The 112178-nt window shown below is 61.1% G+C and carries 116 protein-coding genes and 1 riboswitch (1 of these 117 only partly in view); of the genes, 87 read left to right on the top strand and 29 right to left on the bottom strand.

Annotated features, from left to right (window positions below; translation table 11 throughout):
* The 16 genes from flhB to F8N66_RS25300 form a co-directional block, all read left to right on the top strand.
* Positions 1–528, top strand: partial view of a flagellar biosynthesis protein FlhB gene (flhB, locus tag F8N66_RS25375; protein WP_150772759.1) — the 3' portion only. 612 nt of this gene lie to the left of the window's left edge; 528 of the gene's 1140 nt are visible here — the last part of the coding sequence; its start codon lies off the left edge, out of view; the stop codon is at positions 526–528.
* Between the two features lie 684 nt (positions 529–1212).
* Positions 1213–3342 (top strand): flagellar biosynthesis protein FlhA, encoded by a 2130-nt coding sequence (gene flhA / locus F8N66_RS25370; RefSeq protein WP_150772758.1) that lies wholly within the window; start codon positions 1213–1215, stop codon positions 3340–3342.
* Positions 3343–3353: 11 nt separating this feature from the next.
* Positions 3354–4679, top strand: a complete 1326-nt coding sequence (gene flhF, locus F8N66_RS25365) for a flagellar biosynthesis protein FlhF (RefSeq protein WP_150772757.1) — start codon at positions 3354–3356, stop codon at positions 4677–4679.
* Between the two features lie 116 nt (positions 4680–4795).
* Complete coding sequence (gene fleN / locus F8N66_RS25360) at positions 4796–5626, top strand: flagellar synthesis regulator FleN (protein ID WP_008001746.1); 831 nt, start codon at positions 4796–4798, stop codon at positions 5624–5626.
* Entirely contained in the window at positions 5623–6363 is a 741-nt protein-coding gene (gene fliA / locus F8N66_RS25355; protein WP_007894214.1) for an RNA polymerase sigma factor FliA, read from the top strand. The genes fleN and fliA overlap by 4 nt, the downstream gene beginning before the upstream one ends.
* Positions 6364–6529: 166 nt before the next feature.
* Entirely contained in the window at positions 6530–6901 is a 372-nt protein-coding gene (locus F8N66_RS25350) for a chemotaxis response regulator CheY (protein ID WP_003183998.1), read from the top strand.
* Between the two features lie 19 nt (positions 6902–6920).
* The gene (locus F8N66_RS25345) at positions 6921–7709 is read left to right on the top strand and encodes a protein phosphatase CheZ (RefSeq protein ID WP_150772756.1); all 789 of its coding nucleotides are present in this window, start codon (positions 6921–6923) and stop codon (positions 7707–7709) included.
* Between the two features lie 64 nt (positions 7710–7773).
* On the top strand, positions 7774–10041 hold the full coding sequence (locus F8N66_RS25340; protein ID WP_150772755.1) for a chemotaxis protein CheA: 2268 nt from the start codon (positions 7774–7776) through the stop codon (positions 10039–10041).
* 50 nt (positions 10042–10091) lie between these two features.
* The gene (locus F8N66_RS25335) at positions 10092–11225 is read left to right on the top strand and encodes a protein-glutamate methylesterase/protein-glutamine glutaminase (protein ID WP_150772754.1); all 1134 of its coding nucleotides are present in this window, start codon (positions 10092–10094) and stop codon (positions 11223–11225) included.
* A complete protein-coding gene (locus tag F8N66_RS25330; protein WP_150772753.1) occupies positions 11225–11965 on the top strand; it encodes a flagellar motor protein in 741 nt (246 codons plus the stop codon). The genes F8N66_RS25335 and F8N66_RS25330 overlap by 1 nt, the downstream gene beginning before the upstream one ends.
* A gap of 12 nt (positions 11966–11977) precedes the next feature.
* Positions 11978–12868, top strand: a complete 891-nt coding sequence (motD, locus tag F8N66_RS25325) for a flagellar motor protein MotD (protein ID WP_150772752.1) — start codon at positions 11978–11980, stop codon at positions 12866–12868.
* Positions 12869–12916: 48 nt separating this feature from the next.
* Positions 12917–13705 carry a ParA family protein gene (locus tag F8N66_RS25320; RefSeq protein ID WP_150772751.1) on the top strand — a complete coding sequence of 263 codons (789 nt, stop codon included), beginning with the start codon at positions 12917–12919 and terminating at the stop codon, positions 13703–13705.
* A gap of 133 nt (positions 13706–13838) precedes the next feature.
* On the top strand, positions 13839–14771 hold the full coding sequence (locus F8N66_RS25315) for a CheW domain-containing protein (RefSeq protein ID WP_150772750.1): 933 nt from the start codon (positions 13839–13841) through the stop codon (positions 14769–14771).
* A gap of 88 nt (positions 14772–14859) precedes the next feature.
* Positions 14860–15345 carry a chemotaxis protein CheW gene (locus F8N66_RS25310; RefSeq protein ID WP_007980742.1) on the top strand — a complete coding sequence of 162 codons (486 nt, stop codon included), beginning with the start codon at positions 14860–14862 and terminating at the stop codon, positions 15343–15345.
* Positions 15346–15738 (top strand): DUF2802 domain-containing protein, encoded by a 393-nt coding sequence (locus F8N66_RS25305; RefSeq protein WP_150772749.1) that lies wholly within the window; start codon positions 15346–15348, stop codon positions 15736–15738.
* A 250-nt stretch (positions 15739–15988) separates the two neighbouring features.
* Positions 15989–16483: a hypothetical protein gene (locus tag F8N66_RS25300; protein WP_150772748.1), complete on the top strand. Its 495-nt coding sequence runs from the start codon at positions 15989–15991 to the stop codon at positions 16481–16483.
* Positions 16484–16641: 158 nt separating this feature from the next.
* Here the strand turns inward: F8N66_RS25300 and F8N66_RS25295 are convergent, their stop codons facing one another.
* Both F8N66_RS25295 and F8N66_RS25290 read right to left on the bottom strand, forming a co-directional pair.
* A complete protein-coding gene (locus F8N66_RS25295; protein ID WP_150772747.1) occupies positions 16642–16971 on the bottom strand; it encodes an EscU/YscU/HrcU family type III secretion system export apparatus switch protein in 330 nt (109 codons plus the stop codon).
* A complete protein-coding gene (locus F8N66_RS25290) occupies positions 16968–18542 on the bottom strand; it encodes a flagellar hook-length control protein FliK (RefSeq protein WP_150772746.1) in 1575 nt (524 codons plus the stop codon). Before F8N66_RS25290 ends, F8N66_RS25295 begins: the two co-directional genes overlap by 4 nt.
* A 198-nt stretch (positions 18543–18740) precedes the next feature.
* On the opposite strand from F8N66_RS25290, the gene ccmA reads away from it, so the two are divergent.
* The 10 genes from ccmA to F8N66_RS25240 all read left to right on the top strand — a co-directional run bounded on the left by ccmA (position 18741) and on the right by F8N66_RS25240 (position 26129).
* Positions 18741–19376 (top strand): cytochrome c biogenesis heme-transporting ATPase CcmA, encoded by a 636-nt coding sequence (gene ccmA / locus F8N66_RS25285; protein WP_150772745.1) that lies wholly within the window; start codon positions 18741–18743, stop codon positions 19374–19376.
* Entirely contained in the window at positions 19373–20041 is a 669-nt protein-coding gene (ccmB, locus tag F8N66_RS25280; protein WP_007980754.1) for a heme exporter protein CcmB, read from the top strand. The genes ccmA and ccmB overlap by 4 nt, the downstream gene beginning before the upstream one ends.
* Positions 20042–20135: 94 nt before the next feature.
* Positions 20136–20894, top strand: a complete 759-nt coding sequence (locus tag F8N66_RS25275) for a heme ABC transporter permease (RefSeq protein WP_191623055.1) — start codon at positions 20136–20138, stop codon at positions 20892–20894.
* The gene (ccmD, locus tag F8N66_RS25270; protein ID WP_008055370.1) at positions 20891–21067 is read left to right on the top strand and encodes a heme exporter protein CcmD; all 177 of its coding nucleotides are present in this window, start codon (positions 20891–20893) and stop codon (positions 21065–21067) included. The genes F8N66_RS25275 and ccmD overlap by 4 nt, the downstream gene beginning before the upstream one ends.
* On the top strand, positions 21064–21519 hold the full coding sequence (ccmE, locus tag F8N66_RS25265) for a cytochrome c maturation protein CcmE (protein WP_150772743.1): 456 nt from the start codon (positions 21064–21066) through the stop codon (positions 21517–21519). The genes ccmD and ccmE overlap by 4 nt, the downstream gene beginning before the upstream one ends.
* A gap of 3 nt (positions 21520–21522) precedes the next feature.
* The gene (locus tag F8N66_RS25260; protein ID WP_150772742.1) at positions 21523–23511 is read left to right on the top strand and encodes a heme lyase CcmF/NrfE family subunit; all 1989 of its coding nucleotides are present in this window, start codon (positions 21523–21525) and stop codon (positions 23509–23511) included.
* Entirely contained in the window at positions 23508–24044 is a 537-nt protein-coding gene (locus tag F8N66_RS25255) for a DsbE family thiol:disulfide interchange protein (RefSeq protein ID WP_150772741.1), read from the top strand. Before F8N66_RS25260 ends, F8N66_RS25255 begins: the two co-directional genes overlap by 4 nt.
* Entirely contained in the window at positions 24041–24511 is a 471-nt protein-coding gene (locus tag F8N66_RS25250) for a cytochrome c-type biogenesis protein (RefSeq protein ID WP_150772740.1), read from the top strand. The genes F8N66_RS25255 and F8N66_RS25250 overlap by 4 nt, the downstream gene beginning before the upstream one ends.
* Positions 24508–25710, top strand: coding sequence for a c-type cytochrome biogenesis protein CcmI (gene ccmI, locus F8N66_RS25245; RefSeq protein WP_150772739.1), 1203 nt, complete (start codon positions 24508–24510; stop codon positions 25708–25710). The genes F8N66_RS25250 and ccmI overlap by 4 nt, the downstream gene beginning before the upstream one ends.
* A 14-nt stretch (positions 25711–25724) precedes the next feature.
* Complete coding sequence (locus F8N66_RS25240) at positions 25725–26129, top strand: hypothetical protein (protein WP_150772738.1); 405 nt, start codon at positions 25725–25727, stop codon at positions 26127–26129.
* A 173-nt stretch (positions 26130–26302) separates the two neighbouring features.
* Here F8N66_RS25240 and F8N66_RS25235 read toward each other — a convergent pair whose 3' ends face one another.
* The gene (locus tag F8N66_RS25235) at positions 26303–27520 is read right to left on the bottom strand and encodes an MFS transporter (RefSeq protein ID WP_224790519.1); all 1218 of its coding nucleotides are present in this window, start codon (positions 27518–27520) and stop codon (positions 26303–26305) included.
* Positions 27521–27662: 142 nt separating this feature from the next.
* Between F8N66_RS25235 and F8N66_RS25230 the strand changes: the two genes are divergently transcribed.
* From F8N66_RS25230 to phnP, 14 genes are all read left to right on the top strand, one after another.
* Positions 27663–28559, top strand: a complete 897-nt coding sequence (locus tag F8N66_RS25230) for a LysR family transcriptional regulator (protein WP_150772737.1) — start codon at positions 27663–27665, stop codon at positions 28557–28559.
* Positions 28560–28804: 245 nt separating this feature from the next.
* Positions 28805–29638: a phosphonate ABC transporter ATP-binding protein gene (gene phnC / locus F8N66_RS25225; protein WP_150772736.1), complete on the top strand. Its 834-nt coding sequence runs from the start codon at positions 28805–28807 to the stop codon at positions 29636–29638.
* Positions 29639–29681: 43 nt separating this feature from the next.
* Positions 29682–30692, top strand: a complete 1011-nt coding sequence (gene phnD / locus F8N66_RS25220) for a phosphonate ABC transporter substrate-binding protein (protein WP_150772735.1) — start codon at positions 29682–29684, stop codon at positions 30690–30692.
* Positions 30693–30813: 121 nt separating this feature from the next.
* Entirely contained in the window at positions 30814–31596 is a 783-nt protein-coding gene (gene phnE, locus F8N66_RS25215; RefSeq protein WP_034146313.1) for a phosphonate ABC transporter, permease protein PhnE, read from the top strand.
* A 37-nt stretch (positions 31597–31633) separates the two neighbouring features.
* A complete protein-coding gene (gene phnF / locus F8N66_RS25210; RefSeq protein ID WP_150772734.1) occupies positions 31634–32338 on the top strand; it encodes a phosphonate metabolism transcriptional regulator PhnF in 705 nt (234 codons plus the stop codon).
* A gap of 11 nt (positions 32339–32349) precedes the next feature.
* A complete protein-coding gene (gene phnG, locus F8N66_RS25205; protein WP_150772733.1) occupies positions 32350–32814 on the top strand; it encodes a phosphonate C-P lyase system protein PhnG in 465 nt (154 codons plus the stop codon).
* Positions 32814–33404 (top strand): phosphonate C-P lyase system protein PhnH, encoded by a 591-nt coding sequence (gene phnH / locus F8N66_RS25200; RefSeq protein WP_150772732.1) that lies wholly within the window; start codon positions 32814–32816, stop codon positions 33402–33404. The genes phnG and phnH overlap by 1 nt, the downstream gene beginning before the upstream one ends.
* Positions 33404–34480, top strand: a complete 1077-nt coding sequence (locus F8N66_RS25195) for a carbon-phosphorus lyase complex subunit PhnI (RefSeq protein WP_150772731.1) — start codon at positions 33404–33406, stop codon at positions 34478–34480. Before phnH ends, F8N66_RS25195 begins: the two co-directional genes overlap by 1 nt.
* The gene (locus F8N66_RS25190) at positions 34473–35345 is read left to right on the top strand and encodes an alpha-D-ribose 1-methylphosphonate 5-phosphate C-P-lyase PhnJ (RefSeq protein WP_150772730.1); all 873 of its coding nucleotides are present in this window, start codon (positions 34473–34475) and stop codon (positions 35343–35345) included. Before F8N66_RS25195 ends, F8N66_RS25190 begins: the two co-directional genes overlap by 8 nt.
* On the top strand, positions 35342–36148 hold the full coding sequence (gene phnK, locus F8N66_RS25185; protein WP_150772729.1) for a phosphonate C-P lyase system protein PhnK: 807 nt from the start codon (positions 35342–35344) through the stop codon (positions 36146–36148). The genes F8N66_RS25190 and phnK overlap by 4 nt, the downstream gene beginning before the upstream one ends.
* Positions 36148–36867 carry a phosphonate C-P lyase system protein PhnL gene (gene phnL / locus F8N66_RS25180; protein ID WP_150772871.1) on the top strand — a complete coding sequence of 240 codons (720 nt, stop codon included), beginning with the start codon at positions 36148–36150 and terminating at the stop codon, positions 36865–36867. The genes phnK and phnL overlap by 1 nt, the downstream gene beginning before the upstream one ends.
* On the top strand, positions 36857–38002 hold the full coding sequence (locus F8N66_RS25175) for an alpha-D-ribose 1-methylphosphonate 5-triphosphate diphosphatase (protein WP_150772728.1): 1146 nt from the start codon (positions 36857–36859) through the stop codon (positions 38000–38002). The genes phnL and F8N66_RS25175 overlap by 11 nt, the downstream gene beginning before the upstream one ends.
* Positions 38002–38568 carry a phosphonate metabolism protein/1,5-bisphosphokinase (PRPP-forming) PhnN gene (gene phnN, locus F8N66_RS25170; RefSeq protein WP_150772727.1) on the top strand — a complete coding sequence of 189 codons (567 nt, stop codon included), beginning with the start codon at positions 38002–38004 and terminating at the stop codon, positions 38566–38568. Before F8N66_RS25175 ends, phnN begins: the two co-directional genes overlap by 1 nt.
* Positions 38559–39308 carry a phosphonate metabolism protein PhnP gene (phnP, locus tag F8N66_RS25165; RefSeq protein WP_150772726.1) on the top strand — a complete coding sequence of 250 codons (750 nt, stop codon included), beginning with the start codon at positions 38559–38561 and terminating at the stop codon, positions 39306–39308. The genes phnN and phnP overlap by 10 nt, the downstream gene beginning before the upstream one ends.
* Positions 39309–39326: 18 nt before the next feature.
* Here phnP and F8N66_RS25160 read toward each other — a convergent pair whose 3' ends face one another.
* The 3 genes from F8N66_RS25160 to F8N66_RS25150 all read right to left on the bottom strand — a co-directional run bounded on the left by F8N66_RS25160 (position 39327) and on the right by F8N66_RS25150 (position 41335).
* On the bottom strand, positions 39327–39902 hold the full coding sequence (locus F8N66_RS25160; protein WP_150772725.1) for a PIN domain-containing protein: 576 nt from the start codon (positions 39900–39902) through the stop codon (positions 39327–39329).
* On the bottom strand, positions 39899–40363 hold the full coding sequence (locus tag F8N66_RS25155; RefSeq protein ID WP_150772724.1) for a helix-turn-helix domain-containing protein: 465 nt from the start codon (positions 40361–40363) through the stop codon (positions 39899–39901). The genes F8N66_RS25160 and F8N66_RS25155 overlap by 4 nt, the downstream gene beginning before the upstream one ends.
* An 84-nt stretch (positions 40364–40447) precedes the next feature.
* Positions 40448–41335 carry a LysR family transcriptional regulator gene (locus tag F8N66_RS25150; protein WP_150772723.1) on the bottom strand — a complete coding sequence of 296 codons (888 nt, stop codon included), beginning with the start codon at positions 41333–41335 and terminating at the stop codon, positions 40448–40450.
* A gap of 307 nt (positions 41336–41642) precedes the next feature.
* On the opposite strand from F8N66_RS25150, the gene F8N66_RS25145 reads away from it, so the two are divergent.
* Together F8N66_RS25145 and F8N66_RS25140 are read left to right on the top strand one after the other, a co-directional pair.
* Complete coding sequence (locus F8N66_RS25145; protein ID WP_150772722.1) at positions 41643–41855, top strand: type II toxin-antitoxin system HicA family toxin; 213 nt, start codon at positions 41643–41645, stop codon at positions 41853–41855.
* A complete protein-coding gene (locus tag F8N66_RS25140; RefSeq protein ID WP_150772721.1) occupies positions 41855–42259 on the top strand; it encodes a type II toxin-antitoxin system HicB family antitoxin in 405 nt (134 codons plus the stop codon). The genes F8N66_RS25145 and F8N66_RS25140 overlap by 1 nt, the downstream gene beginning before the upstream one ends.
* 96 nt (positions 42260–42355) lie before the next feature.
* Here F8N66_RS25140 and F8N66_RS25135 read toward each other — a convergent pair whose 3' ends face one another.
* Positions 42356–43561, bottom strand: coding sequence for an MFS transporter (locus tag F8N66_RS25135; protein WP_150772720.1), 1206 nt, complete (start codon positions 43559–43561; stop codon positions 42356–42358).
* A 422-nt stretch (positions 43562–43983) separates the two neighbouring features.
* Between F8N66_RS25135 and F8N66_RS25130 the strand changes: the two genes are divergently transcribed.
* Complete coding sequence (locus F8N66_RS25130; protein WP_150772719.1) at positions 43984–44427, top strand: hypothetical protein; 444 nt, start codon at positions 43984–43986, stop codon at positions 44425–44427.
* Between the two features lie 77 nt (positions 44428–44504).
* Here the strand turns inward: F8N66_RS25130 and F8N66_RS25125 are convergent, their stop codons facing one another.
* The 8 genes from F8N66_RS25125 to gcl all read right to left on the bottom strand — a co-directional run bounded on the left by F8N66_RS25125 (position 44505) and on the right by gcl (position 54153).
* Positions 44505–45500 carry a sulfate ABC transporter substrate-binding protein gene (locus F8N66_RS25125; RefSeq protein ID WP_150772718.1) on the bottom strand — a complete coding sequence of 332 codons (996 nt, stop codon included), beginning with the start codon at positions 45498–45500 and terminating at the stop codon, positions 44505–44507.
* Positions 45501–45687: 187 nt separating this feature from the next.
* On the bottom strand, positions 45688–46515 hold the full coding sequence (locus F8N66_RS25120) for an ion transporter (protein ID WP_150772717.1): 828 nt from the start codon (positions 46513–46515) through the stop codon (positions 45688–45690).
* 21 nt (positions 46516–46536) lie between these two features.
* Positions 46537–47451 (bottom strand): urea transporter, encoded by a 915-nt coding sequence (locus F8N66_RS25115; RefSeq protein WP_150772716.1) that lies wholly within the window; start codon positions 47449–47451, stop codon positions 46537–46539.
* Between the two features lie 128 nt (positions 47452–47579).
* Positions 47580–48995, bottom strand: coding sequence for a pyruvate kinase (pyk, locus tag F8N66_RS25110; RefSeq protein WP_150772715.1), 1416 nt, complete (start codon positions 48993–48995; stop codon positions 47580–47582).
* Positions 48985–50265 carry a glycerate kinase gene (locus F8N66_RS25105; RefSeq protein ID WP_150772714.1) on the bottom strand — a complete coding sequence of 427 codons (1281 nt, stop codon included), beginning with the start codon at positions 50263–50265 and terminating at the stop codon, positions 48985–48987. The genes pyk and F8N66_RS25105 overlap by 11 nt, the downstream gene beginning before the upstream one ends.
* Positions 50266–50412: 147 nt before the next feature.
* Positions 50413–51306 (bottom strand): 2-hydroxy-3-oxopropionate reductase, encoded by an 894-nt coding sequence (locus tag F8N66_RS25100; protein ID WP_150772713.1) that lies wholly within the window; start codon positions 51304–51306, stop codon positions 50413–50415.
* A 146-nt stretch (positions 51307–51452) separates the two neighbouring features.
* The gene (hyi, locus tag F8N66_RS25095) at positions 51453–52235 is read right to left on the bottom strand and encodes a hydroxypyruvate isomerase (RefSeq protein ID WP_150772712.1); all 783 of its coding nucleotides are present in this window, start codon (positions 52233–52235) and stop codon (positions 51453–51455) included.
* A gap of 142 nt (positions 52236–52377) precedes the next feature.
* The gene (gene gcl / locus F8N66_RS25090) at positions 52378–54153 is read right to left on the bottom strand and encodes a glyoxylate carboligase (RefSeq protein WP_150772711.1); all 1776 of its coding nucleotides are present in this window, start codon (positions 54151–54153) and stop codon (positions 52378–52380) included.
* Positions 54154–54421: 268 nt separating this feature from the next.
* On the opposite strand from gcl, the gene F8N66_RS25085 reads away from it, so the two are divergent.
* The gene (locus F8N66_RS25085; protein WP_137805427.1) at positions 54422–54862 is read left to right on the top strand and encodes a GlcG/HbpS family heme-binding protein; all 441 of its coding nucleotides are present in this window, start codon (positions 54422–54424) and stop codon (positions 54860–54862) included.
* Between the two features lie 214 nt (positions 54863–55076).
* Entirely contained in the window at positions 55077–55535 is a 459-nt protein-coding gene (locus tag F8N66_RS25080) for an REP-associated tyrosine transposase (protein ID WP_150772710.1), read from the top strand.
* A 101-nt stretch (positions 55536–55636) separates the two neighbouring features.
* Here F8N66_RS25080 and F8N66_RS25075 read toward each other — a convergent pair whose 3' ends face one another.
* On the bottom strand, positions 55637–56245 hold the full coding sequence (locus tag F8N66_RS25075) for a TetR/AcrR family transcriptional regulator (RefSeq protein ID WP_150772709.1): 609 nt from the start codon (positions 56243–56245) through the stop codon (positions 55637–55639).
* Positions 56246–56379: 134 nt separating this feature from the next.
* Here F8N66_RS25075 and F8N66_RS25070 point away from each other — a divergent pair, with 134 nt between their 5' ends.
* Positions 56380–57294, top strand: coding sequence for a DUF808 domain-containing protein (locus F8N66_RS25070; RefSeq protein WP_150772708.1), 915 nt, complete (start codon positions 56380–56382; stop codon positions 57292–57294).
* Between the two features lie 128 nt (positions 57295–57422).
* On the opposite strand, the gene F8N66_RS25065 is transcribed toward F8N66_RS25070, so the two are convergent.
* Together F8N66_RS25065 and F8N66_RS25060 are read right to left on the bottom strand one after the other, a co-directional pair.
* On the bottom strand, positions 57423–58211 hold the full coding sequence (locus tag F8N66_RS25065; RefSeq protein ID WP_150772707.1) for a VacJ family lipoprotein: 789 nt from the start codon (positions 58209–58211) through the stop codon (positions 57423–57425).
* Positions 58204–59502 (bottom strand): serine/threonine protein kinase, encoded by a 1299-nt coding sequence (locus F8N66_RS25060; RefSeq protein WP_150772706.1) that lies wholly within the window; start codon positions 59500–59502, stop codon positions 58204–58206. The genes F8N66_RS25065 and F8N66_RS25060 overlap by 8 nt, the downstream gene beginning before the upstream one ends.
* 222 nt (positions 59503–59724) lie before the next feature.
* Between F8N66_RS25060 and F8N66_RS25055 the strand changes: the two genes are divergently transcribed.
* Both F8N66_RS25055 and F8N66_RS25050 read left to right on the top strand, forming a co-directional pair.
* Complete coding sequence (locus tag F8N66_RS25055; RefSeq protein WP_150772705.1) at positions 59725–60093, top strand: hypothetical protein; 369 nt, start codon at positions 59725–59727, stop codon at positions 60091–60093.
* A 227-nt stretch (positions 60094–60320) separates the two neighbouring features.
* Positions 60321–61388 carry an RHS repeat-associated core domain-containing protein gene (locus tag F8N66_RS25050; RefSeq protein ID WP_150772704.1) on the top strand — a complete coding sequence of 356 codons (1068 nt, stop codon included), beginning with the start codon at positions 60321–60323 and terminating at the stop codon, positions 61386–61388.
* A gap of 3 nt (positions 61389–61391) precedes the next feature.
* Here F8N66_RS25050 and F8N66_RS25045 read toward each other — a convergent pair whose 3' ends face one another.
* A complete protein-coding gene (locus F8N66_RS25045) occupies positions 61392–63002 on the bottom strand; it encodes a beta (1-6) glucans synthase (RefSeq protein WP_150772703.1) in 1611 nt (536 codons plus the stop codon).
* A 300-nt stretch (positions 63003–63302) separates the two neighbouring features.
* On the opposite strand from F8N66_RS25045, the gene F8N66_RS25035 reads away from it, so the two are divergent.
* The 3 genes from F8N66_RS25035 (at position 63303) to F8N66_RS25025 (ending at position 66375) form a co-directional block, all read left to right on the top strand.
* Positions 63303–64154 carry a glycine betaine ABC transporter substrate-binding protein gene (locus F8N66_RS25035; RefSeq protein WP_150772701.1) on the top strand — a complete coding sequence of 284 codons (852 nt, stop codon included), beginning with the start codon at positions 63303–63305 and terminating at the stop codon, positions 64152–64154.
* A 254-nt stretch (positions 64155–64408) separates the two neighbouring features.
* Positions 64409–64720, top strand: a complete 312-nt coding sequence (locus tag F8N66_RS25030; RefSeq protein ID WP_150772700.1) for a DUF485 domain-containing protein — start codon at positions 64409–64411, stop codon at positions 64718–64720.
* Positions 64717–66375 (top strand): cation acetate symporter, encoded by a 1659-nt coding sequence (locus F8N66_RS25025; RefSeq protein ID WP_150772699.1) that lies wholly within the window; start codon positions 64717–64719, stop codon positions 66373–66375. Before F8N66_RS25030 ends, F8N66_RS25025 begins: the two co-directional genes overlap by 4 nt.
* Before the next feature lie 326 nt (positions 66376–66701).
* On the opposite strand, the gene gltA is transcribed toward F8N66_RS25025, so the two are convergent.
* Complete coding sequence (gene gltA / locus F8N66_RS25020) at positions 66702–67991, bottom strand: citrate synthase (protein WP_075948473.1); 1290 nt, start codon at positions 67989–67991, stop codon at positions 66702–66704.
* A 363-nt stretch (positions 67992–68354) separates the two neighbouring features.
* On the opposite strand from gltA, the gene sdhC reads away from it, so the two are divergent.
* The 12 genes from sdhC (at position 68355) to F8N66_RS24955 (ending at position 82760) form a co-directional block, all read left to right on the top strand.
* On the top strand, positions 68355–68729 hold the full coding sequence (gene sdhC / locus F8N66_RS25015; RefSeq protein ID WP_033052382.1) for a succinate dehydrogenase, cytochrome b556 subunit: 375 nt from the start codon (positions 68355–68357) through the stop codon (positions 68727–68729).
* Positions 68723–69091, top strand: a complete 369-nt coding sequence (gene sdhD, locus F8N66_RS25010) for a succinate dehydrogenase, hydrophobic membrane anchor protein (protein WP_083348458.1) — start codon at positions 68723–68725, stop codon at positions 69089–69091. The genes sdhC and sdhD overlap by 7 nt, the downstream gene beginning before the upstream one ends.
* Positions 69092–69094: 3 nt before the next feature.
* The gene (gene sdhA / locus F8N66_RS25005; protein WP_150772698.1) at positions 69095–70867 is read left to right on the top strand and encodes a succinate dehydrogenase flavoprotein subunit; all 1773 of its coding nucleotides are present in this window, start codon (positions 69095–69097) and stop codon (positions 70865–70867) included.
* 11 nt (positions 70868–70878) lie between these two features.
* The gene (locus F8N66_RS25000; protein WP_150772697.1) at positions 70879–71583 is read left to right on the top strand and encodes a succinate dehydrogenase iron-sulfur subunit; all 705 of its coding nucleotides are present in this window, start codon (positions 70879–70881) and stop codon (positions 71581–71583) included.
* Positions 71584–71845: 262 nt separating this feature from the next.
* Positions 71846–74677: a 2-oxoglutarate dehydrogenase E1 component gene (locus F8N66_RS24995; RefSeq protein WP_150772696.1), complete on the top strand. Its 2832-nt coding sequence runs from the start codon at positions 71846–71848 to the stop codon at positions 74675–74677.
* Between the two features lie 41 nt (positions 74678–74718).
* Positions 74719–75939: a 2-oxoglutarate dehydrogenase complex dihydrolipoyllysine-residue succinyltransferase gene (gene odhB / locus F8N66_RS24990; RefSeq protein WP_150772695.1), complete on the top strand. Its 1221-nt coding sequence runs from the start codon at positions 74719–74721 to the stop codon at positions 75937–75939.
* Between the two features lie 97 nt (positions 75940–76036).
* Complete coding sequence (gene lpdA / locus F8N66_RS24985; RefSeq protein WP_150772694.1) at positions 76037–77473, top strand: dihydrolipoyl dehydrogenase; 1437 nt, start codon at positions 76037–76039, stop codon at positions 77471–77473.
* Between the two features lie 196 nt (positions 77474–77669).
* Positions 77670–78836, top strand: a complete 1167-nt coding sequence (gene sucC / locus F8N66_RS24980) for an ADP-forming succinate--CoA ligase subunit beta (protein WP_007919879.1) — start codon at positions 77670–77672, stop codon at positions 78834–78836.
* The gene (gene sucD, locus F8N66_RS24975) at positions 78836–79717 is read left to right on the top strand and encodes a succinate--CoA ligase subunit alpha (RefSeq protein ID WP_003223019.1); all 882 of its coding nucleotides are present in this window, start codon (positions 78836–78838) and stop codon (positions 79715–79717) included. The genes sucC and sucD overlap by 1 nt, the downstream gene beginning before the upstream one ends.
* Positions 79718–80050: 333 nt before the next feature.
* Positions 80051–81364, top strand: a complete 1314-nt coding sequence (gene brnQ, locus F8N66_RS24970) for a branched-chain amino acid transport system II carrier protein (protein ID WP_150772693.1) — start codon at positions 80051–80053, stop codon at positions 81362–81364.
* Between the two features lie 257 nt (positions 81365–81621).
* Positions 81622–82359, top strand: coding sequence for a DUF599 domain-containing protein (locus tag F8N66_RS24960; protein ID WP_150772692.1), 738 nt, complete (start codon positions 81622–81624; stop codon positions 82357–82359).
* Positions 82359–82760, top strand: a complete 402-nt coding sequence (locus tag F8N66_RS24955) for an MAPEG family protein (protein ID WP_150772691.1) — start codon at positions 82359–82361, stop codon at positions 82758–82760. The genes F8N66_RS24960 and F8N66_RS24955 overlap by 1 nt, the downstream gene beginning before the upstream one ends.
* A 78-nt stretch (positions 82761–82838) precedes the next feature.
* Here the strand turns inward: F8N66_RS24955 and F8N66_RS24950 are convergent, their stop codons facing one another.
* Positions 82839–83072: a hypothetical protein gene (locus tag F8N66_RS24950; RefSeq protein WP_150772690.1), complete on the bottom strand. Its 234-nt coding sequence runs from the start codon at positions 83070–83072 to the stop codon at positions 82839–82841.
* Positions 83073–83231: 159 nt separating this feature from the next.
* Here F8N66_RS24950 and F8N66_RS24945 point away from each other — a divergent pair, with 159 nt between their 5' ends.
* The 4 genes from F8N66_RS24945 to F8N66_RS24930 all read left to right on the top strand — a co-directional run bounded on the left by F8N66_RS24945 (position 83232) and on the right by F8N66_RS24930 (position 86938).
* Complete coding sequence (locus F8N66_RS24945; protein ID WP_150772689.1) at positions 83232–83708, top strand: PaaI family thioesterase; 477 nt, start codon at positions 83232–83234, stop codon at positions 83706–83708.
* Complete coding sequence (locus F8N66_RS24940; RefSeq protein WP_150772688.1) at positions 83705–84157, top strand: PaaI family thioesterase; 453 nt, start codon at positions 83705–83707, stop codon at positions 84155–84157. The genes F8N66_RS24945 and F8N66_RS24940 overlap by 4 nt, the downstream gene beginning before the upstream one ends.
* A gap of 81 nt (positions 84158–84238) precedes the next feature.
* A complete protein-coding gene (htpG, locus tag F8N66_RS24935; RefSeq protein ID WP_150772687.1) occupies positions 84239–86143 on the top strand; it encodes a molecular chaperone HtpG in 1905 nt (634 codons plus the stop codon).
* A 66-nt stretch (positions 86144–86209) separates the two neighbouring features.
* Entirely contained in the window at positions 86210–86938 is a 729-nt protein-coding gene (locus F8N66_RS24930; RefSeq protein WP_150772686.1) for a dienelactone hydrolase family protein, read from the top strand.
* Positions 86939–87071: 133 nt separating this feature from the next.
* Here the strand turns inward: F8N66_RS24930 and F8N66_RS24925 are convergent, their stop codons facing one another.
* The 5 genes from F8N66_RS24925 to purM all read right to left on the bottom strand — a co-directional run bounded on the left by F8N66_RS24925 (position 87072) and on the right by purM (position 90990).
* Positions 87072–87932, bottom strand: a complete 861-nt coding sequence (locus tag F8N66_RS24925; protein WP_150772685.1) for a pirin family protein — start codon at positions 87930–87932, stop codon at positions 87072–87074.
* 61 nt (positions 87933–87993) lie between these two features.
* Positions 87994–88410: an OsmC family protein gene (locus F8N66_RS24920; RefSeq protein ID WP_150772684.1), complete on the bottom strand. Its 417-nt coding sequence runs from the start codon at positions 88408–88410 to the stop codon at positions 87994–87996.
* 149 nt (positions 88411–88559) lie between these two features.
* Complete coding sequence (locus tag F8N66_RS24915; RefSeq protein ID WP_150772683.1) at positions 88560–89273, bottom strand: DUF3108 domain-containing protein; 714 nt, start codon at positions 89271–89273, stop codon at positions 88560–88562.
* A gap of 8 nt (positions 89274–89281) precedes the next feature.
* Positions 89282–89932: a phosphoribosylglycinamide formyltransferase gene (purN, locus tag F8N66_RS24910; RefSeq protein WP_150772682.1), complete on the bottom strand. Its 651-nt coding sequence runs from the start codon at positions 89930–89932 to the stop codon at positions 89282–89284.
* Positions 89932–90990, bottom strand: a complete 1059-nt coding sequence (gene purM / locus F8N66_RS24905) for a phosphoribosylformylglycinamidine cyclo-ligase (protein ID WP_150772681.1) — start codon at positions 90988–90990, stop codon at positions 89932–89934. Before purM ends, purN begins: the two co-directional genes overlap by 1 nt.
* A 384-nt stretch (positions 90991–91374) precedes the next feature.
* Here purM and F8N66_RS24900 point away from each other — a divergent pair, with 384 nt between their 5' ends.
* From F8N66_RS24900 to F8N66_RS24875, 6 genes are all read left to right on the top strand, one after another.
* Positions 91375–92430, top strand: coding sequence for a DUF2066 domain-containing protein (locus F8N66_RS24900; protein WP_150772680.1), 1056 nt, complete (start codon positions 91375–91377; stop codon positions 92428–92430).
* A 36-nt stretch (positions 92431–92466) separates the two neighbouring features.
* A complete protein-coding gene (locus F8N66_RS24895; RefSeq protein WP_150772679.1) occupies positions 92467–93540 on the top strand; it encodes an AI-2E family transporter in 1074 nt (357 codons plus the stop codon).
* A 198-nt stretch (positions 93541–93738) separates the two neighbouring features.
* Positions 93739–94443 (top strand): DnaA regulatory inactivator Hda, encoded by a 705-nt coding sequence (gene hda, locus F8N66_RS24890; protein ID WP_150772678.1) that lies wholly within the window; start codon positions 93739–93741, stop codon positions 94441–94443.
* A 225-nt stretch (positions 94444–94668) separates the two neighbouring features.
* Complete coding sequence (locus tag F8N66_RS24885) at positions 94669–95316, top strand: C40 family peptidase (protein ID WP_150772677.1); 648 nt, start codon at positions 94669–94671, stop codon at positions 95314–95316.
* 165 nt (positions 95317–95481) lie between these two features.
* On the top strand, positions 95482–96018 hold the full coding sequence (locus F8N66_RS24880) for a C40 family peptidase (protein ID WP_150772676.1): 537 nt from the start codon (positions 95482–95484) through the stop codon (positions 96016–96018).
* A gap of 18 nt (positions 96019–96036) precedes the next feature.
* Positions 96037–96690 carry an O-methyltransferase gene (locus F8N66_RS24875; RefSeq protein WP_150772675.1) on the top strand — a complete coding sequence of 218 codons (654 nt, stop codon included), beginning with the start codon at positions 96037–96039 and terminating at the stop codon, positions 96688–96690.
* 111 nt (positions 96691–96801) lie between these two features.
* Here F8N66_RS24875 and F8N66_RS24870 read toward each other — a convergent pair whose 3' ends face one another.
* Entirely contained in the window at positions 96802–98115 is a 1314-nt protein-coding gene (locus tag F8N66_RS24870; protein ID WP_150772674.1) for a PQQ-dependent sugar dehydrogenase, read from the bottom strand.
* 68 nt (positions 98116–98183) lie between these two features.
* Positions 98184–98768: a hypothetical protein gene (locus F8N66_RS24865; protein ID WP_150772673.1), complete on the bottom strand. Its 585-nt coding sequence runs from the start codon at positions 98766–98768 to the stop codon at positions 98184–98186.
* 151 nt (positions 98769–98919) lie between these two features.
* Positions 98920–99149: riboswitch (cobalamin riboswitch) on the top strand.
* An 81-nt stretch (positions 99150–99230) separates the two neighbouring features.
* On the opposite strand from F8N66_RS24865, the gene cobO reads away from it, so the two are divergent.
* From cobO to F8N66_RS24800, 14 genes are all read left to right on the top strand, one after another.
* Entirely contained in the window at positions 99231–99842 is a 612-nt protein-coding gene (gene cobO / locus F8N66_RS24860; protein ID WP_150772672.1) for a cob(I)yrinic acid a,c-diamide adenosyltransferase, read from the top strand.
* Positions 99839–101221, top strand: coding sequence for a cobyrinate a,c-diamide synthase (locus tag F8N66_RS24855; protein ID WP_150772671.1), 1383 nt, complete (start codon positions 99839–99841; stop codon positions 101219–101221). The genes cobO and F8N66_RS24855 overlap by 4 nt, the downstream gene beginning before the upstream one ends.
* Positions 101218–101868 (top strand): 5,6-dimethylbenzimidazole synthase, encoded by a 651-nt coding sequence (bluB, locus tag F8N66_RS24850; RefSeq protein ID WP_150772670.1) that lies wholly within the window; start codon positions 101218–101220, stop codon positions 101866–101868. Before F8N66_RS24855 ends, bluB begins: the two co-directional genes overlap by 4 nt.
* Positions 101865–102773 (top strand): adenosylcobinamide-phosphate synthase CbiB, encoded by a 909-nt coding sequence (gene cbiB / locus F8N66_RS24845; protein WP_150772669.1) that lies wholly within the window; start codon positions 101865–101867, stop codon positions 102771–102773. Before bluB ends, cbiB begins: the two co-directional genes overlap by 4 nt.
* Positions 102766–103758: a threonine-phosphate decarboxylase CobD gene (gene cobD / locus F8N66_RS24840; protein WP_150772668.1), complete on the top strand. Its 993-nt coding sequence runs from the start codon at positions 102766–102768 to the stop codon at positions 103756–103758. Before cbiB ends, cobD begins: the two co-directional genes overlap by 8 nt.
* Positions 103755–105206: a cobyric acid synthase gene (locus F8N66_RS24835; RefSeq protein WP_150772667.1), complete on the top strand. Its 1452-nt coding sequence runs from the start codon at positions 103755–103757 to the stop codon at positions 105204–105206. Before cobD ends, F8N66_RS24835 begins: the two co-directional genes overlap by 4 nt.
* 122 nt (positions 105207–105328) lie before the next feature.
* Positions 105329–105850 carry a bifunctional adenosylcobinamide kinase/adenosylcobinamide-phosphate guanylyltransferase gene (gene cobU / locus F8N66_RS24830; RefSeq protein WP_150772666.1) on the top strand — a complete coding sequence of 174 codons (522 nt, stop codon included), beginning with the start codon at positions 105329–105331 and terminating at the stop codon, positions 105848–105850.
* Complete coding sequence (gene cobT / locus F8N66_RS24825; RefSeq protein ID WP_150772665.1) at positions 105847–106902, top strand: nicotinate-nucleotide--dimethylbenzimidazole phosphoribosyltransferase; 1056 nt, start codon at positions 105847–105849, stop codon at positions 106900–106902. Before cobU ends, cobT begins: the two co-directional genes overlap by 4 nt.
* The gene (gene cobC / locus F8N66_RS24820; protein ID WP_150772664.1) at positions 106899–107474 is read left to right on the top strand and encodes an alpha-ribazole phosphatase family protein; all 576 of its coding nucleotides are present in this window, start codon (positions 106899–106901) and stop codon (positions 107472–107474) included. The genes cobT and cobC overlap by 4 nt, the downstream gene beginning before the upstream one ends.
* A 2-nt stretch (positions 107475–107476) precedes the next feature.
* Complete coding sequence (locus F8N66_RS24815; RefSeq protein WP_150772663.1) at positions 107477–108208, top strand: adenosylcobinamide-GDP ribazoletransferase; 732 nt, start codon at positions 107477–107479, stop codon at positions 108206–108208.
* Positions 108209–108357: 149 nt separating this feature from the next.
* Positions 108358–108762: a MarR family winged helix-turn-helix transcriptional regulator gene (locus F8N66_RS24810; RefSeq protein ID WP_150772662.1), complete on the top strand. Its 405-nt coding sequence runs from the start codon at positions 108358–108360 to the stop codon at positions 108760–108762.
* Positions 108763–108814: 52 nt separating this feature from the next.
* Positions 108815–110023 carry an MFS transporter gene (locus tag F8N66_RS24805; RefSeq protein WP_150772661.1) on the top strand — a complete coding sequence of 403 codons (1209 nt, stop codon included), beginning with the start codon at positions 108815–108817 and terminating at the stop codon, positions 110021–110023.
* The gene (locus F8N66_RS31975) at positions 110020–110142 is read left to right on the top strand and encodes a hypothetical protein (protein WP_263597743.1); all 123 of its coding nucleotides are present in this window, start codon (positions 110020–110022) and stop codon (positions 110140–110142) included. Before F8N66_RS24805 ends, F8N66_RS31975 begins: the two co-directional genes overlap by 4 nt.
* A 72-nt stretch (positions 110143–110214) precedes the next feature.
* Entirely contained in the window at positions 110215–110781 is a 567-nt protein-coding gene (locus F8N66_RS24800; RefSeq protein WP_150772660.1) for a glutathione peroxidase, read from the top strand.
* Between the two features lie 89 nt (positions 110782–110870).
* On the opposite strand, the gene F8N66_RS24795 is transcribed toward F8N66_RS24800, so the two are convergent.
* The gene (locus F8N66_RS24795; protein WP_150772659.1) at positions 110871–112148 is read right to left on the bottom strand and encodes an OmpP1/FadL family transporter; all 1278 of its coding nucleotides are present in this window, start codon (positions 112146–112148) and stop codon (positions 110871–110873) included.
* Positions 112149–112178 lie beyond the last annotated feature (30 nt).

The following is a 112178-nucleotide window of genomic DNA, read 5'->3' as shown; positions in this document are numbered from 1 at the left end:
ATCGCCGCCGTCGATGTGCCGATCCAGCTCTGGGAAAGCATCAAGAAACTGAAGATGACCAAGCAGGAAGTGCGCGACGAACACAAGGACCAGGAAGGCCGGCCGGAGGTCAAGCAGCGCATTCGCCAGCTACAGCGCGAAATGTCCCAGCGGCGGATGATGGCCGCCATCCCCGACGCCGACGTGGTCATCACCAACCCGACCCACTACGCCGTGGCCCTCAAGTACGACGCGGACAAGGGCGGCGCGCCAATGCTGATCGCCAAGGGCAGTGACTTCCTGGCGCTGAAAATTCGTGAAATTGCGACGGCTAACGAGATCCTGTTGCTGGAGTCGCCGGCGCTGGCGCGCTCGATTTACTACTCCACGGAGTTGGAGCAGGAGATTCCGGGTGGGTTGTACCTGGCGGTGGCGCAGGTGTTGGCGTATGTCTATCAGATTCGCCAGTACAAGGCAGGCAAGGGCAAGCGTCCGGATCCGTTGAAGGATGATTTGCCGATTCCGCCGGATTTGCGGCGTGATTCTTAAGTTTTAAGTTGGCAGTTCCGGCCCCATCGCGAGCAGGCTCGCTCCTACAGAGGATCTGCGTCGTACACTGAATCTGCGGCTTACCGCGACCATTGTAGGAGCGAGCCTGCTCGCGATGAGGCCATTCCGGTCAACAGAGATGTCGACTGACACACCGCCTTCGTGAACAGACTCGCATCCACATGGCTTGTGCCTGACTCGAATCCTTAACTAGCCTTGCGGATCGATGTTATCCAGTGCCTGATTCGCCGCCAACTCACCCAGCATGATGATCTGCGAAATCGCCAGCATTGTCGCTCAATATTGGTGGTTTCGGATGGAATCGGGTACTGGCAGATCTGATAGGTTTGCTCGAGTCGGGCTGTTGGGTTTGGGGTTTGCTACTCAGCCCAGCATGAACCCTGGACATGCGGTTCGATTCTTCAGGCTTGCGCTGGCAGTACCGGCCCCATCGCGGGCAAGCCCGGCTCCCACAATGATCGAGGCTGCCTGTTGGTTTTGTGATCGACACAAAACCTGTGGGGGCCGGGCTTGCCCGCGATGAGGCTGGTCCAAACAATACAAATCCCTCTTCTTAAACCCCTCTATTTCACCCCTCCACAAAAGTTGGAAAGCTTCTTGCAGTAGCCCCGTTGCGCCCGCTTCAGGCGTCAAAAGTTTGCTTCAAAGGAACGGGGAATACCGGTGGATCGCTCTCAGTTAATCAACAGTGCCCGCACGAACATGGCAGACCTCAGTCGAGGCAATCTGGGCGTGCCGCTGTTGCTGCTGGTCATGTTGGCGATGATGATGTTGCCGATTCCGCCGTTCCTGCTGGACGTGTTTTTCACCTTCAACATCGCGCTGTCGATTGTCGTATTGCTGGTCTGCGTGTACGCCTTGCGGCCGCTGGATTTCGCGGTGTTCCCGACCATCCTGCTGGTGGCGACGCTGCTGCGGCTGGCGCTGAACGTGGCGTCGACGCGGGTGGTGATGCTTCACGGCCAGGACGGTCACGCCGCCGCCGGCAAGGTGATCCAGGCCTTCGGCGAGGTGGTGATCGGCGGTAACTACGTGGTCGGTATCGTGGTGTTCGCGATTCTGATGATCATCAACTTCGTGGTGGTGACCAAGGGTGCCGGGCGGATTTCCGAGGTGAGCGCGCGTTTCACCCTCGATGCGATGCCCGGCAAGCAAATGGCGATCGACGCCGACCTCAACGCCGGCCTGATCGATCAGAACCAGGCCAAGGCCCGTCGCCAGGAAGTGGCCCAGGAAGCCGAGTTCTACGGGTCCATGGACGGTGCCAGCAAATTCGTGCGCGGTGACGCCATCGCCGGTTTGCTGATTCTGTTCATCAACCTGATCGGCGGCATGGCCGTCGGTATCTTCCAGCACAACATGACCTTCGCCGATGCCGGCAAGGTCTACGCGCTGTTGACCATCGGTGACGGTTTGGTGGCGCAATTGCCATCACTGCTGTTGTCCACCGCCGCGGCGATCATGGTGACCCGTGCGTCCGGTTCGGAAGACATGGGCAAGCAGATCAATCGCCAGATGTTCGCCTCGCCCAAGGCCCTGGCCGTGTCCGCTGGCCTGATGGCCGTGATGGGCCTGGTGCCCGGCATGCCGCACTTCTCCTTCCTGAGCATGGCCGCCCTGGCCGCCGGTGGCGCTTACCTGTTCTGGCGCAAGCAGAACATCGTCAAGGTGCAGGCCCTGCAAGAGGTCAAGCGTCAACAGGAGCTGCTGCCATCGCCGGCCCGCGCCCAGGAAACCAAGGAATTGGGCTGGGATGACGTGACGCCGATCGACATGATCGGCCTGGAAGTGGGCTACCGCCTGATTCCGCTGGTGGACCGCAACCAGGGTGGTCAATTGCTGGCGCGGATCAAGGGCGTGCGCAAGAAGCTGTCCCAGGACCTGGGTTTCCTGATGCCGACCGTGCACATCCGCGACAACCTCGACCTGGCGCCGAGCGCCTATCGCCTGACCCTGATGGGCGTGATCCTGGCCGAAGCGGAGATTTACCCGGACCGCGAGCTGGCGATCAACCCCGGTCAGGTCTACGGCACGCTCAACGGCATTACCGCCAAAGATCCGGCTTTCGGCCTGGAGGCGGTGTGGATCGAAATCAGCCAGCGCGCCCAAGCGCAATCGCTGGGTTACACCGTGGTCGATGCCAGTACAGTAGTGGCAACCCACTTGAACCAGATTCTGTACAAGCACTCCAGCGAGCTGATCGGCCACGAGGAAGTGCAGCAACTCATGCAATTGCTGGCGAAAAACTCGCCGAAACTGGCCGAAGAGCTGGTGCCGGGCGTGCTGTCGCTGTCGCAATTGCTCAAGGTGTTGCAGGCGTTGTTGGCCGAACAGGTGCCGGTGCGCGACATTCGCAGCATCGCCGAAGCCATCGCCAACAATGCGTCCAAGAGTCAAGATACTGCCGCGCTGGTGGCCGCGGTGCGCGTCGGCGTATCCCGCGCAATCGTCCAAAGCATTGTAGGCACTGACTCCGAGCTGCCAGTTATCACGCTGGAGCCAAGGTTGGAACAAATATTGCTCAATAGTCTGCAGAAGGCAGGACAAGGCTCGGAAGAGGGCGTTCTGCTGGAGCCAAGCATGGCCGAGAAGCTGCAACGTTCGTTGATCGAAGCGGCTCAGCGTCAGGAAATGCAAGGTCAACCGGTGATCCTGCTGGTGGCCGGTCCGGTCCGCGCGATGCTTTCGCGGTTTGGCCGACTGGCCGTACCGGGTTTGCACGTGTTGGCTTACCAGGAAATACCTGACAACAAGCAAGTGACCATCGTTGCGACAGTAGGGCCCAACGGCTGAGGTAGTGGTTTATGCAAGTTAAGCGTTTTTTCGCCGCCGATATGCGTCAGGCCATGAAACTGGTTCGTGATGAGCTGGGCGCTGAAGCCGCCATCATTGGCAACCGCCGGATCGCCGGGGGTGTCGAGCTGACGGCTGCCCTGGATTACAAGCTGTCGGCGCTGGCGCCGCGTGTACCGAACATGGAGCTCGAAGACGAGCTGCGCAAGACGCAGTCGCGGATCGTCACCGCCCAGGCCGAGTTGAGCCTGCGCAGCGAGGGCGAGAGCGACAACGCCACCAATCGCCAGTTGTTCGCCGGCCTGCCGTTGACCGCCGCCGAACCGCTGATCGAACCGACCTATGCCGAACCCCGTCGCCCGGCGCCAGCCCCGGCTGCCGCGCCGAGTGTCGACCAGCGTGCGTTCGATTCGATGCGTTTCGAACTCAACGGCCTGCGCGAGCTGCTTGAAGTGCAGTTGGGCTCCCTGGCCTGGAACCAGCTGCAAGGCAGCCGCCCGGACCAGGCCAATCTCTGGCGCCGTTTGCAGCGCATCGGCCTGTCCGGCCCGTTGTCGCGGGATCTGCTGGCGCTGATCACCGAGATTGAAGAACCCCGCCAGGCCTGGCGCATGTTGCTCGCGCACCTGGCGCGGATGATCGTCACGCCGGAAATGGAACCGCTGGAAGAGGGCGGTGTGATTGCCATGGTCGGCCCTGCCGGCATGGGCAAGACCACCACCCTGGCCAAGCTGGCCGCCCGTTACGTGCTCAAGTACGGCGCGCAAAACATCGCGCTGGTGAGCATGGACAGCTACCGTATTGGTGCGCAGGAACAACTCAAGACCCTCGGTCGGATTCTCAATGTGTCGGTGACCCACGTCGACCCGGGTCAATCGCTGGTGCAGGCGCTGGATCCACTGCTGCGCAAGCGCGTCGTGCTGATCGACACCGCCGGCCTGCAGGCCAGCGATCCGGCGCTGCGCATGCAGCTCGAAAGCCTGGCCGGGCGTGGCATCCGCTCAAAGAATTACCTGGTCCTGGCAACCACCAGCCAGAAACAGGTTCTAACTGCCGCTTATCACAGTTACAAGCGTTGCGGCCTCGCTGGCTGCATCCTGACTAAACTGGATGAGACGGCGAGCCTGGGCGAGGTGTTGAGCCTGGCCATCAGTCATGAATTGCCGGTGGCTTACCTGACCGATGGCCCGCGGATTCCGGATGATCTGCATCTGCCGCGCCGTCATCAGCTGGTCAGTCGCGCCGTCAGCGTGCAAATGCAGGAAGAGCCCAGCGAAGAAGCCATGGCTGACATGTTCGCTGATATCTACCACAGCCCCACCAAGCAGGTAGGCTGAGGTAACAATGAATCGTTTTTGTACCTACATCGATGGTCTGCCATGCATTGTTCAGTTGGTGAACGCGCAGCCAGTAATGTGGCCTCCGTCTATGCAAGACAAGGTAAAGAAATAACATGGGCAGCATGCATCCCGTACAGGTGATCGCGGTGACCGGCGGCAAAGGTGGCGTCGGGAAAACTAACGTGTCAGTGAACTTGTCCCTGGCTTTGGCGGAGCTTGGCCGGCGCGTCATGCTGCTGGACGCCGACCTTGGGCTGGCGAACGTCGACGTTCTGCTGGGCCTGACCCCCAAACGTACCCTGGCCGACGTGATCGAAGGCCGCTGCGAGCTGCGCGACGTCCTGTTGCAGGGGCCCGGCGGCATCCGCATCGTGCCGGCCGCGTCCGGCACCCAGAGCATGGTTCACCTGAGCCCGGCGCAGCACGCCGGCCTGATCCAGGCGTTCAGCGACATCGGCGACAACCTCGATGTACTGGTGATCGACACCGCTGCGGGTATCGGTGACTCGGTAGTCAGTTTCGTGCGCGCCGCGCAGGAAGTGTTGCTGGTGGTCTGCGATGAACCGACCTCGATCACCGACGCCTACGCCCTGATCAAGCTGCTCAACCGCGATTACGGCATGAACCGCTTCCGCGTCCTGGCCAACATGGCGCAGAGCCCGCAGGAAGGTCGCAACCTGTTCGCCAAGTTGACCAAGGTCACCGACCGCTTCCTCGACGTGGCCCTGCAATACGTCGGCGCGGTGCCCTACGACGAAAGCGTGCGCAAGGCGGTGCAGAAGCAGCGCGCCGTGTACGAAGCGTTCCCGCGTTCCAAGTGCTCGCTGGCGTTCAAGGCCATCGCACAAAAGGTCGATACCTGGCCGCTGCCCGCCAACCCGCGCGGGCACCTGGAGTTTTTCGTTGAGCGCCTCGTGCAACAGACGGCAGGACCCGTGCTATGACAGCCAGCGGCTACAACCTGTACAAGAAGTCGGCGCGTGACGCGCAGTACGAGCTGATCGAGCGTTACGCGCCACTGGTCAAACGCATTGCCTACCACTTGCTGGCGCGTCTGCCGGCCAGTGTCCAGGTCGAAGACCTGATCCAGGCCGGGATGATCGGCCTGCTGGAAGTGTCCACCAAATATGACGCCAGCAAAGGCGCGAGTTTCGAGACCTACGCCGGCATCCGCATCCGCGGCGCCATGCTCGATGAAGTACGAAAAGGGGACTGGGCGCCACGTTCGGTTCACCGCAACACCCGAATGGTCAGCGACGCCATTCGCTCGATTGAAGCTAAAACCGGCCGTGACGCTAAAGATCACGAGGTTGCGGCCGAACTCCAATTGAGTCTCGACGATTACTACGGGATTTTGAACGACACCCTGGGCAGCCGCTTGTTCAGTTTCGACGATCTGTTGCAGGACGGCGAACACGAAGGGCTGCACGAGGATGGCGCGAGTGCTCATCTCGAACCGTCACGCGATCTGGAAGACGAACGCTTCCAGGCGGCGCTGGCGGATGCGATTGCCAATTTGCCGGAGCGCGAGCGACTGGTGTTGGCGCTGTACTACGACGAAGAGCTGAACCTCAAGGAAATCGGTGAGGTCCTGGGGGTCAGCGAATCTCGGGTCAGCCAGTTACACAGCCAGTGCGCGGCCCGTTTGCGGGGGCGTTTGGGAGAGTGGCGAGCGCGCTGAAGGCAGTGTGGGGGCACTGCGACGTGGCTGGTGGGGTGATGAACCGCACCGGTCTCGATCCGTTGTACTCCACACCGTCATCGAGTGCTTTGCCAGATTGATTGAAATGGCGCGTCCAGGTGCTGGGCGCGTTTTAGTCTGCTTGGAGGTCGAATTGGACAAGAACATGAAAATCCTCATCGTTGATGACTTCTCAACGATGCGGCGGATCATTAAAAACCTGTTGCGTGACCTTGGGTTCACCAACACGGTCGAGGCTGACGATGGCACTACCGCCATTCCGGTCCTCAACAGCGGGAGCATCGACTTTCTGGTAACGGACTGGAACATGCCTGGCATGACCGGTATCGATCTGCTGCGCCACGTGCGTGCCGATGAAAAACTCAAGCACCTGCCGGTGCTGATGGTGACTGCTGAAGCCAAGCGCGAGCAGATCATCGAAGCCGCCCAGGCCGGTGTAAACGGCTATGTGGTCAAACCCTTCACGGCCCAGGCGTTGAAAGAAAAAATCGAGAAGATTTTCGAACGCATCGGTTGAACTGCGCCACGGGGGAGCTATGGGGCATAACGAATCTTCGCAGGGCGATTTTGAATCGACCCTGAAAAAACACGCCGTCGAATTGGTCGCGAGCCTTGAAAAAGGCAGGTTCGGCGATGCTGTGCAATTGATCCATGAGCTCAACCAGACCCGTGACCGCGGCCTGTATCAGGAAGTGGGCAAGCTCACCCGCGAGCTGCACAGCGCGATCGTCAATTTCCAGATTGACCCGCACATGCCGCAAGCCGAGGAAGTGTCACAGATCACCGACGCCACCGAGCGCCTGGGGTATGTGGTCAAGCTGACCGAGGCCGCGGCCAACCGCACCATGGACCTGGTGGAAAATGCCACGCCGGTGGTCAATCGCCTGAGTGAGGAAGCCCAGGCCTTGAGCACGGACTGGGGGCGCTTCATGCGTCGCGAAGTCGGGGCTGAAGAGTTTCGCGAACTGGCCCGGCGCGTCGACGGGTTCCTGGCGCGTAGCGCCGAGGATGGTCGCGCCGTGTCGAGCAACCTCAACGACATCCTGTTGGCCCAGGATTACCAGGACCTCACCGGCCAGGTGATCAAGCGCGTGACCCAACTGGTCACCGAAGTTGAAAGCAACCTGCTCAAGCTCGTGCTCATGGCCAGCCAGGTAGACCGCTTCGCGGGCATCGAACATGACCGTGCGGCGATGCTTGCAGAAAAAGATCCACAAAAACATCTCTCTCAGGGTGAAGGTCCGCAGATTCATGCCGATAAAAGAGAAGACGTTGTGTCCGGTCAGGACGATGTGGACGATTTGTTATCCAGCCTGGGTTTCTAGAATCTTCAGCACTTTGAAACTTTAGGTTTTTTGGGTTTTTAAACCTGTTAGGAGCACACCCTTAATGAGCTTCGGCGCCGATGAAGAGATCCTTCAGGATTTCCTGGTTGAGGCCGGCGAGATTCTAGAGCAACTGTCCGAGCAACTGGTCGAGCTGGAAAGCCGACCGGATGATGCGGACTTGCTCAATGCAATTTTTCGCGGTTTTCACACTGTAAAAGGGGGCGCCGGCTTCCTCCAGCTCAACGAGCTGGTGGAGTGCTGTCACATCGCCGAGAACGTGTTCGACATCCTGCGCAAGGGTGAACGTCGCGTCGACTCGGAACTGATGGACGTGGTTCTCGAAGCGCTGGACGCGGTGAACAGCATGTTCAGCGAAGTCCGCGAGCGCAGCCCGATCACGGCTGCCACACCTGAATTGCTGGCGGCCCTGGCCCGTCTGGCCGAACCGCAAACGGCCGACGAGGCCGCACCTGCGCCGGTGGCCGAGGTGGTGCAAGCGCCTGTCGCCGAAAGCGAATCGGGCGACATCACCGACAATGAATTCGAACAACTGCTGGACTCGCTGAACGCCGTCAAGGCCGAGGCCGAGGCCACCACGACGGCTCCGGCACCTGCCGGCGATGCCGTTGCCAGCGACGAAATCACCGATGCCGAATTCGAGTCGTTACTCGACCAGCTGCACGGCAAAGGCCAGTTCGCCGTCGATGCGGTGGCTGCGGCTGCACCGGCCGCGCCAGAAGCGCCGAAAGCCGCGGGCGACAGCTCCGACATCACCGACGACGAATTCGAAGCACTGCTCGACCAGCTGCACGGCAAGGGCAACTTTGCGGTGGAGGCGCTGGAATCGGCCATTGCGTCGGTGCCGACACCCGCCGCGCCAGCCGCCGTTGCGGCCGGCAGCGACCTGATCTCCGATCACGAATTCGAATCACTGCTCGACGAATTGCACGGCAAGGGCAAGTTCACGGAAGTCGGCAAGGCCTCCGGCGCCAGCGCCCCGGTTGCAACGCCGGTGGCCAAGGCTGCGGCGCCTGCACCGGCGGCCAAGGCGCCCGAGCCGAAAGCCGAAACACCCGCTCCAGCCGCTGCTCCAGCCGCCGCTGCCCCGGCACCCGCCCGTGCCCCGGCCTCGCCGCCCGCGGAAAAACCGGCCAGCGAAGCCGAGACCACCGTGCGGGTCGACACCGCGCGCCTGGACGAAATCATGAACATGGTCGGCGAACTGGTACTGGTGCGTAACCGCCTGGTTCGCCTGGGGGCCAACAGCGCCGATGAGGCGATGTCCAAGGCCGTGTCGAACCTCGACGTGGTCACGGCCGACCTGCAGACCGCGGTCATGAAGACCCGGATGCAACCGATCAAGAAAGTCTTCGGGCGTTTCCCGCGCCTGGTTCGCGACCTGGCTCGCCAGCTGAAGAAAGAGATCAACCTGGAGCTGGTCGGCGAAGAAACCGACCTCGACAAGAACCTCGTCGAGGCCCTGGCCGACCCGCTGGTCCACTTGGTGCGCAACGCGGTCGACCACGGCATCGAGTCGCCGGAAGAGCGCGAAGCGTCGGGCAAGGCCCGTGGCGGCAAGGTGATCCTGGCAGCCGAACAGGAAGGCGACCACATCCTGTTGTCGATCTCCGATGACGGCAAGGGCATGGACCCGAACGTCCTGCGTGCCATCGCGGTGAAACGCGGCGTGATGGACAAGGACGCGGCCGACCGGCTGAGCGACACCGAGTGCTACAACCTGATTTTCGCCCCGGGCTTCTCGACCAAGACCGAGATTTCCGACGTGTCGGGTCGTGGCGTGGGCATGGACGTGGTGAAGACCAAGATTTCCCAGCTCAACGGCTCGATCAACATCTTCTCGGCCAAGGGCCAGGGATCGAAGATCATCATCAAGGTGCCGTTGACCCTGGCGATCATGCCGACCCTGATGGTCATGCTCGGCAACCAGGCCTTCGCGTTCCCGCTGGTGAACGTCAACGAGATCTTCCACCTCGACCTGTCGACCACCAATGTGGTGGATGGCCAGGAAGTGGTGATCGTGCGGGACAAGGCGCTGCCGTTGTTCTACCTCAAGCGCTGGTTGGTCAGCTCCGCCGCTCACGAAGAGCAGCGCGAAGGCCATGTGGTGATCCTTTCGGTGGGCACCCAGCGGATCGGCTTCGTCGTCGATCAACTGGTGGGCCAGGAAGAAGTGGTCATCAAGCCATTGGGCAAAATGCTCCAGGGAACCCCGGGCATGTCGGGCGCCACCATTACCGGTGACGGGCGCATTGCGCTGATTCTCGATGTTCCGAGCATGCTCAAGCGTTACGCCACACGGCGTATTTGATTCTGGTGGAGCGGGGCGACTGAGGCCCCGCTGCATCTAACGGAGTGTTTATGGCAGTCAAGGTCCTGGTGGTGGATGATTCGGGGTTTTTCCGCCGCCGCGTCTCGGAAATTCTTTCAGCGGATTCGAATATCCAGGTCGTCGGTACGGCGACCAACGGAAAAGAGGCGATCGATCAGGCGCTGGCCCTCAAGCCGGACGTGATCACCATGGACTACGAGATGCCGATGATGGACGGCATCACGGCGGTGCGGCACATCATGCAGCGCTGCCCGACACCGGTCTTGATGTTTTCCTCGCTGACCCACGAAGGCGCCCGGGTGACCCTCGATGCGCTGGACGCCGGCGCGGTGGACTTCCTGCCGAAGAATTTCGAAGACATCTCGCGCAACCCCGAGAAGGTCAAGCAACTGCTGTGCGAAAAAATTCTCAGCATCTCGCGCAGTAACCGACGCGTCAGCAGCTACAGTGCGCCGGCTCCGGTCGCCGCCCCTGCGCCAGCCCCGGCGCCTTCAAGCCTGGGCAGTTATGGCGGCAGCGCACCGGTGCGTCCGGCGCCTGCACCGATTCCGGCGCGTACCCACGCGGCGGCCAGCCCGTCGTCGCCGGCACCCAAGCGCAAAGCCTACAAGCTGGTGGCCATCGGCACGTCCACCGGCGGCCCGGTTGCCCTGCAGCGGGTACTGACCCAGTTGCCAGCCAGCTTTCCGGCACCGATCGTGCTGATCCAGCACATGCCGGCAGCCTTCACCAAGGCCTTCGCCGAGCGCCTGGACAAGCTGTGCCGCATCAGCGTCAAGGAAGCCGAGGATGGCGACATCCTGCGTCCGGGCCTGGCGCTGCTGGCACCGGGTGGCAAGCAAATGATGATCGACGGCCGTGGCGCGGTGAAAATCCTGCCGGGCGACGAGCGTTTGAACTACAAGCCGTGCGTGGACATCACCTTCGGTTCGGCGGCCAAGACCTACGGCGACAAAGTTCTGGCGGTGGTGTTGACCGGCATGGGCGCCGACGGTCGCGAAGGTGCGCGCCTGTTGAAACAGGGTGGCAGTTCGATCTGGGCCCAGGATGAAGCCAGCTGCGTGATCTACGGCATGCCGATGGCCATCGTCAAAGCCGAACTCGCCGACGCGGTGTACAGCCTCGATGACATCGGCAAGCACCTGGTCGAGGCCTGTATCTGATGGACGTTCTAAGCCTGATCGGCATCATCATGGCGTTCGTCGCCATCATCGGCGGCAACTACCTGGAAGGCGGCCACCTGGGCGCCCTGGCCAACGGCCCGGCGGCACTGATCGTGCTCGGCGGGACCGTCGGCGCGGCATTGCTGCAATCGCCGATGAGCGCGTTCAAGCGCGCCATGCAGATCCTGGGGTGGATTCTGTTTCCTCCGCGTGTCGACCTGGCCGGGGGCATCGATCGTGTCGTCAACTGGAGCCTGACCGCGCGCAAGGAAGGCTTGCTCGGCCTGGAAGGGGTGGCCGACGCCGAACCGGACAGCTACTCGCGCAAGGGCCTGCAACTGCTGGTGGACGGCGCCGAACCCGAAGCGATCCGCAGCATCCTGGAAGTGGATTTCTACACCCAGGAAAGCCGCGACATCGAGGCCGCCAAGGTATTCGAAAGCATGGGTGGTTATGCGCCGACCATCGGCATCATCGGTGCGGTGATGGGCCTGATTCACGTCATGGGCAACCTCGGGGATCCGTCGCAGCTGGGCAACGGCATCGCCGTGGCCTTCGTCGCCACCATCTACGGCGTGGCCAGTGCCAACCTGGTGTTGCTGCCGATTGCCGCCAAACTCAAATCCGTTGCGTTGCGCCAGTCGCGTTATCGCGAAATGTTGCTGGAAGGCATCCTGTCGATCGCCGAAGGTGAAAACCCTCGCTCCATTGAGTTGAAGCTCCAGGGCTTCATGGATTAAGGGAATACGCTCATGGCCCGTCGTCGCCAGCATGATGAACACGTCAACCACGAACGCTGGCTGGTGTCGTACGCAGACTTCATCACCTTGCTGTTCGCCTTTTTCGTGGTGATGTACTCCATCTCTTCGGTCAACGAAGGCAAGTACAAGATCATTTCCGAAGCGCTGATCGGAGTCTTCACCGACACCGATCGCGCGCTCAAGCCAATCCCCATCGGCGACGAACGTCCCAAGACGGTGACCCCGGCCAAACCACTGGTCAAGGACAGCGAGCAGGTCGATGCCGGGGTGGCGGGTGCGAGCGATCCGCTTAAAAGCATTGCCGATGACATCAGCGCGGCGTTCGGCGACCTGATCAGCTCCAACCAGATGACCGTGCGCGGCAACGAGCTGTGGGTCGAGATCGAACTCAATTCCAGCCTGTTGTTTGGCAGTGGCGACGCCATGCCCAGCGACATCGCGTTCAACATCATCGACAAGGTCGCGGGGATCCTGAAGCCGTTCGACAACCCGATTCACGTCGAAGGCTTTACCGACGATCAACCGATACGGACTTCGCAGTACCCGACCAACTGGGAACTGTCATCGGCCCGTTCGGCGAGCATCGTGCGCATGCTGGCGATGCAGGGCGTCAACCCCGGGCGCCTGGCGTCGGTGGGTTACGGTGAATTCCAGCCGGTGGCCAATAACGCCACGGCCGAGGGCCGGGCCCGCAACCGTCGCGTGGTGCTCGTGGTGTCGCGCAATCTCGATGTGCGCCGCAGTCTCACCGGGACCGGAACCGCTCATACCACGCCGGACGCCGCGTTGAAGCGTGCTGGCACACAAACTGCACCGACCAGGGTTATGTCGCCGGTACGAGAGAACGCCGTCAATTCTCCGTCACCGGCATTAACACGTTGAGCTATTTCTCGGCCGATTCCTCAGGGTTGGCCGGGTGGAACAATCCGAATGAGAGTCTGGGCAGTCGCCAATCAAAAGGGTGGTGTCGGTAAAACCACTTCCTCCATCGCTTTAGCCGGATTGCTGGCCGAGGCGGGCAAGCGCGTGGTCGTGGTCGACCTCGACCCCCATGGCTCCATGACCAGCTATTTTGGCTACGACCCCGACACCCTGGAACACAGCAACTACGACCTGTTCCTGCACAAGGGCAGCGTGCCGCAAGGCCTTCCTGGCCAATTGCTGCTGTCCACCAGTGACGAACGCATTTCCCTGTTGCCGTCGAGTACCGCGCTGGCCACCCTCGAACGCCAGTCGCCGGGCCAAAGCGGCCTGGGCCTGGTGATCGCCAAGAGCCTGGCGCAGCTGTGGCAGGACTTCGATTACGCGGTGATCGACAGCCCGCCGCTGCTTGGCGTGCTGATGGTCAATGCCTTGGCGGCCAGCCAGCAACTGGTGATCCCGGTGCAGACCGAACACCTGGCGGTCAAGGGCCTGGAACGCATGGTCAACACCCTGGCGATGATCAATCGCTCGCGCAAGCAGGCCTTGCCGTTCACCATCGTCCCGACCCTGTTCGATCGCCGCACGCAAGCGTCCCTCGGGACGCTGCGGGTATTGCGCGACAAGTTTCCCGAAGACATCTGGCAAGGCTACATCCCGGTGGACACGCGCCTGCGCGATGCCAGCCGTGCCGGGCTGACACCTTCGCAATTCGACGGCAAGAGCCGTGGCGTGCTGGCTTATCGTGCGCTGCTCAAGCATCTGCTGGCGGCGCAACTCGTGGCGCAGGTGGCATGAAGATGACCCCGATCCCTGTAGGAGCGAGCACGCTCGCGATGATCGTCAACGATGACGCGGCAAACCTGGCACGCCGTGGCGCTCTCAGGTTCATCGCGAGCATGCTCGCTCCTACAGAAGCAGGGGCCAGCTCATGAACCGGCCATTGAAGACCACTTCACGCCCGCAACTGGCGCTGCAGTCTTATCTGGACAGCCTGCTGCAGGACATCACCGAGGAACTCGCACCGCACATCGATGTGCCGCCCGAGGTGGTCGAGGTTGAAGCGGCTCTGGACGAATTCCAGGCGGCAGTGCTCGAAGAGCAAGCCCGCGATGCGCATAAAATCGTCGCCGCGCCTGCGCCTGTGGTCGCGCCGGTAGCGAAGGCGCCCGTTGTCGTGGTCGAAGCGCCGGCCCCCGTGCTGGCGCCGGTTTCGACCATCGCACCGTTGCTCCAGGCTTTGGTGCCGCCGACCGTCGAGGTGCCGCCCGCGCCGGAGCCAGCCGTTGTCGAAGAACAACAGGCGCTGGTCACTCCCATCGTCGAAGTTCACCTGCCACCCGCCAACACGCCGCCACCGGTGGACACCGACGGGCGTCCGGCCTGGGCGGCCGAGCCGTTCGAATGCCTGTTGTTCGATGTGGCCGGCCTGACCCTGGCGGTGCCGCTGGTGTGCCTGGGGTCGATTTACCCCCTGGCCGGCCACGAACTGACGCCGCTGTTCGGTCAGCCGGAGTGGTTCCTGGGGATCCTGCCGAGTCAGGCCGGCAACCTGAAGGTGCTGGACACCGCGCGTTGGGTCATGCCCGACCGTTATCGCGACGATTTCCGCCAGGGCCTGCAATACGTTATTTCGGTCCAGGGTTATGAGTGGGGGCTGGCCGTGCATCAGGTCAGCCGCTCGTTGCGCCTGGACCCGAACGAAATCAAATGGCGCAGCCACCGTGGTCAACGGCCATGGCTGGCGGGCACCGTGATTGAACACATGTGTGCGTTGCTCGACGTTTCCGCGCTGGCCGAGTTGATCGCCAGTGGTGGGGCCAAGCACATGGGCGGCAGCAAGCCGCTACACAAATCGACATAACAGCCGACATAACAAACATGCGACGGCATTGTTGAATGCCGCCAAACAGAGCACACACCGCCAGGGCGGTTTTTCGAGGGGTCAGGGTATGAATGATAAGGCGACGGCGGCAAAGGGTTCCGAAGATCCGATCCTGCAATGGGTGACCTTCAAGCTGGACAATGAAACCTACGGCATCAACGTGATGCGCGTTCAGGAAGTCCTGCGCTACACCGAGATCGCCCCGGTGCCGGGTGCCCCGAGCTACGTGCTGGGCATCATCAACCTGCGCGGCAACGTGGTCACCGTGATCGATACCCGTCAGCGCTTCGGCCTGATGAACGCCGAGATCAGCGACAACACCCGCATCGTCATCATCGAAGCCGATAAGCAAGTGGTCGGGATCATGGTCGACAGCGTGGCCGAAGTGGTTTACCTGCGTCAGTCGGAAATCGAAACCGCACCGAACGTCGGTAACGAAGAGTCCGCCAAGTTTATCCAGGGCGTGTGCAACAAGAACAACGAACTGCTGATCCTGGTCGAGCTCGACAAGATGATGAGCGAAGAAGAATGGTCGGAACTGGAGAGTATCTGATTGATTCTCGAGGTTGCGGTCATTGTCCTGTTCCTTTTCTGGGCAGGCACGCTGGCAATGTTTCTGGCGTACATAAGGGGTCAACGGCAGATCGCCGCGCAACAGGCCCAGGGCGATGCGCTGCGTGACCAGCGCATCAAGGACCTGGGCAAGCGGGTCGATGACTATCAGAACGGCAACGTGCGCATGGGCGAAGACCTGCACGAACTGCGCGCCATCGTCGCGCCGTTGCCGGACCAGCTCGCCCGGGTTGAACAACGCGACCCCACCAGCCTGTCGTTCGCCCAGGCGGCGCGACTGGTAGGAATGGGCGCCAGCGTCGACGAACTGACCCAGTCCTGCGGCTTGACCCAGGCTGAGGCGGAGTTGATGAGCAAGCTTCACAAAAACTGATTGTTGCGATTGCATTGAGATCGCAATTCGCGAGCAAGCCCGCTCCCACACTGGATCTGTGCAGCACACAAAATAGGTGCTCAATGAAGATCCCGTGTGGGAGCGGGCTTGCTCGCGAAGGCGGTGTGTCCAGCGCCGTTGATGTTGAATGTACCGGCCTCATCGCGAGCAAGCTTTGCTTCTGCGGGTTGGTCGTGCTCACCAATCTGCAAACAGCTCAATCCGGGAAATACAGTGCCAGGGAGGCCCTATGCTCGACATTTTGCGCGGTACACCGCTGTGGGTTTATGCGGTCTTCACTTACCTGACGTACTACGGCGTTGTCGCCTGCTTCAGGAATCATGAATCGAAAAGGTCTTTGCAGGTCACACCGGCGATATTCGTCAGTCTGTCCCTGATCTCGCTGAACCTCGCCCAAGGTATTGCCATACCGGTATCGAGCTATGCGCTTGGGTTGCTGGCAGGCTGGTTTCTGGCGTTGCGCTTTTACTCGTACGACAGGGTGGAGCGCGAAGGGGATCGTCTGGTACTGGGCGGGACGGTCAAGGTGCTGATTGTGTATTGGAGCTTCTTTGCCTGGCGCTATTACGGTGGTTATCAGGCGGCCATGCATCCGGAGCTGGTGAATGAAGTCACAGCGGTAGTGACCTCGGCACTGGGGGCTGGGTTGATCAATGGCTTGATTGTCGGGCGCAGTCGCAGGCTCTTGCGATTTTTCACACCGGGTAGCGCGACGTCGGCGTAGTCGGCTGTCAAATGGCGTCAGGATTGAATGCTCGTGGTTAGGTCGAAATCGCTATCGCGAGCAGGCTCGCTCCCACAATGGAGCGGGGTGGACACAACCTATGTGAACGCCGCCAATCCCTGTGGAGCGAGCCTGCCCGCGATGGCGTCTTCGAAGCCTCAATAATCATCCCCGCGATCAGTAATATCCTTCTCGACCATGGGCGCTTCAGGATCGTGCCCCGCCGGAAACTTGCCCTTCAAATTCCAGGCAAACGCAATAATCTCGGCAATCGTCCGGTACAACTCCTCCGGAATACTGTCCCCCAGCTCCATGCGCGCCAGCAGTCTCACCAGTTCGGCGTTTTCATAGATCGGCACTTCATAGTCGCGGGCGATCCTGAGGATTTCTTCGGCCAGTTCTTCGTCGCCCTTGGCGGTGAGGGTGGGGGCGTGGGTGCCGTCGTATTTGAGGGCGATGGCCTGGCGTGGGGCGTTGGGGTTTTTCATGCGGTTTCGTCGACCCAGCGTTGATCAAGTCGGGTTTGCGGACCCTGGGGCGGTTTGCCGTGATGGCAATTGAGATCGCCGACGTTGAGGCCTGATGCCAGCAAGCGTTGGCGCAATGCGGCCAGGTTGTTTTCGATCAGGCTGGCGGTGTACGGCCGTTCGGCCCACAGCTGGCTGGACAGGCTGCCCTTGATCAGCTGTGCCTGAATCTGCATCGGCCCCAATGGCTCCATGTCGAAGGCCAGTTCGACGCGCCACAGCGGTTGTTTCGGCTCGCGCTCGTCGCGGCGTTCCTGGGGCTGGTCTTTTTCGGGCGTCTCTTCGCGCTGGAACTTGATCTGCATCGGCACGATGTCTTGCAGGGTGCGCATCGGTATTTCCAGCTGCCAGGTGCTGACCAGGCGACCGTCACTGGTGACGCCGGTCTGTTCCAGGCTCGACAGTTGATGGCTTTGCAGGCGTGAAACCGCGGCGGCGGCCAGGCGCAGCAGGTGTTCGAGATCGTCTTCGCCCTCGGCGCTTTGCAGCAGGCGCTCGGGCAGCGGGAAATTGATTGGCGATGGTTTGGCGCTGACCTGCCCGAGCATGCCGAGGGCGTTGCGCACGAAACTCGGCATGGCCTGGGCCAGGGTGTTGGCGGCGATGATCGCGTTGAGATTGGTGCTGGCCGGCAGGCTGGGTGTGAGCTGTGCGATGAGCTTGAGCAGGTCGGCTTTCATGTCGGGGGCCTGCGTCGGGTTTTGTCCGGTCAGCAGCTTGGTTTCGAGGAAGGCACCGCTGCCGGCGAGCGCAAAGGCCAGGCCTTTCGGCGTGCTCAATTGGCGCACATCGGGCAGGCCGGCGAGCAATTTGTCCACGGCCATGCGCAGGTCGCTGGAGGTCTGGTTCGAGGGCGGCAGGTTTTGCAGCAGCTTGAGCAGGCCATCGAGCGAACCCTGGCGACTGGTCTGGCTGACCAGTTGTTGGGTCACCGCCAATTGCTCTTGGCGATTGCTCAGGGGCACGAACTTCAAGGTCTGGGTGTCCTGCACCTGGGCGCTGAGCAAGGTGCCGATCCGCAATGGCTGCGGACTGTCGATGCTCAGGGTGCGACCGCTCAGGGCGGTATTGAGCAGGCTCACCATCGAGCGAAACACCGTCGGTTGCCCTGGCACCTGCGGCAACACCTGGGAGGTCAGCACTTTGCCCTGCAACAGGGTGCCGACCGGCAGTTGAGCGGTGTCGATGCGGGTGAGGGTGGCGACGCTGGAAGCAATGGCCTGTTGCACGGTAATCGCCAGATTGCCCGCCGATGGCTGGGTCACTGCGATGCTGGTGCCTTGCGCCAGCGGCAGGTTGCTGGTGGCCTGGACGGTAGTCTGGCGCCCGCTGTCCAGGGTGACCTTCAGCAGCAGTTGAAACGTCTGGTCGGCCTGCTTGAGCGACAGGACTTCCGCCTTGGCCGTCTGACCGGCCGTGATCAGGCCTTCGACAGGCGTCAGCAGCTTGAGCAACTCGCCACTGACCACCAGCGGACGCACGGTAGCGGGGGTGGTCTGCGGTAGCGGGAGGATGTTCATTTCGCCTGTCATACGCGGTCACAACCTTGGGAAAATGCGCTCTTTAGAGTAGGAAATGGCATGTATAATGCCGCCCCGTTGTATACAGAGTGGCGAAAACATTGCAAATATTTGACCTGGCTCGCGAGTTGGAGCCGTCAATAGATCTATTCTGCATCTCTTTAACGGCCGCGCCAGAGCCGACTTGAACCGTATAAGGCCCGTGAACCCTTGACCAGTCCAGTCCTGCAAACCGTTGCCCTTGCCTGTGAGCGAGACCTTCGGCTGCTTTTTGAAAATCTCGATTTGAGACTGGCCAGTGGCGAAATGGTGCAGATCAGCGGCCCCAACGGCAGTGGCAAGACCAGCCTGTTGCGTCTGCTGGCGGGACTGATGCACCCGACCGCCGGTCAAGTGCTGCTCAATGGGCAACCCCTCGACGAACAACGCACGGAGCTGGCGCGCAACCTGCTGTGGATCGGCCATGCGGCGGGGATCAAGGATCTGTTGACGCCGCAAGAGAACCTCAGCTGGCTCTGCGCCCTGCATCAGCCTGCCTCCCATGAAGCGATCTGGCAGGCGCTGGCAGCGGTCGGACTGCGCGGTTTCGAAGACGTGCCCTGCCACACCCTGTCCGCTGGCCAACAGCGGCGTGTCGCCCTGGCGCGCTTGTACCTGGACAGTCCGCCGCTGTGGATTCTCGATGAACCCTTCACCGCGCTCGACAAACAAGGCGTGGCGCAGTTGGAAGAACACCTGGCCGGCCATTGCGAACGCGGCGGCATGGTGGTGTTGACCACCCACCACACGCTGAGCCGCCTGCCGGCCAGCTATCGCGACATTGATCTGGGGAAGTGGGCCGTATGAGTGTGTTCGGCCTGTTGGTCGCCCGTGAGGCCCGTCTGTTATTCCGTCGCCCGGCGGAGCTGGCCAATCCGCTGGTGTTTTTCGCCATCGTCGTTTCGCTGTTCCCGTTGGCGGTCGGTCCCGAGTCTCAATTGTTGCAAACCTTGTCTCCGGGACTGGTCTGGGTAGCGGCCCTTTTATCGGTTTTGCTCTCGCTGGACGGGCTTTTCCGCAGTGATTTCGAAGACGGATCGCTGGAACAGTGGGTCCTTTCGCCGCACCCCCTGGCTCTTCTGGTTTTGGCCAAGGTGCTGGCACACTGGGCGTTTTCCGGCCTGGCACTGGTTTTGCTCGCACCCTTGCTGGCGTTGATGCTCGGTTTGCCTGCCGCCTGTCTGCCGGTGTTGCTGCTTTCTCTATTGCTGGGTACACCGGTGCTGAGCCTGCTCGGTGCGGTGGGCGCGGCGTTGACCGTCGGATTGAAGCGTGGTGGCCTGTTGCTGGCGTTGCTGATTCTGCCGTTGTACATCCCGGTGTTGATCCTTGGCAGTGGCGCCTTGCAGGCCGCCTTGCAGGGCATGCCGGCGACCGGTTATCTGTTGTGGCTGGGTAGCCTGACCGCCCTGGCGATAACCCTGACACCCTTTGCAATAGCCGCTGGCCTGAAGATCAGCGTCGGCGAATAATAATGAGGTCTGGTTAAAAATTAACCACTTCTTTTAATTAAAAGCAGACCCTTTGGCCGCGTCGTGAAAACGAGCGGCAACCGTGATGGAAACAATAATGAACTGGACCTGGTTTCATAAGCTCGGCTCACCCAAGTGGTTCTACGGCATCAGCGGCAAGATGTTGCCCTGGCTGAGCCTGGCGGCGTTGCTGCTGATCGGCGTTGGCGTGGTCTGGGGCCTGGCCTTCGCGCCGCCCGACTATCAGCAGGGCAACAGCTTTCGCATCATCTATATCCACGTTCCGGCCGCGATGCTGGCGCAGTCCATCTACGTGATGCTGGCCGTCTGCGGCATCGTCGGGCTGGTGTGGAAAATGAAACTGGCCGACGTCGCCCTGCAATGCGCGGCGCCCATCGGCGCGTGGATGACGGCGGTGGCGCTGGTCACGGGCGCGATCTGGGGCAAACCGACCTGGGGGTCGTGGTGGGTCTGGGATGCGCGCCTTACGTCGATGTTGATCCTGCTGTTCCTGTACTTCGGTCTCATTGCGCTGGGCAACGCCATCAGCAATCGTGACAGCGCGGCCAAGGCCTGCGCGGTGCTGGCGATTGTCGGCGTGATCAACATCCCGATCATCAAATACTCGGTGGAGTGGTGGAACACCCTGCACCAGGGCGCGACCTTCACCCTCACCGAAAAACCGGCGATGCCCGCCGAAATGTGGCTGCCACTGCTGCTGACCGCGCTGGGCTTCTACTGCTTCTTCGGTGCGGTCTTGCTGCTGCGCATGCGCCTTGAAGTGCTCAAGCGCGAGGCGCGGGCCAGCTGGGTGAAAGCCGAAGTGGAAAACAGCCTGGAGGCCGTTCGATGAGTTTTGCGTCATTCGGCGACTTCCTCGCCATGGGCCATCACGGCCTGTATGTCTGGTCGGCCTATGGCATCTGCCTGGCAGTGCTGGCCCTCAACGTGGCGGCGCCGATCCTGGCCCGCAAGCGGTATCTGCAACAAGAGGCGCGTCGTCTGCGCCGGGAGAACGGCAAGTGAATCCGCTGCGTAAAAAGCGTCTTATCATCATTCTGGCGATTCTGGTCGGGGTCGGCGCTGCCGTCGGCCTGGCCTTGAGCGCCCTGCAGCAAAACATCAATCTGTTCTACACCCCGACCCAGATCGCCAACGGCGAAGCCCCGCAAGGCACCCGTATTCGCGCCGGCGGCATGGTCGAGAAGGGCTCGCTGCAGCGTTCCCCGGACTCGCTGGATGTGAAATTCGTCGTCACCGACTTCAGCAAATCCGTGACCATCACCTATCGCGGCATCCTGCCGGACCTGTTCCGCGAAGGGCAGGGCATCGTCGCCCTGGGCAAGCTCAATGCCGATGGCGTGGTGGTGGCCGATGAAGTGCTGGCCAAGCACGACGAGAAATACATGCCACCCGAAGTGACCAAGGCGTTGAAAGACAGTGGTCAATCCGCTCCAACACCCGCGAAGGAGGGTTGATCCATGACTTCCGGCATCTTTATTCCCGAGTTGGGCCATCTGGCCATGATTCTGGCGCTGTGCTTTGCCCTGGTTCAGGCCGTGGTGCCCTTGCTCGGCGCCTGGCGGGGCGACCGTTTGTGGATGAGCCTGGCCCAGCCGGCCGCGTGGGGCCAGTTCGCCTTCCTCGCGTTTGCCTTTGGTTGCCTGACCTATGCGTTCATGGTGGACGACTTCTCCGTGGCCTACGTGGCCAACAACTCCAACAGCGCCTTGCCGTGGTACTACAAATTCAGCGCCGTGTGGGGCGCGCACGAAGGCTCGTTGCTGCTGTGGGCGCTGATCCTCGGTGGCTGGACCTTCGCGGTATCGGTGTTCTCCCGGCAGTTGCCGCAGGTGATGCTGGCGCGGGTACTGGCGGTGATGGGCATGATCAGCACCGGCTTCCTGCTGTTCCTGATCCTCACGTCCAACCCGTTCAAACGCATCCTGCCGCAAATGCCCAGCGATGGCGCCGACCTTAATCCGCTGCTGCAAGACATCGGCCTGATCGTGCACCCGCCGATGCTGTACATGGGGTATGTCGGTTTCTCCGTGGCCTTCGCCTTCGCCATCGCGGCGTTGATGGGCGGTCGCCTGGATGCGGCATGGGCGCGCTGGTCGCGTCCGTGGACCATCGTGGCCTGGGCCTTCCTCGGCATCGGCATCACCCTCGGCTCGTGGTGGGCCTATTACGAACTCGGCTGGGGCGGCTGGTGGTTCTGGGACCCGGTGGAAAACGCGTCCTTCATGCCATGGCTGGTGGGCACCGCGCTGATTCACTCGCTGGCGGTCACGGAAAAACGTGGCGTGTTCAAGAGCTGGACGGTGTTGCTGGCCATTGCCGCGTTTTCGTTGAGCCTGCTGGGCACTTTCCTCGTGCGTTCCGGCGTGCTGACCTCGGTTCATGCTTTTGCTTCCGACCCGGAGCGCGGCGTGTTCATCCTGATTTTCCTGTTGTTCGTGGTCGGCGGTTCGCTGACGCTGTTCGCCCTGCGCGCCCCTGTGGTCAAGAGCCAGGTCGGCTTCAACCTCTGGTCCCGGGAAACCCTACTGCTGGGCAACAACCTGGTGCTGGTGGTGGCGGCGTCGATGATCCTGCTGGGCACCTTGTACCCGCTGATTCTCGATGCCATGACCGGCGCCAAGCTGTCGGTCGGGCCGCCGTACTTCAACGCGCTGTTCATTCCCTTGATGGCCTTGTTGATGCTGGTGATGGCGGTGGGCGTGATCGTGCGCTGGAAAGACACCCCGGTGAAATGGCTGGTCAGCATGCTCACGCCGGTGCTGCTCGGCAGCGCCGCGCTGGCCGTGGTGGCTGGCGTCGCCTACGGCGATTTCAACTGGGCGGTGCTGGCCACCTTCATGCTGGCGGCCTGGGTGTTGCTGGCCGGGGTGCGTGACATCTTCGACAAGACTCGCCACAAAGGCCTGATCAAAGGCCTGCCGACCCTGACCCGCAGCTATTGGGGCATGCAGGTTGCGCACCTGGGCATCGCGGTCTGCGCCCTCGGCGTGGTGCTGTCGAGCCAGAACAGCGCCGAGCGCGACCTGCGCCTGGCACCCGGCGAATCCATGGCCCTGGGCGGTTACCAGTTCGTGTTCGAAGGCGCCAAGCACTTTGAAGGCCCGAACTTCACCTCCGACAAGGCCACCGTGCGGGTGATCAAGGGCGGCAAGGAAGTCAGCGTGCTGCACCCGGAAAAACGCCTCTATACCGTGCAGAACTCGGTGATGACCGAAGCCGGGATCGATGCCGGCTTTACCCGTGACCTCTATGTGGCGCTGGGTGAACCGCTGGGCGATGGCGCCTGGGCGGTGCGCGTCCACGTCAAGCCGTTCGTGCGCTGGATCTGGTTCGGCGGCTTGCTGACCGGGCTTGGCGGTTTGCTGGCGGCGCTGGATGGCCGTTACCGGGTCAAGGTGAAAAGCCGCGTGCGTGAAGCACTGGGCCTGTCGGGAGCCACTGCATGAGACGTTGGTTGATGCTGTTGCCACTGGCGATATTTCTGGTGGTCGCCGTTTTCCTGTATCGCGGTCTGTACCTGGACCCGGCCGAGTTGCCCTCGGCGATGATCAACAAACCGTTCCCGGCGTTTTCCCTGCCGTCGGTGCAGGGCGACAAGACCCTGACCCGCGCCGATATCCTCGGCAAACCGGCGCTGGTCAACGTCTGGGGGACCTGGTGCATTTCCTGCCGGGTCGAGCACCCGGTGCTGAACAAACTGGCCGAAAAGGGCGTGGTGATTTATGGCATCAACTACAAGGACGTCAACGCCGACGCCTTGAAGTGGCTGAGTGAATTCCACAACCCGTACCAGCTGGACATCCGCGATGACGAAGGCACCCTGGGCCTGAACCTCGGTGTTTACGGCGCGCCGGAAACCTTCTTCATCGACGCCAAGGGCATCATCCGCGACAAGTTCGTCGGGGTGATCGACGAGCAGGTCTGGCGGGAAAAGCTGGCGGCCAAGTATCAGGCGCTGGTTGACGAGGCCAAGCCATGAAGCGCTGGATCGCCGCGGTTATTCTGGGCTTGAGCCTGGCCGGGGTGGCCCATGCCGCCATCGACACCTATGAGTTCGCCAAGGAAGGGGATCGCGAGCGTTTTCGCGAGTTGACCAAGGAGCTGCGCTGCCCCAAGTGCCAGAACCAGGACATCGCCGACTCCAATGCACCGATCGCCGCCGACCTGCGCAAAGAGATTTTCCGCATGTTGGGCGAGGGCAAGGACAACCAGCAGATCATCGACTTCATGGTTGACCGCTACGGGGATTTCGTCCGCTACAAACCGGCCCTTAACGCCAAGACCGCGTTGCTCTGGTTCGGCCCTGCCGGCCTGTTGCTGGGCGGTTTCGTGATCATCGCGGTGATCGTCCGCCGTCGTCGCGTACAACGCGCCAGCACCCCGGACTCGCTTTCTGCCGAGGAGCGCGAGCGCCTCGACCACCTGTTGGATAAAAACCAAGAATGATTGATTTCTGGCTCGCTGCAGGTCTGCTGCTCCTGGTGGCCCTGAGTTTTCTGTTGATCCCCATCCTGCGCAGTCGTCGCGCCCAGCTCGAAGAGGATCGTACTGCCCTGAACGTGGCGCTGTATCAGGAACGCGTGGCTGAGTTGCAGACTCAGCGCGAAGAGGGCGTTCTCGATGCGGCGCAAATGGACGCCGGTCGCGCCGAAGCTGCCCGTGAGCTGCTGGCCGACACCGAAGGCGTTGCCGCGCCACGGGTGTCGCGCCTGGGCAAACCGGCGCCGTTGCTGGCGGCGATCCTGGTGCCGGTGCTGGGCCTGGGCTTGTACCTGCATTTCGGGGCCAGCGACAAAGTCGAACTGACCCGGGAATTTTCCCAGGCACCGCAGTCGATGGAAGAAATGACCCGGCGCCTGGAGCGTGCGGTCGCGGCGCAGCCGGACTCCGCTGAAGCCCTGTATTTCCTGGGTCGCACCTACATGACCCAGGAGCGTCCTGCCGACGCGGCAAAGATCTTCGAACGCACGGTCAACCTGGCCGGCCGCCAACCCGAATTGTTGGGGCAGTGGGCACAGGCCCAGTACTTTGCCGATGGCAAGAAATGGTCCGACAAGATTCAGGCGCTGACCGATGAAGCCTTGAAGGCCGATCCGAAAGAGGTCACCAGCCTGGGCCTGCTGGGCATCGCGGCATTCGAAGCGCAGCGTTATCAGGAGGCCATCGATTACTGGAATCGCCTGCTGGAGCAACTGCCGCCGGAGGACAAATCCCGCATTGCGCTGCAAGGCGGCATTGCCCGCGCCACCGAAAAACTGGAAGCGGGCGGTGGCAAAGTGGCCCCGGCACCGGTGGCCAAGGCGGGCGCGTTGCTCAAGGTCCAGGTGGACCTGGCGGCTGACCTGAAAGGCAAGGTTCAACCGGGTGACACGGTGTTCATCTTCGCCCGCGCCACCTCCGGGCCACCCGCGCCGCTGGCGGCCAAGCGCCTGACCGTGGCCGACCTGCCGGCGACCGTCGAGCTGGGCGATGCCGACGCGATGATGCCGCAGTTGAAACTGTCTAACTTCCCTGAAGTCCAACTGGTTGCGCGCATCTCCCGCGCCGGCCAACCGACGGCTGGCGAGTGGATCGGTCGCAGCCAGCCTCTGGCCAGCAGCACCACCGCGCCGCAAAAACTGACCATCGACAGCCCGGATAAATGACAGGAACCACCACCATGACCGCTATCGCTCGTATCACTTTGCTCAGCGTCGTTTTAGGGCTGAGCGCTTGTGCGGTCCAACAACCCGAGCCGACACGGTTGCCGCCGATCCCGCCCTCGCAGCCCAAGCCAACGCCGTCGACCTCGCCGAGCCCGAGCAAACCGAGCATCCCGGCCAAACCCGCCAAGCCGCTGCCGCGCACCTCCGCCAGCTTCGCACCGCCACCGGGGGGGAACAGCCACTGGGATCCGAAAATGGGGGTGTATGTGCTCGATGACCAGCCCAACACCTTCTACCGTCAGCGGACTTACTACCGCTGGAATAACGGCTGGAGCCGTTCGATCAGCCCGAAAGGGCCGTGGGAGGAGACGGATATCCACGGTGTGCCGGGAGGCCTGGGACGGCAATTCGGCCAGTAATGCAAAAGGCGACCTTCGAGGGTCGCCTTTTTTGTGAATGAAGAATCACCGCTCGACCCTGTGGGAGCGGGCTTGCTCGCGAAAGCGGTGTGACATTCAGCTAAAAAGTCGACTGACACCGCCTCTTCGCGAGCAAGCCCGCTCCCACAGTCGATCTGGGTTCCTCTGCAGAATCAGGAGGCCTTCAAGGCTGACTGGCGCGGCGCACCGACCCAGTGGATCGCCAACGCGATCAGCCCCAGCACAACCCCAAACACCACAATCCCGGACCAGCCATAACGCGTCATCAACCACCCGCTGACCGCCGCCCCCACGGCCCCGCCGAAGAAGGTCGCCGTCATGTACAGGCTGTTGATGCGCCCCTGTGCCTTCGGATCCACGGCAAAGGCGCGCGTCTGGTTGGACACCAGCCCCGATTGAACGCCGATATCCAGCACGATCACGCCCAGCACCAGCAAGATCAGCGAGGTCTGCGCCCCGGCCAGCAGCAGGTAAGCCAAGGTGACGATCGCGATGCTGGCACCGATCACACGGCGCGAGCCCAAACGGTCGGTCGCCCGCCCGCCCAGCGATGCCGCCAACGCACCGGCGGCACCGATGATGCCGAAGCCGCCGGCCCAGGCGCTGCCCAACTGGTAGGGGCCGTGGGCCAGCAACGCCGCCAGGTTCACCCAAAAGGCATTGAAGCAAGCCCACAACAGCGCCTGGACCATCATCGATTGACGGATCGCCGAGTTGTCGCGCATCAGCGGCCACAACGAAGCGAGCAGGCGTGGATAGGACAGGTGGGTGCTGGGCACGCCACGCGGGAGCAGGGAGGCCGCTGCGATCCAGACCGGGATCATGAATGCCGCTTCCAGGCCATACACCGCCCGCCAGCCCCAGGCTTCACCCACCACACCGGCAATCGTGCGACCGAGCAGGATACCGACCATGATGCCGCTGACCACCGTGCCGACGTTTCGCCCGCGCTCACTGGGCTTGGACATGACGGCGGCGAAGGGCACCAGTTGCTGGGGCACGCAGCTGACGATGCCGAGGCCGAAGGACGCCGCGATCAGGGTGCCGACGCCGGGCGAGATGGCAGCCGCGATGGCCAACAGGCACGCCAGGGCGATCTGGCCGAGCACCAGTTTGCGCCGGTCGAAACGGTCACCCATGGGCAGCAACAGGGCCAGGCCGGTGGCGAAACCAAGCAGCGCCGCCCCAGCCACCAGATCGACGGTGGTCAGGTCCAGGCCCAGATCCGCCGCGATCAGCGGCAGGATCGGCTGGGTGCAATAAATGTTGGTGATCACCGCGCCGGCGATGATCGCCATCATGATGATCTTGCCGCGAGAGGCGACCGCAGGCGCTGTCGTACTTTCTGATGCTAAGGGCAGGGCGCTCACGGCACTCTCCTTTCAGGTTGGCTTCCGGCATTCGCGACGGGATATCGCGCGCGGGGGATGAGGGTCCAACCTTACGCACTCGCCTAAACATGGATAATCCCCTAGGATCGGGAATCATCCTTCCAGATTTTGATAGAGCGCCATGAACCGTCTTGAATCCATGTCTGTCCTGATTGCAGTGGTTGATTCGGGCAGTCTGTCGGGGGCGGCGCGACGCCTGGGCATGCCGCTCGCCACCGTCAGCCGCAAGGTGGCGGAGCTGGAAACCCACCTGAAGACGCGCCTGCTTCATCGCACTACCCGGCAACTGTCGCTGACCGAAGCCGGCGCCTCCTACGTGGCGGCCTGCCGGCGCATTCTTGAGGACATCGGCGAGGCCGAGCGCGCGGCGACCGGCGAGTACGCCTCGCCCAAAGGTCAACTGGTGGTCACCGCGCCGGTGGTGTTCGGGCGCTTGCACCTGGTGCCGGTGATTGCCGAATTCCTCGCGCATTACCCGCAAATCGAAATCAACCTGATGCTCACCGATCGCGTGGTGCACCTGATGGAGGAACACATTGACGTCGCGCTGCGGATTGGAGAATTACCCGACAGCTCGCTCATGGCGACAACAGTGGGCACCGTGCGCCGGGTGGTGTGTGCAAGTCCGGATTACCTGGCAGTCCATGGCGAACCTTCCACACCCCAGGCACTCACCGGGCATGCCTGCATCACCTTTGAAGTGCTGGCGTCCGTAGGCGCCTGGGTGTTCGGCGCGGGTAAATCACAGTTGTCCGTGCCGGTTCATTCGAGGTTTGCCGTCAACACGGCGGAAGCGGCCATCGACGCCGCCGTGCTGGGGGTCGGCGTGATTCGGGTGCTGTCCTATCAAGTTGCGGACGCTTTGCGCAAAGAGGCACTGCGCGTGGTACTCCAGCCGTTCGAGTCGTCGCCATTGCCGGTCAGCCTCGTGCACAAGGGGCAAGCACCGTTGCCTTTGAAACTGCGTGCATTCCTTGACTTCGTGGCGCCGCGTTTGCGGGCACGCATTCCCCTGTAGGAGCGAGCATGCTCGCGATGGAGGACAACGATGACGCGTGCTGCCTGAATACCGGCGTTGTCCGGACGTTCATCGCGAGCAAGCTCGCTCCTACAGAGGGGCGCACGTCTCAACCTTTCACAAAACCTTCATCAAATAGCCTACCCAGCGACATGTGCGAGTCATAGGGCTGACACAGCCCGTGCATAAAGTCGGTTGAACTCAAATGCGGCCACGGACGGCCGTTCAACCAGACAGAGAAGCCCATGAACGCAGCTATCCATGTCGATCATCTGAACAAGACCTTTGCGCGTAAAACCGCACTGGTCGACCTCGAACTGTCCATCGCGGCCGGTGAGATGGTCGCGCTGATTGGCGCGTCCGGTTCCGGCAAATCCACCTTGCTGCGCCACCTCGCGGGCCTGGCCTGTTGCGATCGCAACAACGGCGGCAGCGTCACGGTGCTGGGGCGGGAAGTGCAGGCCAGTGGACGGCTCAATGGCAAGGTGCGGCGCTTGCGGGCTGACATCGGTTACATCTTCCAGCAGTTCAACCTGGTCAATCGCCTGAGCGTGCTCGACAACGTGCTGCTCGGTTGCCTGGGGCGCATGCCGCGCTGGCGTGGCAATTTGTGCCTGTTCAATGCCGAGGAAAAACAGTTCGCCCTCGAATCCCTGGACCGCGTCGGCCTGGCCGATCTGGCGGCGCAGCGCGCCTCGACCCTGTCCGGCGGCCAGCAGCAGCGCGTGGCGATTGCCCGGGCCCTGACCCAGCGGGCCGAGGTGATTCTGGCGGATGAGCCGATTGCTTCGCTCGATCCCGAATCGGCGCGCAAGGTCATGGAAATCCTCGCCGACATCAATCGTCGCGACGGCAAGACCGTAGTCGTGACCCTGCATCAAGTCGACTACGCCACCCGTTATTGCCCGCGTGCCGTGGCGCTCAAGGGCGGACGCATTCATTTCGATGGTCGCGCCGCCGAGCTGAGCAGCCAGTTCCTCAATGATTTGTACGGTGCCGACATCGACACCAGCCTCATGTGCTCCGACCACATTCGCCCCGCCGAAGCCGTGCCCCGGCTGGTCATGGCGCGCGCGTAACCCACCTTCGATTCCCCACCGTTCACCCTCAGGAAACCTTTCCATGTTGAACCGTATCGGTCGCGTTTTTGCTGGTGCAGCCCTGCTCGCCAGCTGTGTAGTGGGCACCGCCCAGGCTGAAGAAAAAGCCATCAACTTCGGCATCATGTCCACCGAGTCGTCGCAGAACCTCAAGAGCATCTGGCAGCCGTTTCTCGATGACATGCAGAAGCAGACCGGCCTGAAGATCAACGCCACCTTCGCTTCCGACTATGCCGGCCTGATCCAGGGCATGCGCTTCAACAAGGTCGACGTCGCCTGGCTGGGCAACAAGGCCGCCATCGAAGCGGTGGACCGTTCCAACGGCGAAATCTTCGCCCAGACCGCGGCCGCCAGCGGCGCCGCCGGCTACTGGAGCGTGTTGATCGCGCGCAAGGACAGCCCGATCAACTCTGTCGAGGACATGCTGAAAAACGCCAAGACCCTGACCTTCGGCAACGGTGACCCGAACTCCACCTCGGGCTATCTGGTGCCGGGCTACTACGTGTTCGCCAAGAACAACGTCGATGCCGCCACCGCCTTCAAGCGCACCCTCAACTCCAGCCATGAAGTCAACGCGCTGAGCGTGGCCAAGGGGCAACTGGACGTGGCGACCTTCAACACCGAAAGCTGGGATCGCCTGGAAGTCACCCAGCCGGACAAGGCCGCACTGCTCAAAGTGATCTGGAAATCGCCGCTGATTCCCGCCGACCCATTGGTGTGGAGCAAGGCGCTGAGCGACAGCGAGAAGGCCAAGATCCGCGATTTCATCTTCAGCTACGGCGACACCGATGCCGAGAAAGCCGTGCTCGCGGGCATGCAACTGGGCAAGTTCCTGAAATCCAGCGACGACCAGCTGTTGCCGATCCGTCAGCTGGAGCTGTTCAAGCAGCGCACCACGATCAGCGCCGACACCAAGCTCGACGCGGCAGACAAGGCGAAGAAACTGGCCGAAATCGATGCCGACCTGGCCAAGCTGCAAGAGCGCATCACCTTGCTCGAAAAGACCGAGAAAAAGACTGCCAACGCCGGCTGATCCCTGTGGGAGCGGGCTTGCTCGCGAATGCAGACTGACATTCAGCATTGGTGTCGGCTGATACACCGCTTTCGCGAGCAAGCCCGCTCCCACTGGTTCAAGAGACCTCTAGAGAACCCTTATGACCACTCTTCACGCTGAAGCTGTCGGCAAGCGCACCTGGCCGCAATATGCCGGTTGGGGCTTGTTCCTGGTCCTGCTGGCCTGGGCCTGGCACGGTGCCGAAATGAACCCGATGGCGCTGTACCGCGACTCGGGAAACATGGCGACCTTCGCGGCGGATTTCTTCCCGCCGGACTTCCATGAATGGCGCGCCTACCTCAAGGAAATGATCGTTACCGTGCAAATCGCCCTCTGGGGCACGGTGCTGGCGATCGTCTGCTCGGTGCCGCTGGGCATTCTCTGCTCGGAAAACATCACGCCCTGGTGGATTCACCAGCCGCTGCGCCGGGTGATGGATGCCTTCCGTTCGATCAATGAAATGGTCTTCGCGATGTTGTTCGTCGTGGCGGTCGGGCTCGGGCCCTTCGCCGGGGTATTGGCCCTGTGGATCAGCACCACTGGCGTACTGGCCAAGCTGTTCGCCGAAGCGGTGGAAGCGATTGATCCCGGTCCGGTCGAAGGCGTTCGCGCCACTGGCGCCAGCGCCTTGCAAGAGGTGATCTACGGCGTGATTCCGCAAGTGATGCCGCTGTGGGTGTCCTACGCGCTGTACCGCTTCGAGGCCAACGTGCGCTCGGCGACGGTGGTGGGGATGGTCGGTGCCGGCGGGATCGGCGTGATCCTGTGGGAAAACATCCGCGCCTTCCAGTTCGTTCAGACCTGCGCCGTGCTGCTGGTGATCATCGTCGTCGTCAGCCTGATCGACATCCTCTCGCAACGCCTGCGCAAGCAGTTCATCTGATCTTCGGAGGGGTGCCCCTGGGCGCTTTTTTTTAAGCATGCAGTTGTCTAGACAAGATGAGCCGGTGTACCGCGAATTGGCCGACATCCTGCGCCGGGAACTGACGGGCTATCGGGCCGGAGATTTCCTGCCGGCCGAGGTGCAACTGGCCGAACGCTTCGGCGTCAACCGCCACACCCTGCGCCGGGCCATCGATGAACTGGTGTTCGAAGGCAGCCTGCTGCGTCGCCAGGGCAAGGGCACCCAGGTGCTGGAGCGGCCGCTGATTTACCCGATGGCCGCCGACAGTGCCTACAGCCAGTCGCTGTCGGCCCAGGGCCTGGGCGTCGAGGCGGTGCTGCTCAAGCGCCGGTACTGCTTCGCCAGCCGTGAAGAGGCGCAGCACCTGGGGCTGGCCGAGATGGCGCCGATGATCGAGTTGCAGACCCTGCGCAAGCTCGACGGGCAACCGGTCAGCCTGATCCGCCACCGCTACTGCGCCAGTCATGCACCGCTGTTGGCGGATTACACCGGCGGCTCTCTGCGCCAGTACCTCAGCGAACGCGATCTGCCGCTGACCCGCACCCAGAGTCTGATCGGCGCCCGTTTGCCCAATCGCGAAGAAGCCGCGTTGCTGATGATGCCCCGGCATTTGCCGGCGCTGAGTGTGTTCACCCTTTCCCGCGATCGCGACGGCCGTGCGGTGGAGCTTGCGCAGTCCACCAGCCGTTCGGATCGCTTCCAGTACCAGGTGGTTACCTGATGGAGAACTCAATGCACGATTTAATTCAAAGCAGGCCTGCTCCTCATACCGAACGGCAGCACTGGATCGGCGTGCTGGCCCGCGCCCGTCGCAGCGAATTGCAGCCCCATGAAGACGCCCTGCGCGACGTCGAGTACCAACTGATCCGCGCCCCGGAAATCGGCATGACCCTGGTCCGTGGTCGCATGGGCGGCAACGGCGCGCCGTTCAACGTCGGCGAAATGAGCGTGACCCGTTGCGTGGTGCGCCTGGCCGACGGCCGCACCGGCTACAGCTATCTGGCGGGTCGCGACAAGGTTCACGCCGAACTGGCGGCGCTGGCCGACGCGCATTTGCAAGGCACGCAGCAGCGCCATTGGCTCGATCAGGTGATCACGCCGCTGGCCCAGGCCCAGGCCGAACGCAGGGCGCTGAAGGAGGCGGACACCGCCGCCACCAAAGTCGAATTCTTCACCCTCGTGCGAGGAGAAAACTGATGAGCGCACAGCTGTTGCAACCGGCGTTCACCGACCCGGTGCTGGATAGCCAGCGCGGTTTTCGCGCGGCCATGAAGGCACTGGCCGGTCCCGGTCTGATCCAGACCCTGCAAGCCACGCCGAGCCTCGAAGGGCTGGCGCCAGCCACCTATGCGCTGTGCCTGGCGTTGCTGGATGTCGACACGCCCCTGTGGCTGGCGCCGTCGTTCGACACGCCGCTGATCCGCGCCAACCTGGCGTTTCACTGCGGCTGCCCGCTGACCGCCAACCGTGAAGACGCGCGTTTTGCCTTGCTTGCCACCGACGATCTGCAAGACCTCAGCGGCTTCGATCACGGCAACGACCGCTACCCCGATCAGTCCTGCACCTTGCTGGTTCAACTGCCGAGCCTCGATGGCGGGGCAGGGCTGGGCTGGCGCGGACCGGGGATCGAAACCGAACACGCCGTCGCACTGCCGGTGGCCGACGGTTTCTGGCGCGAGCGTGAACGTCGCAACGAATTTCCCCGTGGCCTGGATCTGTTTTTCACCGCCGACCATGACCTGATCGGCCTGCCACGCAGCACCCGCATCGCACAGGAGCGTGTCTGATGTACGTAGCCGTCAAGGGTGGCGAACAGGCCATCGACAATGCCCACCGCCTGCTGGCGAAAAAACGCCGGGGCGATACCTCGGTCACTGAGTTGAGCGTCGAGCAGATCCGCCAGCAACTGCCACTGGCGGTGGCGCGGGTGATGAGCGAAGGCTCGCTGTACGACGAAGAACTCGCCGCGCTGGCCATCAAGCAAGCGGCGGGGGACCTGGTAGAAGCGATCTTCCTGCTGCGCGCCTACCGCACCACGTTGCCGCGCTTCAGCCCGAGCCTGCCGATCGACACCTCGAACATGCTGCTCAGCCGTCGTCTGTCTGCCACCTTCAAGGACGTGCCGGGCGGGCAACTGCTGGGCCCGACCTTCGATTACACCCATCGCCTGCTCGACTTTGCGCTGCTGGCCGAAGGCGAGTATCCGGGACCGCAAACCACCCCGAATGCCAGCCTTGAAGCCTGCCCACGGGTCCTTGGCTTGCTGGCCAAGGAAGGCTTGATCAAGAACGAATCGGACAACAACGAGACGGTGGCGGACATCACCCGCGACCCGCTGGAGTTGCCCGCCAGCCGTGCCGAGCGCTTGCAAGCGCTGGCCCGTGGCGATGAAGGTTTCCTGCTGGCGCTGGGGTATTCGACCCAGCGTGGTTATGGCCGTAACCACCCGTTCGCCGGGGAAATCCGTATCGGCGACGTTGAAGTGTGGATCGACCCGGAGGAGCTGGGCTTCCCGATCAACCTGGGCAGCATCGAAGTCACCGAGTGCGAGATGGTCAACCAGTTCGTCGGCTCGGCCACGGAACTGGCGCAGTTCACCCGCGGCTACGGCCTGGCCTTCGGACATGCCGAGCGCAAGGCCATGGGCATGGCGCTGGTCGACCGCGCCCTGCGCGCCAAGGAGTTCAACGAAGAGATCGAGTCCCCGGCGCAGCAGGAAGAATTTGTGCTGATGCACTGCGACAACGTCGAGGCCGCCGGCTTCGTCTCGCACCTCAAGTTACCTCACTACGTGGACTTCCAGGCCGAACTGGAACTGATCCGCAAACTGCGCAAGCCTGCCGAGGGCAGCAACCATGAATGACCAGACTCAAGCGCCGGTACGCGACGCGGCGTACAACTTTGCCTACCTCGATGAACAGACCAAACGCATGATCCGCCGCGCCTTGCTCAAGGCCGTGGCGATTCCCGGGTATCAGGTGCCGTTCGGTGGCCGCGAGATGCCGTTGCCCTACGGCTGGGGTACTGGCGGCATGCAATTGACCGCTGCGATTCTTGGCGATGATGACGTGCTCAAGGTCATCGACCAGGGCGCCGACGACACCACCAACGCGGTGTCGATCCGCCGCTTCTTCGCCCGTACCGCTGGCGTTGCCACCACCGAAATCACCCCGGACGCGACGGTGATCCAGACCCGCCACCGCATCCCGGAAACGCCGCTGCATGCCGATCAGATCATGGTCTATCAGGTGCCGATTCCGGAGCCGCTGCGCTTTATCGAACCGTCGGAAACCGAGACCCGGACCATGCACGCCCTCAACGATTACGGGGTGATGCACGTCAAGCTCTACGAGGACATCGCCACCTTCGGCCACATCGCCACCGCCTACGCCTACCCGGTGATGGTTGACGAACGCTACGTGATGGACCCCTCGCCGATTCCGAAATTCGACAACCCGAAACTCGACATGAGCCCGGCGTTGATGCTGTTTGGTGCCGGTCGCGAGAAGCGCCTGTACGCGGTGCCGCCCTTTACCAAAGTCGTCAGCCTGGACTTCGAGGATCACCCGTTCGAAGCGCAAAAGTGGGACGAGTGCTGCGCCATTTGCGGTAGCCACGATTCGTTCCTCGACGAGCTGATCCTCGACGACGCCGGCACCCAGAGCTTTGTCTGTTCCGACACTTATTACTGCGCCGAGCGCGTCAGCCAGCAGGAGCAGGGCCAATGAACCAGGCGCTGAAAAACGAACTGTCCGTGTCCACCGAACCCTTGCTGCAAGTGCGTGACCTGTCGCTGTTGTACGGTCCGGAAAAAGGCTGCCAGGACGTCAGCTTCGACCTCTATCCCGGTGAAGTGCTGGGGATTGTCGGCGAGTCCGGTTCCGGTAAATCGACCTTGCTCTCGCTGCTGAGCGGGCGCCTGCCACCGCAAAAAGGTCGCATCGGTTATCGCGACAAGCAGGACCAATGGCTCGACCTGTACAGCGCCAGCGAAGCTGAACGCCGCACCTTGTTGCGCACCGAATGGGGTTTCGTCGAGCAGAATCCGCGGGACGGTTTGCGCATGGGCGTGTCGGCCGGCGCCAACATCGGCGAGCGCTTGATGGCCCAGGGTGTGCGCAATTACCAGCAGCTGCGTGGGGCGGGCCTCGACTGGCTGAGCCAGGTGGAAATCGACCCGCAGCGCATCGACGACTTGCCTCGCACCTTCTCTGGCGGCATGCAGCAACGCCTGCAAATCGCCCGCAACCTGGTGTCGAGCCCGCGCCTGGTGTTCATGGACGAACCTACGGGCGGTCTCGACGTCTCGGTTCAAGCGCGTTTGCTCGACCTGCTGCGCGGACTGGTGCGTGAGCTGGACCTGGCGGTGGTGATCGTCACCCACGACCTGGCGGTGGCACGACTGCTGGCCGATCGCTTGATGGTGATGCGCCGATCGCGGGTGGTGGAAACCGGTTTGACTGACCAGATCCTCGACGATCCGCAGCATCTTTACTCTCAACTGTTGGTGTCTTCGGTGCTGCAGCCATGATGAATCCCTTGATCGAGGTCCGTGACCTCTCGAAAACCTTCACCCTGCACCAGCAGAACGGCGTGGTCCTCAATGTGCTGCGCGGCGTGGATTTCAGTGTGGCGGGCGGCGAATGCCTGGTGCTCCACGGCCAGTCCGGCGCCGGTAAAAGCACCTTGCTGCGCACCCTGTACGGCAACTATTTGCCAGCGGGCGGCAGCATCCGCGTGCAGCATGACGCGCAGTGGCTGGAGCTGGTGGGCGCCGAGCCCCGGGACATTCTGCAAGTGCGCCAGCGCACCCTGGGTTATGTCAGCCAGTTCCTGCGGGTGATTCCGCGAGTGGCCTGCCTGGACGTGGTCATGGAGCCGGCCCTGGCCCGAGGCTGGTCGAAACACCTGGCGCAATCCCGTGCAGAGCTGTTGCTCAGCCGCCTGAACATTCCGCAACGCCTGTGGCAGCTGGCGCCCGGCACCTTCTCCGGTGGCGAGCAGCAGCGGGTCAACATCGCCCGTGGCTTCATGGTGGCGTGGCCGGTGATGTTGCTCGACGAACCGACGGCCTCCCTCGACGACAACAATCGCCAGGTGGTGCTGGAACTGATGAACGAAGCCAAGCAAGCCGGTGCCGCGCTGATCGGCATCTTCCACGACCGCGTCGCCCGCGAAGCGGTTGCCGATCGCCATCTCGACATGACCCCCGTTGCCGTGAACCCAGAGGAATACGCCGATGCCCGTTGAACAGATCCTCAGCAATGCCCAACTGGTCACCGCTGACCGCGTGTTCTACGGCACCGTGGTGCTGCGCGACGGCGTGATCGTCGATGTGGCCGAAGGCCCGAGCCGCTTGCCCCAGGCCCAGGACCTCAACGGTGATTACCTGTTGCCGGGCCTGGTGGAGTTGCACACCGACAACCTGGAAAAACACATGACCCCGCGCCCCGGCGTGGACTGGCCGTCGCGCTCGGCGGTGCTCAGCCACGATGCGCAGATCGTCGCGGCCGGCATCACCACCGTGTTCGACGCGGTGTCCATCGGCGACGTGAACCCCAAGGGCAACCGCATGCAGAAACTGCCGGCGATGCTGGAGGCGATCTCCAGCGCTTGCGACGCCGGGCTGACCCGCGCCGAGCACCGCCTGCACCTGCGCTGCGAGCTGTGCCACCCGGACACCCTGAGCGTGTTCCGCGATCTGGTGGAGCATCCGCTGGTGCAACTGGTGTCGGTGATGGACCATTCGCCGGGTCAGCGCCAATTCGTGCTGGAGTCCAAGTACCGTGAGTACTACATGGGCAAATATCACCTGACCACCACGCAGATGGACGAATTCATCACCTTGCAGATGGCCAACTCCCGGGAATACAGCGACCGTTATCGCGCGGCGATTGTCGAGCATTGCCTGGCCCGTGGCCTGTCGGTGGCCAGCCATGACGACGCAACCCTGGCCCACGTCGAGGAATCGGCGCGCTACGGCATGACCATCGCCGAGTTCCCGACCACCGTCGAAGCGGCGCGCGGCTGCCGCCAGCAGGGCATGCAAGTGTTGATGGGCGCACCGAACATCGTGCGCGGCGGTTCGCACTCGGGTAACGTGGCGGCCGCTGAGCTGGCGGAAGCAGGGCTGCTGGACATCCTGTCCAGCGATTACTACCCGGCGAGCCTGTTGCAGGCGGCCTTTGCACTGGCGGCCCAGAGCGAACGGATCGACCTGGCCGCCGCGATGCGCATGGTCAGCCTGGCCCCGGCCCGCGCCGCCGGGTTGAGCGATCGTGGCGAAATCGCCCAGGGCCTGCGTGCCGATCTGGTGCAGGCGCGCAGTCAGGACGGGTTGCCGGTGGTCCAGCAAGTATGGCGACAAGCGAAGAGGGTGTTTTGATGTCAGGCAGGTTGATCTATCTCATCGGGCCTTCCGGTTCGGGCAAGGACAGCCTGCTGGATGCCGCGCGAACACGGTTGGCCGAACGCGGCTGCCGTATCGTGCGGCGGGTCATCACCCGCTCGGCGGAAGCCGTGGGCGAGGCGGCGCTGGGCGTCAGCCAGCAGCAGTTCGCCGAGATGCAGGCCCAGGGCGCATTCGCCCTGAGCTGGCAGGCCAATGGCCTGACCTATGGTATCCCCAGGGAAATCGACGAGTGGCTGGCGGCGGGGAACGACGTGCTGGTCAACGGCTCACGCGGGCATCTGCCGCAAACCCGCCAGCGCTATCCGAACGTGCTGGCGGTGTTGTTGACCGTGGATCAGGCGGTGTTGCGCCAGCGCCTGCTGGCGCGCGGGCGCGAGTCCGAGGCCGAGATCGAACAGCGGCTGGCACGCAATGCCCGGTTCAATGAGCGCCTGCTGGCCGAAGACCCGGCCGTGCACCTGCTCGACAACTCCGGGTCGCTGGAGCGCACCGTCGAACACCTGCTGGCCTGCATCGACGAGCCTGCCGCATGCGCCTGACGCTGTTGGGCACTGGCGACGCACGGCAAGTGCCGGTCTACGGATGCGAATGCCAAGCTTGCGTTCGTGCGCGCATCGATGAGCGCTGGCGACGACGACCCTGCTGCGCGCTGGTCGAATGCGGCGACCAGCGCTGGCTGATCGACAGCGGCCTGCCGGACCTCACCGAGCGCTTCGCGCCGCGCAGTTTCAACGGCATCTTGCAGACTCACTACCACGCCGATCATGCCCAGGGCCTGTTGCATCTGCGTTGGGGGCAGGGCCTGGTGATTCCAGTGCACGGGCCCGTCGACCCGGAAGGCCTGGCGGATCTGTACAAGCATCCGGGCATTCTCGACTTCAGCCAGCCGTTCGAGGCGTTTGAAACCCGCGCTTTCGGCCCGTTGAACGTAACCGCGCTGCCGTTGCTGCACTCCAGGCCGACCCTCGGCTACCTGCTGGAAGGCGAGGGTCGGCGGATCGCCTACCTGACCGACACCGTGGGCCTGCCACCGGCCACCACGACGTTTCTGCAACGCCAGCCGCTGGACGTCCTGGTACTCGACTGTTCGATACCACCACAACCCCAGGCACCGCGTAATCACAATGACCTGAACCTGGCCTTGCAATGCATCGAGGAACTGCAACCGGAGGCAGCGGTGCTGACCCATGTGGGGCATACATTGGATGCGTGGCTGATCGAGCATTGCGCAGAGTTGCCGGGGAATGTCAGCGTGGGGTTTGACGGGTGTGTGCTGTAGCGGCGGGAACAGCTGCTGTCAAAGCATCTGTCGGTAATCGTTCAGCGCCTTGACGGTCTGAACCAACCCTTGGCGCAACAAGAGGTCCAGGTAAGTGCCGACATCCAGCGCGGGTGATTTCAACTGTTTGCGTTGTCTTTGGGCCGCACAGACCACCGCCGATGCATCCAGGGCAAAAAGATTATCGACGAACTCGTCAGGATGCTGAGCCTCGACACCGAAAGGGGCCAATGCTGTAGAGGGGAAATCTTTTTGATTGAAGGTGACAATGACGCTGGCATTGCAGCGGATGGCAGCGGCCAGCACATGTCGATCATTGAGGTCTGGCAGGATCAGCCCTTCTATCAGGTTTTCGTAACCGCTGACGCAAGCATCCGGTATGGCCAGATCCATCAGCTCGCAGGTGCGATCCAGTTGTTGTGCGGTCAGATCCGGACGGTTTTTCAGTAGATTGCGTTTCCATTCGTCATGTATCTGCGAGGACCATCGCGCCCGGAAACGTCCAGAAAGCGCAAGCCACATCAGAAAGTCTCTCAATGGGGCGGGGTAAAGCACGCAGGCATGATATACAGCGGTGAAAGAAGAGTGCCTCACTCGTATCCTGTCCTTAACGCCTGTGCCTGCTCGGCGAGTAGCGTCATTGCCTGCTCGCTGGCTGCTTCGCGTCGGTTTTTATACTCCATCAAATCGGCAAAACGCACACGTCGGTGCTTGCCGGTTTTGTGGTAGGACAACTCGCCGGATTCGAGCAATTTGATCAGGTGTGGACGTGAGACGTTGAGCAGATCCGAAGCTTCTTGCGTAGTCAGTTCTGCGTGAACCGGAACCACTTTTACGGCGTTCCCCGTGGCGAGTTCCGCCAGGATATCAACCAGCAGGCGCAGCGCCGAGGTAGGTAGTTCAACGATGTGCGCTTCGTTCTGCTCGTCGAAAATCTGGATGCGCTGGGTTTCCAGTTGAGTTGAGAGGTAAGCGACCAAGGCGCGCTGGCTCTCGATAGCAGCCTGTACTTCACGCTCCATGGGCAAGTTGATTGGGTGAGTGAGGGTCGTCATGACGGTTTCCAATAGGCTGAATAGTCGATGTTGGCAGGCTATTCGAAATATTCGAAAATCGCAATAAACGAAATAATCGAAAACTCAGGCCTCTATGGTCAACAACCCCTGCACATACTCCACAAACGCCCGCGCCTTCGCGCTGGCCATCCTGCCCGTGGGAAATACCGCCCACAGGTCCTGATTCGGCAAGGTCCAGTCGGACATCACTTCCCTCACCGAGCCATTGGCCAGCTCTGGCGCAAACATCCATTCGGAGGCGACAGTCAGCCCCAGATGGGCCAGCACCGCCCCGCGCAGTCCTTCGGCGGCGTTAACGCGCATCCGGCCGCTGAGGGTGACCGGTTGTTCTTCGTCGCCCTTCCTGAATGGCCGGCTGGTGGCACCGCCCAGGGTGTAGACGATCGCCGGGTAACGGCTCAGGTCGGCGGGGCAGGCGGGTTCACCGTGTTGTGCGAAATACGCCGGTGTGCCCAGCACCACGCGCCGACATTCGGCGATCTTGCGGGCGGTGAGGCCTGAGTCGCTCAGGGTGCCCATGCGCAATGCAACATCGACGCCTTCTTCCACCAGGTTGACGTTGCGGTCATCGAGCATCAGGTCAATGTCCAGTTCCGGGTTTTGCTCCAGAAACGCTCCCAGGTGAGGAACGATGTGCAGCCGGCCGAATGTCACGGCGGTGCAGATGCGCAAGGTGCCGGTCAACCCGCTGGCTACCCCGCGGGCGGCATTGTCGGCTTCGTTGGCTTCTTCGATGGCGCGTTTGGCCCGCTCGAAAAAGGCCAGGCCTGCTTCCGTGGGTGTCAGGCCACGGGTTGAACGTAGCAGCAGCCGCACCGCCAGCCGCGATTCAAGCTGCGCGATGGTTTTCGATACGGCGGGCTGACCGATGTTCAGACGCCTGGCGGCGGCGGAAAACGAGCCGGTTTCCACCACGTAGACGAAGGTTTCCATTGCGGCGAGGCGGTCCATCCAGAGTCCTTGTACAGGTGTGAACGTTGCCGGAGATCCAATGTGGGAGCGGGCTTGCTCGCGAAAGCGGTGTTTCAGCCAGCATCGATGTCGAATGTCAGTACGCATTCGCGAGCAAGCCCGCTCCCACATTGGGTGGGAGCTGTCAGCTCCGGATCCGGCCGTTGAGTGTAATCCCGGCGTTGAACATTGCCGAGGCTCTGATTCACACCCCGCAAAACAACCGGACATCGCATTGCGGATTTTTGTGCTTGAGTAAACATAACTCTGGAGTTATTTTTATTCACGCCGGAGCAAGGAGGCTGTGGTGCAGAGCAGGTTATTGATAAAGGAGCTGGAAGAGGCGGGCTGGAGGCTGGACAGGGTCACCGGCAGTCATCACATCTTCACTCACCGTTACAACCCCTACACGATCCCCGTTCCCCATCCGAAAAAGGATTTGCCGGTCGGGACGGTCAAGAGCATCAGGAGGCGGGCCGGGCTTCACTGCCCGCCAGCCGGTTACGCAGGAGATCCATAATGCAATATCCAATCTGTATCGAGTGGGGCGATGAGAACACCGCCATCGGTATTCAGATCCCCGACATTCCAGGCGCGGTAACCGCCGGGGATACGTTTGAAGATGCCTATAACGCGGCGGTCGAGGTTGCCCACATCCTGCTGCAGGAGATTGCGGCGAACGGGGAGACGATTCCCATGCCGACATCGGCGGCGGAGCATCGCGGCAATCCGGAGTTCGCCGACATGGGATGGGGGATGCTGGAACTGGATATCTCGCCGTACCTGGGCAAGACCGAGAAGGTCAATGTGACGTTGCCAGGGTACGTGATCCAGCGAATCGACCGTTATGTGCGCGAACATAACGTCAAAAGTCGCTCGTCGTTTCTGGCGGATGCGGCGATGGAGAAGCTGGTTCGGTATTGAGGGGGCCAGTCAAACCGCCTTCGCGAGCAGGTTCGCTCCCACAGGATTAACGAAAACCCTGTGGGCGCGAGCCTGCTCGCGAAGCTTTTTGGAAAGTTACGCGGTAGCGAGCGAACGCTTCTCTGGAACACTCAAAAACCGCAGCAACGCCACCAGCGGAAACGCACTGCCCACCATCACGATCCACAACCAGCCACCGTGTTCATACACCGCGCTGGCCACCGAAGAACCAAAGGCGCCGCCGATGAAGATGCTGGTCATGTACAACGCATTCAGCCGACTGCGGCTCTTGGCATCGAGGGCGTAGACCGCGCGTTGGCCCAGGACCATGTTCATCTGTACGCAGAAGTCGAGCACCACGCCGGTCACGGCCAGGCCGATGACGCTGTAGGCGGGATGAATGAAGGCCGGCAGGAAACTCAAGCTGGCGAACAGCAGCGCCAGCAAGGAAGCAATCCGGGTGTGGCCGGCATCGGCGAGGCGACCGGCAATCGGCGCCGCGATGGCGCCAATGGCACCCACCAGCGCGAAGAGCGCGATCTGCGATTGCGACAGGCCATGATTGCGCGCCAATTCCAGCGGCACCGCCGTCCAGAACAAACTGAACGTGGCGAACATGCAACCCTGGTAAAACGCGCGCTGACGCAACACCGGCTGACGGCGCAGCAGCGTCCACAGTGAACCGAGCAGCTGGCCATAAGACGCACTGTGGTCAGGCTGGCGCTTGGGAATGGTCACCGCCAGCACGACGCTGATCGCCGCCATCAACAGCGCTGCGATGACAAACATCGCCCGCCAGCCGAAATGGTCGGCGACCACGCTGGACACTGGCCGCGCCAGCAGAATCCCCAACAACAGACCGCCCATGATCCCGCCGACCACCCGGCCACGGGACTCTTCCGGCGCCAGGTGCGCGGCCAGCGGAATCAGGATCTGCACCGACACCGAGCTGAAGCCCACCAGCAACGAAATCAGCAAGAACACGTTCGGCTGATCGGTGAGCGCAGCGCCCAGCAGGCTGGCAATCGCCACCAGGGTGGTGATGATCATCAAGCGGCGGTTCTCCAGCAGATCCCCCAGCGGCACCAGGAAGAACAGGCCCAGCGCATAACCGATCTGGGTCAGCGAAACGATGAAGCTGGCCATGGTGCTGGTCAGGCCGATGTCCGGCGCGATCAGGCCGATGATCGGCTGCGCGTAGTAAATGTTGGCCACGATCGCACCGCAGCAAAAGGCGAACAGCAGCACCATGCCTCGGGTCATTGTCGCGGTGCCTGGGTGCACTTGGGTCGCTGGATTCATAACGGGTCTCGCTCAATAGAAGAGAATGCGCGCAGGCTAATGGCCAGGCCAAAACGGCGGAAGAGTGGTTGGAGTGATAGCAATCATTCCATTGCGGAATGAGTGACGAGCGTGTGGGCCGTGGGCCGATGATCGACGCGTCAAAGGATCATGGGCCGATGATACATTCACTTACATCTTGTTCGACAGCGTGCTTATGTTCTCTCTCACGTTTCATCGCGGGAAAGCACGCCCATGAAGGCGATGTTGCGACACCTTTTCCGTGGACGGCCCAGTCGGTTTCCGCGCGCCAGGGGGGTGTGACACCCCCGTGTAACGCCAGCGGACAGACCGGCTGTCCGAAGAAATGTCCATCTCGCCTCGACAACTAAAATCAACCGGGGGATCACTTCAACGCGTCCTTTGAAAGCAGGAGAATCACGATGAAAATCGTATCTTCGCTGGCGTTGGTGGTAGCGGTTGGGTCGATCTCCGGGTGCTCCACAGTACCTGATCGTCAGGTCACCAACGTTCCCTTGAACGCTACACCTATTAATGCCGGGAATATTGCTCAGTCATTAATGATGCCCGATGGCAATGCAACCATGTTCTGGTTCGCGGTCAGTGGCCAGCCGATGGGCAGCGCCTTGCCCGGCCGGTTGCTCGCTTATATCTATCCGGGAAGTTGTGCGAGTCTGGGTTCGGAACCCGCCTATGAAATGAATGACGGTCCGAATGCGCGGTTCTATTCGCAATCGTCACTGCAGTATTTCTGGAAAAGCGTATCTGTAAGCACGGAAACGCTTCGAGCGGGAGACTATGCACTGGTGGTCCGTGAAAGCCCGGCGGATGGGCATCAAAACCTGTTCTGCGGAAACCTGGGCTGAAATCACACAGGAGCGATCAACGTCAGCCACAAAAAAGGCGACCGCTTCAGGTCGCCTTTTTCATGACTACCCAGTGCTTACTGGGCGTAAATCTGGTCGAAAATCCCGCCATCATTGAAGTGGGTTTTCTGCACGGTGCGCCAGTCACCGAAGGTTTTCTCCACCGACAGGAAGTCCACTTTCGGGAAGCGGTCGGTGTACTTGGCCAATACTGCCGGATCACGCGGACGCAGGTAGTTGGCGGCGGCGATTTCCTGGCCTTGCGGCGACCACAGGTATTTCAGGTATTCCTCGGCGGCGGCGCGGGTGCCTTTTTTGTCGACCGATTTGTCGACCACCGATACCGGTGGCTCGGCTTCGGCGGAAACGCTTGGGTAGATCACTTCGAACTGGTCGCGGCCGAATTCGCGGGCGATCATTTCCGCTTCGTTTTCGAAGGTCACCAGCACGTCGCCAATCTGGTTGGTCATGAAGGTGGTGGTGGCGGCACGGCCACCGGTATCGAGCACTGGCGCTTGCTTGAACAGCTTGCCAACGAAGTCCTTGGCCTTGTTTTCGTCGCCACCGTTCTTCAGCACATAGCCCCAGGCCGACAGGTAGGTGTAGCGCCCGTTACCCGAGGTTTTCGGGTTAGGCACGATGACTTGCACGCCGTCCTTGAGCAGGTCCGGCCAGTCTTTCAGGGCTTTGGGGTTGCCTTTGCGCACGATGAACACGGTGGCCGAGGTGAACGGCGCACTGTTGTTCGGCAGGCGGGTGACCCAGTTGTCCGGTACCAGTTTGCCGTTGTCCGCCAGGGCATTAATGTCGGTGGCCATGTTCATGGTAATGACGTCGGCCGGCAGACCGTCGATGACCGAGCGCGCCTGTTTGCTGGAGCCGCCGAAGGACATCTGCAAGGTGATGTTTTCGTTGTGCTCGGCTTGCCAGTGTTTCTGGAACGCAGTGTTGTAGTCCTTGTAGAAATCGCGCATCACGTCGTAGGAAACGTTGAGCAGGGTCGGTGCGGCCTGAGCCACGCTGGTCAAGGCCAGGCCAGCGGCCAGAAGTGAGGCGCCAAAGAGTTTTTTCACTGCCAATTCCTTGTTCTCTGTGTGTAGGAGCTGCCGCAGGCTGCGATCTTTTGATCGTTAAGAGCAAGATCAAAAGATCGCAGCCTGCGGCAGCTCCTACGGGGTTTTGTGTGTAGAGAGCGATACCATTTTGCCAGCGACTATAGCCGGGCTCGCATAGTCATTTAAAGATTAAAAAGTACTTTGCTTATTCCATTTTCTTGAACAGTGCATTGCCGCAGCGCGAGCAGAATGCGGCGCCGTGTTCATGACTGTTTTTGCGGCACACCGGGCAGTCGTGTTGCAGCTGTTCGCCACGCATGGCGTTGGCCAGTTCGGCGGTGAAAATTCCGGTCGGCACGGCAATGATCGAGTAACCGGTGATCATCACCAGCGACGAAACCACCTGGCCCAGCGGCGTCTTCGGCACGATGTCGCCGAAGCCGACGGTGGTCAGGGTCACGATCGCCCAATAGATGCCCTTGGGAATACTGGTGAAGCCGTGCTCCGGGCCTTCGATCACATACATCAGCGTGCCGAACACCGTCACCAGGGTGCAGACGCTGACCAAGAAAACCACAATTTTCTGCTTGCTGCCGCGCAGCGCCGACATCAGGTAGTTGGCTTGCTTGAGGTACGGGCTGAGTTTGAGCACGCGGAAAATCCGCAGCATCCGGATGATCCGGATAATCAGCAGGTACTGGGCATCGGCGTAATACAGGGCGAGGATGCCGGGCACGATCGCCAGCAGGTCCACCAGGCCATAAAAACTGAAGGCGTAGCGCAGCGGCTTGGGCGAGCAGTACAGCCGCAGGATGTACTCGCCGAGGAAGATCACCGTGAAACCCCACTCGATGTACGCCAGCACATCGGCGTAGTTCTTGTGGACGGTGTCGATGCTGTCGAGCATCACGATCACCAGGCTGGCGAGGATGATCAACAGCAAAATGCCGTCGAAGCGCCTGCCGGCCTTGGTGTCGCTCTGGAAAATCATGACGTAGAGCTGTTCACGCCAGTCTTTGTTGCTGCTGTCCATGGAAAACGCCTGACTCAATGATCAGCGCAGCCTAGGTGGATTGTCCTCCAGAGTGCAAGGCGTATGGGTGGCCGTGGCCTTACCGAGGATTTGAACCAGCGTGCGGATCAGCCAGCAGGCGAGGATGAAGGGCGCGGTCAGCGTGGGCAGACCGATGACGGCAAACACCGGCGTCAGCAACAGCGCCGAGGCAATGCCGACCAGTGGCAGCCACGGTTGCTGGCGCTGCGAGCTGAAGGCGAGGGCGGCCAGTATGGCGTTGTAGCCGCCGAGGCCGATCAATGCGCTATAGACGTCGTGATGCCACATGCTCCAGCCCATGCCCGCGACAGACGCCAGCAACGCCCAACAGAACGCGCGGCGATCAGCGATCAGCAAACCCGCGGCAATCATCGCACCGGCCAGCGGATGGCCGAGGAACATCACCTGGCCAAAGCCTTTGAGCGGGGCTGCGAGCATGTTCAGCGCAGTGATCTCGATCAGATGGGCGTCCGTCGACGGTGTGGCGAAGCACAGCAGCAACCAGCCCAGCCCCACGAAGGGTGCCGTGTAGGCCGGCAGGTATTGGCTGACCCGCACGCGCTTGAGCCACTGTTGAGTGATCATCGCGCTCAGGCCGCCAGCGGCGAGGATCAGCGGCGGCAACATCGCTGACCAGGGGAAATACAGGCTCAGTAACAGGCCGAGCAGGACGCCGTTATAGCTGAACAGTCCGGCCTGGCGGTCGGCCTTGGCATAGTTTCGGCGTTGCGCGGTGAGCAATCCGGCGACACCGCCGAGCAGGGCACCGCCGAGCAAGGCAGGCGCGGTGAACAGGATGGCGAGCAGGCACAGCAGGCCGAACAGCGGATGGCGCTGGAGGAAGATCTGGCTGAAGCCGTTGAGCAGGGCAGTCGCCCAATCGGGGCAGTGGGTGTTGAAGTGGTTGGCAGGCATGGCAGTTCTAAAAGTCAGTGAGACCGGGTCGCCTGCTTCGCGAGCAAGCCCGCTCCCACATTGGATTTCTGAACGACGAAATCCAGTGTGGGAGCGGGCTTGCTCGCGAAGAGGCCGGTATGGGCGCTCTAGATCAACGTCTCGATACGCAGAGAGTTAGTCGACCCCGGCTGCCCAAACGGCACACCCGCCGTGATCAACAGCGTGTCGCCGCGCTGCGCCATGCCCTGGGCCTGGGCAATTTCCAGCGCCGTCGAACACACTTCATCCACCTGGCGCAGCCGATCATTGACCACCGAGTGCACGCCCCACGCCACGGTCAGGCGGCGCGCGGTCTGCAGATTGGGCGTCAGGTTGAGAATCGGTACCGTCGGTCGTTCCCGCGCTGCGCGCAGGCTCGAGGTGCCCGATTCGCTGTAGTTCACCAGCACCGCCACCGGCAACACATTGCTGATGCGGCGGATCGCACAGCTGATCGCATCGGACACCGTGGCTTCGGCTTTCGGTCGGCTGACGTCGAGCTGGGCCTGATAGTCCGGACCGTTTTCCACCTGGCGGATGATCTTGCTCATCATCTGCACGGCTTCGAGCGGGTACTCGCCGGACGCGGTTTCCGCCGACAGCATCACCGCGTCGGCGCCTTCGGCCACGGCGTTGGCAACATCGGTGACCTCGGCGCGGGTGGGCGCCGGGGAGAAGCGCATCGATTCGAGCATCTGCGTGGCCACCACCACCGGTTTGCCGAGCTGGCGGCAGGTGCTGATGATGTTCTTCTGGATCTGCGGCACGCTTTCGGCCGGCACTTCCACGCCCAGATCGCCACGGGCGACCATGATTGCGTCGCTCAGCTCGGCGATTTCCCGCAGCTGGGTGACCGCCGAGGGCTTCTCGATCTTGGCCATCAGGAACGCCTTGTCGCCGATCAATGCGCGGGCCTCGCGGATGTCGTCCGGACGCTGTACGAACGACAACGCCACCCAGTCCACGCCCAGTTCCAGGCCGAAGCTCAAGTCGCGGCGATCCTTGGCGGTCAGCGGGCTCAGGTCGAGCACCGCCTGCGGTACGTTCACGCCCTTGCGGTCCGACAGCTCGCCACCGTTGAGTACCGTGGTGTCGATAGCGTCGGCGTACTTGGTGACCACTCGCAGGCGCAGCTTGCCGTCGTCCAGCAGCAAGTCCATGCCCGGCTCCAGCGCGGCGATGATTTCCGGGTGCGGCAGGTTGACCCGGCGCTCATCCCCCGGCGTGGCATCCAGGTCCAGGCGCAGGGCCTGGCCGCGCACCAGTTGCACCTTGCCTTCGGCGAACTTGCCGACCCGCAGTTTCGGGCCTTGCAGGTCCATCAGGATGCCCAGCGGATAATTCAGCTGGCGCTCGACTTCACGGATCCACTGATAGCGCTGGGCGTGGTCGGCGTGATCGCCGTGGCTGAAGTTCAGGCGAAAGATGTTGACCCCGGCCTGCACCAGCTCACGGATGTCGTCGATCCCGTCAATGGCAGGGCCGAGGGTGGCGAGGATTTTGACCTTTTTATCAGGCGTCATGGTGAGGGCTCTCGAGGATCAGGATGGCGCGGAAGTCATTGACGTTGGTGCGGGTCGGCTCGGTGACGATCAGGGCGTCGAGCGCCTCGAAGTAGCCGTATCCGTTGTTGTTGTCCAGTTCGTCGCTGGCGCTCAGGCCCAGGGCGGCGGCGCGGGCGTAGCTGTCCGGAGTCATGATGGCGCCGGCGTTGTCCTCGGAGCCGTCGATGCCATCGGTGTCGCCGGCCAGCGCATACACGCCGGGCTGGCCCTTGAGGCTTTCGGTCAGGCTCAGCAGGAACTCGGCGTTGCGTCCGCCGCGACCATTGCCGCGCACCGTCACTGTGGTTTCACCGCCGGAGAGAATTACGCAAGGCGCCGCCAGCGGCTGGCCGTGCTGCACCACCTGACGGGCGATGCCGGCGTGGACTTTCGCCACCTCGCGGGATTCGCCTTCCAGGTCGCCAAGGATCAGCGGGCTGAACCCGGCCTGACGGCATTTCACCGCTGCCGCTTCAAGGGATTGCTGCGGACGGGCGATCAACTGGAAGTGACTGCGGGCCAGGCTCGGGTCGCCGGGTTTGACGGTTTCCGATTCCGGGCTTTGCAGCCAGGTGCGCACGGAGGCCGGCACCTCGATGTTGTAGCGCTTGAGGATCGCCAGGGCTTCGGCCGAGGTACTCGGGTCGGCCACGGTGGGGCCGGAGGCGATGACCGTGGCGAGGTCGCCCGGTACATCGGAAATCGCATAGGTGTAGACAGTGGCAGGCCAGCAGGCCTTGCCCAGGCGTCCGCCCTTGATCGCCGAGAGGTGCTTGCGCACGCAGTTCATCTCGCCGATGGTGGCGCCGGATTTGAGCAGGGCTTTGTTGATCGATTGCTTGTCGGCCAGCGTGATGCCGGCCGCGGGCAACGCCAGCAATGCCGAACCACCGCCCGACAGCAGGAAGATCACGCGGTCGCTTTCGCTGAGGTTGCTGACCAGTTCGAAGACCCGTTTGGCAACGGCCTGGCCAGCGGCGTCAGGTACCGGATGCGCGGCTTCGACCACTTCGATTTTTTCACACGGCGCGCCGTGACCGTAGCGGGTCACCACCAGGCCGGACACTTCACCCTGCCAGCAGCGCTCGACCACCTGGGCCATGGCGGCTGCGGCCTTGCCGGCACCGATGACAATCACCCGACCGCTGCGGTCGGCAGGCAGATGGGCTTCGAGGACTTGCTGCGGATGGGCCGCGTCGATGGCTGTGGCGAACAGCTCGCGCAGGAATTGTTGCGGATCGACCGACATGGCGGGCTCCCGGATTTCTTGTTATTGGAAGGGCAACACGGTCCAGTGTGGGAGCGGGCTTGCTCGCGAAAGCGGTGTGTCAGTCAACATCCTGTTGAATGTGAGGCCGCTTTCGCGAGCAAGCCCGCTCCCACATGGGGGCAGGGCTTACTGCTTGTCGCGAATCGAGAAGTTCGCCATGTGCTCGAGGCCCTTGATCAACGCCGAGTGGTCCCAGTTGCTGCCACCGATGGCCGCGCAGGTGCTGAACACTTGCTGGGCGTTGGCGGTGTTCGGCAGGTTGATGTTCAGTTCCTTGGCGCCTTGCAGGGCCAGGTTCAGGTCCTTCTGGTGCAGGCTGATGCGGAAGCCCGGATCGAAGGTGCCCTTGATCATGCGCTCGCCGTGCACTTCGAGGATCTTCGAGGAAGCGAAACCGCCCATCAGCGCTTCACGCACCTTGGCCGGGTCGGCACCGTTTTTCGAAGCGAACAGCAGGGCTTCGGCCACGGCCTGGATGTTCAGCGCGACGATGATCTGGTTCGCCACTTTCGCGGTCTGACCGTCGCCATTGCCACCGACCAGGGTGATGTTCTTGCCCATGGCCTGGAACAGCGGCAAGGCGCGTTCGAAGGCATCGGCATCGCCACCGACCATGATGCTCAGGGTCGCGGCCTTGGCGCCGACTTCACCGCCAGACACCGGGGCGTCGAGGTACTGCGCGCCTTTTTCGTTGATCTTGGCGGCGAAGGCTTTGGTGGCGGTCGGCGAGATCGAACTCATGTCGATCACCACTTTGCCCTTGCCAACTCCGGCAGCGATGCCGTCGGCGCGGAACAGCACGTCATCGACCTGCGGGGTATCCGGGACCATGACGATGATGAATTCGGCTTCCTGGGCGACTTCTTTCGGGTTGGCCAAGGCGACGGCGCCGCCGGCGATCAGGTCGGCCGGGGCAGCGTCGTGGTGCGCCGACAGGAACAGGCTGTGACCGGCTTTCTGCAGGTTCGCCGCCATTGGGTGGCCCATGATGCCGGTGCCGATAAATCCGATTTTAGCCATGAGAAAATCCTCTTGTTTTTATTGCTGCTGCTTTTCTGTAGGAGCGAGCCTGCTCGCGATGGACGTCAACGATAATGCGGGCTGTCTGATGCCCCGCGTTGTCTGGGCCTACATCGCGAGCAGGCTCGCTCCTACAGGGGGCTGCGTTAGATTGCGTTATGGGTCTTGAGCCAGTCCAGGCCTGCTTCGGTGGTGGTCAGGGGCTTGTATTCACAGCCGACCCAACCCTGATAACCGATGCGGTCCAGGTGTTCGAACAGGAAGCGGTAGTTGATTTCACCGGTGCCTGGCTCGTTGCGCCCCGGGTTGTCGGCCAGCTGCACATGGTTGATCTCGCCCAGGTGCGACTGCAGGGTGCGGGCCAGGTCGCCCTCCATGATTTGCATGTGATAGATGTCGTATTGCAGGAACAGGTTGGCGCTGCCGACCTGTTCGCGAATCGACAGGGCTTGCGCCGTGTTGTTCAGGTAGAAGCCCGGGATGTCGCGGGTGTTGATCGCCTCCATCACCAGTTTGATGCCCGCCGCCTGCAGCTTGTCGGCCGCGTACTTGAGGTTGGCGACGAAAGTTTTTTCCACGGTGGCATCGTCGACGCCCTGTGGACGAATACCGGCCAGGCAGTTGACCTGGGTGTTGCCCAGCACTTGTGCGTATGCGATCGCCAGGTCGACACCGGCGCGGAACTCAGCAACGCGGTCTGGCAGGCAAGCGATACCGCGCTCGCCCTTGCCCCAGTCACCGGCCGGCAGGTTGAACAGCACTTGGGTCAGACCGTTGGCATCGAGCTTGGCCTTGATGTCGGCCGAGCTGAAGTCGTAGGGGAACAGGTATTCGACACCACTGAAACCGGCCTTGGCGGCCGCTTCGAAACGGGCGAGGAAGTCCTGTTCGGTGAACAGCATGGACAGGTTGGCTGCGAAACGCGGCATGGTGGTCTCCCGTGAATGTGTACAACTCCCCTGTGGGAGTGAGCCTGCTCGCGATAGCGGTATGTCAGTCAACGTTGCTGTTGAATGTGCCGGCCTCATCGCGAGCAGGCTCGCTCCTACAGGGAGAGCGATCAGCTGTTAGTTAATCAAGCAACGAAATCGCAGTCGGTGCGTCGTTGCCAACCAGCGCCAGGTCTTCGAATTCGTTGACGGCGTTGATCTCGGTGCCCATGGAAATGTTGGTCACGCGCTCCAGGATAATCTCGACGATCACCGGCACCTTGAACTCTTCGATCATCTGTTCGGCCTTGCGCAGGGCAGGGGCGATTTCAGACGGTTCGAACACGCGCAGTGCCTTGCAGCCCAGGCCTTCGGCAACGGCAACGTGGTCGACGCCATAACCGTTGAGCTCCGGCGCGTTCAGGTTATCGAACGACAGTTGCACGCAGTAATCCATCTCGAAACCGCGCTGCGCCTGACGGATCAGGCCCAGGTACGAGTTGTTCACCACCACGTGGATGTACGGCAGTTTGAACTGCGCGCCCACCGCCAACTCTTCGATCATGAACTGGAAGTCATAGTCGCCCGACAGCGCGACAACCTTGCGGGTCGGATCAGCCTTGACCACGCCCAGCGCTGCCGGAATGGTCCAGCCCAGAGGGCCGGCCTGGCCGCAGTTGATCCAGTGACGCGGTTTGTAGACGTGCAGGAACTGCGCGCCGGCAATCTGCGACAGACCGATGGTGCTGACGTAGCACGTGTCCTTGCCGAACACCTGGTTCATCTCTTCATAAACACGCTGCGGCTTGACCGGCACGTTGTCGAAGTGGGTCTTGCGTTGCAGGCTGGATTTGCGCTGCTGGCAATCTTGCAGCCAGGCGCTGCGGTTTTTCAGCTTGCCGGCGGCTTGCCATTCGCGAGCGACTTCGATGAACACGGTCAGCGCGGCGGCGGCGTCGGACACGATGCCCAGGTCCGGGGTGAATACGCGGCCGATCTGCGTGCCTTCGATGTCGACGTGAATGAACTTGCGGCCTTCGGTGTACACATCGACCGAACCGGTGTGACGGTTGGCCCAGCGGTTACCGATACCCAGTACCACGTCGGATTTCAGCATCGTGGCGTTGCCATAACGGTGCGAGGTTTGCAGGCCGACCATGCCGACCATCAACGGGTGATCGTCAGGGATGGTGCCCCAACCCATCAGGGTCGGGATGACCGGGATACCGGTCAGCTCGGCGAACTCCACCAGCAAGTCGCTGGCGTTGGCATTGATGATGCCGCCACCGGCCACCAGCAATGGGCGTTCCGCCTGGTCGAGCAGGGCCAGAGCCTTTTCCACCTGAACGCGGGTCGCGCTTGGCTTGGCCAGCGGCAGTGGCTGATAAGCATCGATGTCGAATTCGATTTCGGCCATCTGCACGTCGAACGGCAGGTCGATCAGCACCGGGCCTGGGCGGCCGGAGCGCATTTCGAAAAAGGCTTTCTGGAAGGCGTAAGGCACCTGGCCCGGTTCCAGCACTGTGGTTGCCCACTTGGTCACCGGCTTGACGATGCTGGTGATGTCGACGGCCTGGAAGTCTTCCTTGTGCATGCGGGCGCGGGGTGCCTGGCCGGTAATGCAAAGGATCGGGATCGAGTCGGCCGAGGCGCTGTAGAGCCCGGTGACCATGTCGGTGCCGGCAGGGCCGGAGGTGCCGATGCACACGCCGATGTTGCCGGCCTTGGTGCGGGTGTAGCCCTCGGCCATGTGCGACGCGCCTTCAACGTGTCGAGCGAGGACGTGATCGATGCCGCCGACCTTTTGCAGGGCGGAGTACAGCGGGTTGATGGCGGCACCCGGGATGCCAAAAGCGGTATCGACCCCTTCACGGCGCATCACCAGAACGGCGGCTTCGATTGCTCTCATTTTGCTCATGGTTTTGTGCCTCTTTACGTTTTGTAATTGTATACAAGTGGCTTTGCGCTGAGTGTATTCACGGTGGACGGCGCAGGTCAATCCATTTTCTCAAGCGATCGTTTCATTCGTCGGAAGCCCAATCTAGTGTGGCTTTTCGTCGCATGTGGCGCTTTTCGAAAATTATTGTATACAAAAAAATAATCCATTGTGTTCTATTTGTTGCATCGGACTGCGGCACATACGCGCAGTCCACCGGCTTTCCGAAAAACAAAATGAGGACGGCACCATGAGCGCTTTAACCTTGAAAGTCGCAGTCAACCTGGTCAACGAGGCCATCAACGCAGGACGGGCAATCTCCGCCGCACCCCTGACCATCGCCGTGCTGGATGCCGGCGGCCACCTGATCACCCTGCAACGTGAAGACGGCGCCAGCCTGCTGCGCCCGCAGGTCGCCATCGGCAAGGCCTGGGGCGCCATTGCCCTGGGCAAGGGGTCACGCCTGCTGGCGCTGGACGCCCAGCAACGCCCGGCGTTCATTGCCGCCTTGAACAGCCTGGGCCAGGGCAGCGTCGTGCCGGCACCGGGTGGTGTGTTGATTCGCGATCAGGGCGGGAACGTGCTGGGGGCGGTGGGGATCAGCGGGGATCTGTCGGATGTTGACGAGCAGTGTGCGATCAATGCGATCGAGGCATTGGGGTTGAGGGCGGATGCTGGGGTTGTTGCTTGATCGATGGTTGACTGAACTACCGCTTTCGCGAGCAAGCCCGCTCCCACAGGGGGCTGTGGTGCCACACAAGTTCTGTGAACACCACAAACTACCTGTGGGAGCGGGCTTGCTCGCGAAGGCAATCTCCCAGACACATCCAGTTAAAACCCTGCCCCACCATTCTTTAGCACTGGCCTAGCCTTTCCATGAATTCATCATGAGGAAGGGCAAGGGAATGCCTGATTTATCTGCTTCACACCGCCTGCGCATCGGTCGCTATGCTGAGCAAAATCGCATCTATCTGCTGACTGCCAACACCCTCAAGCGAGAACCTGTTTTCAGGAACTACACCTTGGGTCGGTTGGTGGTCCATCAATTCAGGCAAGCACAGGATGAAGGGTTTGCCGACTCCCTGGCCTGGGTAGTCATGCCTGATCATTTTCATTGGTTGATCCAGTTGAACAAAGGCTCACTGGGGCAACTGATGTGCCAGGCCAAGTCCTTGAGCACCCGCGCAATCAATGCGGCTACCGGCAGAACAGGCAGTCTCTGGCAGCAGGGTTTCCATGATCATGCTTTAAGAAAGGAAGAAGATCTGGTGAGACTGGCTCGGTATGTGGTGGCCAATCCATTGCGGGCGGGGCTGGTGGAAAAACTCGGTGACTATCCGCTGTGGGATGCGATATGGGTTTGATAGAGGAATCGAGTTGCCCCCTTCGCGAGCAAGCCCGCTCCCACATTTGACGGTGTACGCCGATCAAAGGTGGGAGCGGGCTCAGCGATGGGCGCCGCAGCCTACCGATCCGGCTCACACCCCTTGAGCACCAACCGGATGATCGTCTGCGCCGCCGCTTCATAATCCTCTTCATCCAGCCTGGCCTTGCCGGTGATGGCAGTGATTTGCCAGTCGAAGTCGGCGTAGGTCTGGGTCGCGGCCCAGATGCTGAACATCAGGTGGTTGGGGTCGATGGCGGCGATCTGGCCGCGGTCGATCCAGGTCTGGATGCAGTCGATATTGTGCTTGGCCTGACCATTGAGTTGCTCGACCAGGTCCGCGCTGAGGTGCGGGGCGCCGTGCATGATTTCGCTGGCGAACACCTTGGAGGCGAACGGCAAGTCGCGGGAAATGCGGATTTTCGAGCGGATGTAGCCGCTCAGGACTTCGCTCGGCACGCCGTCGGGGTTGAACGGTGTCGAGGCCTGCAGGATCGGCTCGATGATGCTTTCCAGGACCTCGCGATAGAGGTTTTCCTTGGATTTGAAGTAGTAGTAGACGTTGGGCTTGGGCAATCCCGCCTTGGCTGCGATGTCGCTGGTTTTGGTCGCAGCGAAGCCCTTGTCGGCAAATTCTTCACTGGCGGCACGCAGGATCAGTTGTTTGTTGCGTTCGCGGATAGTGCTCATAAACCAGGTGGTTCCTTGCCTGTACTGGCGGTGGCGCATGGTAGCACCGGCCTCGCGAGACGCTCAAGAATGCTCCGCGCGGTGCCGGGCCACGCTATGCTGCACGGCATTCATTAAAGAAGGAAACCCGATTCATGGCAGGAAGCAGTTTGCTGGTGCTGATCGACGACATTGCCGCCGTACTGGACGACGTGGCCTTGATGACCAAGATGGCCGCCAAGAAGACCGCCGGCGTGCTGGGCGACGACCTGGCGCTCAATGCCCAGCAGGTCAGCGGCGTGCGGGCGGAGCGGGAAATCCCCGTGGTCTGGGCGGTGGCCAAGGGTTCGTTCATCAACAAGCTGATCCTGGTGCCGTCGGCCTTGGCCATCAGCGCGTTCATCCCGTGGCTGGTTACGCCATTATTGATGCTCGGCGGCGCTTACCTGTGCTTCGAAGGGTTCGAGAAGCTCGCCCACAAGTTCCTGCACAGCAAGGCCGAGGATCAGGCTGAACATGCCGAGCTGGTCGAGGCGGTGGCAGACCCGGCGGTGGATCTGGTGGCCTTCGAAAAGGACAAGATCAAGGGCGCGATCCGCACCGACTTCATCCTCTCGGCGGAAATCATCGCCATCACCCTCGGCGTCGTGGCCGAGTCAGCGCTGACCCAGCAAGTCGTCGTGCTCTCGGGCATCGCCATTGTCATGACCGTCGGCGTCTACGGGCTGGTGGCGGGCATCGTCAAGCTCGATGACCTGGGGCTGTGGCTGACCCGGAAGCCGGGGCAGGTGGCCAAAAGCATCGGCGCCGGGATTCTGCGTGCGGCACCGTATATGATGAAAAGCCTGTCGGTGATTGGTACGGCGGCGATGTTCCTGGTCGGTGGCGGGATCCTGACGCACGGCGTGCCGGTGGTGCATCACTGGATCGAGAGTGTCAGCGCGGGAGCGGGCGGTGCCGGGTTTATCGTGCCGACGTTGCTCAATGGGGTGGCGGGGATTGTGGCGGGGGCGGTGGTGTTGGTTGGGGTGATGGCTGTCAGCAAAATCTGGAAAGCGCTGAAAGGCTGAGGCCTGAATGCTTTCGAACTGTGGGAGCGGCGGTGCGACGATTCGACTTGCTCGCGAATGCGGTGGGTCAGTCGACACTTGTATTGACTGACCCACCGCATTCGCGAGCAAGCCCGCTCCCACATTATTTACTCGGCAATCTGCAACTTGCGCGATTCGGTGTACACGTAGCGCACCTTCTCGTACTCGAACGGTGAGTTCAGCTGGCCATAGCGGAAGCTGGTCTGATAGCGCTTGTCGACACCGCGCAGGATCCACACTTCCGGATGGTTGGAGCTGACTTCGGCAACGTTGAGGAAGTTGATCGCGTTCTCGGCGCTGAAGTCGACCACCAGCCCGCCCGTGTCGCGCAGGTTCGAAGGACCGAGGATCGGCAGCACAAAGTAGGCGCCGCCGGGTACGCCATAGAAGCCCAGGGTCTGGCCGAAGTCTTCGTTCTGGCGCGGCAGGCCCATGGCCGTGGCCGGGTCCCACAGGCCGGCGATGCCGATGGTGGTGTTGAGCAGCAGTCGCCCGGTGATTTCCATCGAGCGCTGGCCCTTGAACTGCAACAGGCTGTTGAGCAGGTTCGGCACGTCGCCGAGGTTGTTGAAGAAGTTGCTGACACCGGTGCGCAGGAAGCTTGGCGTGATGTAGCGATAGCCATCGACCACCGGCAGGAACACCCATTGATCGAACCGGTAGTTGAAGTGGTAAACGCGACGGTTCCACTCTTCCAGCGGGTCATAGACGTTCAGCGCGCTGAGGGTCGAGCGCTCGAACTCGCGCTGATCCAGCCCCGGGTTGAACTTGAGCTTGCTCAGAGGCTCCTTGAAGCCGTCGCTGTCGACGACCACCGGGGCGTTGGCTTTGCTGTTGTCGGCATTGGCAGCGGTTGCGCAGAGTAACGCGGCGATGAGCAGGAGGTATTTAGCCACGGAAGAACTCCAGCATGGCGTCGCTGTTGACGCGGTAGTTAAGGTTGCCGCAGTGGCCGCCCAGCGGGTAAATGGTCAGGCGATCGCCAAACGTCTTGCGCAGGAAACCAAGGTCGCCCGGACCGAGGATCACGTCGTCGGCGTTGTGCATGACGGCGATTTTCGGGCTGTTGTGCAGGTAGTCCTCAAGCGCATACAGGCTCACCTGGTCGATCAGTTGCAGCAGGCTGCCGCCATCGGTGCGAGCGCGCCACATCGGAATGACTTGTTCGGTGATGTAGCAATCGAAGTCGCACTGCAGCGCACGCTTGAGGTAGGGCGTGAGGCTGGTGCCTTCGGTGATTGGCGTTTTCGGTGGAGTGATGAGGCCGCGGCGGTTGATCAGGTCGGAGGTAAAGGCAATGTCGGCTGCCGAGAAGCGGAACGAGGTGCCGATCAGCATGGCCATCTGTTCGTTGGTCAGGTGCTGCTTGGACTGCTGGAAGTCGTAGAGCAGGGCATCGTTGAGATCGATGTAGCCCTTCTGCTGGAAGTATCGGGTCAGTTTGTTCAGCACCAGCTCATAGAAAGTGGTGGTGTTGGTGATGCCCTTGACCTCGGTCTGGACCAGTCTGTCCAGGTTGGTGATCGAGGTGTAGAGATTGACCGGCGGATTGAGCAGCAGGACCTTCTTGAAGTTGAAGCTGCGGCGGGTTTCGTCCAGGTGCGCGACGAAGGCCGCGTCCAGCGCCCCCAGGCTGTAGCCCGTCAGGTAGTAATCGGTCACCGGCAGTTTCGGGTTTTGCGCGCGCACGGCCTGCATCACCCGGTACATGTCTTCGGCGTCGTCCTTGGTGATGCCGGGCGTGGCAAAGCGCGAGGCGGCGCTGATGAAGTCGAAACTGGTGGGCGACGACAGTTGCACCACGTGGTAGCCGGCCTTGTAGTAAAGCTTCTTCAGGTACTCATTCAGGCTGCTGTCATAGCGCGCGCCGGTACCGGCGATCAGGAAAATCAGCGGTGCGGGTTTGTCCTGGGTGGCGATGCGGTAGGTGAGTTTCTTGACCGCCCAGAAGTTGTCAGGCAGCTCGAATTGGCGCTCCGGGCGCAACGTGACGGTGCGGTCCGATTGATCGATGTCGTCATCGAGCGGCAGGTCCGGGCGCAGGTCCGGCGGCGTCGTGGCGATGGTCGCTTCAAACGGGTTGGTCAAAGGGTAGCCATAACTGGCGGCGTCGATGTCGACCGCCAGTGCGGACGCACTCAATATTAGGCCGCTAAACAGAGCGGCGAAGCGCAAAGAACGGAGCATGACTAAATCCCTTAGAAAAGGTGCCGAATGAAGTTCGCAGGCTATGACCACTGGATTTGCGCCAAAGTGCCATGCATCGGCACCAAACAGGCCTAATTCGGAGTAATAGTAGCTGGACGATACACTTTGCGACGAGGGGATGACCAGTTAACTGTTGTTAGCGCTTGCCTAAGGCTGTCGGGCGATTAAGCTGGGCGCCGTTTTCGCTTATTGGAGTGCTCCATGTCCCGCCGTCTGCCCGTGATTCTGCTGCTCGTTTTGCTGCCGTTATGGCTGGCCGCCAGTTATGGCGCGCGTTATGGATTCATGGAAGATGCGCAGTGGGTGGGCCTCTGCGTGGATGAGGCGAGTCGCTGGGAATGCCAGGTCCGTGCGAACCTGGGCCTGATGATTCACTTCGGGATCCTGGGCTGGAGCGCATTGGTCGCCGCCGTGATCGGTTTCATGCTGCCAGGGCGGGCAGGGTGGTGGCTGGCGGTGCTGGCGCTGGTGCTCGGGTTTCCGGCGCTGGCGCTGTACAACACGACGCTGGCGGTGTTTGCGGTGGTGATTGCGGGGTTGCGATTGGTCAGGGCGTCTGGCGGCGCCTGATAGTCGGTCTTCGCGGGCAAGCCACGCTCCCACAGGAGTCTTCGCCGTACACAAATTCTGTATTCGCTGAGCAACTGTGGGAGCGGGCTTGCCCGCGAAGAGGCCATCAGCCACGCTGTAGATCCCACTGGCAGATCTCTTTCCCTATCAGTTCTGATAGTAGACAGTCGTCCGGTTTACTCCGAATCTAGAAATCCAAACCCCTGGATAAGAAACGGAGCATGGTCATGACGGATGAGCCACTAACGGTGTTATGCCGCTATCAGTACGACCCGACTGATCGACTGGCGAGTTGTGCGCCTATGAGTCAGCAGAGCATTCAGCGCTTTTACCGAAACGATCGGTTGGCCACTGAAATTCAGGGGGGGACGCAACACTCCTTTTTTGAGCATGGAACCCAGGTGCTGGCGCAGCAAAAGCGTGAGGCGGGGAAGGTTGATTGCGCGCTACTGGCGACGGATCTTCAGGGCTCGGTTTTGCATACTGTCGCAGCTGGTCAGCATCAGCAGATCGCTTATTCGGCCTTTGGTCATCGTTCCCCTGAAAGTGGCTTGATCAGTCTCTTGGGGTTCACCGGTGAACGCCGGGATGGGATGACTGGGCACTATCTGCTCGGAAAGGGATACCGCGCGTTCAATTCGGTTTTGAATAGATTCAATAGCCCGGATGATTTGAGCCCGTTTGAGATGGGTGGGATAAATGCGTATGCCTACTGTGGGGGGGATCCGGTCAATTTTGTGGATCCTAGTGGACACAGTCTCGTGCTTGCTTCTTTTTTTAGGTTTCGGGCGCTCACCGCGGGCAATGCTGCATCTGATCTCGTCAGTAAGGGCGTAAACAAATTATCTTCTTCAGCCAAAAAACTTGAAAACCTTGGCACGCAAAACTCTGCACGCTCGATTTCAAATTTTGAGCATTTGCATACTTCTCGGATTGAAGCGCTGGATTTGGCGCTTCCGCAGTCAAGTGATCTAGGAAAGCTGAAGCACGCACTGGCAGAGAGGATGCAAGCGCAAGAAGTCCTGGATTCCGCCAATGAGCAGTACTCAGTGCTTGAGCGTTTTGTCGCATCCCCGCCAAGGAGAAAAGATGGAACAATCGAAGTGGAAAACTTCAATCCGTCAGACATTGTCAATCAACGGGATTACAAGCGGCTTGTTTTTGCTCAACGCAGGGTTGATAGCTCGCAAGCCGCGTTAGACCATGTGAAGAATCAATACTTCGCCAGGTATCCCCGGGACCTCCAAGAGCACATCGCTAAAATTCGGTCAGTCGGAAGACGACGGTCTTTCTAGTGTTTAATCGGCGCTAGTGCAACTCTTGCGAACCCGCAAACTCCTCCACAACGCCGCCACCATCAACCCGCTCACCAGCGCCCAACCCCAGGCCTGCTGGTTCTCCAGCCCTTCGCGATACAGCTGCGGCGCAATGCCGGCGCCGATGATGAAGGTCAGCAAGGCGATTTCCCGGCGCGGCACGCTCACCGGGCGGCACAGGTAGACCAGCGCGGGCACGATGAATGCCACGCTCGGGAAGCTGCGATAGCGCGGGTCGAACACCAGTTCCAGCATCGTGACCGCCGCCGCGAACCCGGCCACTGCCAACAACCAGCCTGATCGACGTTCGAGCACGTTGAATGCCCGTCCACGCCAACCGGTACGAGGGCTTAAGGTCAGCGCGGCGTGGGCCAGCACCAGCAGGTTCAATGCGGTCAGCAGGGCGACCCACAACCACTCGCTGGTAAACCGCGTGGTGACCCGCGCCAGATCGCCCCAGGCGCCAATCGAGCAAGCGGCCAGGGCGCCCAGCAACGGCAACACAAGCGCCGAGCGAGTGCTGCGCACACGACCGCCAAGGAACAGCGCGCCGACAAAAATCAAGGCACCGACTGCCAGCCACTGCGACCAGTACGGCACGTTCGTCACTGGCCCGGCCAGTACGCCCTTGTCCTGGCGATCGGCATCGAACAGCCCCCAATACCCGCCCACCGCACCTTCGCTGGCGCGTTTCCAGGGTTGGTCGAAGGCCTCGATCAGGTTGTAGTGCCAGCCTTGCTGCTCGGCCATGGCGACAAAACCGCGAATGAACTTGGCTTCATTGACCCGGCTCGGCAGCGCTGTTTCACGCTGGCGGCCTTCGCTCGGCCAGCCGGTTTCACCGATCATCACGTCCTTGGGCGCGAACTTGTTGCCGAACACCTGGCGGACTTCGGCCACGTGTTGCAGCGCCGCGTCGATGTTGGAAGGGTCATCTTCCCAGTACGGCAGCAAGTGAATGGTCAGGAAATCCACCGCCGGTGCGATTTCCGGGTGCTTGAGCCAGAACTCCCAGACGTCGGCATAGGTGACGGGCTGTTTGACCTGGCTTTTGACTTTGGTGATCAGCCTGGCCAGTTGCGCGCCGGTGAGTTCCTTGCGCAGCAGGGTTTCGTTGCCGACGATCACCGCGGTCACCACGTCCGGGTTGGCGTTGGCCGAGGCGATCAGCAAGTCGACTTCTTTTTCGGTGTCCACCGGATTGCTGTTGACCCAGGCGCCGATCATCAGCTTCAACCCGTGCTTGCGCGCCAGATCGGGCAGGGCATCGAGGCCGGTCATGGAGTAGGTGCGGATACACTCGAAGTTCTTTGCCAGTAGTGCGAGGTCGGCGTCCATGCGCTCGGGGCGCAGGTTGAACGGCACGTCGAACGGCGATTGGTCCTTGTCGAACGGGGTGTAGGACGCGCATTGCAGCTTGTGCGTCGGGGTCGCGGCGTCCGGCAGGATCACTGGCTTGCCGAGCCCATACCAGAAGCCACAGAGGGCAAAAAGCCCCAGCAGGCAGGCGAACAGATAAGCAAAAAAAGGAAAGCGAAATGTCGCGGGCATGGTCAGGCCGTCTGGGAGCAAAGCGGCGCATGTTACCTGCATTTGTCGCGGGCTTGGTGGCCCGCATGAATTTGACATGCAAAGTTCGGGCGGATTGCCTGAGGCGTATGTCTGGCGCGGGATTAATGGCGTTCTGATGTCGTTTCTCGATGCCTTGAGGTCGCTGGCAGAAAAGGTCGCCACGAGCGTCAGGTTGATTATCGAGGCGTCAGTACCCTCGTTGATAAATCGCGCTGATGATCGATCGGGTTTGCGGTGGGCGTGATGGGGGCGCTGTGCACCATAACAATACGTTGACGCGACTCGGCATCCGTCGAGCGCAGCACTTTCGGGGAAGTAACGATGAAGATGCGACGACTTTTAGGTGCAGGTGCCGTTCTGGCGCTTGCGATGGGCTCCACACTCGCCAGCGCTGAAACCAAGACCTTGAGCATCGGTTACGTTGACGGCTGGTCCGACAGCGTCGCAACGACTCACGTGGCGGCTGAAGTGATCAAGCAGAAGCTCGGTTATGACGTGAAGCTGCAAGCCGTCGCTACCGGCATCATGTGGCAGGGTGTGGCCACCGGCAAACTCGACGCCATGCTGTCGGCCTGGCTGCCGGTGACCCACGGCGATTACTGGGCCAAGAACAAGGATCAGGTCGTCGACTACGGCCCGAACTTCAAGGACGCGAAAATCGGCCTGATCGTGCCGGAGTACGTCAAGGCGAAGTCACTTGAAGATCTGAAAACCGACGACAGCTTCAAAAAACGCATCGTCGGCATCGACGCCGGTTCAGGCGTGATGCTCAAGACCGAGCAGGCCATCAAGGACTACGACCTGACCGGCTATCAGCTCAAGGCCAGTTCCGGCGCCGGCATGATTGCCGAGCTGACCCGTGCCGAGAAGAAAAACGAATCCATTGCCGTGACAGGCTGGGTGCCGCACTGGATGTTCGCCAAGTGGAAACTGCGCTTCCTGGACGACCCGAAAGGCGTGTATGGCGCGGCTGAAACCGTGAACAGCATCGGCAGCAAAGAACTGGCGACCAAGGCACCGGAAGTGGCCAAGTTCCTGAAGAACTTCCAGTGGTCTTCGAAAGACGAAATCGGCGAAGTCATGCTGGCGATCCAGGAAGGCGCCAAGCCAGAAGCGGCGGCGAAGGATTGGGTGGCCAAACACCCGGAGCGCGTGGCTGACTGGACCAAGTAATCTGAGGTCAGGCCTGCATACCCTGTAGGAGCTGCCGCAGGCTGCGATCTTTTGATCTTGCTTTTAAAGCGAAAGTCAAAAGATCGCAGCCTGCGGCAGCTCCTACAGTCATGTTGGAGGCCTGCAAATTGTTTCCTGCTGGTAAATGGCGAATACGTCATGTGGTTCTAAGACTAAGGTCGTCTGGAACCTGCCCCGCAGCCGCATAGAGTGGATACCGTTCCAACTAAATCTGTGCTGCGAGGATAAAAACAATGAACGACAGCATTTACCTCTCGATTCAAAACAGCCCGCGCTTCAAGGAGCTGGTTAGCAAGAGGGAACGATTCGCCTGGATTCTTTCGGCGGTCATGCTAGGGCTTTACTCTGGATTCATCCTTTTGATTGCCTACGGGCCGCAGGTGCTGGGGGCGAAAATAAGCCCTGAGTCCTCGATTACCTGGGGTATACCGATCGGTGTCGGGCTGATTGTTTCGGCCTTCATCCTGACCGGGATCTACGTGCGACGCGCCAATGGCGAATTCGACGACCTGAACAATGCGATTCTCAAGGAGGCTCAGCAATGATCCGGCGTCTAATGGCTCTATTGAGCATCGCAGCCTTCGCACCTGGCGCCTGGGCCGCTGACGCCCTGACCGGCGCCGTGCAGAAGCAACCGCTTAACGTTTCCGCGATCGTGATGTTTGTCGCGTTCGTCGGCGCAACCCTGTGCATCACCTACTGGGCGTCCAAGCGCAACAAGTCGGCGGCCGACTACTATGCGGCGGGCGGCAAAATCACCGGTTTCCAGAACGGTCTGGCGATTGCCGGTGACTACATGTCGGCGGCGTCCTTCCTGGGTATTTCAGCGCTGGTGTTCACCTCCGGCTACGACGGCCTGATCTACTCGATCGGCTTCCTGGTGGGTTGGCCGATCATCCTGTTCCTGATCGCCGAGCGCCTGCGTAACCTGGGCAAATACACCTTTGCCGACGTAGCGTCCTATCGCCTGGGCCAGACCCAGATCCGTTCGCTGTCCGCGTGCGGTTCGCTGGTGGTGGTGGCGTTCTACCTGATCGCGCAAATGGTCGGTGCCGGCAAGCTGATCCAGCTGCTGTTCGGCCTCGATTACCACGTAGCGGTGATCCTGGTCGGTATCCTGATGTGCGCCTATGTGCTGTTCGGCGGCATGCTGGCGACCACCTGGGTACAGATCATCAAGGCTGTCCTGCTGCTGTCCGGCGCTTCCTTCATGGCGCTGATGGTGATGAAGCATGTCAACTTTGACTTCAACGCGCTGTTCTCCGAGGCGATCAAGGTTCACCCTAAAGGTGAAGCGATCATGAGCCCGGGCGGCCTGGTGAAAGATCCGATCTCCGCGTTCTCCCTGGGCCTGGCACTGATGTTCGGTACCGCTGGCCTGCCGCACATCCTCATGCGCTTCTTCACCGTGAGTGATGCAAAGGAAGCCCGCAAGAGCGTGCTGTACGCAACCGGCTTCATTGGTTACTTCTACATCCTGACCTTCATCATCGGCTTCGGCGCGATCCTGCTGGTCAGCACCAACCCGGCCTTCAAAGATGCGGCGGGTGCGTTGTTGGGTGGTAACAACATGGCGGCGGTGCACCTGGCCAATGCGGTCGGTGGCAGCATCTTCCTGGGCTTCATTTCGGCGGTGGCGTTCGCGACCATCCTGGCCGTAGTGGCCGGCCTGACCCTGGCCGGTGCGTCGGCGGTGTCTCACGACCTGTACGCCAGCGTGATCAAGAAAGGCAAGGCCAACGAGAAGGATGAAATCCGCGTCTCGAAAATCACCACCATCGCCCTGGCGGTGCTGGCAATCGCGCTGGGCATCCTGTTCGAAAGCCAGAACATCGCGTTCATGGTGGGCCTGGCGTTCTCCATCGCGGCGAGCTGCAACTTCCCGGTCCTGCTCCTTTCCATGTACTGGAAAAAGCTGACCACCCGTGGCGCCATGATTGGCGGCTGGTTGGGCCTGGTGAGTGCGGTGGGCTTGATGATCCTTGGCCCAACCATCTGGGTGCAGATCCTGCATCACGAGAAGGCGATCTTCCCGTACGAGTACCCGGCGCTGTTCTCGATGATCATTGCCTTTGTCGGTATCTGGTTCTTCTCGATCACTGACAAGTCCACTGCGGCTGACAACGAGCGTGCGCTGTTCTTCCCGCAGTTCGTTCGTTCGCAGACTGGCCTGGGGGCGAGTGGGGCGGTTTCGCACTAACGGTAGCTGCAAGCTACAAGTTCAAAGCGGCAAGCAAATGCCCCGGTCGAGAGACCGGGGCATTTTTTATTGGGCGGTTATCGGATGCTTTAACGTTAACCGTTCCCATGCGCTGCGTGGGAATGCATCCCGTGACGCTCCGCGTCGCCAGTGCGCAGGGTTCAAACCTTGCGTCGTCAGCGGAACGCGGAGCGTCCCTGGTGGCATTCCCACGCAGCGCATGGGAACGATCAGCGCGTGAGTGCTGATGTGACGCAAACAAAAACGGCCTCTATTTATATAGAGGCCGTTCTCGGTACAGCTAAGACGTTATCGCAAGACAGGTCTTATTTGCGGTCTTCCAGCTTGGTGATGTCACGCGACTCGTAGCCGGTGTACAACTGGCGCGGGCGGCCGATCTTGTACGGGCTGGAGAGCATTTCTTTCCAGTGGGAGATCCAGCCGACGGTCCGCGCCAGGGCGAAGATCACGGTGAACATGCTGGTTGGAATGCCGATCGCCTTGAGGATGATCCCCGAGTAGAAGTCGACGTTCGGGTACAGCGAGCGTTCGATGAAGTACGGGTCGGTCAGGGCGATCTCTTCCAGGCGCATGGCCAGTTCGAGTTGCGGATCGTTCTGGATGCCCAGTTCCTTCAGCACTTCGTCGCAGGTCTGCTTCATGACGGTAGCGCGTGGGTCGCGGTTTTTGTAAACGCGGTGACCGAAGCCCATCAGCTTGAACGGATCGTTCTTGTCCTTGGCCTTGGCGATGTACTTGTCGATGTTCGAGACATCGCCAATTTCATCGAGCATGGTCAGTACGGCTTCGTTGGCGCCGCCGTGGGCAGGGCCCCACAGTGCAGCGATACCGGCGGCGATACAGGCGAACGGGTTGGCACCCGAAGAGCCCGCCAGGCGCACGGTGGACGTCGATGCGTTCTGCTCGTGGTCGGCATGGAGGATGAAGATCCGGTCCATGGCCTTGGCGAGCACCGGGCTGATCGGTTTGATCTCGCACGGGGTGTTGAACATCATGTGCAGGAAGTTTTCCGCGTACGTCAGGTCGTTGCGCGGGTACATCATGGGTTGGCCCATGGAGTACTTGTAGACCATCGCTGCCAGGGTCGGCATCTTGGCAACCAGGCGGATCGCGGAGATTTCGCGATGCTGCGGGTTATTGATGTCCAGGGAGTCGTGGTAGAAGGCCGAAAGGGCGCCAACTACGCCGCACATCACGGCCATTGGGTGAGCGTCGCGACGGAAGCCGTTGAAGAAGGTCTTCAGCTGCTCGTGAACCATGGTGTGGTTCTTCACGGTGCTGACGAACTGGGCCTTCTGTTCTGCGGTCGGCAATTCGCCGTTGAGCAGCAGATAGCAGGTTTCCAGGTAGTCCGACTTTTCAGCCAGCTGTTCGATCGGGTAGCCGCGGTGCAGCAGGATGCCGTTGTCGCCGTCGATATAGGTGATCTTCGACTCGCAGGAGGCGGTCGACATGAAACCAGGGTCAAAGGTGAAACGGCCCGTGGCCGTCAAGCCCCGAACATCGATAACATCGGGACCAACGGTGCCGGTTAAAATGGGCAGCTCGACGGGGGCTGCGCCCTCGATGATCAACTGCGCTTTTTTGTCAGCCATGTGGCCTCCTATTTATGCTTGAAATCATCAGACAGACCCCCCACGCAGGGCCCGCACCACTATAGTGAGATAAATTCGAATGTCAATTTGCCTAAAGTCTTGCTCCAGAAGGCTTTAACCCGACTTTTTTCTCGAAATTGCCTGCCATTTACGCCTTTTATACGAGTTGTGCAATCAGCTATTTGGGCTAGGCGTTTGCGTTGTCATTAGTAGCCTAACTGTCTATACTCGGCAGCCGACCGCCAAGGGCTTTTGGGCTTGCGTTATTGGGGGTCGCCTCCCTGGGTGGTGGTTACCTGACCAGTGCACTCCCCAACAACTTTGCCCTGATTGTTAGGGGCTCTTCAGTGTGAAAAAAAAGCCGTGAAAAGCCAACGACCTGTAAACCTAGACCTAAGGACCATCAAGCTCCCCATCACCGGCGTTACGTCGTTTCTTCACCGTGTTTCCGGCATCATCCTCTTCCTGGGCCTCGGCTTCATGCTTTATGCATTGGGCAAATCCCTGGGTTCCGAGGAAGGCTTTGCCGACGTGAAGGCAACCTTGACCAGCCCTCTGGCCAAGTTCGTAGCATGGGGCCTCCTATCCGCTCTGCTGTATCACCTGGTTGCCGGTGTGCGCCATTTGATCATGGACATGGGCATTGGCGAGACGCTGGAAGGCGGCCGCCTGGGCTCGAAAATTATCATCGCCGTTTCCGTGGTGTTGATCGTTCTGGCAGGAGTTTGGATATGGTAACCAGCGTTACGAACCTTTCGCGTTCGGGCCTCTATGACTGGATGGCGCAGCGTGTGTCTGCGGTTGTTCTCGCGGCTTATTTCATCTTCCTGATCGGATACCTCGCAGCGAATCCGGGCATTGGCTTCGACCAATGGCATGGCCTGTTCGCTCACAACGGGATGCGTATCTTCAGTCTGCTGGCCCTTGTTGCCCTAGGCGCTCACGCCTGGGTCGGCATGTGGACCATCGCGACCGACTACCTGACGCCGATGGCGCTGGGCAAGTCCGCGACTGCAGTACGTTTCCTTTTCCAGGCAGTATGCGGCGTTGCGATGTTCGCTTACTTCGTCTGGGGTGTGCAGATTCTCTGGGGTATCTGATTCATGGCTAACATTCCAACGATTTCTTTCGACGCCATCATCATTGGTGGTGGCGGTGCGGGCATGCGCGCAGCGCTGCAACTGGCACAAGGCGGCCACAAGACTGCCGTGATCACCAAGGTGTTCCCGACCCGTTCGCACACTGTGTCGGCACAGGGCGGCATCACCTGCGCCATCGCGTCGGCCGACCCGAACGATGACTGGCGCTGGCACATGTACGATACCGTCAAGGGTTCCGACTACATCGGTGACCAGGACGCTATCGAATACATGTGTCAGGAAGGCCCGGCCGCGGTGTTCGAACTGGACCACATGGGTCTGCCGTTCTCCCGTACCGAACAAGGCCGTATCTACCAGCGTCCATTCGGCGGTCAGTCCAAGGATTACGGTAAAGGCGGGCAGGCTGCCCGTACTTGCGCCGCATCCGACCGTACCGGTCACGCGCTGCTGCACACCCTTTATCAGGGCAACCTGAAAGCCGGTACCACGTTCCTGAACGAGTACTACGCTGTCGACCTGGTGAAAAACCAGGAAGGCGAGTTCGTCGGTGTGATCGCGATCTGCATCGAAACCGGCGAAACCACCTACATCCGCGCGAAAGCCACCGTGTTGGCGACCGGCGGTGCGGGCCGTATCTACGCCTCTACCACCAACGCCCTGATCAACACCGGTGACGGCGTCGGCATGGCCCTGCGTGCAGGCGTGCCGGTACAAGACATCGAGATGTGGCAGTTCCACCCGACCGGTATTGCCGGCGCCGGTGTACTGGTGACTGAAGGTTGCCGTGGTGAAGGTGGTTACCTGATCAACAAGCACGGCGAGCGTTTCATGGAGCGTTATGCTCCTAACGCGAAAGACCTGGCAGGTCGCGACGTGGTTGCCCGTTCGATGGTTAAAGAGATCATCGCTGGCAACGGTTGTGGTCCGAATGGCGACCACGTGATGCTCAAGCTCGACCACCTGGGCGAGGAAGTGTTGCACAGCCGTCTGCCTGGTATCTGCGAACTGTCCAAGACTTTCGCTCACGTTGACCCGGTGGTTGCTCCGGTTCCGGTTGTTCCGACTTGCCACTACATGATGGGCGGCGTTGCCACCAACATCCATGGCCAGGCGATCACCCAGGACGCCGAAGGCGTAGACACCATCATCCCTGGCCTGTTCGCTGTAGGCGAAGTGGCTTGCGTATCGGTTCACGGTGCCAACCGCCTGGGCGGCAACTCGCTGCTCGACCTGGTGGTCTTCGGCCGTGCTGCCGGCCTGCACCTGGAAAAGGCGCTGACCGACGGCATCGAATACGACGACGCCACCGAAGCCGATATCGAAGCGGCCCTGGCGCGCCTGAACGCATTGAACAACCGTACCGATGGCGAAGATGTGGCCACCCTGCGTCGCGAGCTGCAAAGCTGCATGCAGAACTACTTCGGCGTGTTCCGTACTGGCGAATACATGCAGAAGGGTATTGCCCAGCTGGCCGATCTGCGCAAGCGCATCGCCAACGTCAAGATCAACGACAAGTCGCAGGCGTTCAACACGGCGCGTATCGAAGCGCTGGAACTGCAAAACCTGCTGGAAGTGGCTGAAGCTACCGCCATCGCTGCCGAAGTACGTAAAGAGTCCCGCGGTGCTCACGCCCGTGAAGACTTCGAAGACCGTGACGACGAAAACTGGCTGTGCCACACCCTGTTCTTCCCGGGTGAGAAGCGCGTTGCCAAGCGTGCCGTGAACTTCTCGCCGAAGACAGTTCCGACGTTTGAACCCAAGATTCGGACTTACTAAGGGTGGCCGCCATGTTGCAAGTCAGTGTTTATCGTTACAACCCTGATCAGGACGCTGCGCCGTTCATGCAGGAATTCCAGGTCGATACCGGTGGTAAAGACTTGATGGTGCTGGACGTGCTGGCCCTGATCAAAGAGCAGGACGAAGGTTTCTCCTATCGTCGCTCTTGCCGTGAAGGCGTTTGCGGTTCCGACGGCATGAACATCAACGGCAAGAATGGCCTGGCCTGCGTCACGCCGCTGTCTGCTGTTGTAAAAGGTAACAAGTTGGTCGTTCGTCCTCTGCCAGGTTTGCCGGTTATCCGTGACCTGGTCGTCGATATGAGCATCTTCTACAAGCAATACGAGAAGGTGAAGCCATTCCTGCAGAACGACACGCCGGCTCCGGCCATCGAGCGTCTGCAGTCCCCTGAAGAGCGTGAAAAGCTCGACGGTCTGTACGAGTGCATCCTGTGCGCTTGCTGCTCGACCTCTTGCCCGTCCTTCTGGTGGAACCCGGACAAGTTCCTGGGCCCGGCTGCCCTGCTGCAAGCGTACCGCTTCCTGGCAGACAGCCGCGACACCAAGACGTCCGAGCGTCTGGCTTCGCTGGATGACCCGTTCAGCGTATTCCGCTGCCGCGGGATCATGAACTGCGTCAACGTATGTCCGAAAGGCCTGAACCCGACTAAGGCCATCGGTCACATCCGTAACATGTTGCTCTCGAGCGGCGTGTGATTCAGCTGCTGTACCCGTAGAACCGCTGTACCCGTAGATGCTGCGGCGCAGGCTTCAACCGGCGCCGTAGTTTTAACCTGAGCAGCAGCTCACAAAGCTGCGGCTCTTATTTTGAAGAAATGAGACAAGCAGGGGCATCCGGGCTGGTACCCGGACTATCAGCGTGATCCTAAGTGGCTTGTTTTGGTCGCTGCATTCGGACTTCTGCAAGTTTGCTCGGTGTCGACGCCGGTGGTGTTCCCCTAACCGAGGGTGACCAAGCATGCAAGAAAGCGTGATGCAGCGCATGTGGAACAGCGCCTACCTGTCCGGTAGTAACGCTGCCTATGTGGAAGAGCTCTACGAGCTCTACCTGCACGACCCTAACGCTGTGCCAGAAGAGTGGCGCACCTACTTCCAGAAGTTGCCCGCTGACGGTAACTCTGCCACCGATGTTTCGCACTCCACGATTCGCGATCATTTCGTCTTGCTGGCAAAGAACCAGCGCCGCGCCCAACCGGTTTCCGCCGGCAGCGTGAGCAGTGAGCACGAGAAGAAGCAAGTTGAAGTGCTGCGATTGATCCAGGCCTACCGTATGCGTGGCCACCAGGCAGCCCAGCTTGACCCGCTGGGGCTGTGGCAGCGTCCTGCACCTGCAGACCTGTCGATCAATCATTACGGCTTGACCAATGCCGATCTTGATACGACCTTCCGTGCCGGCGACCTGTTCATCGGCAAAGAGGAAGCGAGCCTACGCGAAATTCACGAAGCGTTGCAGCAGACATATTGCCGCACCATCGGCGCTGAATTCACGCACATCACCGATTCCGTACAGCGCCAGTGGTTCCAGCAGCGTCTGGAAAGCGTGCGTGGCCGTCCGACCTACTCCGCCGACATCAAGGGCCACCTGCTCGAGCGCGTCACCGCCGGCGAAGGCCTGGAAAAATACCTGGGTACCAAATACCCGGGCACCAAGCGTTTCGGCCTGGAAGGCGGCGAGAGCCTGATTCCGATGCTCGACGAGCTGATCCAGCGCTCCGGTTCCTACGGCACCAAGGAAATCGTGATCGGCATGGCCCACCGTGGCCGCCTGAACGTACTGGTCAACACCTTCGGCAAGAACCCGCGCGAGCTGTTCGACGAGTTCGAAGGCAAGAAGAAGGTCGAGCTGGGTTCCGGTGACGTTAAATACCACCAGGGCTTCTCGTCCAACGTCATGACCACCGGCGGTGAAGTTCACCTGGCCATGGCCTTCAACCCGTCCCACCTGGAAATCGTCTCTCCAGTGGTCGAGGGTTCGGTTCGTGCCCGTCAGGACCGTCGTAACGATCCTACCGGTGAGAAGGTTCTGCCGATCTCGATCCACGGTGACGCGGCATTCGCCGGTCAGGGCGTGGTGATGGAAACCTTCCAGATGTCGCAGACCCGCGGTTTCAAGACCGGCGGCACTGTGCACATCGTGATCAACAACCAGGTTGGTTTCACCATCAGCAACCCGCTGGACTCGCGTTCCACCGAGTACGCCACCGACGTCGCGAAAATGATCCAGGCGCCGATCCTCCATGTGAATGGTGATGATCCGGAAGCCGTATTGTTCGTGACCCAGCTGGCCATCGACTACCGCATGCAGTTCAAGCGTGACGTGGTGATCGACCTGGTCTGCTACCGTCGTCGCGGCCACAACGAGGCTGACGAACCAAGCGGCACCCAGCCACTGATGTATCAGCAGATCACCAAGCAGCGCACCACCCGTGAGCTGTATGCCGATCGCCTGACCCAGAGCGGTGTGCTGGACGTTGAGCGTGTTCAGGCGAAAGTCGACGAGTACCGCAACGCGCTGGACAACGGTCTGCACGTAGTGAAAAGCCTGGTCAAGGAGCCGAACAAAGAGTTGTTCGTGGACTGGCGTCCGTATCTGGGCCACGCCTGGACCGCGCGTCACGACACGCGCTTCGACCTGAAGACCTTGCAGGAACTGTCCGCCAAGCTGCTGGAAATTCCAGAAGGTTTCGTGGTTCAGCGCCAGGTTTCGAAAATCTACGAAGACCGTCAGAAAATGCAAGCCGGCGGCCTGCCGATCAACTGGGGTTACGCCGAAACCATGGCGTACGCGACCCTTGCATTCGAAGGTCACCCGATCCGCATGACGGGTCAGGACATCGGTCGCGGTACGTTCTCGCACCGTCACGCCGTGCTGCACAACCAGAAAGACGCGGGGACCTACATCCCGCTGCAAAACCTGTACGACGGCCAGCCACGTTTCGACCTGTACGATTCGTTCCTGTCCGAAGAAGCCGTACTGGCATTCGAATACGGTTACTCGACCACCACGCCTGATGCGCTGGTGATCTGGGAAGCCCAGTTCGGCGACTTTGCCAACGGTGCCCAGGTGGTTATCGACCAGTTCATCACCAGTGGCGAGCACAAGTGGGGCCGTCTTTGCGGTCTGACCATGCTGCTGCCGCACGGTTATGAAGGTCAGGGTCCGGAGCACTCCTCGGCTCGTCTGGAGCGTTACCTGCAGCTGTGCGCCGAGCACAACATTCAGGTAGCGGTACCGACCACGCCAGCCCAGATCTACCACTTGCTGCGTCGTCAGGTGATTCGCCCGCTGCGCAAGCCGTTGATCGTTCTGACTCCGAAGTCGCTGCTGCGCCACAAGCTGGCCATCTCGACGCTGGAAGATCTGGCAGAAGGTTCGTTCCAGACCGTTATCCCGGAAATCGATGCCCTGGACCCGAACAAGGTCGAGCGCGTTGTTCTGTGCAGCGGCAAGGTCTACTACGACCTGCTGGAAAAACGCCGTGCCGAAGGTCGTGACGACATCGCCATCGTGCGTATCGAGCAGCTGTACCCATTCCCTGAGGACGACTTGAAAGAAGTCCTGGCGCCTTACACCAACGTCAAGCATGCCGTGTGGTGTCAGGAAGAGCCGATGAACCAGGGTGCGTGGTACTGCAGCCAACACCACATGCGTCGCAGCATCAGCAACCTCAACAAGTCTCTCGTACTCGAGTACGCGGGCCGTGAGGCTTCTGCTGCACCGGCATGCGGTTACGCATCGATGCACGCTGAGCAGCAGGAAAAACTGCTGCAAGACGCCTTTACTGTTTAACGCCTTCGCGCACCTGAAACCGAATTTAAGGACCACAGATAATGGCTATCGAAATCAAAGCCCCCACTTTCCCGGAATCGGTTGCCGATGGCACCGTTGCCACCTGGCACAAACAGCCGGGCGACGCCGTCAAGCGCGACGAACTGATCGTCGACATCGAAACTGACAAAGTCGTACTGGAAGTGTTGGCGACCGCTGACGGCGTGTTGGGCGCTATCGTCAAGAGCGAAGGCGACACCGTTCTGTCCGACGAAGTGCTGGGCTCGATCGTTGAAGGCGGTGCTGCTGCAGCGCCAGCCGCTGCTGCTCCGGCTGCCGCTGCTCAAGCTGCCGCCCCGGCTGCCGAAGGCGAAGACGATCCTGTTGCTGCACCGGCTGCTCGCAAGCTGGCTGAAGAAAACGGCATCAACATCGCTTCCGTTGCCGGCACGGGCAAAGGCGGTCGCGTGACCAAGGAAGACGTGGTTGCAGCCGTTGCTGCCAAGAAAGCCGCTCCGGCTGCCGCGCCTGCCAAGGCCGCTGCACCTGCCGCTGCTGCTCCGGTGTTCGCTGCTGGCGATCGCATCGAGAAGCGCGTTCCGATGACCCGCGTTCGCGCTACCGTGGCCAAGCGCCTGGTAGAAGCTCAGTCGAACATGGCGATGCTGACCACGTTCAACGAAGTCGACATGACCGAAGTCATGGCCCTGCGTTCGAAGTACAAGGATCTGTTCGAGAAGTCCCACAACGGCGTGCGCCTGGGCTTCATGTCGTTCTTCGTCAAGGCGGCCACCGAAGCGCTGAAACGCTTCCCGGCCGTCAACGCGTCGATCGACGGTGCTGACATCGTTTACCACGGCTACGCTGACGTCGGTGTGGCTGTTTCCAGCGACCGCGGCCTGGTTGTACCGGTTCTGCGTAACGCCGAACTGATGAGCCTGGCTGAAATCGAAGGCGGCATCGCCACTTTCGGCAAGAAAGCCCGTGACGGCAAACTGTCGATGGACGAGATGACCGGCGGTACGTTCACCATCACCAACGGCGGTACTTTCGGTTCGATGATGTCGACCCCGATCGTCAACCCGCCGCAAGCGGCCATCCTGGGCATGCACAACATCATCCAGCGTCCTATGGCCATCAACGGCCAGGTCGTTATCCGTCCGATGATGTACCTGGCACTGTCCTACGATCACCGCCTGATCGATGGCAAAGAAGCTGTAACCTTCCTGGTGACCATCAAGAACCTGCTGGAAGATCCGGCTCGTCTGTTGCTGGATATCTGATAGAAGCAGCGACAAGCTTCAAGTGACAAGCTGCAGGAAAGGGCAGCTTGGCTTGGAGCTTGTGGCTTGAAGCTTTTCGCTCAAGAGGATTTTTTGAATGTCGCAGAAATTTGACGTAGTAGTGATCGGTGCGGGCCCTGGCGGCTACGTGGCTGCCATCAAGGCCGCCCAGCTGGGTCTCACCACTGCCTGCATCGAGAAGTACACCGACAAGGAAGGCAAACTGGCGCTGGGCGGTACCTGCCTGAACGTCGGCTGCATTCCGTCCAAGGCCCTGCTGGACAGCTCGTGGAAATTCCACGAAGCGCAGGACGGCTTCGCGATCCACGGTATCAACCACGCTGGCGTGACCATGGACGTGCCAGCGATGGTCGGCCGCAAGGCCAACATCGTCAAAGGTCTGACCTCCGGCGTTGCGACCCTGTTCAAGGCCAACGGCGTCACTTCGATCCAGGGCCACGGCAAACTGCTGGCTGGCAAGAAAGTCGAAGTCACCAAGCCTGACGGTTCGGTTGAAATCATCGAAGCCGAAAACGTCATCCTGGCCCCAGGTTCGCGTCCGATCGACATTCCACCGGCTCCGGTCGACCAGAATGTCATCGTCGACTCCACCGGCGCCCTGGAATTCCAATCCGTACCTAAACGTCTGGGCGTGATCGGCGCTGGCGTGATCGGTCTGGAACTGGGGTCGGTCTGGTCCCGTCTGGGTGCAGAAGTGACTGTCCTGGAAGCCCTGGACACTTTCCTGATGGCCGCTGACGCAGCCGTTTCCAAGGAAGCGCTGAAAACCCTGACCAAGCAGGGCCTGGACATCAAGCTGGGCGCTCGCGTGACCGGTTCCAAAGTGAACGGCGACGAAGTCGTTGTGAACTACACCGATGCCAACGGCGAACAGAACATTACCTTCGACAAGCTGATCGTAGCCGTTGGTCGCCGTCCGGTGACCACTGATCTGCTGGCTGCCGACTGTGGCGTGACCCTCGACGAGCGCGGTTTCGTGCACGTTGACGATCACTGCGCCACCACCGTACCGGGCGTCTACGCCATCGGTGACGTGGTTCGCGGCATGATGCTGGCGCACAAGGCGTCGGAAGAAGGCATCATGGTTGTCGAGCGCATCAAGGGCCACAAGGCCCAGATGAACTATGACCTGATCCCTTCGGTTATTTATACTCACCCGGAAATCGCGTGGGTCGGTAAAACCGAGCAGGCCTTGAAAGCTGAAGGCGTAGACGTTAACGTCGGCACCTTCCCGTTCGCAGCCTCTGGCCGTGCCATGGCTGCCAACGATACCGGCGGTTTCGTCAAGGTCATCGCAGATGCCAAGACAGACCGCGTATTGGGCGTCCACGTGATTGGCCCAAGCGCTGCAGAACTGGTTCAGCAGGGCGCGATCGGTATGGAATTCGGCACCAGCGCTGAAGATCTGGGCATGATGGTTTTCTCCCATCCGACCCTGTCCGAAGCCTTGCACGAAGCTGCTTTGGCAGTGAATGGCGGCGCCATCCACATCGCCAACCGCAAGAAGCGTTAAGACAATAAGAAACCACGGCGGAATGGCCCGTCGTGAGCCTTGCGTGCAAGACTCACCGCGGAATATCCGCTGGACGCAGCCTTGCATAGCTGCACCGGTTGTCCGGAAAGGCTATGCAAGCAGCAGTCACAGGTGGTGCGGCACTTGAATGAGTGCAGCACCGAATGCGCAGTACCTAACGAAGACGGTAATAAGCATGAATCTTCACGAGTATCAGGGTAAGCAGCTGTTCGCTGAGTACGGCCTGCCAGTATCCACCGGTTACGCGGTAGACACCCCGGAAGCAGCAGCAGAAGCTTGCGACAAAATCGGCGGCAGCGAGTGGGTTGTCAAAGCCCAGGTCCACGCCGGTGGTCGCGGTAAAGCGGGCGGCGTCAAGCTGGTTCGCAGCAAAGAAGACGCCAAAGCCTTCGCACAGCAGTGGCTGGGCAAGCGTCTGGTGACTTACCAGACTGACGCCAATGGTCAGCCAGTCACCAAGATCCTGGTTGAATCGTGCACTGATATCGCTAAAGAGCTGTACCTGGGCGCTGTCGTTGACCGTTCGAGCCGTCGCATCGTGTTCATGGCTTCCACCGAAGGTGGCGTGGACATCGAGAAAATCGCTCACGACACGCCAGAAAAAATTCTGAAAGCCACTATCGATCCACTGGTTGGCGCTCAGCCATTCCAGGGTCGCGAGCTGGCATTCCAGCTGGGTCTGGAAGGCAAGCAGGTTGCTCAGTTCGCCAAGATCTTCGTGGGTCTGGCCAAGCTGTTCAAGGATCACGACCTGGCTCTGCTGGAAGTGAACCCGCTGGTGATCAAGGCTGACGGCGATCTGCACTGCCTGGACGCCAAGATCAACATCGACGCCAACGCCATGTACCGTCAGCCTAAGCTGAAGACTTTCCACGATCCGTCGCAAGACGATCCGCGCGAAGCGCACGCTGCCAAGTTCGAACTGAACTACGTAGCGCTGGAAGGCAACATCGGTTGCATGGTCAACGGTGCTGGCCTGGCCATGGGTACCATGGACATCGTCAACCTGCATGGCGGCAAGCCAGCCAACTTCCTCGACGTGGGCGGCGGTGCTACCAAAGAACGCGTTACCGAAGCGTTCAAGATCATTCTGTCCGACACCAACGTCGCTGCAGTACTGGTTAACATCTTCGGCGGCATCGTTCGTTGCGACATGATTGCCGAAGGCATCATCGGTGCAGTGAAAGAAGTCGGCGTGAAAATCCCGGTTGTTGTTCGCCTTGAAGGCAACAACGCTGAGCTGGGCGCTAAAGTACTGGCAGAAAGCGGTTTGAACATCATCGCTGCTACCAGCCTGACCGACGCTGCTCAACAAGTTGTCAAAGCTGCGGAGGGCAAATAATGAGCGTCCTGATCAATAAAGACACCAAAGTTATCTGCCAGGGTATTACCGGTTCGCAAGGTAGTTTCCACACCCAGCAAGCCATCGAGTACGGCACCAAGATGGTTGGTGGTGTAACTCCAGGCAAAGGCGGCACCGAGCACCTGGGCCTGCCAGTGTTCAACACCGTGAAAGACGCCGTAGCTGCCACTGGCGCCACCGCCAGCGTGATCTACGTTCCGGCTCCTTTCTGCAAGGACTCGATCCTGGAAGCTGCTTTCGGCGGCATCAAGCTGATCGTCTGCATCACCGAAGGCATTCCTACCCTGGACATGCTGGACGCTAAAGTTAAGTGCGACGAGCTGGGTGTTACCCTGATCGGCCCTAACTGCCCAGGCGTGATCACTCCAGGCGAATGCAAGATCGGCATCATGCCAGGTCACATTCACTTGCCAGGCAAGGTCGGTATCGTTTCCCGTTCCGGCACCCTGACCTACGAAGCTGTGAAGCAGACCACTGACGCCGGTTTCGGTCAGTCGACTTGCGTCGGCATCGGCGGTGACCCGATCCCGGGTTCGAACTTCATCGACATCCTGAAGCTGTTCCAGGAAGACCCGAAGACCGAAGCGATCGTCATGATCGGTGAGATCGGCGGTTCGGCTGAAGAAGAAGCGGCTGCCTACATCAAGGCACACGTGACCAAGCCGGTTGTTTCCTACATCGCTGGTGTGACTGCTCCTCCGGGCAAGCGCATGGGCCATGCTGGCGCAATCATCTCTGGCGGCAAAGGCACTGCAGACGAGAAATTCGCTGCGCTGCAAGACGCAGGCGTTAAAACCGTGCGTTCGCTGGCAGACATCGGCAAGGCCCTGGCCGAGCTGACCGGTTGGGCTGTCAAGTAAGCCTCGCGCTTAGCTGACGCTTTACCAAACAAAGGCCACCTTCGGGTGGCCTTTGTCGTTTGGGAGCAGCTGCAAGCTTCAAGCTTGAAACTTGCAGCTTGTGGCTGCTTCTCATACATAAACGCGACACGAAAATGTCGTAGATCGGATAGTTCGCCCTCTAACAGTGCGTTTGTCAGACAAATTCGTTAGGCTAGCCGCCATTTTTGCGTCCGCCGCCCACAAGGCAGCTACGCGCTAAACGGGTCAGTCCCATACGGACCGACTGCATTTCCCTCATCCATAAGGGAAACCCCTCTCTAAATTCCGATTCAGTAGTGTGGTATTTCCTTAATGAAAGTGTTGAAAGGTCAGGACATCCTGGCACTTGGTTTTATGACGTTTGCCCTGTTCGTCGGGGCCGGCAACATCATCTTCCCGCCTATCGTCGGTTTGCAGTCCGGGCCTAACGTCTGGATGGCGGCGCTGGGCTTCCTGGTCACGGCGGTGGGTCTGCCGGTGATCACCGTTGTGGCGCTGGCCAAGGTCGGTGGAGCCATGGATGCGTTGAGCAGCCCGATCGGCAAAGTCGCCGGTGGCCTGCTGGCCGCTGCGTGTTACCTGGCCGTGGGGCCGCTGTTTGCCACGCCGCGTACCGCGACCGTGTCCTTCGAAGTGGGTCTTGCACCGCTGACCGGTGAAAGCCCGCTGGCGCTGTTCCTCTATAGCTCGGTGTATTTCCTGCTGGTGTTCTTCATCTCGCTCTACCCGGGCCGGCTGCTGGATACCGTAGGGCGTTTCCTCGCTCCCCTGAAGATCATCGCCCTGGCCGTACTCGGCATCGCGGCATTCGCCTTGCCGGCCGGTGATATTGGCCAGGCCACGCCTGAATACGTCGCGGCACCTTTCTCCCAGGGTTTCATCAATGGTTACCTGACCATGGATACCCTCGGCGCCCTGGTGTTCGGCATTGTTATCGTCAACGCGATCCGCTCCCGCGGCGTCGAATCGCCGGCGCTGATCACCCGTTACGCGATCATTGCCGGCCTGATCGCCGGCGTGGGCCTGGCGCTGGTATACATCAGCCTGTTCCGCCTCGGTTCGGGCAGCCATGAAGTGGCCGTTGGCGCCACCAACGGTGCGGCGGTGTTGCACGCCTATGTGCAACACACCTTCGGTTCGCTGGGCAGCGGGTTCCTCGCGGTGCTGATTTCCCTGGCCTGCCTGGTCACGGCGGTCGGTCTGACCTGCGCCTGCGCCGAGTACTTCAGCCGTGTACTGCCACTGTCCTACAAGACCCTGGTGATTATCCTGGCCGCGTTTTCCCTGCTGGTGTCCAACCTGGGCCTCACCAAGCTGATTGCGTTCTCGATCCCGGTACTGACCGCGATCTACCCGCCGTGCATCGCCCTGGTGGCCCTGAGCTTCTGTAAGGACTTCTGGCATGAGCAGGGGCGCATCGTCGGTCCGGTGATGCTGGTGTCGTTCATCTTCGGCTTGATCGATGCCCTGAAGGGCGCTGGCCTGGCGGACTGGATGCCGACGCAACTGGCCCACTTGCCATTGAGCGAGCAAGGCCTGGCGTGGCTGGTGCCTTCGGTGATGACGCTGGTGGTCGCCGTGGTTTGCGATCGCTTGCTGGGCAAGCGTGTCGAAGCGTTGGCGTAAGTTTCACAGGCCCGTCACAAGCGGGCCTTTGAGCAACAACAGAAATGCCCCGTATCAATCGATACGGGGCATTTTTTATGGGCAAGAGGCAGTGTCTTTTTCCCTGAACTAACGTCGAAGCACTAACTGTGTGGGAGCGGGCTTGCTCGCGAAGACGGTTTATCATTCAACATAGAGGTTGCCTGGCACTCCGCTTTCGCGAGCAAGCCCGCTCCCACAGGATCTTTGTACATCGCAAACACATCACAAGGACCTGCATGTCGTTCATCCAAGCCAACCTGATCCACATCCTTGCCGCCATCTGGTTCGTCGTCTGCTGGGGCGGTTACACCCGCTATGCGACATGGAAGGGCCGTGACACCGCGTGTCTGGCCAGTGTTCTGCATCTTTACCGAGAAGACTGGATGCGCCGCATGCTGCTGCGCGACAACCGCATCGCCGACGCCAGCGTGATCGGCAACCTGGAGCGCAACGCGTCGTTCTTCGCCTCCAGCACGCTGATTATCCTGGCCGGTATTCTCACGGTGCTCGGGGCGTCCGAAAGGGCGGTGTCGCTGCTGGCGGACATTCCAATGGTGCAACAGGCTTCCCAGGGGATGTCGGAGATCAAGTTGCTGTGCCTGGCGCTGGTGTTCGTCTATGCGTTCTTTACCTTCAGCTGGTGCATGCGTCAGTACAACTTTGCCGCCATTCTGGTGGGCTCGGCGCCCATGGTCGGTGAGCGCCATGTGTCTGAACAGGAGCGCAAGGCTTTTGCCGCCCGGGCGGCGCGTGTCATCTCGATGGCCGCCAACCAGTTCAACTTCGGCCTGCGTTCCTATTACTTCGGCATGACCATGCTGGCCTGGTTCGTCAGCCCGTGGTTGTTCATGTTGATGAGTGCGGGCGTGGTGTTCGTCCTGTATCGGCGCGAGTTCCACTCCGACGTTCTCGACGTGATGGTCTATACCCCTACAGAGGCGCCATTGCCCGAGGTGAATAAAGAGGTCGCTTGATGAGTATTCCGTTCTGGTGTGTGTTGATCAGTGCCGTGCTGATTTACGTGGCGCGCATGCCCGTGACCACGGCCATGAAAGAGCAGGGTGGTTACAATAATCATCTGCCGCGCCAACAGCAGTCACAACTCACGGGTTTTGGCGCCCGTATGGTGGCGGCACATCAGAATAGTTTTGAAGCGTTCATCTTGTTTGCCGTGGGCGTGTTGATGGCGCATACCACGCAGACGGCGGGATGGCTCATCGACTTGCTGGCGATCATCTTCGTGATCTCACGATTGATCTATTTGGTGTGTTACTGGAAAGATCTGGCCTGGCAGCGCAGTCTGGTTTGGCTGGTGGGATTGGTCTGTTCGTTGTTGCTGATGATTAGTCCGACTTTTCGCACAATTTTGCTCTAATGCTGACGAAACAAATCAAATGACAGACAAAAGAAAACCCGCACTTGGCGGGCTTTCTTTATCACGCTAAAAACTGTTTCAGTTTTTAGGTGCTTCTTTTGCAGCTGCTTCGTTCGATTCAGCCTGAGCTTTGGCAGCTTCGGCGTTTTCTTTCGCTGCGTCGTTCACTTTATCCTGAGCTTTGCTCATATCTTGCTGAGCTTGCTCAGCATGTTTGTTAGCTTCTTGAGCTTTGTCCTCGGATTTTTTATCGCAGGCAGCGAGACCGAGGGAAGCGGTCAACATCAAGGCAATAGCTAAAGTCTTACGCATGGGGTGTTTCTCCTTATGGAAAATATCTACTGGCCTTTCGAGCACGCCCCTGCAGGTTAAGTTCCTCAAATCGTTCAGATATATAAGTTTGTTCTAACACGGAACTTTTACCTGGACCGCTACTGCACTTTAAGAATGTTTAATAAGAGTTGTTATCAAATGGCCGAGAACCCCGTTTTTGAGCGTGCAATACGTTTTTTATCTGCGCTGCGACATTGTCAGGTCCTTGGTTTGCGAGTTCACACTGCCAGCAGTGAAGGGCTGACGGTGGTGCTGCCTTATAGCCCGCAGATCGTTGGCAACCCGCAAACCGGTGTGATTCATGGTGGCGCACTGACCACGCTGATGGACACCGCCTGTGGCATGTCCACGCTCTGCGTGCTGCCGGAATTCGAAGTCTGCCCGACCCTCGACCTGCGCATCGACTACATGCACGCCGCCGAGCCGCACAAGGATGTCTACGGTTTCGCCCAATGCTACCGGGTGACCACCGACGTAATCTTTGCCCGCGGCTTTGCCTACCAGGACGATCCCGAACAGCCCATTGCCCATGTCGTGGGTACCTTCATGCGCATGGGCAAGGGCATCAAAGGCACCAAGGGCTTTGGTGGTGCGATCGCCGGAGGTGCGAAATGACTGACACGTTTCAGGAACAACTCAGGCAGGCCCATGAGCAGGGTGACTACAGTTCGCTGCTACAACTGATTCCCTACGCCATGCTGATCGGCGTCGAGTGCTCGCGGGTGGGGGATGAATTGCTGTTTCGTCTGCCAGCGAACAAGGACAACATTGGCAATCCCTTGTTGCCCGCTATCCATGGCGGCGTGATTGCCGGTTTCATGGAGCTGTCTGCCGCGCTGCACCTGCTGGTGGCTACCGGCTCTCCGGGCGTGCCGAAGATCATCGACTTTTCCCTCGATTACCTGCGTGCCGGCCAGTTCCGCGATACCTGGGCCCGATGCCAGGTGTGCCGCCAGGGACGCCGTGTGGCGAACGTAGCGATCACGGCGTGGCAAAGCACCGAAGGCGAGCCCATTGCCACGGCCCGGGCGCATTTCAAACTGGAGGAGCCCTTGAAATCCTGAACGGAGCCCCCAACTCTGATGACAACCCGCCGCAGACCCTCTTGGTCGCGGCTTATGCCATCTGATTGGAGTTTGATGACCATGAGTGTGGAAACTCAAAAGGAAACCCTGGGCTTCCAGACCGAGGTAAAGCAGCTGCTGCACCTCATGATCCATTCGCTGTATTCCAACAAGGAAATTTTCCTTCGCGAACTGATCTCGAACGCCTCTGACGCTGTAGACAAACTACGTTTCGAAGCGCTGTCCAAGCCAGAATTGCTGGAAGGCGGCGCCGAACTGAAAATCCGTGTGAGCTTCGACAAGGACGCCAAGACCGTCACGCTCGAAGACAACGGCATCGGCATGAGCCGTGAAGATGTGATCACCCACCTGGGGACCATCGCCAAGTCCGGCACCGCCGACTTCATGAAAAACCTGTCGGGCGATCAGAAGAAAGACTCGCACCTGATTGGTCAGTTCGGCGTCGGTTTTTACTCCGCATTCATCGTCGCCGACAAAGTCGACGTGTTCAGCCGTCGTGCCGGCAGCCCGGCCAGCGAAGGCGTGCACTGGTCGTCCAGGGGTGAGGGCGAGTTTGAAGTCGCTACCATCGACAAGGACGAGCGCGGCACCCGCATCGTGCTGCACCTGAAATCCGGTGAAGACGAGTTCGCCGACGGCTGGCGCCTGCGCAACATCATCAAGAAGTATTCCGACCACATCGCCTTGCCGATCGAATTGCCGAAAGAAGCGGCAGCCGTCGAAGGCGAGGAAAAAACAGCCGTTGAATGGGAAACCGTCAACCGCGCCAGCGCCCTGTGGACCCGCCCTCGCACTGAAGTGAAGGACGAGGAATACCAGGAGTTCTACAAGCACATCGCCCACGACTTCGAAAACCCGCTGAGCTGGAGCCACAACAAGGTCGAAGGCAAGCTGGAATACAGCTCGCTGCTCTACGTGCCGGCCCGTGCGCCGTTCGACCTGTACCAGCGTGAAGCGCCGAAAGGCCTGAAGCTGTACGTGCAGCGCGTGTTCGTGATGGACCAGGCCGAGTCGTTCCTGCCGTTGTACCTGCGCTTCATCAAGGGCGTGGTCGACTCCAACGACCTGTCGCTGAACGTGTCGCGGGAAATCCTGCAGAAAGACCCGATCATCGACTCCATGAAGTCGGCGCTGACCAAGCGCGTCCTGGACATGCTGGAGAAACTGGCGAAAAACGAGCCTGAGCAATACAAGGGCTTCTGGAAGAATTTCGGCCAGGTCATGAAAGAAGGCCCGGCAGAAGACTTCGCCAACAAGGAAAAAATCGCTGGCCTGCTGCGCTTCGCATCGACCAACGGTGATGAAGGTGAGCAGGTTGTCGGCCTGGCCGATTACCTGGCTCGCGCCAAGGAAGGTCAGGACAAGATTTACTACCTGACCGGCGAAACCTACGCGCAAGTCAAAAACAGCCCGCACCTGGAAGTCTTCCGCAAGAAAGGCATCGAAGTGCTGCTGCTGACCGATCGTATCGACGAGTGGCTGATGAGCTACCTCAGCGACTTCGACGGCAAGAGCTTCGTCGACGTGGCGCGCGGTGACCTGGACCTGGGCAACCTGGACTCGGAAGAGGACAAGAAAGCCGCGGAAGAAGTCGCCAAGTCCAAGGAAGGTCTGGTCGAGCGCCTGAAGGCTGCACTGGGCGAATCCGTGGCTGAAGTCCGGGTTTCCCATCGCCTGACCGATTCGCCGGCGATCCTGGCGATCGGCGAGCAGGACCTGGGCCTGCAAATGCGTCAGATCCTTGAAGCCAGCGGCCAGAAGGTTCCGGATTCGAAGCCGATCTTCGAATTCAACCCGGCTCACCCGCTGATCGAGAAGCTCGACAACGAGCAGAGCGACGAGCGTTTCGGCGACCTGTCGCACATCCTCTTCGATCAGGCGGCCCTGGCGGCCGGCGACAGTTTGAAAGACCCGGCGGCCTACGTGCGTCGGCTGAACAAGCTGTTGGTTGAACTGTCGGTTTAACCGCGTTGTAGAAAAACCCGCTTCGGCGGGTTTTTTCATTCTGGTGTTTAAAATCAGGAGTCAGAAATGAGCCAAATCACTGTACGTTCCGTTGCCTACCAGATTGATGGCCAGCCGTACGAAAGCCGCCTGGCTTTCGACGCCGAGCATAAAGGTGCGCGCCCGGGCCTGTTGATGGCGCCGAACTGGATGGGCGTCGGCGCCGGTGCCGAGGACATTGCCAAGTCGGTGGCAGCCAAGGGCTACGTGGTGCTGATCGCGGATATCTATGGCCAATCGGTGCGTCCGCAGAACAACGACGAGGCGGGCGCGGCAATGATGCCGCTGAAGAATGACCGAGGCTTGCTGCGCAAACGCATGCAGGTGGCGTTCGAGCAATTGCAACAGCAGGGCGAGGCGGCGGTCGATACTTCCAAACTGGCGACTTTCGGTTTCTGCTTCGGCGGATGCTGCGCGCTGGAGTTTGCCCGGACCGGTGCGCCGGTGAAAGCGGCGGTTTCGTTCCACGGCACGCTCGATACCCCGGACGTCAATGACGCGAAGAACATCAAGGGCTCGGTACTGGTGTTGCACGGCGCTTCCGACCCGTTGGTGCCGAAAGAGCAATTGCCGGCCTTCGAAGATGAAATGAATGCCGCCGGTGTGGATTGGCAACTGCTGAGCTACGGCGGGGCTTTCCATTCGTTCACCGACCCGCATGCCAAGGTGCCGGGGATGATGATGTACGACGCGAAGATTGCCGCCCGGGCATTCACCTCGATGCACAATCTGCTGGATGAAGTGTTCAGGGGCTGATTGCTTTTTTCGATCCTGAATCCGTCGGTGAGTTTACCGGCCTCTTCGCGAGCAAGCCCGCTCCCACAGGTTTGCGGTGATCCTTGTGGGAGCGGGCTTGCTCGCGAAGGCGGTGTTACTGGCAAAGAAAAATTTAAGGCAGCTCGATCCGCTCAACTTCCCCCGGCACCGTCGGCCAATCCCCGGCCGCCCAGCGTCGGCGCGCTTCATCGATCAATGCCGGATCGCTCGCCACAAAATTCCAGTTGATCCGACGCGGACCGTCCAGCGGCGCGCCGCCAAACAGCACTGCGTGACAATCGCTCTCGGCGAACAACGTCATCTCTGCACCGACGGGCAGCACCACCAGCGAATACGGTTCAATCGGTTCGCCATCCAGTTGCACTTCTCCGCTCAACACATACAGCGCGCGTTCTTCATGCTCGGTAGGGATCAGCAACGTCGTCGCCGTTTGCAGGTGCAGTTCGGCATACAGCGTAGGAGAAAGCACCGGAACCGGTGATTCCAGGCAAAACCCTGACCCTGCAATCATGCGGATCTTCACGCCCAGGTTTTCGCTGACCGGCAGTGTCGACGCAGGGTGGTGGCTGTAATGGCCCGGACCGTGCTCACGGTCCTTGGGCGAGGCCAGCCAGATCTGCAAGCCGTGCATCGTGAAGCCGCTTTCTTTCAGGGCTTGGGGCGTGCGCTCGACGTGGGCGATGGCGCTGCCGGCGGTCATCCAGCTGACATCCCCGGCGTTGACTACCTGATCGGAGCCGAGGCTGTCCTTGTGCTGGAGCTGGCCTTCAAAAAGGTAGGTGAGCGTCGACAGGCCAATGTGCGGATGCTGGCGAATATTCATGCCTTCTCCCGCGGCGTAGCGGGTTTGCAGCATGTGGTCGAAAAATACGAAGGGCCCGACATTGCGGCATTTAGCGGATGGCAACGGGCGAAGAATCGGCTGCCCTTCGACATCTTCGGCGCGGGGGCGGATCACGAGTGGCGTGTTCATGGTGCGTTCCAGGCTGAGCGGGTGACGCGTGGAGCATAACCCGCTTGCGCAACCGTTGCCGCTATTGGCTGAACGCACCTTCGCTGAGATGGGTTTCGATGCTGACTTCGCTGGTGGTCATCAGCTTGTGAATGGGGCAGCGGTCAGCCACGCGGTGCAGTTCGTCACGCTGGGCGTCGGTAAGCACGCCTTTGAGCGTCAGTTTGACGTGGAGCGCGTATTTACCTTTCTGCTCTTCACTGTTATCGCGCTTGACCTCCACGCCGACACCGGTCAACGGGATGTTTTTCTTCCTGGCATACAGTTTCAGGGTCAGGGCTTTGCAGGCGCCCAGTGCGGCGTCAAAGTAATCGTGAGGTTCCGGTGCGGAGCCTTCGCCGCCCGCGGATACAGGCACATCGGCGAAGAGTTCGTGATCATCGATCTGCACGCTGTGACGAAAACCTTCGGCGGAAACGGTATTGACGGTAACGGTCATGGGAGCCTCGCTGGCAGTGGGAAACGTCATTTGATCAAAAAAGACCTCGCAGTTATAGAGCATTCCCCCTGTGGCGCGTTCCACTTTTTGGCGGAATGACAGGCGAAAAAAAGCCCCGCATGGGCGGGGCGTTTTCGTGTACTGGCGGATCAGCTGCCTTTGACAGTCTTGCCGTTGACCTTGCCGTCAAGGAGCATGATGTTGTACTCCTTGCCGTCGGTTTCGACCTGTTGCAGGCGGACCAGCAGGTAGTCCCAGTCCTTGGCGAACCACAGCACGGTAATGCGTTTGCTTTGTGTCGGGTCGCGAACGCGCTCGACCTTGATCGCTTCGATCTGGCCAGCCTTGGTGTCGACTTTTTCCGACCCCAGCACGCGGAAGTCATAGGTATCGACTTCGCCATCATCGACCACCTGATAGCTCATGCTTTTCTTGCCGGCGGCGACGTCATGCTGAAGCGCAAGCTGGTAGGTGGATTTGTCGACCATGCCGCGATTGAGCGGGATGTTGACCGCGTCGCCACGGTCGGTGCCGGTGACCTTCTTGGCGGCCCAGTCGAAGTCCAGGTCGGCCTTTTTGGCTTTGCCCAGGCCACCTCGTTCGAAGTGATAGGACTGAGGCAGCAGCGTGTCCTTGTCGACGGTCAGGGTGCTTTCTTCGGACAGGCTGGCGATCATCATCGAAGCCTTGAAGCTGAGCTTCCAGACACCGTTGGCTTCCTTGGTCAGGCTGCGCTCGGCGGTGCCGCTCATGGGCAACTGTTTCCAGTCGGCGGTGTAGCTGGCGGAGAAAGGTTGAAGGTCTGCAGCCTGCGCAAAGGGCAAGGCGAGCAGAGCGCAAGCGAAGAGCAAGGCGCGACGCATAAAATCTCCTAGGTTCGAATCAAGTGGCCGCTGGCCGCGAGTAACTGTCCATCCAGTAAAGCACCTTGCTCGCCTAGCGATAGCCGGCCTTCGGCAAACCAGCGGACGGCCATCGGGTAGATCAGGTGCTCTTGAACGTGAACCCGCTGCGCCAGACTCTGCGGCGAGTCGTGCAACTCTACCGGTATTACTGCCTGTACGACCAGTGGTCCGCCATCGAGTTCCTCGGTGACGAAGTGCACGGAGCAGCCGTGTTCCGCGTCGCCGGCCTCCAGCGCGCGCTGATGAGTGTGTAACCCTTTGTATTTGGGCAGCAGCGAGGGATGGATGTTGAGCAGGCGGCCCTGGTAATGACGCACGAAGTCAGCGCTGAGAATGCGCATGAAACCGGCCAGTACCACGAGTTTGGGGTTGAAGGCGTCGATCAGTTCGATCAGCGCGGCGTCGAAGGCCTCGCGGCCATCGAATGCCTTGTGATCCAGGGTGCGGGTGTCGATACCCGCGTCCCTGGCGCGTTGCAGGCCGAAGGCGTCGGCGCGGTTGGAAATCACCGCAGCGATGCGGACCGGGCTGTCGCCGGTCCGCGTGCTGTCGATCAAGGCCTGCAAGTTACTGCCGGTGCCGGACAACAGCACCACCACATCACAGGTCTGGGACATCAATGAGCCTTGAGGTTCTTCAGTTCGACCTGGGCCGCGCCTTCGGCAGCGGTGGAGATCTGACCGATGACCCAAGGCTGCTCGCCAGCTTCGCGCAGAACGTTCAGGGCGGTTTCAACGTGCTCCTGAGCCACGCAGATGACCATGCCTACGCCGCAGTTCAGCACGCGGTGCATTTCGTTCTCGTCGACGTTGCCTTTCTCTTGCAGCCAGTCGAACACCGCCGGGCGGGTCCAGCTCGCCACGTCAACCACGGCTTGTGCGCCTTTTGGCAATACGCGCGGGATGTTGTCCAGCAGGCCGCCACCGGTGATGTGGGCCATGGCCTTGACGGCGCCGGTTTCCTTGATCAGCTTGAGCAGCGGCTTCACGTAGATGCGGGTCGGGGCCATCAGCAGGTCGGTCAGCGGCTTGCCGTCGAGCTGGGTGTTTTCGATGTCGGCACCGGAGACTTCAATGATCTTGCGGATCAGCGAGTAACCGTTGGAGTGCGGGCCGGAAGACGGCAGGGCGAGCAGGGCATCGCCGGTTGCGACTTTGGAGCCGTCGATGATTTCGGCTTTTTCTACGACACCGACGCAGAAGCCGGCCAGGTCGTAGTCTTCGCCTTCGTACATGCCAGGCATTTCAGCGGTTTCGCCGCCGACCAGGGAGCAGCCGGACAGCTCGCAGCCTGCGCCGATGCCGGTCACGACCTGGGTCGCGGTTTCGACGTTCAGTTTGCCGGTGGCGTAGTAGTCGAGGAAGAACAGCGGCTCGGCGCCGCACACCACCAGGTCGTTGACGCACATGGCAACCAGGTCGATGCCGATGCTGTCGTGCTTGTTCAGGTTCAGGGCCAGGCGCAGCTTGGTGCCGACGCCGTCAGTACCGGAAACCAGCACGGGCTGCTTGTAGCCGGCCGGGATTTCGCAGAGGGCGCCGAAACCGCCCAGGCCGCCCATGACTTCCGGGCGCGCAGTGCGCTTGGCGACGCTCTTGATGCGTTCGACCAATGCTTCACCGGCGTCGATGTCTACACCGGCGTCCTTGTAGCTCAGGGAGGGTTGCTTGCTCATGATCCAGGCCTTTAGGGGGGATTCAGGGGTAACGACCGAGTTCAGCGGGGCCGCCGAAATCGACGAGGGCGATTGCCTCACGCGAATTTCGAAGGGCCAGGCTGTTGCCGGTCTGCGAAGGCGCGCGATTTTATCAGGCTTGAAGGGCAGCGGCCATCCTCAGGCCGACGGCAGGGGCATATCGACTTAAAAAAACCGTAATAACTGCACGTGGGTGGCATCCTTCAGGCCTGCGCAAGGTATCGCCATTAAGCGTCTATCGTTAGGACAGTGCGAAAACTTAACCCAGGACGTGTGAATGTTTTGCGCCGGGCAAGGGTCACAGTCTTGCTCGAACGTCTTCATGCGGTCTGTTCCAGCCGCTCTTGTCGTCAGGAATCTTCCATGCGTTTTTGTAAATTCTTGTTTGTGGGCTGTTTGTCACTGTTCAGCCTGACCGGTCATGCCGAAACGGTCAAAGGCCTTTACCAGGTGCGCGAACCGGTGAGCGGCCAATCGCCGCAAGAGCGCGATCAGGCGACCCTGCGCGCCCTCGACACGCTGGTCTTGCGTCTGACCGGCGATCCCAAGGCGGCGCAAAGCCCGGGGCTGGAGGCGATCCGAAAAGACCCGCAGCAAATTATCAGTCAGTACGGCTTTGAGGCGGGGCCCCCGGAAGTACTGAAAGTCGATTTCGATCCGGGCACCACCGCACAGGCGTTACGTCGGGCCGGGCTGGCCATGTGGAGTGCCAATCGGCCTTCAATCCTGGGTTGGTGGTTGAACGACTACGCCGATGGTTCGAGCCTTGTGGGAGATGGCCAGCCCGGTGCGGTGCCGCTGCGGCGTGCGGCGCAACATCGTGGCTTGCCGTTGCGCTTGCCGTTGGCGGATCTGAACGAACAGATCGTCGGTACTGCACCGAATCTGGAAAGCGCGGATCCCACGCCCCTGCGCAACGCATCGGAACGTTACAATGCCGACGCCTTGCTGGCGGTGCATGCCCGTGAAGAGGGGGGGCAGTGGCAAGCCAAGTGGCATTTGTGGCTGGGGGATCAGAAAGAGGCGGGCAGCGCCCAGGGTGCCGATCAAGCGGCACTGGCAGACGCGGTCATGCTGGCGGTCAATGAGCGCCTGGCGCCGCGGTTCGTCGCCAAACCCGGGGCGTCGACGCCTCAGTTGCTGGAAGTGCAGGGCATGAACCTTGAGCGTTATGCGACCCTTGGGCGTTTGCTGGAACCGTTCAACGGCCGTCCGCAAAGTGTCGATGGCGACCGGATTCTTTATCGGGTCAATGGCAGCACCGATCAGTTGCGGGCGCAGTTGTCGCTGGCGAAGTTGCAGGAAGTTGCAGCGGGCGCTGCCCCTGTAGCGCCTGTTCCTGCTGCCGCCGACGGCGCTTCGGCACCGGCCGTGGCAGCGGCCCCGGCCCCGACACCGCAGCTACGTTTCCGCTGGTAGATTTTCTTTCTTTATATAGAAGCAATGGAGTGGTTCATGGCCGATACGCGGCGTTGGTTCTGGTTGGGTGGAGTGATCCTGCTCTGCGCGTTTGTCTGGCTGTTGCATCCGATTCTGACGCCGTTCCTGGTGGCGTTGCTGTTGGCTTATCTGTTCGACCCCTTGGTCGATCGCCTGGAGAAGGCCGGGCTGTCACGCACCCTGGGTGTGGTGGCGGTGTTCGCCTTGTTCACCCTGATCTTCACCACATTGCTGCTGGTGTTGGTGCCGATGCTCGCCAAGCAGTTGTTTCGTTTATATGAGCTGGCGCCACAGATGCTCGATTGGTTGCAGCACACCGCGTTGCCCTGGGCGCAGTCCAAGTTCGGCCTGTCGGAGGGTTTCTGGAAGTTCGACAAACTCAAGGCCGCCATCAGCGAGCACATGGGGCAGACCACCGACATTGTCGGGGTGGTGCTCAGTCAGGCCACCGCATCCGGCCTGGCGCTGATTGGCTGGCTGGCGAATCTGGTGCTGATACCGGTGGTGAGTTTCTACTTGCTGCGGGACTGGGACCTGATGATGGCCAAGATTCGCAGCCTGCTGCCCCGGGATCGCGAAGAGCGCGTGGTGATGCTGGCCGGTGAATGCCATGAAGTACTCGGGGCGTTTGTGCGTGGCCAGCTGTTGGTGATGGTGGCGCTGGGCGTGATCTACGCTGCGGGACTGATGCTGGTGGGGCTGGAGTTGGGCCTGCTGATCGGGCTGATTGCCGGCCTGGCGGCGATTGTGCCGTACATGGGGTTTGTCATCGGGATTGGCGCCGCGTTGATTGCCGGTCTGTTCCAGTTCGGTGGTGATCTGTATCCCATGGTCGGGATTGTCGCGGTGTTCATGGTCGGGCAAGCGCTGGAGGGCATGGTGCTGACGCCATTGCTGGTCGGCGATCGCATCGGTTTGCACCCGGTGGCGGTGATCTTCGCGATCCTGGCCGGTGGTGAGCTATTCGGGTTTACCGGCATCCTGCTGGCGCTGCCGGTGGCGGCGGTGATCATGGTGCTGGTGCGTCATGTGCATGATTTGTATAAGGATTCGGATATATACAGTGGCGTGGACGAGCCAGAGTTGTAGCTTGGCCCAGGGGGCGGCCCGGATGGATGCCGGGCTGATGCCCTTACCGCCAAAGAAACTGTCATAAAACCGGGGCGCTTACGCAAACCTTTGATTTTGCTTGTGGTGTGTCGCATTGTGCGGTCGGCTTCACGGGTATAAACTTCGCAAACTTTACACAGAGGCCACTAACGGTTCCTTTGGAACTGTTCAGTCAGCATGAAACCGATTCAGCTGCCCCTAGGTGTGCGTCTGCGTGACGACGCCACCTTTATCAACTACTACCCAGGCGCCAATGCCGCTGCACTCGGCTATGTCGAGCGACTGTGCGAAGCCGACGCCGGCTGGACCGAAAGCCTGATTTACCTTTGGGGCAAGCACGGCGTAGGGCGTACGCACTTGTTGCAGGCCGCATGCCTGCGTTTCGAGCAGATGGGTGAGCCGGCGGTGTACCTGCCATTGGCCGAGCTGATGGATCGGGGTGTCGAAATTCTCGACAACCTGGAGCAGTACGAACTGGTATGCCTGGACGATCTCCAGGCAGTGGCAGGAAAGGCTGACTGGGAAGAAGCGCTTTTCCATCTGTTCAATCGCCTGCGCGACAGCGGCCGGCGCCTGCTGATTGCCGCGTCGACGTCCCCGCGCGAACTGCCGGTGAAGCTGGCGGACCTCAAGTCCCGCCTGACCCTGGCATTGATCTTCCAGATGCGCCCGCTCTCCGACGAAGACAAGTTGCGTGCCCTGCAATTGCGCGCATCCCGTCGCGGCCTGCACCTGACCGATGAAGTCGGGCACTTTATCCTGACCCGCGGCACCCGCAGCATGAGCGCATTGTTCGAACTGCTGGAGCGGCTCGATCAAGCCTCTCTTCAAGCTCAGCGCAAGTTGACCATTCCCTTCCTGAAAGAAACGCTGGGCTGGTAGCCAGGCCGCGTAATTCCAGGGCTTACAGCCTTTTTGGCATATTTCAGGCGCCAGAAAATGCGCTTTCCTACAGGCTGTAGGCTGCGCAAACGATCAAAATGGGCTTAAGCGCTTAGATGTAAACAAGAAACCGAGAAGTCACAAAAAGTTCGATTGAATTTGCAAATGAGGTTTATAGCGGGCATAGTCGCGGCTTCTTTAAATCTAACAGCCACGGTCGTGCCCATGCTAAATCGCTTTGCACCCCTCGTGCCTCTCGCACTCGTTACCCTGTTGTTCGGTTGCGCTGCCCACACTCCGGTGTCGCAGCAGGCGCAACAACAGCAGGTTCAAAACTCGGTCAGCGCCCAATCTTCCGTTCGTTATCAGGATTCTCTTTTCCAGGAAGAAGTCGCCACCGAAAAAGAATTGGCCGCCTTTGCCGACGGCAAGTCGTATCAACTTCCAGTCCTGGCCGACAGCATCCTCGAACGCGGCATGTCCCTGATCGGTACCCGTTACCGTTTCGGCGGCACCTCTGAAGCCGGTTTCGACTGCAGTGGCTTCATCGGCTATCTGTTCCGCGAAGAGGCGGGCATGAATCTGCCGCGCTCCACCCGCGAAATGATCAACGTGGACGCGCCGCTGGTTTCGCGCAGCAAGCTCGAACCGGGCGATCTGCTGTTCTTCGCCACCAACGGTCGTCGCGGTCGCGTCAGTCACGCCGGGATCTACCTGGGTGACAACCAGTTCATCCATTCCAGCAGCCGTAAAAGCGGTGGCGTGCGGATCGATAGCCTGGGTGACAGCTACTGGAGCAAGACCTTCATTGAAGCCAAGCGCGCCCTCGCAATGGCGCCTTCCGCGAGCCCGATCATCACGGCACGCAAGTAAGCGGACATTTTGTAAGGCGAACTTAAAGTCTTACTTGAAGTTTGCCGCATAAGCGCTAGAATCTGATCTATGAATGATGGCAAACCGCCTGCGTGCTGCGCAGGCGGTTTTCTTTTCTGCGTCCTCTGCAGAAAAAAGCCGCAGCCAGATCAGGATGTTCTGCTTATGACGACGTCGGCCCGCCTCGCAATCATGCTCCTCGCAGCGCTGCTCAGTGCATGCGCCAGTCGCACACCGCCGCCCGCGCCGGTGGTTCGCGCGCCCATCGTGTTCGGTCCCTCCCAAGCCTTTTCGCCTGAAGCGGAAGACGTGCTGTTCCGTGCGTTGGGCCTGGTGGGCACGCCGTATCGCTGGGGCGGCAACACGCCGGACTCAGGGTTCGATTGCAGCGGGCTGATCGGCTACGTGTACCGTGATGTCACCGGCATTTCCTTGCCGCGCACCACGCGCGAAATGATCACCATGCAAGCGGCCAATGTCGGCAAGGAAGGCCTGCAAACCGGGGACCTGATCTTCTTCGCGACCAATGGCGGTTCCCAGGTCAGCCATGCCGGTATTTATGTCGGTGAAGGCCGCTTCGTCCATGCGCCTGCAACCGGTGGCACGGTCAAGCTCGACAGCCTGTCCAAGGCGTATTGGCAAAAAGCCTACCTGAGCGCCAAGCGCGTCCTGCAACCGGAGCACCTGGCGCGCAATCCGTAACAGCCAGAGGCTGTGGTCATGACCGCTCGCACGCTCAATCTCGATGATTCGCTCTATCACTACCTGCTCGACGTGTCCCTGCGTGAAACGCCGCTGCTCAAGCGCCTGCGCGATGAAACCCAGGCCCTGCCCATGGCTCGCTGGCAGGTGGCGCCGGAACAGGGGCAGTTTCTCGCACTGTTGGTCAAGCTCACGGGCGCCCGGCGCGTGCTGGAAGTCGGCACCTTCACCGGTTACAGCGCCCTGTGCATGGCGGCGGCGTTACCGCAGGAGGGTTCGTTGATCTGCTGTGACATTGCCGGCGATTACAACGCCACCGCACGACGTTACTGGCAGGAGGCGGGGCTGGCAGGGCGTATTGATCTGCGCCTGGCTCCGGCACTCGAAACGTTAGGCAAGCTGGACCAGCCGGGTCAATTCGATCTGATGTTCATTGATGCCGACAAGGCCAACTACCCAGCTTATCTGGAGCATGCCTTGCGACTGTTGCGCACCGGCGGCCTGGCGGTGTTCGATAACACGCTGTGGAGCGGGCGGGTGCTTGAGGACAATCCCGAGAGTGAAGACACCCGCGCCATCCAGGCGCTCAATCGCGCCTTGAAAGATGATGCGCGGGTGGATCTGTCGTTGTTGCCGTTGGGGGATGGATTAACCCTTTGCCGCAAACGCTGATCCCCTGTGGGAGCGGGCTTGCTCGCGAAAGCGGTGGGTCAGTCATATTAATGTCGTCTGATCCACCGCTTTCGCGAGCACGCCCGCTCCCACAGGGAATGTGTGTTGTAGCTATTTAACAGCCGACACCCGCCACACCTTGTTCCCCACATCATCCGCCACCAGTAGATCCCCCTGCTGGTCGATCACCACGCCCACCGGCCGGCCCATGGCTTTTTCGTCGTCATTGAGAAACCCCGTGAGCACATCCACCGGCTGCCCGTTCGGTTTGCCGGCGCTGAAGGGCACGAAAATCACTTTGTAGCCGCTGTGTGGATTGCGGTTCCACGAACCGTGCTGGCCGATAAAGGCGCCTTCCTTGAATGGCGGCGGCAATCTGTTGCCTTGGGCAAAGGTCAGGCCGAGCGACGCGGTGTGCGGGCCGACCGCATAGTCCGGCGCGATCGCCTTCGCCACCAGGTCAGGGTTTTGCGGCTCGACGCGGATGTCGACGTGCTGGCCGTAATAGCTGTAGGGCCAGCCATAAAATCCGCCGTCCTTCACGGACGTGATGTAGTCGGGCACCAGGTCGCTGCCGATTTCATCCCGCTCGTTGACCGCTGTCCACAACGCCCCGCTCGCAGGCTCCCAGGCCAGGCCGTTCGGATTGCGAATGCCTGAAGCAAAGATCCGGTGGTTGCCGGTGGCGCGATCCACCTCCCAGATGGCTGCGCGGCCTTCTTCCTGGTCCATGCCGTTTTCGCCGACGTTGCTGTTAGAGCCGACGGTGACGTACAGCTTGCTGCCGTCCTGGCTGGCGATGACGTTTTTGGTCCAGTGGTGATTGAGCGTGCCACCTGGCAGGTCGACCACTTTGATCGGCTGCGACTTGATCGAAGTGGCGCCATTTTCATAGTGGAAGCGCAGCAGGCGGTCGGTGTCGGCGACGTAAAGATCATTGCCCACCAGGGTCATGCCGAAGGGGGAGTTGAGGTTCTCCAGAAACACCGTGCGGGTTTCGGCGACGCCATCATGGTCGGCATCGCGCAACAGGGTGATGCGGTTCGGGCTCGGCACGCCAGCCCCGGCGCGCCCCATGACTTTCTTCATGACCCAGCCACGAACACCTTTGCCATCATCGGGCTTGGGCGGGGCGTTGGTTTCGGCGACCAGCACGTCGCCATTGGGCAGCACGTACAGCCAGCGCGGGTGATCGAGACCGTCGGCAAAAGCGGACACTTGCGTCCCGGCGGCCGCGACCGGTTTTGCGCCGTCCGGCCAGCCGATGGCCGGGGCAATGTTGACCGTCGGCATCAGCGTTTTGTTCGGTTCGGGCAGTTTGGGTGACGGTCCGGTGCCGTCGGAGACTTGCAGGCTGGAGGTTTCGCCACAAGCGGCGAGCCCTCCGGCGAGGGCGATGACGAGAACGAGCTGGGGCTTGCGCATGCTGATCTTCCCTAAGAATCCATTGGCCTGATCAGTAGAGAAGCGCGAGCGCGCGATGGTTCAACCGGTCAGCCGCGGGCCTCCTTGAGCAGCACGGCGACACCGGGGTGATAGTGGCCGCTGTCATCGCGCAACTTGCGGTAGGCGTAGGGGAAATACCAGGCCACGGCGCAGGTGTGCTCCTTTTGCAGGTCGTCGACCATGTCCTGCAATTCTTCCGGCGTGGCGCCGTGCTGGGTCTTTTGCGGGGCCACGAACAGGCAGCCGAGTTTCAGGTCGCTGGCATAGCTGATCTGTCGGGCGTTGCTGGTGATGTCGTGCAGGGCCTGGGTCAGGTTCAGGCTGTTGACTCGCGGCCAGCGTTGCGTGGCCTGCAACCAGGCGCGTGCTTCGGGGGTGGCGATGAACAGGTCGGCGCGGGCGTTACGCTCACCTTCCTCGGTCTGTTTGCGGGTGGGCGATTGTTGCAGGGTAATCATCTCCGCCATCCAGGCGGCGGCGGAGAGCAGCCCGAGGTTGGCTTTTTCGTCGAGCCAGTAAGGCGTCTCGTTATCGCCGCGCACGGCGTTATAGCGGTCGATACAGTCAAACCAGCGTTCCAGCACCGGGCGCAGGAATTCCAGCTTCGGATTGCTGATGATCATGCCTTGCATGGGGTTCACCCTTGTTATTGTGTGATGGGTTGTGGCTCTTTGATATCACTGCTGAGCGTGTGGCACAAGATTGACGTCAGTTAATTGATCGGTGGCAGTTATTCGCTCGCGCGCCCTGTCTTCAATTGACGCTCCACCCCCAACCCTCTAACCTTCGCGGCTTGTTTCAGGTGCTCTGTGACTTGGGTCGACAGAGTGAAACAGGGAAGCCGGTGAGTGGCCGATTCAACGCACGATGGCCTGCGATCCCGGCGCTGCCCCCGCAACGGTAAATGAGTGAAGACTGCGCCTTGAGCCACTGTGTCGAAGACATGGGAAGGCGCGCAGTCGGGCCAACGCCGCTCATGAGCCCGGAGACCGGCCTGATCCATCCAAGCGGCATCACGGTGGGCGATGCCAGGCTTAATGCCTTCTATTCTTGTGCCTGCCCGCCGTTATTCCTGCCTCAACGGAGAGCTCCCCATGACCGATACCCCTGATCGTGACGAACGTCATCTGGCGCGCATGCTGCGCAAAAAAGCCGTGATCGACGAACGCATCGCCAATTCCCCGAACGAGTGCGGCTTGCTGCTGGTGCTGACCGGCAACGGCAAAGGCAAGAGCAGCTCGGCGTTCGGCATGCTCGCCCGGTCGATGGGCCATGGCATGCAGTGCGGCGTGGTGCAATTCATCAAGGGCCGCAACAGCACGGGCGAAGAATTGTTCTTCCGGCGCTTCCCCGAGCAGGTGCGTTTTCATGTGATGGGCGAGGGCTTTACCTGGGAAACCCAGGACCGTCAGCGCGATATCGCCGCCGCCGAAGCGGCCTGGGCAGTGTCGCAGGAACTGCTGCGCGACCCGTCCATCGGCCTGGTGGTGCTGGATGAATTGAACATCGCCCTCAAGCACGGCTACCTCGATCTCGATCAGGTGCTCAGTGACTTGCAGGCGCGTCCGCCGATGCAGCATGTGGTCGTCACCGGTCGTGGCGCTCCGCCTGCGATGATCGAGCTGGCCGACACCGTCACCGAAATGGGCATGATCAAGCACGCCTTCCAGGCCGGTATCAAAGCGCAAAAAGGCGTCGAGCTGTGAGTCAACCCCGTCATTGCCCGGCGGTACTGATTGCCGCGCCGGCCTCCGGCCAGGGCAAGACCACCGTCACCGCCGCGCTGGCCCGTTTGCATCGCAACCAGGGGCGCAAGGTGCGCGTGTTCAAATGTGGCCCGGATTTTCTCGACCCGATGATTCTCGAGCGCGCCAGCGGTGCGCCGGTGTATCAACTGGACATGTGGATGGTCGGCGAGCAGGAAAGTCGACGCTTGCTGTGGGAAGCCGCCGCCGATGCCGATCTGATCCTGATCGAAGGCGTGATGGGGCTGTTCGACGGCACACCGTCCAGCGCCGACCTGGCACGCCACTTCGGGGTGCCGGTGCTGGGGGTGATCGACGGCACCGCCATGGCCCAGACCTTCGGTGCGCTGGCCCTGGGGCTGGCGCGCTATCAGCCGGACTTGCCGTTTGCCGGGGTCCTGGCCAACCGCGTCGGCACCTTGCGTCACGCCCAATTGCTCGAGGGCAGCCTGACCGAAGGCCTGCGTTGGTACGGCGCCTTGTCCCGGGAAACCGGGATCGAATTGCCGAGCCGGCACCTCGGGCTGGTGCAGGCCAGCGAGTTGAACGACCTTGATGCGCGCCTCGATGCGGCGGCCGATGCCTTGGCCAGCAGTTGCGAAGTCGCGCTGCCACCGGCGGTGGAATTCGCCGCGCCGGATGTGATTGCAGTCGAACCCCTGTTGGCTGGCGTGCGCATTGCCGTGGCCCGGGATGAGGCGTTTGCCTTCACCTATGGCGCCAGCCTCGACTTGCTGCGGGCGATGGGCGCGGAACTGCGGTTTTTCTCGCCGATTCGCGATACCGCTTTACCCGAGGCGGACAGCCTGTACCTGCCCGGCGGCTATCCGGAGTTGCACCACGTGGCGCTGGCGCAGAACACTTCGATGATTGAAGCGATCCGCGCCCACCATGCCGCGGGCAAGCCGTTGCTGGCCGAGTGTGGCGGCATGCTCTATCTGCTCGATTCGTTGACCGATGTCGAAGGCACCCGTGCAGAACTGGTCGGCTTGCTCAGCGGAAATGCAATGATGCAAAAGCGCCTCGCCGCGCTGGCCTTGCAGGCGGTTGAGCTACCGGAAGGCTCGCTGCGCGGGCACACCTACCACCATTCGCTGACCACCACTGAACTGACACCGATAGCCCGGGGCTTGAGCCCTAATGGCGGGCGCGGGGCGGAGGCGGTATATCGCGAGGGGCGGATGACAGCGTCTTATGTGCATTTTTATTTTCCGTCCAATCCCTCGGCGATCGCCTCGCTGTTTTCACCTGACCGGGAGGACGCCTTCGCGAGCAAGCCCGCTCCCACAGCTGATCACCTGAACCCTGTGGGAGCGGGCTTGCTCGCGAAGAGGCCATGACCGACAACGCATTCAGTCCGTCCGAACGCGAAGCGGTTTATCGCGCGATTGCCGAACGCCGCGACATGCGCCACTTCAGCGGCGGCACCGTCGAGCCCGAGCTCCTGCGCCGGCTGCTTGAAGCCGCACACCAGGCGCCGAGCGTCGGCCTGATGCAGCCCTGGCGTTTCATTCGCATCAGCGACCGCGCCTTGCGCGGCAACATCCAGGCACTGGTGGAAGAAGAACGCATCCGCACCGCCGAGGCCCTCGGCGAGCGCACCGACGAGTTCATGCAGCTCAAGGTCGAAGGCATCAACGATTGCGCCGAAGTGCTGGTGGCCGCGCTGATGGATGACCGCGAGCGGCATATCTTTGGCCGGCGCACTTTGCCGGAAATGGACATGGCCTCGCTGTCCTGCGCCATTCAGAACCTGTGGCTGGCGTCTCGCGCCGAAGGGTTGGGCATGGGCTGGGTGTCGCTGTTCGAACCGCAGGCCCTGGCCGATTTGCTGGGCCTGCCGAGCGGTGCCAAGCCGTTGGCGATTTTGTGCCTGGGGCCGGTCAAGGCTTTTTACCCGGCACCGATGCTGGTGCTGGAAGGCTGGGCGCAAGAGCGTCCGCTCAGTGAACTGTTGTACGAGAATTATTGGGGAGTGAGTCAATGAGTGTGGCGTTGTTGAGTGTCGCCGCCGTGGCGCTGGATGCGCTGCTGGGCGAACCCAAGCGCTGGCATCCGCTGGTGGCGTTCGGTCGTTTTGCCGATCGCATCGAACAACGTTTCAACGGTGGTGGCCGTGGCTGGCGCAGCCATGGCGTCACGGCGTGGGTGATCGCGGTATTGCCGCTCACGTTGCTCGCAACGGCCTTTTCATGGGCGCCTTATGTCGGCTGGGTCGTCGAGATTCTTGCGCTGTATTGCGCCCTTGGCCTGCGCAGCCTCGGGGAGCATGTCGAGCCTGTGGCCAAAGCCTTGCGCAGCGACGATCTGGAGCAGGCGCGCACCCGTGTCGGTTATCTGGTCAGCCGTCAGACGACTGAACTGGATAAAACCGAAGTCGCCCGCGCCGCCACCGAGTCGGTGCTGGAGAACGGCAGTGACGCGGTGTTCGCCGCGCTGTTCTGGTTTGCCGTGGCCGGTGCGCCGGGCGTGGTGCTCTACCGTTTGAGCAACACCCTGGATGCGATGTGGGGTTATCGCAACGAACGCTTCGAGCGTTTCGGCTGGGCCGCGGCGAAGATCGACGACGTGCTCAATTACATTCCGGCGCGGTTGGTGGCGCTGACCTACGCGCTGCTGGGCAAAACCCGGCTGGCGCTCAAATGCTGGCGCACCCAGGGCCCGACCTGGGACAGCCCGAATGCCGGTCCGGTGATGGCTGCCGGTGCCGGTGCGTTGGGTGTCGAACTGGGCGGGCCGGCGATTTATCACGGCGAGCTGCATGAGCGTCCGCGCCTGGGTGAAGGCGTGCCGGCGGACGCCGACTCCATTGACCGCGGCTGGCAATTGGTCCAGCGCGGGGTATGGTTATGGCTGCTGATTCTCTGCGTGGGGGCTGAATTTTATGCTTGAGCACGGCGGGCGATTGCGCAAGGCGGCGCTTGAATACGGTATCGAGGAAGCCGATTGGCTTGATCTGTCCAGCGGCCTGGCGCCCTGGCCGTTTCCCGTTCCGGACATACCACTGCGAGCCTGGGCGCGGTTGCCGGAAGCCGATGACGGGCTGGAGCAGGCGGCTTGCGATTACTACGGCACCTTGCAGGCATTGCCGGTGGCCGGTTCGCAGATGGCCATTCAGTTGCTGCCGCGCTTGCGCCGGGCAGGCAAGGTCGGTGTGCTGTCGCCGTGTTACGCCGAGCATGCCGAAGCCTGGCGTCGCAATGGCTACATCGTGCGCGAGGTGCTGGAGCAGGAAGTCGATTTCTTTGTCGACAGCCTCGATGTGCTGGTAGTGGTCAACCCGAACAATCCCACCGGCCTGAGCCTGACCCCGGCCCGATTGCTCGACTGGCATTCACGGCTGGCCCAGCGCGGTGGCTGGCTGGTGGTGGACGAAGCGTTCATGGACAACACGCCGCAGCTGAGTGTGGCGCCGTTTGCCCATCAGGTCGGTTTGATCGTGCTGCGCTCGTTCGGCAAGTTTTTCGGTCTGGCCGGGGTGCGCCTGGGGTTTGTCCTGGCCGAGCGCAAGCTGCTCAAGCTGCTCGCCGAACAGGTCGGGCCGTGGGCGGTGAGTGGCCCGACCCGCGTTTTGGGCCAGGCATGCCTGCGAGATACCGAAGGGCAGGCCCAGCAACGGGTGCGGGCCGAGGAGGCTAGCGAGCGGCTGGCGTCGCTGCTGGAGGAATATGGCTTCAAGCCTCACGGCGGTTGTGCGTTGTTCCAATGGCTGATCACCGAGCGCGCCGAGGAACTGCATGAGTTCATGGCCCGGCGCGGCATTCTGCTGCGCCTGTTCACGCATAACAGCAGCCTGCGTTTTGGCTTGCCCGCCGAAGAGTTTGATTGGGCGCGTCTGGCTACGGCATTTGAAGCTTTTACCAAGGAAGACTCATGACGACCCTGATGGTGCAGGGCACCACCTCGGATGCCGGCAAAAGCACACTGGTGACCGCGCTGTGTCGCTGGGTCACGCGTCAGGGCGTGAGCGTGGTGCCGTTCAAACCGCAGAACATGGCGCTCAACAGCGCGGTGACGGCCGACGGTGGCGAAATCGGTCGGGCACAGGCGGTGCAGGCCCAGGCGGCTTTTCTCGAACCGCACACCGACATGAACCCGGTGCTGCTCAAGCCCAACAGCGACACCGGGGCTCAGGTGATCATCCATGGTCGCGCGGTCACGACGATGAACGCCGTGGCCTATCACGACTACAAAGCCATCGCCATGCAAGCGGTGCTGGCCTCCCATGCACGGTTGAGCGCGGCCTATCCGGTGGTGATGGTCGAAGGCGCGGGTTCGCCCGCCGAGATCAATCTGCGCGCCGGTGACATCGCCAACATGGGCTTCGCCGAAGCGGTGGATTGCCCGGTGCTGCTGATCGCCGATATCAACCGTGGCGGGGTCTTCGCCCATTTGGTGGGCACCCTGGAATTGCTTTCGCCGAGTGAGCAGGCGCGGGTCAAGGGGTTCATCATCAACCGTTTTCGTGGCGACCTCGCCTTGTTGCAACCGGGCCTGGACTGGCTGGAACAGCGCACCGGCAAACCGGTGATCGGCGTGTTGCCCTACGTGATGGACCTGCACCTGGAGGCCGAGGACGGCATCGATCAGCGCCAGGCGACCAAGGTCGGGCAGGTCCTGAAAGTGCTGGTGCCGGTGCTGCCGCGCATCAGCAACCACACCGATTTCGATCCGCTGCGCCTGCACCCGCAAGTGGACCTGCAATTCATCGGTCCCGGCCAGGCCATTCCAGCGGCCGACCTGATCATTCTGCCCGGCTCGAAAAGCGTACGCAGCGACCTGGCCTATTTGCGCGCCAACGGCTGGGACACGGCGATCGCCCGGCACCTGCGTTATGGCGGGAAGTTGCTGGGCATCTGCGGCGGCCTGCAGATGCTGGGCGAGCAGATGCATGATCCGCTGGGTCTGGAAGGCGCACCAGGCTCCAGCGCCGGATTGGGATTGCTGGCTTTCGAAACGCAGCTTGAAGAAGAGAAGCAGCTGCGCAATGTGCGCGGGCGACTGGCGCTGGAGAATGCAGAAGTCAGTGGCTATGAAATCCATGCCGGCGTCACCACCGGCCCGGCTTTGGAAAGGGCCGCGGTGCAGCTCGATGATGGTCGCTGCGACGGGGCACAGAGTGTCGACGGGCAGATTTTCGGCACCTACCTGCATGGCCTGTTCGAATCGCCGGCGGCCTGCAGTGCGCTGTTGCGTTGGGCCGGATTGCAGGCTGTGCAGGAAGTGGATTACCACGGGCTGCGCGAGCGGGACATCGAGCGGCTGGCAGATCTGGTGGAGAAGCATCTGGATACCGGGCTGTTGCGTGAGCTCTGCGGGATTTAGGGGAATTGTCCCGGCCTCTTCGCGAGCAAGCCCGCTCCTACGGGTCATCACCTGAACCCTGTGGGAGCGGGCTTGCTCGCGAAAGTGGCAGTCGCCTCACCGAAGATTTTAAGGAATGAACCATGCTCCAACTGATCCTCGGCGGTGCCCGCTCCGGCAAAAGCCGCCTGGCCGAAAAGCTCGCATCCAACAGTGGCCTGGCCGTGACCTACATCGCCACCAGCCAACCCCTGGACGGCGAAATGAATGACCGCGTCGCCCATCACCGCGCCCGTCGTCCAGCACAATGGGCCTTGATCGAAGAACCCCTGGAGCTGGCCCGCGTCCTGCGTGAAAACGCGCGCGCCGATCAATGCCTGTTGGTGGATTGCCTGACGTTATGGCTGACCAACCTGCTGATGCTCGACAACCCCAAGCGCCTTAACGCCGAGCGCGATGCCTTGCTGGAGTGCCTGGCATCGCTGCCGGGTGAAATCATTTTTGTCAGCAACGAGACCGGAATGGGTGTCGTGCCGCTGGGCGAATTGACTCGCCGCTATGTCGATGAAGCCGGTTGGCTGCATCAAGCCCTGGCCGAACGTTGTCAGCGAGTCGTCCTGACCGTCGCCGGCCTGCCCCTGACTTTGAAAGGAACTGCGTTATGACCCCATCCTGGTGGCTGAACCCCTGCCAACCGATCGATGCCCAGACAGTCGAGCAGGCGCAAGCCCGTCAACAGCAATTGACCAAGCCGGCTGGCTCCTTGGGCCAGCTAGAGTCGCTGGCGGTACAACTGGCGGGATTGCAGGGGCGGATCAAGCCAACGCTGGAGCAGGTTTGGATCGCGATTTTTGCCGGTGATCACGGCGTGGTGGCCGAAGGGGTATCGGCCTTTCCCCAGGAAGTCACCGGTCAGATGCTGCACAACTTCGTCAATGGCGGCGCGGCGATCAGCGTGTTGGCGCGGCAGTTGGGGGCGTCCCTGGAAGTGGTTGACCTGGGAACGGTCACGCCGTCGTTGAGCCTGCCGGGCGTGCTCCACCTGAATATCGGCCCGGGCACGGCGAATTTTGTGCAGGGCCCGGCGATCACGCGCATTCAGGGCGAACTCGCGCTGCAGGCCGGTCGTGACAGCGTGTGGCGGGCGAAAGCGGCAGGCGCGCAGTTGTTCATCGGCGGCGAGATGGGGATCGGCAATACCACTGCCGCCAGTGCGCTGGCCTGTGCCTTGCTCGACTGCCCGGTGGTGCATCTGACCGGCCCGGGCACCGGGTTGAACGCGGCGGGCGTCAGCCACAAGGCCGAGGTGATCGAACGCGCATTGGCCTTGCACGGTGCTCAGCGTGGCGATGCCTTGCAAACCCTGTTCAACCTGGGCGGCTTTGAAATCGCAGCGTTGGTCGGTGCCTACCTGGCCTGTGCCCAGGAAGGGGTCGCCGTGCTCGTGGACGGTTTCATCTGCAGCGTGGCGGCATTGGTTGCCGTGCGACTGAATCCTGAGTGTCGGCAGTGGCTGTTGTTCGGTCATCGTGGCGCCGAGCCGGGTCATCGTCATGTACTGGAAACCCTGAGCGCCGAGCCGCTGCTCGACCTTGGCTTACGCCTGGGCGAGGGCAGCGGGGCGGCCCTGGCCGTGCCGTTGTTGCGCCTTGCTTGCGACCTGCACGGGCAGATGGCGACCTTCGCCGAAGCCGCGGTTGCGGATCGCCCGGCATGACCTTGCACCTGGATCTGTTGCGCCATGGTGAAACCGAACTCGGCGGCGGCTTGCGCGGCAGTCTCGATGATGCGCTGACCGAAAACGGGTGGCAGCAAATGCGCGAGGCAGTGATCGGGCAAGGTCCGTGGGACCGCCTGGTCAGCTCGCCGTTGCAGCGGTGTGCGCGCTTCGCCGAAGCGCTGGCCGGGCAATTGGGCGTGCCGCTGGCGTTCGATCAGAACCTGCAAGAATTGCACTTTGGGGCGTGGGAAGGGCAGAGCGCGGCGGCGCTGATGGAATCGGAGGCCGAGGCCCTGGGGCAGTTCTGGGCCGATCCGTATTCGTTTACGCCGCCGCAGGGTGAACCGGTGGCGGACTTTTCAGCGCGAGTGCTGGCGGCGGTGGCGCGCTTGCAGGCGGCGTACGCCGGCGAGCGGGTGTTGCTGATCAGCCATGGCGGCGTCATGCGGTTGCTGCTGGCTCAGGCGCGGGGGTTGCCCCGTGAGCAATTGCTCAACGTCGAAGTGGGACACGGCGCGCTGTTTTCGCTCTCGGTCGAGCGCGATGGCCTGTTAAAGGAAGTGCGTTGACCATGCTGCCGTTCTGGATCGCCCTGCAATTTCTCAGCAGTTTGCCGATTCGCCTGCCGGGCATGCCGGCACCGCAAGAACTGGGGCGGTCGTTGCTGTTTTATCCGCTGGTGGGTTTGCTGTTCGGCGGGATTTTGTGGGCGGTCAATGGGTTGTTGCTGGGTGCGCCCTTGTTCCTGCATGCCGCCCTGTTGCTGACGGTCTGGGTGTTGCTCAGCGGTGCGCTGCACCTCGACGGCCTGGCTGATAGCGCAGATGCCTGGCTCGGCGGATTTGGTGACCGCGAGCGTACCCTGACCATCATGAAAGATCCGCGCAGCGGGCCGATCGCGGTGGTCACGCTGGTGTTGGTGCTGTTGCTGAAATTCGCCGCGTTGCTGGCGTTGGTCGAGCAACAACACGCCGTGGTGCTGCTCATCGTTCCCTTGCTCGGTCGCAGCGCGTTGCTGGGATTGTTCCTGACCACACCCTACGTACGTGCGGGTGGTTTGGGGCAAGCTCTGGCCGATCATCTTCCGCGCTTGGCGGGCAAGCAGGTGCTGGCTGTCAGTGCGTTGGTCTGTGTGCTGATCGCCGGCGTCAGCGGCGCTTTTGCCGTGGTGCTGGCGATGCTGGTGTTCGTCTGGCTGAGGCGAGTGATGGTGCGGCGACTGGGCGGGACGACGGGTGATACGGCGGGGGCGTTGCTGGAGTTGCTGGAAGCGGCGGTGCTAGTAGGCCTGGCTCTCTTGTAAGAGCGAGCCTGCTCGCGATGGACTCAAGGCCGGCGCGCCTGTTCAGGATGCCCGCATTATCGTTGACGTCCATCGCAAGCGTGCTCGCTCCTACAGGGGCGGTGTAACATAAATTTGCATTCATCCAACCGCGGGTATATACACGCACCATGCTCGACTCCCAATGTTTATGCATCAACCTGCGCCGCGCCGCCCGTGGCGTCAGCAGGCATTACGACGGCGCTCTCGACGGCTTCGGGATCAACGTTGCGCAGTATTCTTTGCTGTGCAATTTGCAGCGCCTGGATCAGCCGAGCATTTCCACCCTGGCCGAGGCCATGGGCCTGGATCGCAGCACTTTAGGACGCAATTTGCGCGTCCTGGAAGGCGACGGCCTGGTCACGCTGGTCGAAGGCGAGGACATGCGCAACCGTATCGTCCTGTTGACCGAGGCCGGGGCCGAGCGTCTGCAAGCAGCCTTGCCGGCCTGGGAAGCCGCGCAGCAGCGGCTGGTTGATCGCCTTGGCGCCGAAAAACGCGAAACGTTACTTAAGTTGCTGGACGAACTGGCGTGATGCCGGTTTGTTCGATTTTAAGCGGGTATATACCCGTGACCGGAGAACAAGAATGACATCGATGTGGCGTACGTGCGGTTGGGTCCTGTTGGGGAGTGCGCTGATCCTCGCGTTGTCCCTGGGCGTTCGACATGGTTTCGGCCTGTTCCTGGCGCCAATGAGCGCTGAGTTCGGCTGGGGGCGTGAGGTGTTTGCCTTCGCCATCGCCCTGCAAAACCTGATCTGGGGCCTGGCGCAACCCCTCACCGGGGCGCTGGCCGACCGCTTTGGCGCGGCGAAAGTGGTACTCATCGGTGGTGTCCTGTACGCCTTGGGCCTGGTGTTCATGGGCTTGTCCGATTCGGCGGTGAGCCTGTCCTTGAGTGCCGGCCTGTTGATCGGCATCGGCCTGTCCGGTACTTCGTTTTCGGTGATCCTGGGCGTGGTCGGGCGGGCTGTGCCGCCGGAGAAGCGCAGCATGGGCATGGGCATTGCCAGCGCGGCCGGTTCGTTCGGGCAGTTCGCCATGCTGCCCGGCACGCTGGGGTTGATCGGCTGGCTCGGCTGGTCCGCGGCCCTGCTGGCGCTGGGGCTGCTGGTGGCGCTGATCGTGCCGCTGGTGAGCATGCTCAAGGACAAGCCATTGCCGGTACTCGGCCATGAACAGACCCTGTCCGAAGCCCTGCGCGAAGCCTGTTCCCATTCGGGGTTCTGGCTGCTGGCGTTCGGTTTTTTTGTCTGCGGTTTCCAGGTGGTGTTCATCGGCGTGCACCTGCCGGCGTACCTGGTGGATCAGCATCTGCCGGCGACCGTGGGCACCACCGTGCTGGCGCTGATCGGCCTGTTTAACATCTTCGGCACGTACACGGCGGGCTGGCTGGGCGGGCGCATGTCCAAGCCACGGTTGCTCACCGGGCTGTATTTGCTGCGAGCCGTAGTGATTGCACTGTTCCTGTGGGCACCGGTGACCACCACCACCGCGTATCTGTTCGGCATGGCCATGGGCTTCCTGTGGCTGTCGACGGTCCCCTTGACCAACGGCACGGTCGCGACCTTGTTTGGCGTACGAAATCTGTCCATGCTCGGCGGGATTGTTTTCCTGTTTCACCAGCTTGGGTCGTTTCTCGGTGGCTGGCTGGGCGGGGTGGTGTACGACCGGACCGGAAGCTATGACTTGATCTGGCAGGTCGCAATCCTGCTGAGCCTGATGGCCGCCGCCCTGAACTGGCCGGTGCGCGAGCAGCCGGTGGCGCGCCTGCAAACCTCAATGAGTGCGACATGAACAGTCTCTGGCCACGAATCACACTGTTGGCAGTCGTTGCCTTGCTGCTGGCCCTGGCGTGGTGGGGCTGGCATCAGGGTGGGTTGGCCTTGATGCAGTTGGGCATGGGGGCTTGCTAGAAGGACGCTTGCTAGCGGGAGGCCATGGCGAGTAACTTCGATCCTGACGATTCTTCACACGGAAGCACCGATATGCTGATGCGCTGGTTTGCAGTTCCCGCGTTACTGGTAGCCTTTACCGGATTGGCTCAAGCGGCAGAGTGCCCGGCGCTGCTGCAAGGCTCATTGCCCAAGTTGCGCGCCAATGAATCCATCGATTTGTGCCAACGCTTTGCCGGCAAGCCGCTGGTGGTGGTCAATACCGCCAGCTTCTGTGGTTTTGCACCGCAGTTCAAAAGCCTTGAGGCGTTGAACCAGCGTTTCAAGGACCAGGGGCTGGAGGTGATCGGTGTGCCGTCCAATGACTTCAAGCAGGAGTCCAGGGACGGCGCCGAAACCGCCAAGGTCTGCTACGTGAACTACGGCGTGACCTTCACCATGACCGAGCCGCAGAAAGTCCGCGGCGACGATGCCACGAACCTGTTCAAGGTACTGGCAAAGCAAAGCAGTGCGCCGAAGTGGAATTTCTACAAGTACGTGGTCGATCGCCAGGGCAAGGTGATTGCCAGTTTCTCCAGCCTGACCAAGCCTGATGACCCCGAGTTCATTACGGCGGTCGAGAAGGCCCTGGCATCGCCGCCGTTAGCTACCGCCCCATGATCGTCGCCCACTAAAAAGCCCCGCCTCTGTACAAGAGCGCGGGGCTTTTTCGATTCAGGCGACGAGCGGTTCAGGCTCGTCGACATTCATCAGAAGCGGTAGGTCGCACCGACACCGAAGCCGTTCGCCGAGTTTTCGTACTTGGCGTTGTAGCTCTGGTTGCGTGGGGCGCCATTGCTGTTGTTGATATGGACCGACTCTTCCTTGAGGTAGGAATACGCCACGTCGATGGTCAGGTCGTCGGTCGGGCTCCAGCCGGCACCCAGGCTGAAGATCGTACGATCACCGGTCGGAATGCGTGGGGAACGGTTTTCGTTGTTGGTCGGCGCCTGGTCGACGGACAGACCGGTACGCAGCACCCACTGCTTGTTCAACTGGTAGGACGCACCAATGGCGTGGGCCCAGGTGTCGTGCCAGTTCTGTTCTTCGGTGATGGTGCCGAACTGTGCGTTCAGGGCAGCGGGAACGCCGCTGTTCTCGACGGAGATTTCTTTCAGGCGGCTCCAGCGAGTCCAGGTGCTGCCTGCATAGAGAGTCCACTGGTCGTTCAGTTGATGGGTGACCGAGAAATCGACCGACTCAGGCGTGGTGATATCCAGCGACGCGTCGTACTTCTGGTTCGGGTTCTGACGCAGTGCCGCGAGCAGGCCGTAGTTGACCTTGGTGTCACCGTCGAGCTTGTACTTCACTTTCGAGTGGTAGGTCAGGCCGACGCGCGTGCTGTCGGTGGCTTGCACCAGGATACCGATGTTGTAACCCAGTGCAGTGTCGTCACCCTTGATCTTCACTTCACCGTCCGGTGCGCGAGGGTCCAGCGACAGGTTCGATTCCAGCTTGCCGTCAATGCGGTTGATGGTCGGACCGAAGCCCACCGACACCTTGTCGTTGAAGGCATAGCTGACGGTTGGCTGCAGGGTCACGATCTGCACTTCGCTCTTGCTGCCGAAGTAACGGCCGGCAAAACCGCTCTCGTAATCGGTCACCAGGCCGAACGGTGCATAGACGCCGAAACCGACCGCCCACTGGTCATCGAGTGGCTTGACGTAGTAGCCCATCGGCACGCCCATGAAAGGGACCATGTCACCTTTGTTGGTGCCGCCGTTCGGACGGGAGCTGGCGTCGCTGATGTCGGTGTGCGCGTCGATGAATGCAACACCGCCGGTCACTTGTTCGCGCTTGAGGCGAGACATGCCGGCAGGGTTGCCAAAAATGGTGGATGCGTCGTCGGCAGAAGAAGATCGCCCGGCAAAACCTGTACCCATCCCGCTGATGCTTTGTTCGTTGAGGGCAAAGCCACTTGCAAAGATCTGGGTGGATGCCAAGGCAACGGCGAGGCTAATGGTGGTTTTGAGCATTACTTTTTTCATTATTAGAACTCCTGGTGATCACCGGGGCGA

The organism is Pseudomonas fluorescens, from assembly GCF_902498195.1.
Lineage (GTDB): Bacteria > Pseudomonadota > Gammaproteobacteria > Pseudomonadales > Pseudomonadaceae > Aquipseudomonas > Aquipseudomonas fluorescens_BU.
This window is presented reverse-complemented; position numbering and strand designations above follow the sequence as displayed.

Coding starts and splice junctions, on each gene's coding strand:
- F8N66_RS25030 (WP_150772700.1), top strand. CDS start 64,409: ATGAACGACAGCATTTACCTCTCGATTCAAAACAGCCCGCGCTTCAAG.
- F8N66_RS24875 (WP_150772675.1), top strand. CDS start 96,037: ATGACCGCTCGCACGCTCAATCTCGATGATTCGCTCTATCACTACCTG.
- F8N66_RS25105 (WP_150772714.1), bottom strand. CDS start 50,265: ATGTCGGTCGATCCGCAACAATTCCTGCGCGAGCTGTTCGCCACAGCC.
- F8N66_RS25255 (WP_150772741.1), top strand. CDS start 23,508: ATGAGACGTTGGTTGATGCTGTTGCCACTGGCGATATTTCTGGTGGTC.
- htpG (WP_150772687.1), top strand. CDS start 84,239: ATGAGTGTGGAAACTCAAAAGGAAACCCTGGGCTTCCAGACCGAGGTA.
- F8N66_RS25080 (WP_150772710.1), top strand. CDS start 55,077: ATGCCTGATTTATCTGCTTCACACCGCCTGCGCATCGGTCGCTATGCT.
- F8N66_RS25250 (WP_150772740.1), top strand. CDS start 24,041: ATGAAGCGCTGGATCGCCGCGGTTATTCTGGGCTTGAGCCTGGCCGGG.
- phnC (WP_150772736.1), top strand. CDS start 28,805: ATGAACGCAGCTATCCATGTCGATCATCTGAACAAGACCTTTGCGCGT.
- F8N66_RS25330 (WP_150772753.1), top strand. CDS start 11,225: ATGGACGTTCTAAGCCTGATCGGCATCATCATGGCGTTCGTCGCCATC.
- ccmD (WP_008055370.1), top strand. CDS start 20,891: ATGAGTTTTGCGTCATTCGGCGACTTCCTCGCCATGGGCCATCACGGC.
- F8N66_RS25050 (WP_150772704.1), top strand. CDS start 60,321: ATGACGGATGAGCCACTAACGGTGTTATGCCGCTATCAGTACGACCCG.
- phnE (WP_034146313.1), top strand. CDS start 30,814: ATGACCACTCTTCACGCTGAAGCTGTCGGCAAGCGCACCTGGCCGCAA.
- F8N66_RS24995 (WP_150772696.1), top strand. CDS start 71,846: ATGCAAGAAAGCGTGATGCAGCGCATGTGGAACAGCGCCTACCTGTCC.
- cobO (WP_150772672.1), top strand. CDS start 99,231: ATGACCGATACCCCTGATCGTGACGAACGTCATCTGGCGCGCATGCTG.
- F8N66_RS24915 (WP_150772683.1), bottom strand. CDS start 89,273: ATGCGTCGCGCCTTGCTCTTCGCTTGCGCTCTGCTCGCCTTGCCCTTT.
- sdhD (WP_083348458.1), top strand. CDS start 68,723: ATGGTAACCAGCGTTACGAACCTTTCGCGTTCGGGCCTCTATGACTGG.
- F8N66_RS25155 (WP_150772724.1), bottom strand. CDS start 40,363: ATGACGACCCTCACTCACCCAATCAACTTGCCCATGGAGCGTGAAGTA.
- purN (WP_150772682.1), bottom strand. CDS start 89,932: ATGTCCCAGACCTGTGATGTGGTGGTGCTGTTGTCCGGCACCGGCAGT.
- F8N66_RS25075 (WP_150772709.1), bottom strand. CDS start 56,245: ATGAGCACTATCCGCGAACGCAACAAACAACTGATCCTGCGTGCCGCC.
- F8N66_RS24810 (WP_150772662.1), top strand. CDS start 108,358: ATGCTCGACTCCCAATGTTTATGCATCAACCTGCGCCGCGCCGCCCGT.
- gltA (WP_075948473.1), bottom strand. CDS start 67,991: ATGGCTGACAAAAAAGCGCAGTTGATCATCGAGGGCGCAGCCCCCGTC.
- F8N66_RS25055 (WP_150772705.1), top strand. CDS start 59,725: ATGTCCCGCCGTCTGCCCGTGATTCTGCTGCTCGTTTTGCTGCCGTTA.
- F8N66_RS24930 (WP_150772686.1), top strand. CDS start 86,210: ATGAGCCAAATCACTGTACGTTCCGTTGCCTACCAGATTGATGGCCAG.
- F8N66_RS25295 (WP_150772747.1), bottom strand. CDS start 16,971: ATGAAAAACCCCAACGCCCCACGCCAGGCCATCGCCCTCAAATACGAC.
- brnQ (WP_150772693.1), top strand. CDS start 80,051: ATGAAAGTGTTGAAAGGTCAGGACATCCTGGCACTTGGTTTTATGACG.
- lpdA (WP_150772694.1), top strand. CDS start 76,037: ATGTCGCAGAAATTTGACGTAGTAGTGATCGGTGCGGGCCCTGGCGGC.
- phnN (WP_150772727.1), top strand. CDS start 38,002: ATGTCAGGCAGGTTGATCTATCTCATCGGGCCTTCCGGTTCGGGCAAG.
- F8N66_RS25290 (WP_150772746.1), bottom strand. CDS start 18,542: ATGACAGGCGAAATGAACATCCTCCCGCTACCGCAGACCACCCCCGCT.
- F8N66_RS24960 (WP_150772692.1), top strand. CDS start 81,622: ATGTCGTTCATCCAAGCCAACCTGATCCACATCCTTGCCGCCATCTGG.
- phnL (WP_150772871.1), top strand. CDS start 36,148: ATGAATCCCTTGATCGAGGTCCGTGACCTCTCGAAAACCTTCACCCTG.
- F8N66_RS24800 (WP_150772660.1), top strand. CDS start 110,215: ATGCTGATGCGCTGGTTTGCAGTTCCCGCGTTACTGGTAGCCTTTACC.
- phnK (WP_150772729.1), top strand. CDS start 35,342: ATGAACCAGGCGCTGAAAAACGAACTGTCCGTGTCCACCGAACCCTTG.
- F8N66_RS24945 (WP_150772689.1), top strand. CDS start 83,232: ATGGCCGAGAACCCCGTTTTTGAGCGTGCAATACGTTTTTTATCTGCG.
- F8N66_RS24865 (WP_150772673.1), bottom strand. CDS start 98,768: ATGCAAGGCATGATCATCAGCAATCCGAAGCTGGAATTCCTGCGCCCG.
- bluB (WP_150772670.1), top strand. CDS start 101,218: ATGACCGACAACGCATTCAGTCCGTCCGAACGCGAAGCGGTTTATCGC.
- cobT (WP_150772665.1), top strand. CDS start 105,847: ATGACCCCATCCTGGTGGCTGAACCCCTGCCAACCGATCGATGCCCAG.
- F8N66_RS25345 (WP_150772756.1), top strand. CDS start 6,921: ATGGGGCATAACGAATCTTCGCAGGGCGATTTTGAATCGACCCTGAAA.
- F8N66_RS25120 (WP_150772717.1), bottom strand. CDS start 46,515: ATGGACAGCAGCAACAAAGACTGGCGTGAACAGCTCTACGTCATGATT.
- hyi (WP_150772712.1), bottom strand. CDS start 52,235: ATGCCGCGTTTCGCAGCCAACCTGTCCATGCTGTTCACCGAACAGGAC.
- F8N66_RS25035 (WP_150772701.1), top strand. CDS start 63,303: ATGAAGATGCGACGACTTTTAGGTGCAGGTGCCGTTCTGGCGCTTGCG.
- F8N66_RS24805 (WP_150772661.1), top strand. CDS start 108,815: ATGACATCGATGTGGCGTACGTGCGGTTGGGTCCTGTTGGGGAGTGCG.
- F8N66_RS25190 (WP_150772730.1), top strand. CDS start 34,473: ATGAATGACCAGACTCAAGCGCCGGTACGCGACGCGGCGTACAACTTT.
- F8N66_RS24870 (WP_150772674.1), bottom strand. CDS start 98,115: ATGCGCAAGCCCCAGCTCGTTCTCGTCATCGCCCTCGCCGGAGGGCTC.
- sucD (WP_003223019.1), top strand. CDS start 78,836: ATGAGCGTCCTGATCAATAAAGACACCAAAGTTATCTGCCAGGGTATT.
- motD (WP_150772752.1), top strand. CDS start 11,978: ATGGCCCGTCGTCGCCAGCATGATGAACACGTCAACCACGAACGCTGG.
- F8N66_RS24880 (WP_150772676.1), top strand. CDS start 95,482: ATGACGACGTCGGCCCGCCTCGCAATCATGCTCCTCGCAGCGCTGCTC.
- F8N66_RS25070 (WP_150772708.1), top strand. CDS start 56,380: ATGGCAGGAAGCAGTTTGCTGGTGCTGATCGACGACATTGCCGCCGTA.
- pyk (WP_150772715.1), bottom strand. CDS start 48,995: ATGACGCCTGATAAAAAGGTCAAAATCCTCGCCACCCTCGGCCCTGCC.
- F8N66_RS25230 (WP_150772737.1), top strand. CDS start 27,663: ATGAACCGTCTTGAATCCATGTCTGTCCTGATTGCAGTGGTTGATTCG.
- F8N66_RS25335 (WP_150772754.1), top strand. CDS start 10,092: ATGGCAGTCAAGGTCCTGGTGGTGGATGATTCGGGGTTTTTCCGCCGC.
- F8N66_RS24950 (WP_150772690.1), bottom strand. CDS start 83,072: ATGCGTAAGACTTTAGCTATTGCCTTGATGTTGACCGCTTCCCTCGGT.
- F8N66_RS24835 (WP_150772667.1), top strand. CDS start 103,755: ATGACGACCCTGATGGTGCAGGGCACCACCTCGGATGCCGGCAAAAGC.
- gcl (WP_150772711.1), bottom strand. CDS start 54,153: ATGAGCAAAATGAGAGCAATCGAAGCCGCCGTTCTGGTGATGCGCCGT.
- F8N66_RS25320 (WP_150772751.1), top strand. CDS start 12,917: ATGAGAGTCTGGGCAGTCGCCAATCAAAAGGGTGGTGTCGGTAAAACC.
- F8N66_RS25060 (WP_150772706.1), bottom strand. CDS start 59,502: ATGCTCCGTTCTTTGCGCTTCGCCGCTCTGTTTAGCGGCCTAATATTG.
- F8N66_RS24795 (WP_150772659.1), bottom strand. CDS start 112,148: ATGAAAAAAGTAATGCTCAAAACCACCATTAGCCTCGCCGTTGCCTTG.
- F8N66_RS25025 (WP_150772699.1), top strand. CDS start 64,717: ATGATCCGGCGTCTAATGGCTCTATTGAGCATCGCAGCCTTCGCACCT.
- F8N66_RS25150 (WP_150772723.1), bottom strand. CDS start 41,335: ATGGACCGCCTCGCCGCAATGGAAACCTTCGTCTACGTGGTGGAAACC.
- F8N66_RS25300 (WP_150772748.1), top strand. CDS start 15,989: ATGCTCGACATTTTGCGCGGTACACCGCTGTGGGTTTATGCGGTCTTC.
- F8N66_RS24900 (WP_150772680.1), top strand. CDS start 91,375: ATGCGTTTTTGTAAATTCTTGTTTGTGGGCTGTTTGTCACTGTTCAGC.
- ccmB (WP_007980754.1), top strand. CDS start 19,373: ATGAGTGTGTTCGGCCTGTTGGTCGCCCGTGAGGCCCGTCTGTTATTC.
- phnD (WP_150772735.1), top strand. CDS start 29,682: ATGTTGAACCGTATCGGTCGCGTTTTTGCTGGTGCAGCCCTGCTCGCC.
- phnG (WP_150772733.1), top strand. CDS start 32,350: ATGCACGATTTAATTCAAAGCAGGCCTGCTCCTCATACCGAACGGCAG.
- F8N66_RS25135 (WP_150772720.1), bottom strand. CDS start 43,561: ATGAATCCAGCGACCCAAGTGCACCCAGGCACCGCGACAATGACCCGA.
- flhF (WP_150772757.1), top strand. CDS start 3,354: ATGCAAGTTAAGCGTTTTTTCGCCGCCGATATGCGTCAGGCCATGAAA.
- F8N66_RS24940 (WP_150772688.1), top strand. CDS start 83,705: ATGACTGACACGTTTCAGGAACAACTCAGGCAGGCCCATGAGCAGGGT.
- F8N66_RS25195 (WP_150772731.1), top strand. CDS start 33,404: ATGTACGTAGCCGTCAAGGGTGGCGAACAGGCCATCGACAATGCCCAC.
- sdhA (WP_150772698.1), top strand. CDS start 69,095: ATGGCTAACATTCCAACGATTTCTTTCGACGCCATCATCATTGGTGGT.
- F8N66_RS25000 (WP_150772697.1), top strand. CDS start 70,879: ATGTTGCAAGTCAGTGTTTATCGTTACAACCCTGATCAGGACGCTGCG.
- F8N66_RS25315 (WP_150772750.1), top strand. CDS start 13,839: ATGAACCGGCCATTGAAGACCACTTCACGCCCGCAACTGGCGCTGCAG.
- phnF (WP_150772734.1), top strand. CDS start 31,634: ATGCAGTTGTCTAGACAAGATGAGCCGGTGTACCGCGAATTGGCCGAC.
- F8N66_RS25260 (WP_150772742.1), top strand. CDS start 21,523: ATGACTTCCGGCATCTTTATTCCCGAGTTGGGCCATCTGGCCATGATT.
- purM (WP_150772681.1), bottom strand. CDS start 90,990: ATGAGCAAGCAACCCTCCCTGAGCTACAAGGACGCCGGTGTAGACATC.
- F8N66_RS31975 (WP_263597743.1), top strand. CDS start 110,020: ATGAACAGTCTCTGGCCACGAATCACACTGTTGGCAGTCGTTGCCTTG.
- F8N66_RS25340 (WP_150772755.1), top strand. CDS start 7,774: ATGAGCTTCGGCGCCGATGAAGAGATCCTTCAGGATTTCCTGGTTGAG.
- F8N66_RS25085 (WP_137805427.1), top strand. CDS start 54,422: ATGAGCGCTTTAACCTTGAAAGTCGCAGTCAACCTGGTCAACGAGGCC.
- F8N66_RS25100 (WP_150772713.1), bottom strand. CDS start 51,306: ATGGCTAAAATCGGATTTATCGGCACCGGCATCATGGGCCACCCAATG.
- hda (WP_150772678.1), top strand. CDS start 93,739: ATGAAACCGATTCAGCTGCCCCTAGGTGTGCGTCTGCGTGACGACGCC.
- cobU (WP_150772666.1), top strand. CDS start 105,329: ATGCTCCAACTGATCCTCGGCGGTGCCCGCTCCGGCAAAAGCCGCCTG.
- cobC (WP_150772664.1), top strand. CDS start 106,899: ATGACCTTGCACCTGGATCTGTTGCGCCATGGTGAAACCGAACTCGGC.
- F8N66_RS24895 (WP_150772679.1), top strand. CDS start 92,467: ATGGCCGATACGCGGCGTTGGTTCTGGTTGGGTGGAGTGATCCTGCTC.
- phnP (WP_150772726.1), top strand. CDS start 38,559: ATGCGCCTGACGCTGTTGGGCACTGGCGACGCACGGCAAGTGCCGGTC.
- F8N66_RS24925 (WP_150772685.1), bottom strand. CDS start 87,932: ATGAACACGCCACTCGTGATCCGCCCCCGCGCCGAAGATGTCGAAGGG.
- ccmI (WP_150772739.1), top strand. CDS start 24,508: ATGATTGATTTCTGGCTCGCTGCAGGTCTGCTGCTCCTGGTGGCCCTG.
- F8N66_RS25130 (WP_150772719.1), top strand. CDS start 43,984: ATGAAAATCGTATCTTCGCTGGCGTTGGTGGTAGCGGTTGGGTCGATC.
- F8N66_RS25175 (WP_150772728.1), top strand. CDS start 36,857: ATGCCCGTTGAACAGATCCTCAGCAATGCCCAACTGGTCACCGCTGAC.
- F8N66_RS25310 (WP_007980742.1), top strand. CDS start 14,860: ATGAATGATAAGGCGACGGCGGCAAAGGGTTCCGAAGATCCGATCCTG.
- F8N66_RS24920 (WP_150772684.1), bottom strand. CDS start 88,410: ATGACCGTTACCGTCAATACCGTTTCCGCCGAAGGTTTTCGTCACAGC.
- F8N66_RS25115 (WP_150772716.1), bottom strand. CDS start 47,451: ATGCCTGCCAACCACTTCAACACCCACTGCCCCGATTGGGCGACTGCC.
- fliA (WP_007894214.1), top strand. CDS start 5,623: ATGACAGCCAGCGGCTACAACCTGTACAAGAAGTCGGCGCGTGACGCG.
- F8N66_RS24885 (WP_150772677.1), top strand. CDS start 94,669: ATGCTAAATCGCTTTGCACCCCTCGTGCCTCTCGCACTCGTTACCCTG.
- F8N66_RS25045 (WP_150772703.1), bottom strand. CDS start 63,002: ATGCAGGTAACATGCGCCGCTTTGCTCCCAGACGGCCTGACCATGCCC.
- cobD (WP_150772668.1), top strand. CDS start 102,766: ATGCTTGAGCACGGCGGGCGATTGCGCAAGGCGGCGCTTGAATACGGT.
- cbiB (WP_150772669.1), top strand. CDS start 101,865: ATGAGTGTGGCGTTGTTGAGTGTCGCCGCCGTGGCGCTGGATGCGCTG.
- sucC (WP_007919879.1), top strand. CDS start 77,670: ATGAATCTTCACGAGTATCAGGGTAAGCAGCTGTTCGCTGAGTACGGC.
- F8N66_RS24815 (WP_150772663.1), top strand. CDS start 107,477: ATGCTGCCGTTCTGGATCGCCCTGCAATTTCTCAGCAGTTTGCCGATT.
- F8N66_RS25350 (WP_003183998.1), top strand. CDS start 6,530: ATGAAAATCCTCATCGTTGATGACTTCTCAACGATGCGGCGGATCATT.
- phnH (WP_150772732.1), top strand. CDS start 32,814: ATGAGCGCACAGCTGTTGCAACCGGCGTTCACCGACCCGGTGCTGGAT.
- odhB (WP_150772695.1), top strand. CDS start 74,719: ATGGCTATCGAAATCAAAGCCCCCACTTTCCCGGAATCGGTTGCCGAT.
- fleN (WP_008001746.1), top strand. CDS start 4,796: ATGGGCAGCATGCATCCCGTACAGGTGATCGCGGTGACCGGCGGCAAA.
- F8N66_RS25140 (WP_150772721.1), top strand. CDS start 41,855: ATGCAATATCCAATCTGTATCGAGTGGGGCGATGAGAACACCGCCATC.
- F8N66_RS25240 (WP_150772738.1), top strand. CDS start 25,725: ATGACCGCTATCGCTCGTATCACTTTGCTCAGCGTCGTTTTAGGGCTG.
- F8N66_RS24955 (WP_150772691.1), top strand. CDS start 82,359: ATGAGTATTCCGTTCTGGTGTGTGTTGATCAGTGCCGTGCTGATTTAC.